Source organism: Burkholderia sp. PU8-34 (assembly GCF_053427725.1).
The window spans coordinates 173015-286205 of the sequence record NZ_JBSAXC010000009.1 but is presented as its reverse complement, the minus strand read 5'-3'; the positions used below and the strand labels follow the sequence as shown (position 1 = coordinate 286205).

Annotated in this window: 100 protein-coding genes and 7 pseudogenes (1 of these 107 only partly in view); 46 read left to right on the top strand and 61 right to left on the bottom strand. The window is 65.4% G+C overall.

Going from position 1 to position 113191, the window contains the following annotated elements; translation table 11 throughout:
- Positions 1-71: the 3' end of an excinuclease ABC subunit UvrA gene (gene uvrA / locus ACV22Z_RS22490; protein WP_448078468.1), read on the top strand. It extends 5848 nt beyond the left edge of the window; the window shows 71 of its 5919 coding nt (coding positions 5849-5919); the start codon falls outside the window, past its left edge; its stop codon occupies positions 69-71.
- 192 nt (positions 72-263) lie between these two features.
- Here uvrA and ACV22Z_RS22485 read toward each other — a convergent pair whose 3' ends face one another.
- Both ACV22Z_RS22485 and ACV22Z_RS22480 read right to left on the bottom strand, forming a co-directional pair.
- Complete coding sequence (locus ACV22Z_RS22485; protein ID WP_448078502.1) at positions 264-1514, bottom strand: formylglycine-generating enzyme family protein; 1251 nt, start codon at positions 1512-1514, stop codon at positions 264-266.
- Between the two features lie 30 nt (positions 1515-1544).
- A pseudogene (locus ACV22Z_RS22480) lies at positions 1545-2171 on the bottom strand (caspase family protein); the annotation flags it as partial.
- Positions 2172-2571: 400 nt separating this feature from the next.
- On the opposite strand from ACV22Z_RS22480, the gene ACV22Z_RS22475 reads away from it, so the two are divergent.
- The 8 genes from ACV22Z_RS22475 to ACV22Z_RS22440 all read left to right on the top strand — a co-directional run bounded on the left by ACV22Z_RS22475 (position 2572) and on the right by ACV22Z_RS22440 (position 14099).
- Entirely contained in the window at positions 2572-3000 is a 429-nt protein-coding gene (locus ACV22Z_RS22475; RefSeq protein WP_448078467.1) for a DUF4399 domain-containing protein, read from the top strand.
- Between the two features lie 42 nt (positions 3001-3042).
- Positions 3043-3468, top strand: a complete 426-nt coding sequence (locus ACV22Z_RS22470) for a DUF4399 domain-containing protein (RefSeq protein ID WP_448078466.1) — start codon at positions 3043-3045, stop codon at positions 3466-3468.
- A gap of 410 nt (positions 3469-3878) precedes the next feature.
- Complete coding sequence (locus ACV22Z_RS22465) at positions 3879-5306, top strand: efflux transporter outer membrane subunit (RefSeq protein WP_448078501.1); 1428 nt, start codon at positions 3879-3881, stop codon at positions 5304-5306.
- A 191-nt stretch (positions 5307-5497) separates the two neighbouring features.
- Positions 5498-7384, top strand: coding sequence for an FHA domain-containing protein (locus ACV22Z_RS22460; protein WP_448078465.1), 1887 nt, complete (start codon positions 5498-5500; stop codon positions 7382-7384).
- Positions 7362-8771: an HlyD family efflux transporter periplasmic adaptor subunit gene (locus ACV22Z_RS22455; protein ID WP_448078464.1), complete on the top strand. Its 1410-nt coding sequence runs from the start codon at positions 7362-7364 to the stop codon at positions 8769-8771. The genes ACV22Z_RS22460 and ACV22Z_RS22455 overlap by 23 nt, the downstream gene beginning before the upstream one ends.
- Positions 8772-8913: 142 nt before the next feature.
- Positions 8914-9666 (top strand): peptidylprolyl isomerase, encoded by a 753-nt coding sequence (locus tag ACV22Z_RS22450; protein WP_448078463.1) that lies wholly within the window; start codon positions 8914-8916, stop codon positions 9664-9666.
- A gap of 18 nt (positions 9667-9684) precedes the next feature.
- Positions 9685-12756, top strand: coding sequence for a peptidase domain-containing ABC transporter (locus tag ACV22Z_RS22445; RefSeq protein ID WP_448078462.1), 3072 nt, complete (start codon positions 9685-9687; stop codon positions 12754-12756).
- Positions 12753-14099: a sigma-54 interaction domain-containing protein gene (locus ACV22Z_RS22440; protein WP_448078461.1), complete on the top strand. Its 1347-nt coding sequence runs from the start codon at positions 12753-12755 to the stop codon at positions 14097-14099. Before ACV22Z_RS22445 ends, ACV22Z_RS22440 begins: the two co-directional genes overlap by 4 nt.
- 25 nt (positions 14100-14124) lie before the next feature.
- On the opposite strand, the gene ACV22Z_RS22435 is transcribed toward ACV22Z_RS22440, so the two are convergent.
- Complete coding sequence (locus ACV22Z_RS22435) at positions 14125-14895, bottom strand: PP2C family protein-serine/threonine phosphatase (protein WP_448078460.1); 771 nt, start codon at positions 14893-14895, stop codon at positions 14125-14127.
- Positions 14896-14987: 92 nt separating this feature from the next.
- On the bottom strand, positions 14988-15272 hold the full coding sequence (locus tag ACV22Z_RS22430; RefSeq protein WP_448078459.1) for a hypothetical protein: 285 nt from the start codon (positions 15270-15272) through the stop codon (positions 14988-14990).
- 480 nt (positions 15273-15752) lie between these two features.
- Between ACV22Z_RS22430 and ACV22Z_RS22425 the strand changes: the two genes are divergently transcribed.
- The gene (locus ACV22Z_RS22425; RefSeq protein ID WP_448078458.1) at positions 15753-16298 is read left to right on the top strand and encodes a lecithin retinol acyltransferase family protein; all 546 of its coding nucleotides are present in this window, start codon (positions 15753-15755) and stop codon (positions 16296-16298) included.
- A gap of 42 nt (positions 16299-16340) precedes the next feature.
- On the top strand, positions 16341-16583 hold the full coding sequence (locus ACV22Z_RS22420) for a hypothetical protein (RefSeq protein WP_448078457.1): 243 nt from the start codon (positions 16341-16343) through the stop codon (positions 16581-16583).
- A 30-nt stretch (positions 16584-16613) separates the two neighbouring features.
- Here the strand turns inward: ACV22Z_RS22420 and ACV22Z_RS22415 are convergent, their stop codons facing one another.
- Positions 16614-16832: a hypothetical protein gene (locus ACV22Z_RS22415; protein ID WP_448078456.1), complete on the bottom strand. Its 219-nt coding sequence runs from the start codon at positions 16830-16832 to the stop codon at positions 16614-16616.
- 505 nt (positions 16833-17337) lie between these two features.
- Between ACV22Z_RS22415 and ACV22Z_RS22410 the strand changes: the two genes are divergently transcribed.
- On the top strand, positions 17338-19434 hold the full coding sequence (locus ACV22Z_RS22410) for a protein kinase domain-containing protein (RefSeq protein ID WP_448078455.1): 2097 nt from the start codon (positions 17338-17340) through the stop codon (positions 19432-19434).
- A 226-nt stretch (positions 19435-19660) separates the two neighbouring features.
- On the opposite strand, the gene ACV22Z_RS22405 is transcribed toward ACV22Z_RS22410, so the two are convergent.
- From ACV22Z_RS22405 to ACV22Z_RS22380, 6 genes and pseudogenes are all read right to left on the bottom strand, one after another.
- Complete coding sequence (locus tag ACV22Z_RS22405) at positions 19661-20815, bottom strand: porin (protein ID WP_448078500.1); 1155 nt, start codon at positions 20813-20815, stop codon at positions 19661-19663.
- A 259-nt stretch (positions 20816-21074) separates the two neighbouring features.
- Positions 21075-21209 carry a hypothetical protein gene (locus ACV22Z_RS22400; protein ID WP_448078454.1) on the bottom strand — a complete coding sequence of 45 codons (135 nt, stop codon included), beginning with the start codon at positions 21207-21209 and terminating at the stop codon, positions 21075-21077.
- 28 nt (positions 21210-21237) lie between these two features.
- Positions 21238-21981: a DUF4198 domain-containing protein gene (locus ACV22Z_RS22395; protein ID WP_448078453.1), complete on the bottom strand. Its 744-nt coding sequence runs from the start codon at positions 21979-21981 to the stop codon at positions 21238-21240.
- Between the two features lie 49 nt (positions 21982-22030).
- Positions 22031-22207 (bottom strand): annotated as a pseudogene (locus ACV22Z_RS22390) (haloacid dehalogenase type II); the annotation flags it as partial.
- 117 nt (positions 22208-22324) lie between these two features.
- Positions 22325-24424 (bottom strand): PepSY domain-containing protein, encoded by a 2100-nt coding sequence (locus tag ACV22Z_RS22385; protein ID WP_448078452.1) that lies wholly within the window; start codon positions 24422-24424, stop codon positions 22325-22327.
- An 86-nt stretch (positions 24425-24510) separates the two neighbouring features.
- Positions 24511-24930 (bottom strand): hypothetical protein, encoded by a 420-nt coding sequence (locus tag ACV22Z_RS22380; RefSeq protein WP_448078451.1) that lies wholly within the window; start codon positions 24928-24930, stop codon positions 24511-24513.
- A 109-nt stretch (positions 24931-25039) separates the two neighbouring features.
- On the opposite strand from ACV22Z_RS22380, the gene pdxR reads away from it, so the two are divergent.
- Entirely contained in the window at positions 25040-26509 is a 1470-nt protein-coding gene (gene pdxR, locus ACV22Z_RS22375) for a MocR-like pyridoxine biosynthesis transcription factor PdxR (protein ID WP_448078450.1), read from the top strand.
- Positions 26510-26698: 189 nt separating this feature from the next.
- On the opposite strand, the pseudogene ACV22Z_RS22370 reads toward pdxR, so the two are convergent.
- Positions 26699-26944 (bottom strand): annotated as a pseudogene (locus ACV22Z_RS22370) (hypothetical protein); the annotation flags it as partial.
- Positions 26945-27113: 169 nt separating this feature from the next.
- Here ACV22Z_RS22370 and ACV22Z_RS22365 point away from each other — a divergent pair.
- A complete protein-coding gene (locus ACV22Z_RS22365) occupies positions 27114-27410 on the top strand; it encodes a hypothetical protein (RefSeq protein ID WP_448078449.1) in 297 nt (98 codons plus the stop codon).
- A gap of 52 nt (positions 27411-27462) precedes the next feature.
- On the opposite strand, the gene ACV22Z_RS22360 is transcribed toward ACV22Z_RS22365, so the two are convergent.
- Both ACV22Z_RS22360 and ACV22Z_RS22355 read right to left on the bottom strand, forming a co-directional pair.
- On the bottom strand, positions 27463-27963 hold the full coding sequence (locus ACV22Z_RS22360) for a (2Fe-2S)-binding protein (protein WP_448078448.1): 501 nt from the start codon (positions 27961-27963) through the stop codon (positions 27463-27465).
- Positions 27891-30092, bottom strand: coding sequence for a molybdopterin cofactor-binding domain-containing protein (locus ACV22Z_RS22355; RefSeq protein ID WP_448078447.1), 2202 nt, complete (start codon positions 30090-30092; stop codon positions 27891-27893). Before ACV22Z_RS22355 ends, ACV22Z_RS22360 begins: the two co-directional genes overlap by 73 nt.
- On the opposite strand from ACV22Z_RS22355, the gene ACV22Z_RS22350 reads away from it, so the two are divergent.
- From ACV22Z_RS22350 to ACV22Z_RS22340, 3 genes are all read left to right on the top strand, one after another.
- Positions 30091-30300, top strand: coding sequence for a hypothetical protein (locus ACV22Z_RS22350; protein ID WP_448078446.1), 210 nt, complete (start codon positions 30091-30093; stop codon positions 30298-30300). The genes ACV22Z_RS22355 and ACV22Z_RS22350 overlap by 2 nt on opposite strands.
- Before the next feature lie 257 nt (positions 30301-30557).
- Positions 30558-32906: a hypothetical protein gene (locus tag ACV22Z_RS22345; RefSeq protein WP_448078445.1), complete on the top strand. Its 2349-nt coding sequence runs from the start codon at positions 30558-30560 to the stop codon at positions 32904-32906.
- Positions 32907-32930: 24 nt separating this feature from the next.
- Positions 32931-33899, top strand: a complete 969-nt coding sequence (locus tag ACV22Z_RS22340; protein ID WP_448078444.1) for an NAD(P)/FAD-dependent oxidoreductase — start codon at positions 32931-32933, stop codon at positions 33897-33899.
- A gap of 153 nt (positions 33900-34052) precedes the next feature.
- Here ACV22Z_RS22340 and ACV22Z_RS22335 read toward each other — a convergent pair whose 3' ends face one another.
- The 5 genes from ACV22Z_RS22335 to ACV22Z_RS22315 all read right to left on the bottom strand — a co-directional run bounded on the left by ACV22Z_RS22335 (position 34053) and on the right by ACV22Z_RS22315 (position 37705).
- Positions 34053-34313 carry a hypothetical protein gene (locus tag ACV22Z_RS22335; protein WP_448078443.1) on the bottom strand — a complete coding sequence of 87 codons (261 nt, stop codon included), beginning with the start codon at positions 34311-34313 and terminating at the stop codon, positions 34053-34055.
- Positions 34314-34548: 235 nt separating this feature from the next.
- On the bottom strand, positions 34549-34794 hold the full coding sequence (locus ACV22Z_RS22330; protein ID WP_448078442.1) for a hypothetical protein: 246 nt from the start codon (positions 34792-34794) through the stop codon (positions 34549-34551).
- A 297-nt stretch (positions 34795-35091) separates the two neighbouring features.
- The gene (locus ACV22Z_RS22325; protein WP_448078441.1) at positions 35092-35352 is read right to left on the bottom strand and encodes a hypothetical protein; all 261 of its coding nucleotides are present in this window, start codon (positions 35350-35352) and stop codon (positions 35092-35094) included.
- A 488-nt stretch (positions 35353-35840) separates the two neighbouring features.
- Positions 35841-37202 carry an MFS transporter gene (locus ACV22Z_RS22320; RefSeq protein ID WP_448078440.1) on the bottom strand — a complete coding sequence of 454 codons (1362 nt, stop codon included), beginning with the start codon at positions 37200-37202 and terminating at the stop codon, positions 35841-35843.
- A 17-nt stretch (positions 37203-37219) separates the two neighbouring features.
- Positions 37220-37705: a MarR family winged helix-turn-helix transcriptional regulator gene (locus tag ACV22Z_RS22315; RefSeq protein ID WP_448078499.1), complete on the bottom strand. Its 486-nt coding sequence runs from the start codon at positions 37703-37705 to the stop codon at positions 37220-37222.
- A gap of 522 nt (positions 37706-38227) precedes the next feature.
- Between ACV22Z_RS22315 and ACV22Z_RS22310 the strand changes: the two genes are divergently transcribed.
- Positions 38228-39415 carry a porin gene (locus ACV22Z_RS22310; protein WP_448078439.1) on the top strand — a complete coding sequence of 396 codons (1188 nt, stop codon included), beginning with the start codon at positions 38228-38230 and terminating at the stop codon, positions 39413-39415.
- 299 nt (positions 39416-39714) lie between these two features.
- On the opposite strand, the gene ACV22Z_RS22305 is transcribed toward ACV22Z_RS22310, so the two are convergent.
- Positions 39715-40731, bottom strand: coding sequence for a PDR/VanB family oxidoreductase (locus ACV22Z_RS22305; RefSeq protein WP_448078438.1), 1017 nt, complete (start codon positions 40729-40731; stop codon positions 39715-39717).
- A gap of 6 nt (positions 40732-40737) precedes the next feature.
- The gene (locus ACV22Z_RS22300; RefSeq protein ID WP_448078437.1) at positions 40738-42000 is read right to left on the bottom strand and encodes a Gfo/Idh/MocA family oxidoreductase; all 1263 of its coding nucleotides are present in this window, start codon (positions 41998-42000) and stop codon (positions 40738-40740) included.
- Between the two features lie 347 nt (positions 42001-42347).
- Between ACV22Z_RS22300 and ACV22Z_RS22295 the strand changes: the two genes are divergently transcribed.
- The 5 genes from ACV22Z_RS22295 (at position 42348) to ACV22Z_RS22275 (ending at position 48610) form a co-directional block, all read left to right on the top strand.
- Entirely contained in the window at positions 42348-43622 is a 1275-nt protein-coding gene (locus ACV22Z_RS22295) for a Rieske 2Fe-2S domain-containing protein (protein ID WP_448078436.1), read from the top strand.
- Positions 43623-43746: 124 nt separating this feature from the next.
- A complete protein-coding gene (locus ACV22Z_RS22290; protein WP_448078435.1) occupies positions 43747-44823 on the top strand; it encodes a Bug family tripartite tricarboxylate transporter substrate binding protein in 1077 nt (358 codons plus the stop codon).
- A gap of 71 nt (positions 44824-44894) precedes the next feature.
- The gene (locus ACV22Z_RS22285) at positions 44895-45602 is read left to right on the top strand and encodes a class II aldolase/adducin family protein (RefSeq protein WP_448078434.1); all 708 of its coding nucleotides are present in this window, start codon (positions 44895-44897) and stop codon (positions 45600-45602) included.
- 234 nt (positions 45603-45836) lie between these two features.
- Positions 45837-47918, top strand: coding sequence for a tripartite tricarboxylate transporter permease (locus tag ACV22Z_RS22280; RefSeq protein ID WP_448078433.1), 2082 nt, complete (start codon positions 45837-45839; stop codon positions 47916-47918).
- 197 nt (positions 47919-48115) lie between these two features.
- Positions 48116-48610, top strand: a complete 495-nt coding sequence (locus ACV22Z_RS22275; protein ID WP_448078432.1) for a bacteriohemerythrin — start codon at positions 48116-48118, stop codon at positions 48608-48610.
- 78 nt (positions 48611-48688) lie between these two features.
- On the opposite strand, the gene ACV22Z_RS22270 is transcribed toward ACV22Z_RS22275, so the two are convergent.
- A complete protein-coding gene (locus tag ACV22Z_RS22270) occupies positions 48689-49657 on the bottom strand; it encodes a PDR/VanB family oxidoreductase (protein WP_448078431.1) in 969 nt (322 codons plus the stop codon).
- Positions 49658-49894: 237 nt separating this feature from the next.
- Between ACV22Z_RS22270 and ACV22Z_RS22265 the strand changes: the two genes are divergently transcribed.
- From ACV22Z_RS22265 to nadC, 4 genes are all read left to right on the top strand, one after another.
- Positions 49895-51229 carry an MFS transporter gene (locus tag ACV22Z_RS22265; protein WP_448078430.1) on the top strand — a complete coding sequence of 445 codons (1335 nt, stop codon included), beginning with the start codon at positions 49895-49897 and terminating at the stop codon, positions 51227-51229.
- 53 nt (positions 51230-51282) lie between these two features.
- Entirely contained in the window at positions 51283-52275 is a 993-nt protein-coding gene (locus tag ACV22Z_RS22260; RefSeq protein WP_448078429.1) for an ABC transporter substrate-binding protein, read from the top strand.
- A 172-nt stretch (positions 52276-52447) separates the two neighbouring features.
- Positions 52448-53038 carry a MarR family winged helix-turn-helix transcriptional regulator gene (locus tag ACV22Z_RS22255; RefSeq protein WP_448078498.1) on the top strand — a complete coding sequence of 197 codons (591 nt, stop codon included), beginning with the start codon at positions 52448-52450 and terminating at the stop codon, positions 53036-53038.
- Positions 53039-53171: 133 nt separating this feature from the next.
- Positions 53172-54017 (top strand): carboxylating nicotinate-nucleotide diphosphorylase, encoded by an 846-nt coding sequence (gene nadC / locus ACV22Z_RS22250; RefSeq protein ID WP_448078428.1) that lies wholly within the window; start codon positions 53172-53174, stop codon positions 54015-54017.
- 195 nt (positions 54018-54212) lie between these two features.
- Here nadC and ACV22Z_RS22245 read toward each other — a convergent pair whose 3' ends face one another.
- The 9 genes and pseudogenes from ACV22Z_RS22245 to ACV22Z_RS22205 form a co-directional block, all read right to left on the bottom strand.
- Positions 54213-55388, bottom strand: a complete 1176-nt coding sequence (locus tag ACV22Z_RS22245) for a Gfo/Idh/MocA family protein (protein ID WP_448078427.1) — start codon at positions 55386-55388, stop codon at positions 54213-54215.
- Between the two features lie 14 nt (positions 55389-55402).
- A complete protein-coding gene (locus ACV22Z_RS22240) occupies positions 55403-56734 on the bottom strand; it encodes a Rieske 2Fe-2S domain-containing protein (RefSeq protein WP_448078426.1) in 1332 nt (443 codons plus the stop codon).
- 156 nt (positions 56735-56890) lie between these two features.
- Positions 56891-57064 (bottom strand): annotated as a pseudogene (locus ACV22Z_RS22235) (aldo/keto reductase); the annotation flags it as partial.
- Between the two features lie 51 nt (positions 57065-57115).
- Positions 57116-58231, bottom strand: coding sequence for an alkene reductase (locus tag ACV22Z_RS22230; RefSeq protein ID WP_448078425.1), 1116 nt, complete (start codon positions 58229-58231; stop codon positions 57116-57118).
- A 68-nt stretch (positions 58232-58299) separates the two neighbouring features.
- A complete protein-coding gene (dkgB, locus tag ACV22Z_RS22225) occupies positions 58300-59106 on the bottom strand; it encodes a 2,5-didehydrogluconate reductase DkgB (protein ID WP_448078424.1) in 807 nt (268 codons plus the stop codon).
- Between the two features lie 126 nt (positions 59107-59232).
- Positions 59233-60438, bottom strand: coding sequence for an MFS transporter (locus ACV22Z_RS22220; protein ID WP_448078423.1), 1206 nt, complete (start codon positions 60436-60438; stop codon positions 59233-59235).
- The gene (locus ACV22Z_RS22215; RefSeq protein WP_448078422.1) at positions 60435-61379 is read right to left on the bottom strand and encodes a TIGR03571 family LLM class oxidoreductase; all 945 of its coding nucleotides are present in this window, start codon (positions 61377-61379) and stop codon (positions 60435-60437) included. Before ACV22Z_RS22215 ends, ACV22Z_RS22220 begins: the two co-directional genes overlap by 4 nt.
- 13 nt (positions 61380-61392) lie before the next feature.
- A complete protein-coding gene (locus ACV22Z_RS22210) occupies positions 61393-61716 on the bottom strand; it encodes a MoaF-related domain-containing protein (RefSeq protein WP_448078421.1) in 324 nt (107 codons plus the stop codon).
- 41 nt (positions 61717-61757) lie between these two features.
- Positions 61758-62960 carry an MFS transporter gene (locus ACV22Z_RS22205; RefSeq protein ID WP_448078420.1) on the bottom strand — a complete coding sequence of 401 codons (1203 nt, stop codon included), beginning with the start codon at positions 62958-62960 and terminating at the stop codon, positions 61758-61760.
- Between the two features lie 103 nt (positions 62961-63063).
- Here ACV22Z_RS22205 and ACV22Z_RS22200 point away from each other — a divergent pair, with 103 nt between their 5' ends.
- Positions 63064-63990, top strand: a complete 927-nt coding sequence (locus ACV22Z_RS22200; RefSeq protein ID WP_448078419.1) for a LysR substrate-binding domain-containing protein — start codon at positions 63064-63066, stop codon at positions 63988-63990.
- Between the two features lie 22 nt (positions 63991-64012).
- Here the strand turns inward: ACV22Z_RS22200 and ACV22Z_RS22195 are convergent, their stop codons facing one another.
- The gene (locus ACV22Z_RS22195) at positions 64013-64246 is read right to left on the bottom strand and encodes a hypothetical protein (protein WP_448078418.1); all 234 of its coding nucleotides are present in this window, start codon (positions 64244-64246) and stop codon (positions 64013-64015) included.
- Here ACV22Z_RS22195 and ACV22Z_RS22190 point away from each other — a divergent pair.
- A complete protein-coding gene (locus ACV22Z_RS22190) occupies positions 64236-65150 on the top strand; it encodes an NAD-dependent epimerase/dehydratase family protein (RefSeq protein ID WP_448078417.1) in 915 nt (304 codons plus the stop codon). The two genes, ACV22Z_RS22195 and ACV22Z_RS22190, sit on opposite strands and share 11 nt — an antisense overlap.
- Positions 65151-65286: 136 nt before the next feature.
- Positions 65287-66189, top strand: a complete 903-nt coding sequence (locus tag ACV22Z_RS22185) for a LysR substrate-binding domain-containing protein (RefSeq protein ID WP_448078416.1) — start codon at positions 65287-65289, stop codon at positions 66187-66189.
- Between the two features lie 61 nt (positions 66190-66250).
- On the opposite strand, the gene ACV22Z_RS22180 is transcribed toward ACV22Z_RS22185, so the two are convergent.
- The 4 genes from ACV22Z_RS22180 to ACV22Z_RS22165 form a co-directional block, all read right to left on the bottom strand.
- The gene (locus tag ACV22Z_RS22180; protein WP_448078415.1) at positions 66251-67645 is read right to left on the bottom strand and encodes an efflux transporter outer membrane subunit; all 1395 of its coding nucleotides are present in this window, start codon (positions 67643-67645) and stop codon (positions 66251-66253) included.
- Complete coding sequence (locus ACV22Z_RS22175; RefSeq protein ID WP_448078414.1) at positions 67642-70833, bottom strand: efflux RND transporter permease subunit; 3192 nt, start codon at positions 70831-70833, stop codon at positions 67642-67644. Before ACV22Z_RS22175 ends, ACV22Z_RS22180 begins: the two co-directional genes overlap by 4 nt.
- Complete coding sequence (locus tag ACV22Z_RS22170) at positions 70830-72068, bottom strand: efflux RND transporter periplasmic adaptor subunit (protein ID WP_448078413.1); 1239 nt, start codon at positions 72066-72068, stop codon at positions 70830-70832. Before ACV22Z_RS22170 ends, ACV22Z_RS22175 begins: the two co-directional genes overlap by 4 nt.
- 280 nt (positions 72069-72348) lie before the next feature.
- The gene (locus ACV22Z_RS22165) at positions 72349-72705 is read right to left on the bottom strand and encodes a DUF4148 domain-containing protein (protein WP_448078412.1); all 357 of its coding nucleotides are present in this window, start codon (positions 72703-72705) and stop codon (positions 72349-72351) included.
- 321 nt (positions 72706-73026) lie between these two features.
- Between ACV22Z_RS22165 and ACV22Z_RS22160 the strand changes: the two genes are divergently transcribed.
- Complete coding sequence (locus ACV22Z_RS22160; RefSeq protein ID WP_448078411.1) at positions 73027-74046, top strand: aldo/keto reductase; 1020 nt, start codon at positions 73027-73029, stop codon at positions 74044-74046.
- A gap of 17 nt (positions 74047-74063) precedes the next feature.
- The gene (locus ACV22Z_RS22155; protein WP_448078410.1) at positions 74064-74477 is read left to right on the top strand and encodes an SRPBCC family protein; all 414 of its coding nucleotides are present in this window, start codon (positions 74064-74066) and stop codon (positions 74475-74477) included.
- Between the two features lie 135 nt (positions 74478-74612).
- Here ACV22Z_RS22155 and ACV22Z_RS22150 read toward each other — a convergent pair whose 3' ends face one another.
- Complete coding sequence (locus ACV22Z_RS22150) at positions 74613-75569, bottom strand: LysR family transcriptional regulator (RefSeq protein WP_448078409.1); 957 nt, start codon at positions 75567-75569, stop codon at positions 74613-74615.
- A gap of 218 nt (positions 75570-75787) precedes the next feature.
- Between ACV22Z_RS22150 and ACV22Z_RS22145 the strand changes: the two genes are divergently transcribed.
- Both ACV22Z_RS22145 and ACV22Z_RS22140 read left to right on the top strand, forming a co-directional pair.
- A complete protein-coding gene (locus ACV22Z_RS22145) occupies positions 75788-76576 on the top strand; it encodes an SDR family oxidoreductase (RefSeq protein ID WP_448078408.1) in 789 nt (262 codons plus the stop codon).
- Between the two features lie 287 nt (positions 76577-76863).
- Positions 76864-78447: an aldehyde dehydrogenase (NADP(+)) gene (locus ACV22Z_RS22140; RefSeq protein WP_448078407.1), complete on the top strand. Its 1584-nt coding sequence runs from the start codon at positions 76864-76866 to the stop codon at positions 78445-78447.
- An 83-nt stretch (positions 78448-78530) separates the two neighbouring features.
- Here the strand turns inward: ACV22Z_RS22140 and ACV22Z_RS22135 are convergent, their stop codons facing one another.
- Entirely contained in the window at positions 78531-79439 is a 909-nt protein-coding gene (locus tag ACV22Z_RS22135; protein ID WP_448078406.1) for a LysR family transcriptional regulator, read from the bottom strand.
- A gap of 101 nt (positions 79440-79540) precedes the next feature.
- Between ACV22Z_RS22135 and ACV22Z_RS22130 the strand changes: the two genes are divergently transcribed.
- Positions 79541-80560: an aldo/keto reductase gene (locus ACV22Z_RS22130; protein ID WP_448078405.1), complete on the top strand. Its 1020-nt coding sequence runs from the start codon at positions 79541-79543 to the stop codon at positions 80558-80560.
- 90 nt (positions 80561-80650) lie between these two features.
- Here ACV22Z_RS22130 and ACV22Z_RS22125 read toward each other — a convergent pair whose 3' ends face one another.
- A complete protein-coding gene (locus ACV22Z_RS22125; RefSeq protein ID WP_448078404.1) occupies positions 80651-81958 on the bottom strand; it encodes an MFS transporter in 1308 nt (435 codons plus the stop codon).
- 229 nt (positions 81959-82187) lie between these two features.
- Here ACV22Z_RS22125 and ACV22Z_RS22120 point away from each other — a divergent pair, with 229 nt between their 5' ends.
- Positions 82188-83351, top strand: coding sequence for an iron-containing alcohol dehydrogenase (locus tag ACV22Z_RS22120; RefSeq protein ID WP_448078403.1), 1164 nt, complete (start codon positions 82188-82190; stop codon positions 83349-83351).
- A gap of 40 nt (positions 83352-83391) precedes the next feature.
- Positions 83392-83706 carry an NIPSNAP family protein gene (locus ACV22Z_RS22115; RefSeq protein ID WP_057923989.1) on the top strand — a complete coding sequence of 105 codons (315 nt, stop codon included), beginning with the start codon at positions 83392-83394 and terminating at the stop codon, positions 83704-83706.
- On the opposite strand, the gene ACV22Z_RS22110 is transcribed toward ACV22Z_RS22115, so the two are convergent.
- Entirely contained in the window at positions 83699-84637 is a 939-nt protein-coding gene (locus ACV22Z_RS22110) for a LysR family transcriptional regulator (RefSeq protein ID WP_448078402.1), read from the bottom strand. The genes ACV22Z_RS22115 and ACV22Z_RS22110 overlap by 8 nt on opposite strands.
- 73 nt (positions 84638-84710) lie before the next feature.
- On the opposite strand from ACV22Z_RS22110, the pseudogene ACV22Z_RS22105 reads away from it, so the two are divergent.
- Positions 84711-85272, top strand: a pseudogene (locus ACV22Z_RS22105) (amino acid ABC transporter permease).
- Positions 85273-85509: 237 nt separating this feature from the next.
- Here the strand turns inward: ACV22Z_RS22105 and pqqA (ACV22Z_RS22100) are convergent.
- The 6 genes and pseudogenes from pqqA (ACV22Z_RS22100) to pqqA (ACV22Z_RS22075) all read right to left on the bottom strand — a co-directional run.
- On the bottom strand, positions 85510-85581 hold the full coding sequence (gene pqqA / locus ACV22Z_RS22100; RefSeq protein WP_110385066.1) for a pyrroloquinoline quinone precursor peptide PqqA: 72 nt from the start codon (positions 85579-85581) through the stop codon (positions 85510-85512).
- A 195-nt stretch (positions 85582-85776) separates the two neighbouring features.
- The gene (gene pqqE / locus ACV22Z_RS22095) at positions 85777-86916 is read right to left on the bottom strand and encodes a pyrroloquinoline quinone biosynthesis protein PqqE (RefSeq protein WP_448078401.1); all 1140 of its coding nucleotides are present in this window, start codon (positions 86914-86916) and stop codon (positions 85777-85779) included.
- Between the two features lies 1 nt (position 86917).
- Complete coding sequence (gene pqqD, locus ACV22Z_RS22090) at positions 86918-87193, bottom strand: pyrroloquinoline quinone biosynthesis peptide chaperone PqqD (protein WP_448078400.1); 276 nt, start codon at positions 87191-87193, stop codon at positions 86918-86920.
- Positions 87190-87942 carry a pyrroloquinoline-quinone synthase PqqC gene (pqqC, locus tag ACV22Z_RS22085; RefSeq protein WP_448078399.1) on the bottom strand — a complete coding sequence of 251 codons (753 nt, stop codon included), beginning with the start codon at positions 87940-87942 and terminating at the stop codon, positions 87190-87192. Before pqqC ends, pqqD begins: the two co-directional genes overlap by 4 nt.
- Positions 87943-87983: 41 nt before the next feature.
- Positions 87984-88895: a pyrroloquinoline quinone biosynthesis protein PqqB gene (gene pqqB, locus ACV22Z_RS22080; protein WP_448078398.1), complete on the bottom strand. Its 912-nt coding sequence runs from the start codon at positions 88893-88895 to the stop codon at positions 87984-87986.
- Positions 88896-89013: 118 nt separating this feature from the next.
- Positions 89014-89076 (bottom strand): annotated as a pseudogene (pqqA, locus tag ACV22Z_RS22075) (pyrroloquinoline quinone precursor peptide PqqA); the annotation flags it as partial.
- A gap of 47 nt (positions 89077-89123) precedes the next feature.
- On the opposite strand from pqqA (ACV22Z_RS22075), the pseudogene ACV22Z_RS22070 reads away from it, so the two are divergent.
- Positions 89124-89219, top strand: a pseudogene (locus ACV22Z_RS22070) (IS6 family transposase); the annotation flags it as partial.
- 53 nt (positions 89220-89272) lie between these two features.
- On the opposite strand, the gene ACV22Z_RS22065 reads toward ACV22Z_RS22070, so the two are convergent.
- The 5 genes from ACV22Z_RS22065 to ACV22Z_RS22045 form a co-directional block, all read right to left on the bottom strand.
- Positions 89273-90172 carry an efflux RND transporter periplasmic adaptor subunit gene (locus tag ACV22Z_RS22065; protein ID WP_448078397.1) on the bottom strand — a complete coding sequence of 300 codons (900 nt, stop codon included), beginning with the start codon at positions 90170-90172 and terminating at the stop codon, positions 89273-89275.
- 29 nt (positions 90173-90201) lie between these two features.
- Positions 90202-90402 carry a DUF1656 domain-containing protein gene (locus ACV22Z_RS22060; RefSeq protein ID WP_448078396.1) on the bottom strand — a complete coding sequence of 67 codons (201 nt, stop codon included), beginning with the start codon at positions 90400-90402 and terminating at the stop codon, positions 90202-90204.
- Positions 90392-91906, bottom strand: coding sequence for an efflux transporter outer membrane subunit (locus ACV22Z_RS22055; RefSeq protein ID WP_448078395.1), 1515 nt, complete (start codon positions 91904-91906; stop codon positions 90392-90394). The genes ACV22Z_RS22060 and ACV22Z_RS22055 overlap by 11 nt, the downstream gene beginning before the upstream one ends.
- Positions 91890-94061 (bottom strand): FUSC family protein, encoded by a 2172-nt coding sequence (locus tag ACV22Z_RS22050; RefSeq protein ID WP_448078394.1) that lies wholly within the window; start codon positions 94059-94061, stop codon positions 91890-91892. Before ACV22Z_RS22050 ends, ACV22Z_RS22055 begins: the two co-directional genes overlap by 17 nt.
- Before the next feature lie 151 nt (positions 94062-94212).
- On the bottom strand, positions 94213-95151 hold the full coding sequence (locus ACV22Z_RS22045; RefSeq protein ID WP_448078497.1) for a LysR family transcriptional regulator: 939 nt from the start codon (positions 95149-95151) through the stop codon (positions 94213-94215).
- Positions 95152-95404: 253 nt separating this feature from the next.
- Here ACV22Z_RS22045 and ACV22Z_RS22040 point away from each other — a divergent pair, with 253 nt between their 5' ends.
- Positions 95405-96310 (top strand): LysR family transcriptional regulator, encoded by a 906-nt coding sequence (locus ACV22Z_RS22040; RefSeq protein WP_448078496.1) that lies wholly within the window; start codon positions 95405-95407, stop codon positions 96308-96310.
- Between the two features lie 18 nt (positions 96311-96328).
- Here the strand turns inward: ACV22Z_RS22040 and ACV22Z_RS22035 are convergent, their stop codons facing one another.
- The 4 genes from ACV22Z_RS22035 to ACV22Z_RS22020 all read right to left on the bottom strand — a co-directional run bounded on the left by ACV22Z_RS22035 (position 96329) and on the right by ACV22Z_RS22020 (position 99858).
- On the bottom strand, positions 96329-97282 hold the full coding sequence (locus ACV22Z_RS22035) for a LysR substrate-binding domain-containing protein (RefSeq protein WP_448078393.1): 954 nt from the start codon (positions 97280-97282) through the stop codon (positions 96329-96331).
- Positions 97283-97344: 62 nt separating this feature from the next.
- The gene (locus tag ACV22Z_RS22030) at positions 97345-97731 is read right to left on the bottom strand and encodes a DoxX family protein (RefSeq protein ID WP_448078392.1); all 387 of its coding nucleotides are present in this window, start codon (positions 97729-97731) and stop codon (positions 97345-97347) included.
- A gap of 133 nt (positions 97732-97864) precedes the next feature.
- Positions 97865-98503 carry a hydrolase gene (locus tag ACV22Z_RS22025; protein WP_448078391.1) on the bottom strand — a complete coding sequence of 213 codons (639 nt, stop codon included), beginning with the start codon at positions 98501-98503 and terminating at the stop codon, positions 97865-97867.
- Between the two features lie 602 nt (positions 98504-99105).
- On the bottom strand, positions 99106-99858 hold the full coding sequence (locus ACV22Z_RS22020) for a GntR family transcriptional regulator (RefSeq protein ID WP_448078390.1): 753 nt from the start codon (positions 99856-99858) through the stop codon (positions 99106-99108).
- A 156-nt stretch (positions 99859-100014) separates the two neighbouring features.
- Between ACV22Z_RS22020 and ACV22Z_RS22015 the strand changes: the two genes are divergently transcribed.
- The 6 genes from ACV22Z_RS22015 (at position 100015) to ACV22Z_RS21990 (ending at position 108013) form a co-directional block, all read left to right on the top strand.
- A complete protein-coding gene (locus tag ACV22Z_RS22015) occupies positions 100015-100866 on the top strand; it encodes a fumarylacetoacetate hydrolase family protein (RefSeq protein ID WP_448078389.1) in 852 nt (283 codons plus the stop codon).
- Between the two features lie 50 nt (positions 100867-100916).
- A complete protein-coding gene (locus ACV22Z_RS22010; protein ID WP_448078388.1) occupies positions 100917-102710 on the top strand; it encodes an FAD-dependent oxidoreductase in 1794 nt (597 codons plus the stop codon).
- A gap of 12 nt (positions 102711-102722) precedes the next feature.
- Positions 102723-103664 (top strand): VOC family protein, encoded by a 942-nt coding sequence (locus tag ACV22Z_RS22005; protein WP_448078387.1) that lies wholly within the window; start codon positions 102723-102725, stop codon positions 103662-103664.
- Positions 103665-103777: 113 nt separating this feature from the next.
- Positions 103778-104881, top strand: a complete 1104-nt coding sequence (locus ACV22Z_RS22000; RefSeq protein WP_448078386.1) for a porin — start codon at positions 103778-103780, stop codon at positions 104879-104881.
- Between the two features lie 49 nt (positions 104882-104930).
- The gene (locus ACV22Z_RS21995; protein WP_448078385.1) at positions 104931-106184 is read left to right on the top strand and encodes an MFS transporter; all 1254 of its coding nucleotides are present in this window, start codon (positions 104931-104933) and stop codon (positions 106182-106184) included.
- Between the two features lie 257 nt (positions 106185-106441).
- The gene (locus tag ACV22Z_RS21990; RefSeq protein WP_448078384.1) at positions 106442-108013 is read left to right on the top strand and encodes an outer membrane protein assembly factor BamB family protein; all 1572 of its coding nucleotides are present in this window, start codon (positions 106442-106444) and stop codon (positions 108011-108013) included.
- Between the two features lie 353 nt (positions 108014-108366).
- On the opposite strand, the gene ACV22Z_RS21985 is transcribed toward ACV22Z_RS21990, so the two are convergent.
- The 6 genes from ACV22Z_RS21985 to frmR form a co-directional block, all read right to left on the bottom strand.
- Positions 108367-108660 carry a putative quinol monooxygenase gene (locus tag ACV22Z_RS21985; RefSeq protein WP_448078383.1) on the bottom strand — a complete coding sequence of 98 codons (294 nt, stop codon included), beginning with the start codon at positions 108658-108660 and terminating at the stop codon, positions 108367-108369.
- 1028 nt (positions 108661-109688) lie between these two features.
- Positions 109689-110132 (bottom strand): hypothetical protein, encoded by a 444-nt coding sequence (locus ACV22Z_RS21980; RefSeq protein ID WP_448078382.1) that lies wholly within the window; start codon positions 110130-110132, stop codon positions 109689-109691.
- A 51-nt stretch (positions 110133-110183) separates the two neighbouring features.
- Positions 110184-110609, bottom strand: coding sequence for a GNAT family N-acetyltransferase (locus ACV22Z_RS21975; protein WP_448078381.1), 426 nt, complete (start codon positions 110607-110609; stop codon positions 110184-110186).
- A gap of 507 nt (positions 110610-111116) precedes the next feature.
- A complete protein-coding gene (gene gfa, locus ACV22Z_RS21970) occupies positions 111117-111692 on the bottom strand; it encodes an S-(hydroxymethyl)glutathione synthase (RefSeq protein ID WP_448078380.1) in 576 nt (191 codons plus the stop codon).
- A gap of 22 nt (positions 111693-111714) precedes the next feature.
- Complete coding sequence (locus tag ACV22Z_RS21965) at positions 111715-112824, bottom strand: S-(hydroxymethyl)glutathione dehydrogenase/class III alcohol dehydrogenase (protein ID WP_448078379.1); 1110 nt, start codon at positions 112822-112824, stop codon at positions 111715-111717.
- A gap of 57 nt (positions 112825-112881) precedes the next feature.
- Positions 112882-113157: a formaldehyde-responsive transcriptional repressor FrmR gene (frmR, locus tag ACV22Z_RS21960; RefSeq protein WP_448078495.1), complete on the bottom strand. Its 276-nt coding sequence runs from the start codon at positions 113155-113157 to the stop codon at positions 112882-112884.
- Between the last annotated feature and the right edge of the window lie 34 nt (positions 113158-113191).

Here is a 113191-nt window from a genome sequence, read left to right as displayed (position 1 = left end):
AACCCGTGCTGGCGCGAAGCGGCACGGGCCGGGGCGAATCCGTGCGATCAGGGGAAGCGGGCGTCGGTTGAACGGGATGGTTTCGATGAACGGCCCCGGTGTCGCGCGACACGCCGGGGCTCGGTCGTCGTCCATCGGGCGCGCCCGACCCCGAAGGATGAAGCGGTGGCTAGCCAGAGGTACTTCGGGACAGCGTTCCTTGGTAGCGCTTTATGGGAGTGACCGTGATTTCCGCGCAATTTCCCGGTTAGAGCGATATCGGTCTACTTCATGTCCCGGGCCACGCGAAACCCGTTTGCCGAATAACGTACGCTGCTGTCGTACTTGAAGCGTGTCGAGACGGGCATGTAGCTTGCCCCATCCCGCCACGAGCCGCCGCGGATGACGCGTACCTGGCAATTCGGCTCGTCCCACGAGCGGCCGTCGGCAGGCGCATTCTTGTACGAGTTGTGCCAGCAATCGCTGACCCATTCCCATACGCCGCCCGCCATGTCGTAGAAGCCGAGAGGATTGGCCGCGAACGAGCCGACGTTATCCGGTGCGTCGGCACGCCACGGCGGACCGCAGTCCTTGCAGTTCGCGTTGCCCGGGCGCATCTCGTTGCCCCACCAGTAGCGCGTTGCAGTGCCGCCACGGGCCGCGAATTCCCATTCGGCCTCGGTCGGCAGCCGGTAAGACTTGCCGCTGATTTTCGACAGCCACTTCACGTACTGTTGCGCATCGTCCCAACTCAGGTCGCGCGCAGGCGCGTTCGCTACCGTGTTGCTGTCGCCGGGCAGGCGCGGACAGGCACCCGCGTCGCGGCACGCGTTCCACTGCGCGACGGTCACCACATACTTCGAGAGCGCAAACGAGTGATCGAGTGTCACGCGATGCGCAGGTTTTTCCGACGGATCGCCCGAATTGCTGCCCATCGCGAACGTCCCTGGACTGACCGCCAGCATGGCGGGGCATGCGGGGCAATCCCGGATCTCATTGGCGGCCGTCGCGCCGCCTTTCGGCTGCGGTGCCGGTGGGGCCGTCGCTGCAGCGGGGGGCGGCGCTTTCGTCGGCGAGCCAGCCGTGTGTGCAGGCTGCGCTGACGTTGATGCTGCTGCCGGGGCCGGGGCCGGAGCCGGAACGGGGGCGGGGGCGGGGGCCGGCGTGGGGCTCGCCGTCTGTGGTGCGGGCGCGGACGCCGCAGGCGCCTTGGGCGCGGCCGCGCGCAGTCGCGCGAGACGGGCCTGCGCCAACTGCGCGAAGCGGCCGTTCGGGTAGGTCTTCAGATAGGCTTCGTAGTCGCCCGCCTCCTTGCTGTCCTTGATCGACTCCCAGAACGTAATTTCGTACTGCTCGGCGCTGTCTTTCGGCATCACGCCCCGGCTGTCGAGCGCGACGACGCCGACGTCGGCCAACACGTCGGATCGTTGCGCGATGCCGCCGCCGGAATGCACCGTGTCGGTTCCTGCGCGACGGGGCCCGGTGAACGCAAACGTCGTCGCTGCATCGGGAAGGGACGAAGCGACCCACGGCATCTGCCGATGCCCGGTGGCCCTTTCGACCATCGCGCCGGCGCGGTCGAAGACCTGTGCGATGCCGAGTCCCGGCAACGCGAGCGTCTGCAGCAGCGCCGCCGTGTAGACGCCATGCGTTGCACCGTCGGCTGCGCCTTCGCCGGGTGCTGTCGCGTAGGCGACGAGCGTGTGCGGCGGCGGCTTGCGGGCCGCCACGTTGCCGGCACCGGGGGGCGCGATCAGGCAGGAATCCAGAATGATCAGATCAATACGGTCACCGTGCGGCCGTGATGTCGCATCGAATACGGTTTGCAGGTCAATGCCCGTTCGCGACAGGCCGGCCGGAGAGCCGACGTCGGCATCGACCGGCGCGAGCCATGTCGTTCCGCCGACACTGGCGCCGTGGCCCGCAAAATAGACCAGCCCGGTGCCGCCGTCAGCGATGTGGCGCTCGAACTCGGCAAGCTCATTGAGCATTTGCTGCCGGGTGGCGTTGTGCAGCGTGATCACGTCGAAGCCGAGCGCCTGAAGCGCATCGTGCATCGCATCGGCGTCATGGACGGGATTGGCGAGCGGACGGTCGCGATAGGCGCCGTTGCCGATCACGAGCGCGACGCGATGCGGCTCGACGGACCGGGCGCGCGCGGAAGCTGCCGGCGGTGCGGCAAGCGAATGCATGTCCTCGCCGGAGCAAATGCTCGATGTCACCGAGATCGACGCAAACAGGCATGCGGGCAAGAGTATTCGCCACATATTCAGACCCCAGGGTGCGCCGTCGGCCGAGATGGCCGACGGCGTAGCGCAGCCGTTGCCGGGTGTCCGGTCGTGGCGAGCGCACTGCCGGCTTGCGGCGGACGAGGGCACGGCCAGGACACATTCAAGATAGCACGTGCGCCCAGCGGCGATCACCGGATCCACCCGCGGGTTTTGCAAAAAACAGACATACGCACACACGCATCGATGTCGGCCGATCACGCTTCGACATCGTTATGTGCCTTCCTGTCGATTACGTCCTAAGCTGTTAGTCACGCTCCACTGTCCGACGCCGCGCGCCGCCACCAACGCGAGGAGCAACACGATGCGAAGAAGGGCTACGCTGTTGGCTTTGGCCGCCACCCTCCTGGCGCCGAGGATCGCGTTCGCCGCGGGTCGTACGCCTTCGCCGCCCGGCGCCGAGGCGTACATCATCTGGCCATCGGACGGTGCAACGATCACGGGCGGCAAGTTCTGGGTGCGCATGGGCCTGCGTAACATGGGCATCTGCCCGAAAGGCATCGAGCGGCCCAACGTGGGCCATCATCATCTGCTGATCGATACCGATCTCCCGCCGCTCGACCAGCCGATACCGTCGGACCGCAATCACCTCCATTACGGCGCCGGTCAAACCGAGGCGCGCATCGAGCTTCCACCGGGCAAGCACACGCTGCAGTTGCTGATGGGCGACCATGATCACGTGCCGCACGATCCGCCGGTGTACTCGAAGAAGATCACGATCACGGTCAAGTAGCGCGCCATGCCGCGCCTGCCGCACGAACCGGGAATTGACGCCATGAACAAGCTCATCCTCTTCGCCGCTGCCGTGATGCTGCTATGGACGGGTGCGACGACCGCAGAAACCGGCACGCATTCCGCGAAGGCCGTCGTCTACATCGGATGGCCCAACGATGGCCAGGTGCTGCCGGCCGGACGTCCGTTCCGGGTGTGGTTCGGCTTGCGCGACATGGGCGTCGCGCCGTCGCATGTGCAGTTTCCGAACACGGGCCACCATCACCTGCTGGTCGATACGGACCTGCCGCCGATGGACCAGCCGATTCCGTCCGACCGGAATCACCTGCATTTCGGCGCGGGCGAGACCGAAACCACGCTGGAGCTTCCTCCGGGCAAGCACACGCTGCAGCTGTTGATGGGCGACGCCAACCACGTGCCGCAAAATCCCCCCGTCTATTCGAAGAAGATCACGATCTACGTGAAGTGACGTCGCGCGAGCCGGTCCACGGGGCGCGTCGTGGGCGTGCTCGCCCACGCGCGGGCGAGCCTCGCGCGGCGACGCTGCCGCCAATCGCATGAGTGTCTGTGCGTTCCCGACATCCTGAGCCGGAACTGTCGGTCGCGACCCGTCACGCATCATTGATCCGTGTGCCGCGCACACGTCGTCCCAACCTGTCTTCGTCGCGCAGACCCGCATCGGCAAGCCCGCCCCGCAAGATTCCCGCCGATCCCGCGAGCGGCTGGCACGCCGCATGCAGTATGAAACGCGAGCGTGCAACGCTGCAGTACGAACGCCAACACATCCAACCGATCCCGCACCGTCGCCGCGTTCCTCCGAAGGAGTCGATCGTGAACACCCGCCTGTCGCCGACCGCCACGCGCAACTACCGCGGTCTCATGCGTTCGCTGGCCCGCCTTGCCGGTTCCGCCGGAGCATGCGCGGCGTTGCTGTCCGGCTGCATGGATCTGAACATGCCCGCCTACCAGCGCCCGGAGATGCCGGCGAAGGCCACGTGGGCGCACGCGCACGGGCCGGTATCCGCGTCGGACGCGGTCAATCCGGAATGGTGGAAGAGCTTCGACGATCCGTATCTCGACGCGCTCATCGACAAGGCCATCGCGGGCAACGTCGATATCAAGGTGCTGGCGGCCCGCATCGGCGTGGCCGGCGCGCAGGTCGGCGAAGTGCAGGCGGGCGCGCTGCCGACCGTCGACCTCGGCGCGGGCGCGGACTTCGAGAAGAGCACGCATCAGACGCTGTCGAAGACCTACAACCTCGGCAGCCAGGTGAACTGGGACATCGACATCTGGGGCAAGGTCGAGAAAGGCGTGCAGGCGCAGAAGGCCGAATACCACGCGACCGAGGCCGACTGGCGCGCAGGCTACCTGACGCTCGTCGCCGACGTGTCGAGCACGTACTTCCAGATCCTCCAGTTCGACGACCAGATCGAGCAGGAACAGCGCACGCTCGACAAGAACCGGCAGATCCTCGCGATCTACCAGTCGATGTTCGCGAACGGCGTCGCACCGCAGACGGAAGTGCTGCGGCAGAGCGCGGAGATCAACGGGCTCGCGAACGAGCTGATCGAGCTGCACCGTTCGCGCGACACCGCCGAGAATGCGCTCGCGACGCTGCTGGGCGTGCCGGCCGGCGAGTTCAGGATGCCTGCCGGCCATCTCCGGCAGCGCGTCAAGCTGCCCGACGTGCCGATGGGGCTGCCCGCGCAACTGCTCGCGCGCCGGCCGGATGTCGTCGCTGCGCAGTATCGCGTGCTCGAATCGTATGACGAAGTGGGCGCGGCGAAGCTGGCGCAACTGCCGTCGATCAGCCTGACGGGGCGCGGTGGCACCGCGGCGTTTGCGCTGTCGGACCTGTTCAAGGCGTTCACGTTCAGCTTCCTGCCGAGCATCAACCTGCCGATGTTCGACCCGAGCGTGCGCGCGCACATCAAGACGACCGAGGCGCAGACCAGGGTCGCCGAGCAGCAGTACCGGCAGACCGTGTTCACCGCGTTCAAGGAGGTGGAAAATGCACTCGTCGATCTCGACGCGCACAAGCGGCAGCGCGTGCAGCTTCAGCAGCAGAACGAGCGCCTGCGTACCGTCGCCGCGCAGGTCGAGGCACAGCTCAAGGAAGGGCTCGTGTCGCAGCTCGAGGTGCTCGAATCGGAACGTTCGGTGGCGTCCGCGGAACTCGCGCTGCTTGCCAATCATCAGCAGATTCTGAGCGACACGGTCACGCTCTACAAGGCGATCGGTGGCGGCTGGCGCGCGGTCGAAATCTCGAATGCAAGCAGCGAGCCGGCCGGCCAGGCAATGCAATGAACACGCCAGCCCTGCGCAGCCGCGCGATCGGTGCCAGCCGATTGACTACCGTCATCCGTCGCCTAAACTTTTTTCACGATCGCGCCGCCATGTGCGTTGGCGGCGCGGCTTCACAAAGGTGGTTCGCAAGCGCGTCGCGTTTCCTGCGCCGCGTGCCCATTGGCGGGCGCATGTCGATCGTTGGCCGAATCATGGTTCCAGACGCCGCTTCGATTGCCGAGAAACAGGCCGCGCTCGACCGGCAGTTCGACATCGTGCTCAAGCCGGTTTCGCATCCGGAGCTGAGCGAGATCCGGATCGACAAGCCGCTGTTCGCCGTCGGGCGGACGAACACGCCGTTCGCGTCCGCGCGGCCCGAGCTGGTGGCCGACCTGTCGCGCCGGCATGCGCGCATCTTCTTCGAAGGCGGCGCGGCGTATGTCGCCGATCTCGGCAGCAAGAACGGGACGGCCGTCAACGGCGTCGATGTCGGCGACAAGCCGCACCTGCTGCGCGACGGTGACGAACTGCGCTTCGCCGGCGCGCTGGCGTACCGCGTCGCGTTCGTGCCGCGCACGACACATCAGCCGGCGCGGCCGGCCGTCGTCACGCTGTCGCCGGAGCGCGGCGATCTCGGCCTGCAACCGGTCATCATTACCGCCTTCCCGTTCCTCGTGAGCAAAACTGACGACACGTTCGCGTGCTACCGGAACGCGTATCCGCATCAGGTCAACTACCTGTCGCGGCGTCATGCGCACCTCTACGTGCAGGACGGCGACGTCTTCGTGGAAGATCTCGGGAGTACGAACGGCACGTTCGTCGACGGCCGACGCCTCGACGAGCATGCGGTGCCGCTCGGCGACGGCGCGCTGCTCGCGTTCGGCGGCGATCACTTCGTCTATCGCGTCGGCGTGCAGCGCGAGCCGGGACCGGACTCCACCGTGACGGCGTCGTCGTCGCCCGGAGCCGGCGCCAATGCGGCCGCTGCGGCCGCTGCGTCCGCCGCGGACGCCGACCGGACGACCTTCGTCGATACTGCGCATTCGTTCCTCGACATCTTCTGCACGGTTCCGGCCGTTCAGCAGGACGACGAGGTCAACCCGCACGCCGCGCATGGCGCCGCCGAAACCGCGCATGACACGCGCCACCGGCGCGGCAGGTTCGAAGTGTTCCTGTCGGAGCTAAGCGAGGCGTTCGGCGGCAGCGGGCACGTGAACCTGCGCCGGCTCGGCTGGTGGAGCGGCGGGCTGCTTGCCGCGGTCGCCCTGCTGCTCGCGACGCTGTATTTCCAGGACGCGCCGCTGCGCGAGACGCGCTCGCTGCTCGCGCGCGGCGACACCTTGCAGGCGGCGCAACTCGCCGACCGCTATCTCGCGAACCATCCGGACGACACGGCGTTCCTCGCGCTGGGTACCGAGGCGCTCATCCGGTCGAAAGTACCGGACTGGATCGCCGCGATGAACGTGCGCGCCTTCGACCGCGCCCGTGCCGTCGTGCAGGACATGCGCACGCTGGCCCGCCACAACGCCGATGCACGGCCGCTCGTCGACGAAATTGCGTGGATCGGCGAGCTGCAGGCGTACGTTGCCGGCCGCGGCGGGCCGGACGCGCCGATCCGCATCTACCGCGACGAAGCGCCGATCAAGGCATTGACCGGCCGCTGGAACGACGACCCGGGCGCGCATCAGCGGCTGCTCGACCGGATTTCGTCATACGTTCCCGCGTTCGGCGTGCTGTATGCCGACGCGCTCAGCCAGCTGCGCAGGCTGCAAAGCGACAACTCCGTCTACGTGGCCGCGCTCGAGCGGTTGCAGCGCGCGATTGCGTCGGCGCTCGACGACGACCGGCTCGACGGTCTCCCGGCGCTGCTCGCCGATGACGAGCAGCGCTATCCGCGCCTCGGCGGCCTCGACGCCGTGCGTGCCGATCTGCAGCAGTACACGCAGTTCGAGAGCGACGCGCGGGCCGGGCACGGGCCGGCCGTGCTGGAACGCCTCAAGCAGTTCCGCTTCGCGACGCCGCAATTCGCCGCACATGCCGTGACGCTGCAACGGCTCGCTTCGTCGGGAGGGCGCGGTGAAGCTCGACAGTCTCCTTAAGCGCGCACGGCAGGCGGCGCCGCCGGAACCGCCGCGCTCGCTGGGCGAGGCGCTGGAGGATCACAGCGCCGAAGGGATTGCGATCCTGACGGCGCGGCCCTGGCGGCTCACCCAAGCGACCATCATCGCGATGGTGGGGCTCGTCGTGTGCGCACTGCTGTGGTCGTTCGTCGGCCGCGCCGACGTCATCGTGACCGCGCAGGGCGCGCTCGCGCCGGAGTCGGAGGTGCGCCGCATCTACGCGCCCGTCGACGGCGAGCTGGTGGACATCTATATCGCCGAAGGCCAGCCGGTCGAGAAGAACGACGTGATCGGCCGGATCAACGCGCGCGGCGCGATCGAGGCGGCGACCAACGCGCTCGATGCACGGCTCAAGCTCGACGACGCGGAGCGCGAATGGAAGCAGTTTCCGGACAAGAAGCAGCTGATGGAGCGCAAGGCCGACGCGCTGAAGCAGCAGATCGAGGTCGAAGAGCACCTGCACCAGAACCGCATTGCCGAAGGCACCAGCAAGCTCGCGCAATCGCAGCGTGCGCAGATCGACGAAGCGCGCAGCAATATCGACAATGCGCGCCACGCGCTCGATCTCGCGAAGGACGAACAGGACAAATACGCGCGCCTGTTCGCGCTGCCGGGTGGCGGCGGCGTGTCGCAGAGCCAGGTGGAACAGAAGCGCAGCGCGTACCTGCAGGCCCAGGACAGCTACCGCGTCGCGCAGGCGCGGCTCACGCAGCTCGAGGCGCAGCAGAGCCACGAGTTCGCGCAGGCGAAGGCGCAACTCGAAGGCAGCGGCGAGACGCTGGCCGGGCTGCGCATCCAGTACGACGCGACCGTGCGCGACATCGCGAACACCGAAGAGAAGCTGCGCCTGCAGGTGCAGACGGCGCGCCTCGCCGCGGATGCCGCCGCGCGCATCCGCTTCGAGAACATCGACAAGGACAATTTCCTGCTCGTGCTGGCGCCCGTCTCCGGCGTGATCACCGATGTGACCACGACGCAGCCCGGCGACAAGATTCTCGCCAACACGCCGCTCGGCAGCATCGCGCCGTCCGATGCGCGGCCGGTGGTGAAGGTCGCGATCGCGGAGCAGGACCGTGCGTTCCTTCATGAAGGCTTGCCGGTGAAGCTCAAGTTCAACGCGTTTCCGTATCAGCGCTACGGCGTGATCGACGGCACGCTTGAATACATATCGCCGGCGACGAAGCCGCTGGCGCAGACCAAGGAACCCGTCTACGAAGGCCGCGTGGCGCTTGCGCGCGACGCGTACACGATCGCCGGCACGAAGTACCCGCTGCGCTACGGGATGACGGCCACGGCGGAAATCGTGGTGCGCGAGCGCCGCCTGATCGGGTTCGCGCTGGACCCGTTCAGGCAGATCGCGGGCTGACGGCGGATGCGGACTGCCACGGCGTAGCGGAACGCAAGCGAGCGGTGATGCGAGGCACCGGCGGCGAATCAGGGCGATCGCCGCTTGCAGGATCAAAGGGATCAAAGGGACCAAAGGGACCAAAGGGGCCAAGGGGAACGAGATGACGGCAATAGTGCGTATCGACGACGAGGTGATCGGCACCGACGACTTCATCCGCGTGCTGAAGCTCACCGGGCAGTTCGAGGGCCTCGTCGAACAGCAGGTTCGCGACCGGCTGACGGTGATCGCGGCGAAGAAGATGGGCATGCAGGTGAGCCCGGAGGAAATCCAGGAGCGTGCCGACCAGTTCCGCCGCGTGCGCGGCCTGCACCGCGCTGCGGACATGAACCGCTACCTGGACGTGTTCGGCGTCAGCCTCGACGAGTTCGAGCGGTTCATCACCGACACGCTGTACCAGGAGAAGACGCTCGACACGGTGTGCAGCGACGCGGCCGTCGAAGCGTACTTCAAGCTCAATTCGCCGAAGTTCGACAGCATCGAGGTCAGCCACATCGTGCTGGATTCGGAAGGCAAGGCGCGCGAGATGATGGCGATCCTCGAGGACGACCCGGACTGCTTCGGCGACATGGCGCGCGAGCATTCGATCGCCGACACGAGCGAGCATGGCGGCGTGATCGGCAAGGTGCTGCGCGGTTCGCTGAAGACGGACATCGAGGCCAAGGTGTTCAACGCGCGCGTGGGCGACCTGCTCGGGCCGTTCGCGGCGCCCGACGGCTCGTTCTTCGAGATCTTCTCGGTCACCGCGAAACACCCGGCCGCGCTCGACGCCGACGTCGCGTCGGAGGTGCGCCGCCTGCTGCGCGAGGAGTGGCTCGCCGAGCGCGCGCAGGAACACATCATCGACGCACGCTGATCACGGAGAACCGTACTGATGGACGCACAAGCCCCCGCCCCGGCCAGCACCCCGTCGCTCGCGGCGTTTCTCGCGTCGGTGGAGCCGCTGTCGCTGTTCTCGCGCGACGAACTCGATCGCATGGCCGCGCATGCGCAGGTGCGCACCTACGCGTTCGGCGACACCGTCTGCAATCGCGGCGAACCGGCCGAGGGCCTGTATGTGCTGCGATCCGGGGCCGTGCGCCTGATCGCCGACGAGCGCGGCAAGGAAACCAGCGTCGGCGTGCGCAAGGAACGCGAAGTATTCGGCGAAATGGCGATGCTGCGCGACTACTGGCACGAGGTGTCGGTGCGCGCGTCGACGAAGACCGAGGTGCTGTGCATTCCGCGCAGCGCGATCGAGCCGATCCTGCGCGACAATCCCGCCGCGCAGTCGTTCGTGACGAGCTATGTCGCGATCAGCTCGGCCGGCGGTTTCGTGACGCGGCTGTTCGACCTGCGCGGCAAGCTGACGCGCGCCGAGCTCGAGGAATACGTGTCGAGCGTCGGCGTGAAGCGCGTCGCGGCGGGCAAGGAGATCGTCAGGCAGGGGCCGGGCGGCGACCTCCGGCTGTATGTCGTGCGCCAGGGCGAGGTGAGCGTGTCGTGCCACGAGGACGGCAACGACTATCCGCTCGCGACGCTCGGCGCAGGCGAGATCTTCGGCGAGCGCGCGTGCCTGCTGCGGCAGGAGCAGGCGGCGACCGTCACCGCCGTCACCGATACGCGCCTGCTCGTCATTCCGGAAAAGACCGTGCACTTCATGCTCGAGCGCAACCCGAAACTGCGCGAGGTGCTCGAGGAGCGCATCCGATTCGTCGACCAGGAGCTGAAGCGGCAGAAGAAGCTCGCCGAACGGCGCCGCCACCCGCTGCAGATCGATATCGGCGCCGACGCCGCGTTCGGCGAGCGCATGATCAAGCGTTTCGTGCTGGTCGAGCAGGCGGAGGAAATGGATTGCGGAGCGGCGTGCCTCGCGATGATCTGCCGTCACTACGGCGTCGCGATGACGCTCGGCAAGCTGCGCGATCTCGCGAACGTGACGACGCAGGGCGCGACGCTCGACAGTCTCGCGCGCACCGGCGAGGCAGTCGGCTTCGCGACGCGCGGCGTGCAGTGCACGTACGAGGCGCTGCTCGGGTTCGACCTGCCGTTCATCGTGCACTGGGAGGGATACCACTACGTCGTCGTGTATGGCGTGTCGAAATCGTGGGTGCGGATCGCCGATCCGGCGCTCGGCTTCAGGAAGCTGAGTGTCGAGGCATTCGAGCGCGGCTGGAGCGGCACCTGCCTGCTGTTCACCGCGAGCGCGACGGCCGCGGCGCCGGTCGAATCACGATCGCCGTGGGTGCGCTTCATCGGCTATCTGCGCCCTTACAGGAAGATTCTCGCGCATCTGTTCCTGGCGACATTCGTGATCCAGGTGCTGGGCGTGATACCGCCGCTGATCATCCAGAGCATCCTGGACGGGGTGATCGTGCACCAGAACGTCAGCCTGCTGCACCTGCTGATTGCCGGGCTCGTCATTTCGCACGTGTTTACGCAGCTGATGACCACGATCCGCGCCCATCTGTCCAACTTCATGGTGCGCAGTCTCGACTTCGCGATGATGTCGCAGTTCTATAAACACACGATGTCGCTGCCGTATTCGTTCTTCGCGCGCCGCAAGAGCGGGGACGTGTTCGCGCGCTTCCAGGAAAACCAGACGATCCGGGCGTTCCTGACGGAATCCACCGTCACCACCGCGCTCAATCTCCTGATGATCTTCATCTACTTCACGATCATGTTTCTCTACAACGTGAAGATGACGCTGGTGCTGATCGCCTTCGTGATCCCGATCATGGCGCTCACGGCGCTCGCGACACCGAAGCTGAAAGGCTATGCGCGCGAGGTGTTTGCCGCGTCCACCGATGCGAAGTCGCTGCTGATGGAGACGCTCGGCGGCGTCGAGACCGTGAAGGGCATGGGCATCGAGCGGTCGGTGCGGCTGAAGTGGGAGCGCAAGTACGCGAAGGCGCTGGACGTCCAGTACCGCGCGCAGGCATTCAATATCCTGGTGGCGTTGTGCAGCCAGCTGCTGAATGCGGCGACCACCATCGTGATCCTGTGGGTCGGCGCGAACCTCGTGCTCGCGCATGAACTCAGCATCGGGCAACTGATCGCCTTCAATGCGTTCATGGGCAGCGTGCTGGCGCCGCTGATGGGGCTCGTCGGCATGTGGAGCCTGATGAACGACGCGGCGGTGGCGATGGAGCGGCTCGGCGACGTCCTCGACATCGAGCCCGAGCAGCAGCCGTCCGAACTGGCCTCGCGCGTGCTGCTGCCCGACCTGCAGGGCGACATCAGCTTCGATGGCGTGTATTTCCGCTATGGCGGCAACGAAACGCCTTACGTGCTCGAGAACATCAACTGCACGATCAAGCGCGGCGAGATGGTGGCCATCGTCGGGCGCAGCGGTTCGGGGAAAACCACGCTGGCGAAGCTGCTCGTCGGATTCTATGCGCCCACGGACGGCAAGATCGTGGTCGACGGATACGACATGAGCGCGATCGACAAGGCTTACTACCGTGCGCAGATCGGCTACGTGATGCAGTCCAACCTGGTCTTTTCAGGATCGATTGCCGAGAACATCGCATGTGGCGACGCAAGCCCCGACTGGCGCCGCATGGAGGAGGTCGCACGGATGGCCGACGCGCATGCCTTCATCAGCAAATTGCCGCTTGGCTACGAGCAGGTGGTGGGCGAGCGCGGCGTGGGCCTGTCGGGCGGCCAGATCCAGCGGCTCTGCATCGCGCGCGCGCTGTATCACGACCCGCGCCTGCTCGTGTTCGACGAGGCGACATCGTCGCTCGACACGCAGTCGGAGAGCAACATCCTCGCGAACATGCACGAGATCCTGCAAGGGCGCACGGCAGTGATCATCGCGCACCGGCTCAGCACGATCATGCGTGCCGACAAGATCCTCGTCCTGTACGAAGGCGCGATCGTCGAACAGGGCTCGCATGACGAGCTGGTCGCCCTCAAGGGCATGTATTACCAGCTTGTGCAGAAGCAACTGGGCGCATCATGAAACTCTTCGACCCGCACGGATTCGGCAACTCCGCGATTTCGTATGCCGGCCTGCTCGAGAAGATCGAGATCCTGCGCTCGATGCTGCGCTGGGCGCCGAAGCTCGAGCGTGCCGACATCGAGAAGCTGCTCAATCAGGCGAATGTGCTGCGCGACGACGTCATGCAGATGTCGCGCAAGGAGCGCTTCGTCGAGGCGGCCGTGGCCGCGCCGCAAACGCCCGATGCGACCGACACGCCTGACACGCCTGACACGCCCGACACGACGGAACCGGCCGCGCCCGCGGTGCAACGACGCCGGCAGGCGCTGATCGAGCGCAGTTTCATCTTCGAGGGCATCTTTGGCGACAATCCGAAGCTGCTCGCCGCGCTCGAAATTGCCGAAAAGGCCGCACCGACCGATCTGCCCGTGCTGATCGACGGCGAGAGCGGCACCGGCAAGGAGCTGATGGCGAAAGTCATCCACGCGAACGGGGCGCGCGCCGACCGGCCCTACATCTCGGTGAACTGCGGCGCGATTCCCGACAACCTGCTCGAATCCGAGCTGTTCGGCCATCGGCGCGGCGCGTTCACCGGCGCGTCGAACGATCGCAAGGGCAAGTTCGAGAGCGCGCACACCGGCACGATCTTCCTCGACGAAATCGGCGAGTTGCCGCTGTCGGGCCAGGTCAAGCTGCTGCGCGTACTGGAATCGCACGAGATCCAGCGGGTCGGATCGGATGAGCCGATCTCCGTCGATACGCGCATCGTCGCCGCCACCAACAAGAATCTGCGGCAATTGAGCGAACAGGGGCTGTTTCGCGAGGACCTGTTCTACCGCCTGAGCGTCATTCATCTGACGTTGCCGGCGCTGCGCGAGCGTCGCGACGAAATTCCGCTGCTGCTCGCCTATTTCGGCGACGAGGCGGCAGGGGCTCTGAAGCGCAGGCCCATCAGGACGACGCCGAAGCTGCGCGACTTCCTGCTGACCTACGCGTACCCGGGCAACATCCGCGAACTGCGCAATCTCGTCTACCGTCTGTCGTGCCTCGCCGGCGAGGTCGCGGATATCGAGCACCTGCCCGAGGACATCCGTCCGAAAGCTGCGTCGGCCGTCGCTCGCGCGACGGATGAAGGTACGCCGGGCAGGCCGATGTCGCTCAGCGATGCGAAGCGTGCCGCAAGCGACGAGGCCGAGCGTGCGTTTCTCGAACGCGGGTTGCAGGAGACCGGCGGAACCGTGGCCGAACTGGCACGCCGTTGCGAGATGAACCGGTCGCACCTGCAGATGCTGCTCAAGAAGCACGGCATCCGCTCGAAAGCGTTTCGTCATCCGGACGGCACGACGCCCGACAAGGATGCGTGAGCGCCACGCGCGTCCGGACGATCGTTCAGCGTTGCACGGCAGGATTGGCGAGCGTATGGTCCGATGCGTCGGGATCGTCGGCGCGGATCACGATGGCGGTGACGTTGTCCCGGCCGCCCTCGCGCAACGCGAGGTCGACGAGCACGTCCGTTGCGCGCGCACAATCGCCGCACGCGAGAGCGGCCGAGATGTCGGCTTCGTCGATCTCGTTGCTCAGGCCGTCGCTGCACAGCAGGAACATGTCGCCGTCGCACACGTCGATGCGTCGTTCGTCGAGATGCAGCCGCTCGGCGGCGCCGACGGCGCGCGTGATCAGGTGCTGTGACGGGTGATGGCGCGCTTGCTGCGCACTCAGGTGGCCCTGCGCCTGCAGTTCCGCGACGTGGCTGTGATCGAGCGTGAGCTGCGTCAGGTGCGCGTCGCGGTACAGGTAGATCCGGCTGTCTCCGGCCCAGAGCCAGCCGCATTGACGGCCGTTCGCCAGCAGCACCGCCACCGTGCTGCCGATCATGCGTACGCCGCGCTGAGCGGCCGATTCGCGCAATTGTGCGTTGACGGCATCGAGCGCGGTGCGCGCTGCGTCGATGAAGTCCGCCAGCGTGGCCGGGGCGGCCAGCCGTTCCAGCGCTTGCACGATCATCCGGCTCGCGAGGTCGCCGGCCGAATGGCCGCCCATGCCGTCCGCCACGGCCCACAGGCCACGGTGCGGCAGCGCGAGGCAGTCGTCTTCGTTGATCTCGCGAACCAGGCCCACGTCAGTGCGTGACGCCGAAGTCCATTGCAGTTCTGCGCTCACGGCGCGCCATTCCTTTCCGTTAGGGCCTGTTCCCGCAAATAGAAAATTCCTTCTGGCGGCCAGCGCAAGCCCGTTATCAGCGTGAACAGTCGCTAGACAAGCCGGTTCCTGCCGTCTGCGCCAACCCCGACCGCGATGTTCGCGCCGGCCGCCGAGTTCGTGACGTCGACGTTCTGGATCTGGTTGAGGACCTGGTTCGCGTAGAACGTGTTGTACGTCTGATAGAGGTTGACGACGGGCCCGAACGACGGAGCCGGCGGCGCGTAGGGCTGGATCCAGCCAAATACCCACGGCGCGCCTGCGCCGCGGATGAACGACATCGTCTTGCGGTCGATATCGCGCTGCATGTGAAGGTCGGTAATCGCGAGCGAGGTCATGATGCGTCTCCGAATGGGGTCTTGCCGACGGACCGGGTAACCGATACGCGCAAACCTCGTGCCATGCGTGACACCTCCCGCGTGCGTTGCCCGGGCGCGTGCGTCGATCCGGTGAGCGCCGCACGCGGCAAGGCAAGGCGCCATCGACACGCGTTGCTTGCATGCTAGTGCGTCGCGGCCCTGTCCTGCAATGGTTGTGCGCAAGCCAACAGTTGCGCCCACGAACGTAGCCGCAAAACCGACACGTGCGCCGCAGACGCAGACGGCTGTCCGACACGCCAACTGGTGCTGTCGCACCAACAAAATCCCCGGCAAATGGTTGGCCGCGCGGCGACAGCGCGGCGCCCGGCTCGCCGGGCGTTTCCCGTCAAGCATTGCGCAACGGGCTCCGGGCGATTGGCACGCTTGATGCAGGTTAGTTGGCAACCGGCTAACCCTTGGGCAACACGGGCGGCCGCCAACCTGCAGACGGAGCCAGTCATGGAACGCGACCTTCAACCAGTGAACAGCGCTGTGTCCCGCACGGCGGCTGGCGCTGCGGAGGCGATCGCGCATGCGGCTTCGCTGCCCGTCGGCGTCGACGCACTGCCGCTCGGCGCGCACCTGGTTGCCGATCGCACCGGCTACAGCCATCACGGCATCTACGTCGGCGACGGGCGCGTCGTTCACTACGCCGGGCTTTGTGCATCGCTGCATCGCGGCCCGATCGAGGAAGTCACGCTCGAACGCTTCGCCGCCGGTCACATGGTCCGCATCGTGCCGCATCCGTGCGCGGCCTATGCGGGGCGCACCGCGGTGCTGCGCGCGCGTTCCCGCCTGGGCGAAAACCGCTACCGCCTGCTGACGAACAACTGCGAGCACTTCTGCACGTGGTGCCTGGAAGGCACGGGCCACAGCGAGCAGGTTCGCACATGCGTGATGCATCCGCGCACGGCACTTCGGTTCGCGCTGTCCATCTGCCGCGCGTTGATCGCGGCGCGGCGTGCGGGCGGACGGTGTGCCGCGGCCGCCATCGCCACCGCATGAGCGACGTCCCGACGCGTTCGACATGGCCACCAGGGGGATCAAATGAACGGAACCGAATCATCCCTGCGCATGCAGGTCGACAAGTGGCTCGCGCCGAGCGCGCGCGTGCCGGCGCGCGTCGTGCGCTTCAGCCGCATGCCTGCGCAACGGCGCCGCTATGTCTGCGTCGAGGCCGCGCATCCGGCCGGCACGATCGCGATCTTCTTCTTTCGTCACGACGACGGCTCATGGTGCGTGTTCCCGCCGGCCGATCGGCGGCTCGCGATGACGGCGCGAGCGGCCTGACCGTGCGCGCCGAGCCCGGCGGTGTGTCCGTCAACGCAACAGCGTCGGACGCGCCGGGGATGCCGCTGCGTCGGCCACCGGTGTGCGCGTCAACGCAGTGCCGGGTGCATCAGTGTGCAGATAAGGGAACGGCTGCGGTGCGAGCATCGTCTGATGCGAGCGGACCTTCGCGCCACCCGTGATGGCGGCCATCGCCTGCCGGTCGAGGTCGACGCTTTCGGGAAGATCGTTGATGACGAGAACGCCCATGGTTTGCTCCGCGAAATCGGATGGGAGAAGGGCAGCCACGCAGCATTTTGCGATGCGCCGGCGCGCCGTGAATCTGTCCAGTATAGGTTTCGACGCACGGCCGCGCGTCCTGGAAAATGGACGAGGCGGCGCAAGAACGGCGCTGCCGGCCCAACCTGTTTCGGTCCGTTCGTTGAGCGGCTCGCGACATGCGCGAGCAAGCCCTGACCGGCGAAACCCTAAAGCCGGTTCGCGATGGATCGGCTCGAAATCTAGTTCCGGCACCGATTGCACAGGGCGTTACCGCAGACTAGTATGATTTGTTAGACATCCTGTCAGAAGGCCGGCGGGCGGTGCGGCGCGCAGTCGGATTCGTCTGACGATCGCGTGGCGGCGAGGTCGATGGTGTCCGGTGCATCACCGATACGTCGCGCTGCATCGGTACGCCATGGACAGTCCTTGCCCTGGCGGTGCTGCGAGGCGCCGAAGCGGGTCGGCAAGCTGAAGCTGGGTAGACGGCATACGAATGATGAGCTTTACGCAGCTGATTCAGACATTCCAGAGCGGGGCGCTGTCGCAGGACGCGTTCTTCTCGGAGATCGACCGGGTGCTGGCGACCGATCAGGTCGATTGCACACGGCTGCGCGAAGTGCTCGACCAGACCCAGACCACGCAGCCGCTGTCGGACGAAATCTATGCGGAAGTGCTGAGGCGCATCGAACGGTGTCGTGACAAGACGGCATCCGCGGGCGACGCAACCCGGCTCCAGGAGAGCCCGCTTCAGGCGGAGGCGCGTCCGGGCACCCCGCCCGGCCCGTCGAGCGGCGCAATGTTCGTCGAAGGCGAGCGCGTGAAAGGCATCGGCGATACGCTGAACGGGCGCTTCGTGCTGGAGGAGTGCCTCGGCGTCGGCGGGATGGGTACCGTGTACAAGGCGCTCGACCTCCGTAAGCTGGAGGCCTCGGATCGCAAGCCGCATATCGCGATCAAGGTGCTCAACGTGCAGTTTCGCGGCCAGCCGACGTCGCTGATCGCGCTTCAGCGTGAAGCCCGCAAAGCGCAGACGCTCGCCCATCGCAACATCGTCACCGTCTACGACTTCGATCGGGACGGCCCGCTCGTCTACCTCACGATGGAGTATCTGTCGGGCAAGCCGCTCAGCAAGGTGCTGCGTGCGCCGGGCTTCGCGGGCATGCCGCTCGATGCCGCGTTGCCGATCGTCGCCGGCATGGGCCAGGCGCTCGCGTACGCGCATGAGCGCGGCTTCGTCCACTGCGATTTCAAGCCCGCCAATGTGTTCCTCACCGACCGGGGCGAAGTGAAGGTGATCGACTTCGGGATTGCACGCGCATTCCAGCGGCGCGACGAGGATCCGGACGTGACCGTGTTCGACCCGGCGAGCCTTGGCGGCATCACGCCGGCCTACGCGAGCCCGGAGATGTTCGAGCATCGCGAGCCGGACCCGCGCGACGACGTCTACGCGCTCGCCTGCGTCACCTACGAATTGCTGACCGGACACCATCCGTTCAATCGGCTGTCGGCCACCCAGGCGCGTCACGATCACCTGCGGCCCGAGCGCCTGCCCGGTCTCGATCGCACGCAATGGCGAACCTTGAGCGCCGCGTTGTCGTTCGACCGCGCGACGCGCACGCCCAGCGTCCAGCTGTTCCTGGAAGGCATGGGCGTGTTCAGGCGGCCCGTGCGGGCATCGGGCGCACGCGTCGGGGCGGCCGTGGGCGCTTGCGCGCTGGCGGCGATCGCCGTGCTCTGGTACGGCTACCAGGCGCTTTCGCGCAGCGGCGAAAAGCCCCCCGCGGCGGACACGCTCGCGCACGCGCCGGCCAGCGGAGGGAATGCCGAGAAGGCGGCCGCCGCAGCCGGCAGCGCGCCCGCGGCCACCGTGAACGCCGTGCCCGCTGCGGCCAGCGAGCCGCCGCCGGCGCCTGTCATCGCGCTGGCGTCCGTGCTCGCTGCGCTGGCGCGCATCCCTTGTTCGGCGCTGGATGCGTCGGTGCAGGATCACGTGCTGCAGGTGCGCGGTTATGTGGAATCCGGTGTCGGTATCGCGCGCTTGCGAACTGCGCTCAGCGGCATGGCCGGCGGGCAGACGGCGAATCTCGACGTGCGTCCGATCGATGCGCACAATTGCGAGGTCGTGAGCGCGCTCGCCCCGTACTGGCGAGCGAATCGGGCGTCGTCACACGCCGCGTCGATCCGCACGCGACCGCCTGATGCGCGTCTCGCGGAAGGCAACCCGCTGGTCATCGACATCACGACACCCGGTTACGACTCGTACGTGAACGTCGATTATTACGTGCTGAACGGGAGCGTCGTGCATCTCGTGCCAAGCAGCCACGAACGCGACAACCAGGCGCCGCCGAATTACTCCGCCACGATCGGCAGCATGGGCGACTGGGTGATCGGCAAGCCGTTCGGGACCGAGATGATCGTGCTCCTCGTCACGCCGGCGCCGCTGTTCGACGGGGTTCGCCCGCCATCCGAGCCGCGCGCCGCCTATCTCGCGGCAATCGATCGGCAATTGAAGCTGTTCGAGGCCAAGTATGGCGCGGACCACGTTGCCGCCGATTTCGTCCAAATTACGACGCATGCCGGCGGCAAATGATCCGCCGGAGTCGTCCTCGTCCGTATCAGCGGCCTGGGGTCAATCAAGCAACACATCAAGCGTATTGATCGATTTGTCTACACGCAAACGCCGTCGCGGCGCGGCCATCGTGCACCAGGTACCGGCTGGCTGCTAGCCAGCCCATCGTTGCCTGAACGGCTGATCGCGTACGAGACTCATTTTCACGGCACCCAGCTCGTCAAACTGAAGCCTGCTTCCAGCTCTGCTAGAAGCGATGCCGGATACCAATAACGACTTGCACCTGGCTCTGAGTTGTGGAGGCGGTTAGGCCCGTAAGGCTTGCGACCGCCTTCCGACCGGTCGAATCAGTACCCGACGCATGCTGGTAAGCAGTGACTGCGTAAAGGTCGGTTCGCTTGGATAGGAAGTAGTCAGCCCCGATCGTGCCTTGATTGTAAGTTGCACCGTTGACGCCATATCCTTTCAAGTAGTTATAGGCGACGCCGAGGTGGAGGGCGGGCGTGAGTTGATAGCCGACGCTGACTTCAATGTCGTGGAATCTTGCATCGCCGCCTGCGCCGGTAGCCGGGAGACCCGGTAGCGTCCCGATAGCCTTGAACTGCGTGTTGCTGTAGTCAACGGCGAACGTAGCGGCACCAACGGCGTAAGAAGCGCCTGCAGCGAAGATCTGCTGTTTTTTCGCGGACGCGTAGCCGGAATACACGGGGCTTGCAGTCAAGTTGGACCCGGTAGTGCTTGAAGCTGCGGTATTGCCAAAATACGAGAAGTTAGGATCCCGCGCGTTGACGAAGGCGGCGCCAAGCGTGAGTGGTCCGCTATTGTAGTTCGCCCCGACTGACCAGATCTGATTTTGGTTGAATTTCCCAGCGACACCGCCGAAGCTGTAGACGCCCCCGAACGTGAATCCACCGTACGACACACTACTAAACTTGATCGCGTTGTTGACGTGGTTGCTGCCATCTTGGTTATCTACATCGCCAGGATGGGCGCTGGCGTATCCGCCCCACATCTGTGCCGCCACGAACATGTAGGTGAAGTCAGTAAGCGAATCATATTGACGCCCGAACGTGAAGGTACCTATGTTCGATGATGAAATACCGAGATAGGCTTGGCGTCCGAACTCGTCGCCCCCTTGACCGAGCTTTCCGTTCGCGACACTGAAGCCGTTTTCAAGCACGAAAAGTGTTTTCAGTCCGCCGCCGAGGTCCTCAGTACCTCGCAGCCCCCAACGATCGCCGCTGAGATTTCCGACGGTCATCGAATACTGCTTGTGGCCACCAACGTTGTTCGCATAGGCCATGCCGACGTCAATCAAACCGTAGAGTGTGACGCTGTTCTGAGCACGTGCCGTACATGCGAACGAGGCGACGAGGGCCGCCGCAATCAAGGAATTTTTCATATGAAGGTCTTGTGGTTGCATAAAAAAATAGATTGAAACGACGTTCGTCACGCGTCGTCACCGGACCACCCCGGGATGAACTGCGGATAGGAGTCCTCTCGGTTTGCGGCTTAGAGATGGATGTAGCCTGTCTGGAAGCCGGCCAGGCGCGGCGTGCGATCGAGGACGACTCCGCATCAGCGAGGCCACGCGACCTGCCCTTGGACGACTCTTTCTGGAACGCCGGCAACCAGAGTTGCCCGCGTCCAGGGAGCCTTCCTTACTTGATGACGACGCGCGCGCTGCTCGTCGACTTGTCTTTCATCGTCACGAGAGCGATCACCTTGTCGTCCTTGACAAGCTTCACGACGCGAGCGGCCGCAGCAAGTTCGGCCAGGCCGGAAATTCGTTTCATCGGAATAGCGCCGGCAGATAACGGTTGATCATTCGGGCAGATGCTGCAGCACGAACGACAGTGTGGCCTCATGCTCGTCGCTGTTCGTCTTCGCGGGTTCCGAAGGCGGCGTATCCAATATCGCAACGACTACGTTCAGGCCCTGGTTGCGCACCTTGATCGTCGCGGTGCCGTCGGCGCCGGTCTTCAGCGGTTCGGAATCGGGATCGTTGAGGAGGTCTGGCTGCACCTTGGCGCCGGGCGCGGGCTTGCCGTCGTAGAGCACCCGAACCGTGAGCGGCTGGCCCATCTGATCCGGCAGCTGCTTGCCGACCGGCACGATCTGCAGCTTCTGCCCGGGCAGTACGGGCATCGTCCCATCCAGCGGCCGGCGCAGATGCACCCCGTACTTGAATGTGTGCATGCTGATCGTGGCGTTGGGCACCTCGTCCTTGCCCTTGTTGTACCACTTGCCGTCCGCCGTCTTGCTCCACAGGCCGTTGTCCATAATCCCGGCAACGATTGCCGGCTGGTTGTCGGTATTCACCACGAGCAGCGGCCCGTTGGGCGTGAGCTGCGTGGAGACCTCCTTGCCCTGCTCGTCGTAGGCCGTGACACGCTTCACTTTTTGCTGGCGCTTGATGACATCCAGGTCGTCGCCGCCGAGGCCGTAGATCAGCGCCAGCTGGTTCGAGCGCTGCGCGAACCAGATGCCATGGGCCTGCGCCACGCTGACGGCTCCCATGACTGCAATCATGCTTGCCACGACAGCAAGCTTTCCGGCGATCCTCATTTGTGTCTCCTTTCAGTGGTTGGAAAAAAACGGTCAATTCGCATCGTTCTCAATGGCCGCGAAGGTTATGTGCTGCATACTCGCAGTAAGGCGTCGACGGTTCGTGTCCGCGCTTGACGAACGCCTTGTGCTTTACGCCCATGTCATGCGCCGTCATCAGGTCGCAGCGCAAGCTCAACGAGACATGCAGAACGTCCTCGGAGTTGCAGATGAGCTTGTCGAACACGTCCCGAGTCATATGATATTCAGGTATGCATACAGTTAGATCATCATCGATCGCGCCAGCAGCCGCTCAGATCAAAACGTTTTATTACGGTTTTGCCGACGGTGTCGGTCTTTCCAACTACAGATCGAGTACCAGCGTCCGGCTATTGGCACGCGAACAGCAGGGAGTGAAGCGATCGTTCCTATTTTTCTCGTCGTCGGAGAGAAACACGTCGCGATGCTGCGGTTCGCCTTCCAGCACGCGCGTCACACAGGTGCCGCAGACGCCTTGCTCGCAGGACGCCGCAATATGGATTCCGGAATCGGCCAAAGCAGCCATTACCGTCTTGTCTGCAGGGATACAAATAGTCTTGCCAGTGCTTGCGATCTTGACGTCGAATTCGACATTGCTGTCGGATTCCCTGCGATCAACGCTGAAATATTCCCTGTGCATACGGTTTTTGTGCCAGCCTTTTTTTAATGCGGTGTTGATGACCGCATTCATGAATGCCTCGCCGCCGCATACGTATAAGTGCGTTTCGGCATCGTGCGTTTCGAGAAGCGCGGCTAGATCCAGCCGTTGCTGATTCTCGACTTCCGTGAAGTGCAAGAAAACGCGGTCGGCGAATTTCGAGCGCTTGATGCGGTCGACAAAGGCTGCACGTGCCGGCGAGCGCGCGAAGTAATGCATTTTGAAATCGGCTCCGAGACCAGCCAGGTGTTCCGCCATGCAAAGAATCGGCGTAATACCGATACCACCCGCGAAGAGCAGGGAGTGCTTCGCGGATTCCACGAGCGGAAAGCGATTTTTCGGAGCGCTGACTTCAATCAAGTCGCCTTCCTTGACCTGCTCATGCATGGCCCTCGACCCACCGCGCGTTGGTTCCGCCCGCATGACGGCAATGAGATAGCGATGTCTTTCCCCAGGAGGATTGCACAGTGAGTATTGTCGAACCTTTCCGCCGGGTGCATGAACATCAATGTGGGAACCGGCCGTAAACGGCGGCAGCACTTTTCCTGCAGGGTCGACGAGTTCAAAAGATTGAATGTTCTCCGCTTCGGCCGTTTTCCTGGCCACTTTCAACGCGCGAGTCGTTCGGGGCGACACGGGAGCCGGCGGAGGGCGTTTGCCGCGCAGATAACTGCCGATTCCGGCGCAAGCCAATACCGGTACAGAGAGCATGCCGATCAGTTGCAGCAATTGCATAAATCCGTCGCTCAGCCATCCGTAATGCAGCGCGAGCGCCGTCAGGTAAATTCGATGACCTAAGCTGTTCTCTGAATATGAAGTAAAGCGCAACACTTTCCCTGTGCTCGAATCGAGACTGACATAGGAAAACGCATTTACATGCGGTGCGTCGCGTGCGACAAGATCGATATTGAAGGCGTCCCCGGGCTTGCCAGGGTAGCGAATGCGGGCATATTTTGGTTGCGGCACCAATGCCTGTGCGCGTTGCCAGAGGGCCTCGACTGGCACGCTTTGCGTATCGACCTGCACGACCGATCCAGGAGAAGGTGCGGGGGGCTTCGAGGCCGTCAGTGTGTAGAGCGCATCCCTCACGAATTGAAACGATTGCAGCGCGCCGGTGAGCGCGGACGCAAGTACGATGAGACTGACATAGACGCCAAGGGTTTTGTGCAGTTTGAGCCAGCGCGCGCGACCGGTGAGGTTGGGCTTGATCGTAACGACGCGCCTGCGTTTGCGCGACGCCTCTGGAATCCACACAGCCATGCCGCCACCGACCAGGACAATCGCGAATGTCAGCGCAAGCGTTCCAGCGACGACGCTTCCATTCTCCAGAAACTGAAAGCTGTGCAGTCTGGCCATCGCACCGAACAGGCCGCCGTAACGATGCTCGCTTCCAAGCACTTCGCCAGTGCACGGATTGACGTAGTACCACCGGTCGTCGCTGAAAAGAACACGCGTGCTGGAGTCCGCGTCGTCGTATATGCGCAGCTGCTTTGGCCGGCCTGCGACCGGATTAGACGCGCTGGCATTGGCAATCAACGTATCGAGCGGAAGGCGCTGTTTGCACGATTCGACTTTGAGCAGGCCGTGGTAGATGACGGGTTCGAGTGGCGCCCGAAACAGCATGCCCGCGCCGGTAACCGCCACCATGACGACGAATAGACCGATGCTCAGGCCTATCACGCGATGTAACTGCCGAATACGCTCACGTAGAGATGCACGCACAGGACCCCCTATGGCTGGAATGACGTTGGCTTTGATCGTTGGCACTGGATCTTGGAAACGAGAACCTGCAGGCATGCCCAAGCACGCGGAATTCGTTGGCTTTCGTTTTTCAAATGTGCGGTCGCTCGAGATCAGATGCGAGATGCGTGCCCCACGTGGGCTGGTCCTTGGAGAAGGCCATGTCTGGCATCGCTGTGGGTATGAGAAAGATGATCAACGCCCGGCGGTATCATCGTTGTGAACGTCTTGCGATCGGCAACCACGCCTCCTGCCGTGACGCCACCCAAACCTACGCCGTGATATCCGCGCTTCCGTCCAATGATTCGGAAGCGGGTGGCGTCGCCCTTGATCCGGTGGAAGCCAACCTCCATTTTCAGCGCGGTGTCGACCACGTCCGAACCACCCATCGTGAAGAAGACGTGGTTCAGGTTACCGGGGGGCATGCCAGCGATGAGTCCAGGCCGGCGTTTGAACAGTACGTCAGGAGTAAACCCAATAAGATAAGACTCCAAATTAACGTACATATGGCGCTTGATGGCTGTAAGATCCATGAATTCCCCTGGCGCACTTCGACTTAAGGATTTGGTCGACGGCGAGCCTTGACAGTACGCGTACCCGCGGCGAACTTATGAGTCCAATTCAAAAAGTTTGATAGGTCCAATGGCTGACTCGTTGCTTGCTGACCTCCTGATCGGCCGTCTCTGTCGAGACGGATCCGTACCACTACAGATCCAGATCGCGAACGGGATCCGAGACGCGGTAACCGACGGCACTCTGAAGGCTTCCGCACATTTGCCGTCTTCCCGAACGCTCGCGGTGGCACTAGGGGTCTCCCGAATAACCGTTGTAACGGCTTATGACAGGCTGGCGGCCGACGGCTATCTCCATACCGATTCCACGAGTGGTACGTTTGTCTCCGACAAGCTGCCGCAATCGATGAAGTCGACACCTCGGGAATCAACCGCACGAACCCTGTCCGAGCGCGGGGAGCAACTGATACGCGCTCCTGCGGGCATCCAGGAACGCAAGGGGGCGTTCGTGCCGGGTGTCTGCGATACGAATTGTTTTCCTTATCAGATATGGAGGCGTATCCAGAATCGCTATCTCGGGGAGCAGCATGCGGACCTCATGGGCTACTCCAATCCAGGCGGATATTTCCCGTTGCGCCGCGCGCTGTCGGAGTATTTGCGCGTATCGCGCGCGGTTCGGGCCTCCCCGGAGCAGATCATCGTAACAATGGGGAGCAATCAGTCGATTGACCTTTGCTCACGCATTCTGGCCGACGTCGGTGAACTGGCCTATGTTGAAAACCCTTGCCACTGGGCAACGCCAATCCTGTTGCGCGCCAACGGGCTGGAAGTGGAGGCTATTGCTGTCGACAGTAACGGTATGAAGCTTGAACGATGTTTGCGCCGACCTCGACTCGTCGTGACGACCCCATCGCATCAGTTTCCAATGGGGGTGACCTTGTCGGACGAGCGGCGAGACCATCTGCGTGCGGCCGCCGAGCGGTGGGACGCTTTCGTTCTGGAAGACGACTATGACAGTGAATTCCGATATGACCAGCGTCCGCTTCCGTCTCTTCAAGGCGTCGATGAAAACGGCCGAGTCATTCTGATGGGAACGTTTAGTAAGGTCATGTACCCCGGCATGAGGCTCAGCTATATAGTTGTTCCGCCCGACCTGGTCGATTCCTTCGCAGCTGCTTCGTTGCGCTTATACAGACCAGGGCACCTTTCCTTGCAGGCAGCAATGGCAGACTTTATTGCGGACGGCCATTTCTCGAAGCACATTCGGCGGATGCGCGATATCTACGGTGCCAGACAATCGGAATTGCTCCGATGTCTGGACCAGTGCTTTGGCGATGCACTTGAAACATCACGGAACGCGGCGGGTCTGCATATGACAATCAGGATCCGGGATCTGGTTGACTTCGATACGACTGTATCGCGATCGCTTGAGCAGGGAATTTACCTTCGCAGGCTGCACACGTTCAATCAAGGCGATCCAGGATTTCGTGACGGATTTCTGTTGGGGTTCGGCGCGCTCGATATCGAAGCCATCCGTCCCGCTGTCCAGACCTTCGCCCGCATCGTTGAGAGCGTAATATCCGCGCCGGATTCGCGGTAATGCCCCTCAGACACTTCTTGGCAAGGGGCGTACAGCCGCTCGCGAGGGACATGAATGTTTTGGGGACTGCCGCGTCAGCAGCTCTGTGACCGCGAAGTTCGTCTTGCGGACACCGACGCCTGGGGCCGATCTGAAAACCTGAGCCACAAGCGCGAGGTCGCAACTTTCCCAACTCACAGCGCGTTTTGTTCAACGAGAAAGATGTGTCGTCTTGTCGACGTTGCGGATCTCCGCAACGAAGCGGTCGAAGTCGCCGGCCGTGAAGCTCAGCGCCGGCGCGAAACCGAGGATGCCGTCGCCGAACGCGCGGAACACGACGCCGTTGCGGTACGCGGCGGCCGCGATCCGGTCCGGCAGGTTCAGTGCCGGATTGAAGCGCGTCTTGTGCGCCTTGTCGGCCACGAGTTCGAGCGCGCCGAGCGGGCCGGCGGCGCGCGGTAGTTCACGACGGGGTGGATCAGGTGTTGACGGTCGGCGTCGATCAGGGCGGATGCGGTCATGGCGGTGCGGGACTCTCGTCGGGTGACAGCGGTCTGATCATCGTAACGGACGAGAAATGCAGGCGCGTCGTCAAATGGCGGCCCGAAACACACGGATGCGGCGTTTGCGCGGGGCGCTTCGGCATTTTCTGCTGCGGGTCGAGCAGGCCGCGCGTGTCGGGCGTCAGCGGCAGCAGCGCGACCGGATCGTCGGGCGGCTGCGCACGTCGCTCGATTACGAACCGGAGACGCTCGCGTGGAACGTGTCCGGCGGCGCGCTTGATACGGCACACGACGGCGCGTCGGTGCGGCGCCCGTACGACGCGCTGGTGCTGTGTCCGGGCGCGACGAGCACGCCGATCGAGCCGTTCGCGATCGGCCGCTTTGCTGCGTCGGCCGACGCGGCGCATGCGACGACATGAGGAACCCGCGTATGCCCCACGTCATTCCCAACGTCTTCCATCAGGCCTTGCCCTACGAGCGATTTCGGGCATTCGCATGCGCGTTCCATATGGATACAGACCCTAGCGATTCCGCCGCCTTGTGAATGGCCTTGCGGATGCGGGGAAACGTGCCGCACCGGCATGCGATGTTCTTCATGGCCTCGTTGATCTGCTTGTCGTCGGGGCGGGGGTGCCGCATGAGCAGGGCAGTGGCGGCGACGAGCTGTGCGCTCTGGCAATAACCGCATTGCACGACGTCGACGGCGATCCACGCGTCCTTCAGTGCCCGCGCTTCAACGCTGTCCAGCCCTTCGACGGTCGTGATGCGCGCGCCGTCCAGCGTACCGACCGGGAGCTGGCAGGCCGGCACGGCCTGATCGTTCAGCAGCACGGTGCACGCACCGCAGATCCCGACGCCGCAGCCGAACTTCGTGCCGGTCAGCTTCCGTTCGCACCGAATCACCCAGAGCAGCGGGGTGTCGGGCTCGCTATCGAGGCGAGCGGTTTCCCCGTTGATACGGACTGACACCATCGGTCGTCTCCTTGCTGAGGGGGCGGCGGCTTGACGAGCGGCAGTGTGCGATGGCGCACACCCGTGAGCGCATACAGCGCATTCGCCACGGCCGCTGCAATCGGCGGCGTGCCCGCTTCGCCGACGCCGTGCGGCTCGGTCCCGCCTGCCATGACTTGCGTGACGATCTCGGGACACGTTTCCATGTTGACCAGCGGGTAGCCGTCGAAATAACGCTGCGCGACTTGTCCCTTGTCGATCGTGATCGCCTGCTCCAGCGCGGCCGACAACCCGAAGATGATCCCGCTTTCCATCTGCTGCTCGACGAGGTTCGGATTCACGGCCAGCCCGCAGTCGATCACGCAGACCACGCGCGTCACGCGAAAGCCGTCACCTTCCTGCCGGACTTCGGCGACTTGCGCGACCACGCTGCCGAACGATGCGTGCATCGCCATGCCGCGCGCGCGCCGCGCGCCGGTCTTGTCACGCCATGCCAGCGGCGAACGCCAGCCGGACAGCGCGACGAGCGCCCGCAACACGGCCACATGGCGCTGGTGTGCCGGCTGCTTCAGCATGTCGAGACGAAACTGGATCGGGTCTTTCCGTGCCAGCACGGCCATCTCGTCGATGAAGCTCTCGACGAAGAACGCCTGATGCGAGTGCCCGACGGAGCGCCAGTAGCCAACGGGAACCGGGAGCGCCACCGTATTGTGCTGGACGAGAATGTTCTCGCATTCATACGGCTGGTCGAATGCGCCCTCCGCCGTGGTGGCGTCGGTCAACAGCTTCGCGGCGATGCTCGGCATGCCGAAGGTACGCGGCATCGCCTGCGCGCTGATCGACTGGCTCGCCGATATGCCTTTCCAGGCGACCAGCCTGCCGCTCGCATCGATCGCGCCGCTGTATCTCGCCACACAGGCCGGGCGGTAGAAGTCGTGCGTCATGTCCTGCGGGCGCGACCAGATCGTCTGCACGGGCCGCCCCTTCGCATGGCGAGCGATGGCGGCCGCCTGCGTGATGAAGTCGACCTCGAGCCGGCGGCCGAATGCCCCGCCGATCAATTGCTGATTCACGACCACCTTGTCTTCGTCCAGACCCAGCAGCGCCGCGACTGCCTTGCGTGCCACCATGGGAATCTGCGTGCCGACCCAGATCGTTGCCGAGTTGTCGTCGACCAGTACTGTGCAATTCATGGGTTCCAGCGGCCCGTGAGCCAGATAGGGCACTTCGTACTGCGCGACGAACGGCTGCGCATGGCTCAGCACGGCATCGGCGTCGCCGGCGGCGTAGAACACGTGGCGGCCCGCGTCGCCGTCGAGGGCGCGCATCAACGCCGCGCGGACATCCGCGGTATTCACGCCGGCAGCCGGCCCGTGGTCCCACGTGATCGACAACTGGCACAACGTCCGCATGGCGATGAACGGATTGTCCGCAATGACGGCAACGCCTCCCGTTCCGCCGTTGTATGGCTCGACCGTGAAGATGCCGGTCACGCCTTTCACGCTGGTAACCCTGGATTTGTCGAATTCCAGCGCCTTTCCGCCGAGTGTCGGACACATCGTCACGCTCGCATACAGGAGCTTGTCCGGAAGCGCATCGATGCCGAAATGCGCGCTGCCATCGAGCTTCGAGCGCGCCTCGATGCGACCCAAGCGTTTCCCGACGAGCGTGAATGCCTTCGGGTCCTTGAGATCGACATGCGTTGGGTGCGGCACGTCCTGCGCGAGCTGAACGAGTTCGCCATACGTCACCGAGCGTCCCGAGCGATGCAGCACCAGGCCGGCTTTCGTCTCGCATTCCGCGACGGGTACGCTCCAAAGCTTCGCTGCAGCACCGCACAACATCGCGCGGGCCGTGGCGCCCGCCTCGCGCATGGGCCCCCACAGATCGACCGTGCTCGTCGATCCGCCCGTCACCATCGTGCCCACATAGCGCGCTCCGCCGCGCGCCAGTGCCTCCATGCTGCGAGCGAGCAGGCCGTCATCGTCGGGACGATACGGAAGGCCGTCGGCAAGGTTTTCACGGTCCTTGTAAATCGTGTCGAGCGGGGACATGACGATGCGGACCTTGGACCAGTCTGCATCGAGCTCTTCCGCCAGCAACATCGCCGCGCCGGTATGGACCCCCTGGCCCATTTCGGATTTGCTCATGACGATCGTCACGTCATTAGTCGAACTGATCATCACCCAGCCGTTCAGCGGCACGTCGACGTGCGACTTCTCCAGCTGCGCGGGTATTTCCAGCCGGCCGTCGGGGCGCCACCATGCCCAGCCGATCGCCAGCATGCCCGCCGCGCCGGCACTGCCCAACAGGAAGGTTCTGCGCTTCGACATGATGTGGCTCGCCGACATGTGCTGATCGAGTCACGGCGCCTGAAACGAATCAGGTCACGTGCCTCGAGCATTCAATGTTTCAAACACAATCCGACATTTCATTGCTGCTGCAATCACCTATATTAGTCACTGATATCGGCGACTGAGAACCTGAATGTGATGTTCGTTTGAAACAAATGCTGAAGACGCGGCCTGCTGCGGCCGGATGGATAGGCCGGGCTTGCGGGACGCAAAGCGCATCGTGCTCCCCGCTTCGAACGCACCACCCACCGGAGGTCGTTGATGCTTGTCGATGAGGTTCACGCGTTGCTGCTTGGTCTGCCGGCTTCGTGGCGAGACGCGTTCAAGCGTCATGGTCTCGACCTGTCCGGTTCGGGCACGCCCGAGGAGACGGCGAAGCGACTGAGCCGGCCACTGCCGATCGACTGGGACGATCCCCGCATTCACGATCTCTGCCCGAACACCGAGCGGGCGATCGAGCCCGGCGACCCCGCGCGCAGTCTCGTCTATCACATGCTTGCACTGTCCGAGTGCCCGTCGCCGGATGCTGGCGTGCGTCTCGAAGCAATCGATTTGCTGGAGAACTACATCGATTCGCTGGCGCCGTTGCCGCCCGACTGGCAGACGCTGGACATCGCGGTGCTGGCTTACCAGTACCGGCCGGCACGCCGTACCGGACATCAGCAGCATGCGGACCGCGTGTTCTCGCGACTCGGCATTGCGCGCAATGGCGACATCGACGCATGCTATGACGAGCAGACCCGCAGCTTCGTGCCGCACGTGCAGGACGGGATCGAGCATGTCCGCGCGATGCCGGCGCGCTATGGCGCGTTCCTCGTCCGCCGGGTCACCGGTCCTGGCACGCTCGCGCTGATCGAGGGCAGGCAATCGGGCGACGATCGGCGAACCTTCATCGAACCCGTGCGCAAACTGTTTCCCGATGAATGCCTGCCCGGACGCCGGTTGACGTTGACATATGGCCACCGTCATGTCGGCGAGAAGCTGAAGCGGGCCGTCGAGGCGCGTTGGGGCGTGCGGCCGTCGCCATCGGGCGATCTGGGCGACGCGCCGTATGCGGTCTGCTGTCAGGACCCCGGCGCGGCAACGCCTGCCGGTCCGGACGCCCCGGCAGTCGCGCTGAAGCGCTCGGGCGCAGCCGTGCTGCTGATACCGGCCGCGCGGCCCTTGATCGAGCCCGTGACCCCTGTGAACTTCGGGGTGCGCGGCTTTGGCGTGCCTGCGCAATGGCGACTGGTACCGCTCGCCAACCGGCGCTTCACGACGATGAGAATCATCACGAACCTGTGGAAGCTGGTGCTGGCCGCCATCGATGAGGTGCGGCAGCAATATTTTCCGCATTTCGCGCCCGGATGGCTTCGATTTCCCGAACCCCGCAACGCACCGGAGTTCATCAACATCCGCCACAAGGCGCATGACGACGGCACCTACACGGATATGCGCGCCCATCCCGTCGACCGGCAGGACTTTCTCGGCGAAGTCGGCAAAGGCGGCTACCGCGCGCAGTTGTTTCTGGATCACTGCGCCGAAGGGGTTGTGACGATCGATATCGCCGAGTTGGCGGAACACGCTGTGTTCCCGGCCTATTCGGTCGTCGCCGCGCCGGATTTCTATCCGTACGCCGACCAGGCGGAACTGCAGCGCTGGTTCACGGACCGGCAGATCGATCCGAAGTCGCAGTTCAGGAGCGGCTCGCCGATATCGCTGAGCGCCGAGCGTCTCGCGGCCAATCCCGAGCACATCGATCCGTTCAGGAACACGCAGGCGTTTTCGCCGAATGACGGGACGGTCGCTGTCGCGTTCAGCCTCGCGGCACGGGCACCGCGTCGGCGGGACAGGGAAGTGCATACGCCGCGCATGACCTCGTTTCTGTCGGACGCGTCCTCGGGGGTCTTTGCGCCCGGCTGGGACGTCACCTATGCGGGCAACCGGCGGGGCATCTTCCTCGCGACCTTCGGGTTGGGCAGCCCGTTCGCCGAAGATATCAAGCTGTGCGCGGCCTCGAACAGCTTCTGGCCCGCCGTGAGTCCGGATGCGTCAAGAACCTTCAATCGGACCGACGCGCCGACCGCCATCCCCATGCTCGACCATGAACTCGGCTTGCATCCGTGTCATCCGCTGGTCACGCGTGGCGACGAGTCGAATCCGCGGCGCGGATGGGACGGCGAATACGGCCCATACCTGACGCCCGACGGCAACGTGGATTACGCGGACATCGAACGCTCGGACTACGTCGCCAACGCGCTGCACGGCGAGATGCTGTACGGCGCATTCGAGCATGTCGATTCTGCCGAGCTGATTCGGCGGATCAGTGCATTGCGCCATGCCGTCGCTGCATGCGACAACGGGCAATCGCCTTCGCATACGAAACTGTGGCTGGTATCCGCACGGGCGCTTCGCGAAGCCGGCGATGCGGACGGTGCGGGCATTGCGGGGCGCTATCGCTTTCTCTTTGTTCTTCCTGCCGATGACGATGCGGCGCCGGCGCAGCACACGCCGGGACGACTGCGCGTGCGCTACGGGCAGGCGATCCGGTGCGATGCGACCGAGGCGCGGGTGGTCGGACACGTGCAGCGCTGCGCACCGGGGCCTGACGCGCTCGGTCTTTACTGAATGTTGCCGATGAATGCGCTTGACGTGCTCGTCGTCGGCGACGGGCCTGCCGGATGTGCTGCAGCGATCGCTGCGGCGAGAGCGGGCGGCAACGTGCGGATGCTGGGTCGCGGGCGTTCGCGCGCCGCGCCGGAATGCGTGTCCGGCGCCGCGCTCGTGCTGCTCGATCGACTGGCGCCGAGTCTGGCCCGGCAACCGGATATCTGGCTCGATGGCCAGGCCGATGCGCAGCGGGGACGTGCGGTCATACGCAGCCGCCTCGACGACGGCTTGCGTGCCGAAGCGCTGGCTGCCGGCGTTCGCTATTCGCGCGCGCCCGCCGGCGGACTTGTCGCGCGTGTCGAACGCGGAACGGTCGTCGGCATCACGCACGGCGACGGCGATGTCGGCGCAAGCGTCGTGATCGATGCGACCGGCATCAACGGATGGCTGCGTCGCGCGATTCGGCTCGATGTGGCGACCGACTCTTCGCCGTTCTGGCTGCGCCGCGGTTACGCGAGTGCGCACGGGGCGCGCATCGGCACATACTGGCAAATCGCGCGTGGTGGCTGGCTATGGATGAGAGCCACGTCCACGTTTCAGATCTGGACGTCGCTATCGACGCTGCGCGACGGCGATATCGCGTGGCCAGTGGACACGACGCCCGTCGGACCAGTGTGGCGCGAGTGCAGGCGCTGGCAGTGCGTGCGCCAGGCTGCGGGGCCTGGCTATATCGTGTGCGGCGATGCGGCGGGCTATCTCGACCCCGCGACAGGAGACGGTTTGCGTTTTGCCATCGCTTCCGGCCTGCGCGCGGGCGCAATGGCCGTCGAGGTCTCGCGTCATCCCGATCGGGCGAACGTGCTGGCCGCGCTGTACTGCGACTGGGTGACACATAGCTACGAGCGCAACAGAGCCGTGTTGGCACAGAGTTACACGCATGCGGGGCTCGATATCGGGTGGCGCGACCCGGTTCGGCGATCGGACTGCCGCTCAGCGGTTCATGCGCCGTGAATGCCGGCTTCGTTTTGGACCATGCAAAGAAGCCCGCCAAGAGACGTGGCCTGGCGGGCTTTAAACGCCGCGAGGACGAACCCGCGGCGGGCTGGAGAACTTCGGTACAACACTATCGAACACTGCTGGCACTGCGAGGAAGCATGGCGAAACTTACAGGCCCAGCTTCGCAATAACCTGGCCGCCAAGGTTGGTAATCGAGTTGGTCACGCTGGTGAGATCCTGGTGGGTCGATGCATCGACCTGAGTCACCGGGGCCGTAATGGTATTGGGGCTGGCGAACGAGAATCCGCTGCCGGTAGTGATGTTGTTGATGCCTGCGTTCTGGAACACGCTACCACCGCTGACGGAAGCCATTTCCTTGCGGCTGAGTTCCTGGGCGCGGGACAGGTCGTTGATCATCAGTGCGGACATGGTGAATCTCCTTGAGTTTGCTGCGGTTTGGAAAAAGAGCACTTTTCGTTGCGCTCGCAGCTACAAATGCACGGGACGTGCCAGCTCCGGCATGTGCGCGCTGGAGACTCACCCAACCTCATGAAAACAAACACGATTCAATCTGGTTGCCGCCATTTCACATGGTTCGCCGAACAAGATTGAAGAACCACGATGTCTGGTTCTCCCAAACAATTTTCCTTGCAGCTGTTTTCTCTCACCCAACATGAAATGACGCGTGGCGCTTGCGATGCGCGTCGAGGACATCCATGTGCAGCAGCGGCGAGTGTGGGCACGCCTGCGCGATGGCGCGCCGACGGGTGGCCGCAACCAGAATTGACGCAAAGATCGGGAACCGTATGCTTCGCGCAACCGGAATCGCCACGTACTTGCGGAACGGCGGGACGCTCGAGAACGCCGCGCCGATGGCCGACCACGCATCGACGCAACCACGCAATTCCATGACTGGCATCGCGACGCAATCAACCTCGACGAGGTGGAGCGGAATCGCGTGCAAGGGAGGGGGCTAAAAGCGCTTCGGGATCTGGCCCGCCGCTGGTCGGGGCAGGCTGCGCTGCTGACGGGTCACCGGCCAATCCCGCTGTTCATGCCGGCTGCGTTTTCAGACATGCGAAGAAGCCCGCCAAGGCGCACGGCCTGGCGGGCTTTGAACGCCGCGGGGACGAACCCGCGGCGGGATGGAGCGCTTCGGTACAACGCTATCGAACACTGCTGCCGCTGCGACGAAGCATGGCGAAACTTACACGCCCATCTTCGCAATCACCAGGCCGCCGAGGTTGTTGAGCGAATTGGTCACGCTGGTGAGATCCAGGTGGGTCGATGCATCGACCTGCGTAACCGGGGCCGTAATGGTATTGGGGCTGGCGAACGAGAATCCGCTGCCGGTAGCGATATTGTTGATTCCCAGGTTCTGGAACACGCTACCGCCGCTGACGGAAGCCATTTCCTTGCGGCTGAGTTCGTGGGCACGGGACAGGTCGTTGATCATCAGTGCGGACATGATAAATCTCCTTGAGTTTGCTGCGGTTTGGAAAAAGAGCACTTTTCGTTGCGCTCGCAGCTACAAACGCATAGGACGTGCCAGTCGCGACTCATGCGCGCAGAGGTTTTTCCTAACATCATGAAAATAAAGGAAATGTAGCCCGGTCGACGCCATTTCGCCTGGCCCCGCCGAGCAAGATTGAAGAACCACGATGTCTGTTTTTCCCAAACAATTTCCGTGGCAGCTGTTTCCTTTCACCCAACAGGAAATGGCGCGTGGCGGCGGAATGAACAAGGTCGCGGCGCGGCCGCTTCGCTCCAGCCGTACGACCACGCAACGCCGTCAGCGAGCGTGCGGATCAGCAGCCATTCGTCCTCGGAGAAGCCGCGGGGCACGTCCGACCGCGCACGCTGTGCGTGGCTCTTCACCTTGAACGACCGCCCCCGACGTCATCGTGTCGGCGAACATACGATCCGGCCGGCCGGCCGCGACGCCGCGGCCAGACCTCACCGCCAAATCACGCGAGACAGGCTGAAGGCCGCCGCACCGGCGGCGAAGCCGGTGCCGGCGAACAATGCCACCGAGCCGGCGTGACGCGGGACGGCCATCAGGATAAGCGCGGTCAGGACCGCGCCGAGGGTTTGCCCGAGCAGGCGCGCCGTGCCGATCATCCCGCTCGCGTTGCCGGTACGGCCCGGCGGGGCGGCGGCCAGGATGGCGCGGTTATTGGGCGTCTGGAAGAGCCCGAAGCCGACGCCGCACACCGCCATCCGCCACCCGATGTCGAACGGCGTCGGATGCGCGGGCAGCAGCGCGAGCAAGGCCAGGCCCAGCGCAAGCGCCGCGAGCCCGATGCCGCCGAGCATGCCGGCCTCGTAGCGATCGGACAGCATGCCGGCCAGCGGTGCGACACAGACGACGGCGAGCGGCCAGGGCGTGATCAGCGCACCGGTGGCCATCGTGCTGTGGCCGAGCGTGTCCTGCAGCAGGAACGGCAGCGACACGAATGCCAGCATCTGCGCGGTGAACGAGCAGATCGACGTGAGGACGGCCAGAAGAAACGCGGGTTTCAGCAGCAGGTCGACGGGGAGCATCGGCGTCGGCCGGTGTCGCTCGCGGCGCACGAGCAGCACGGCGCAGATCGCGGCGGCGAGCAATTGCACCGCGATCGGCTCGCTGATCCCGTCGTGGCCCATGCGTTCGACGGCCAGCACCAGCAGGCCGAGCGTCGCCATGTTGAGCAGCGCGCTCACGTAGTCGTACGGCGCTGTCGACGATTGCACGCGAGGCAGCGCGGAGAAGCTGACGAAGAGCGCCGTCAGCCCGAGCGGCACGTTGACCGCGAAGAGCCACGGCCAGGTCGCGATCGACAGGATGACCGCCGCGATCGACGGGCCGGCCGCGGTCGCGACCGCGACGACCGATGCATTGATGCTCACGCCTCTGCCGAGCAGCCGCGCCGGGTAGAGTGTTTTGACGAGCGCGGTGTTCACGCTCGCGATGCCGGCGGCGCCGAATCCTTGCAGGACCCGCGCGGCGACGAGTTCGTCGAGCGAATGCGACAGCGCGCACATCAGCGACGCGAGCGTGAAGAGCGCGAGACCCCACAGATAGATGCGCCGGTAGCCGACGCGGTCACCCAGCGACGACAGCGGCAGCAGCGCCATCGCGAGCGACAGCTGGTACGCGTTGATGATCCACACCGAGTTCGACGGGCTCGTGTGGAGCGTATTGGCCATCGTCGGCAGCGCGACATTCGCGACTGCGCCGTCGAGCACGCTGAGCGCCGTCGCGAGTGACAGCGCGAGCACGCCGAGGTAGAGCCGTCTGCCGGCCAATCCGTTCTGCAGGGTCGCGGTCTGCTGCATGTGTGCTGTCCGTTGCGCTAGACGCGCGCGCTTCTGCGGACCCGTTTGACCGGTGCGGCTTCTTCGCCGTCTTCTGTCCCGTCCGGTCCGCGCTCTTCGGCGCGCGCGAGGTTGTCGATAATGGTGAGCAGCGTTTTGCGCACGAGCGCCACGTCCTTCGCCGGGATGCCGGCCAGTGCGATGTCGTTGACTTCCTCGGCGGCCGGCACCAGCACCGCGCGCAGCGCCGCGCCCTTCGGCGTGAGGAACACGCGGACCTGCTTGCGGTTGTCCGGCATTTTCTGGCGCGACACGTAGCCGAGCTTTTCCATCGATTGCAACGCCGAGAAGGTGGTGGGCTCCATGACGCCGGCCTGCTCGCTCAATTGCCGCTGCGTAATGCCGTCGGTTTGCCAGAGGATGCGCAGGAACGTCCAGTGACCGTACATCACGTCGTGCACTTTCAGGCGCGTCTGCAATGCCTTCGACAGCCCCCGGTACGCGTCCTTGACCAGATGCGCCATGCGCTCGTCGGCGCCCGTTTGCCTGCGAGGCGTGGATTTCGTCGTGCCCGTCTCGACTTTGGCCGGTTCTTCTTTCGTCACGTGTGCCCCTACGTTTCCAGGATTGGGATGACGTTCATTATCCCAGACCGAATCGCGGCTGAATCGGCTTCGGCTCATGAAGTTAGCCAACTAAGTAATATTGCTGATTCATGTCAAGGACGACCTCGCCGTGCATTCATGAAATTGCGTAGAATCCCCTAAAAAATTCCCGTTGACTTCAAATTTTGCCGCGTCTAGATTCTAACTTAGGTATCTAACTATATCAAGGCGGTCCGACGTGAAGGCGTTGCGAGGCATCGAAGCGTTGCAGCGGCGTGCGACGGGCGCACCGCGCGCGCATGGGTCTTGCGCATCTGGCCGGACGTCGCTTTTGACCGGCCGGGAACAGCGTGGTCGCCCGGCGTCTTCCGTGCATCGGCTGGCTCACCGCAAATCGAACGTATTACCCATTTGAAGCGCATTTTTGACAGAGGAGACACGATGAAGGCAGGGAAATGGATCGTCTTGAGCGCGGGGTTGGGCATGGCCGGCTCGGCTTTTGCGCAAAGCAGCGTGACGCTGTACGGGTTGCTCGATGTCGGTGTGAACTATCAAAGCAACGCGGGCGGCAAGCCGCTTGTCAACATGACGTCAGGCATGCTGAACGGCAGCCGCTGGGGGCTGCAGGGCAAGGAGGATCTGGGCGGCGGCCTGTCGGCGGTATTCCGGCTGGAAAACGGCTTCGACGTCACGAACGGCAAACTCGGGCAGGGCGGACTGATGTTCGGACGCCAGGCGTATGTCGGACTCTCCAGCCACGCGTACGGCACGGTGACGCTCGGTCGCCAGTACGATGCGATCGTCGAGTTCGTCAATCCGTTTGCCGTCGCGAATACGTGGGGCGGTCCGCCGCTCGCCCACCCGGGCGATGTCGATCAGATGGCGCACACCAATCGCGTCAACAACTCGATCAAGTACATGAGCCCGGACTTCTACGGCTTTCGTGTGGGCGGCGTGTACGGAATGGGCGGCGTGGCCGGCGACTTCACGCGCAATCAGGTGTATTCGCTCGGCGCGGGATACGCGCGCGGCGCGTTTTCCGCGGGTGTCGGCTATCTGAACGTGCGTCAGCCGAACGTGTCGTTTTGGGGCGATACGGGTTCGCCGGCTGCCGCGTCGAACGGCGTGCCGGGCGCCAACTTTGCCGGTTCGCCGGTGACGACCGGCTTCGCGTCCGCCCATTCGCTGCAGGCGATTGCCGTGGGTGCCCAATACCAGATGGGGCCGGCGACGATCGGCGCGAACTACTCGAACACCCGGTTCCGCGGCCTCGGCGATTCCACGGCCGGACCGGTTCCCGCGGGCGGCATCAGCGGAACGGCTGTCTTCAATACGGGCGAACTCAACTTCTCGTGGCAGCTCACGCCGGCGGTGCTGCTCGGTGCGGTGTATCAGTACACGAAGACGTCCGGCGTAAGCGGACATACGGGCGCGACGTATAACGAGGGCGGCCTCGGCGCGTCCTATGCGCTGTCGAAGACCACGTTGCTCTATGTGCTCGGCGTGTATCAGAAGGCCAGCGGGACCGACTCGACCGGGCATGCGGCGGTGGCGTCGATCTACAACATCACGCCGTCGTCGACGAACCATCAGGCGTATGTCCGAGTCGGGCTCCAGAAGCGCTTCTGACCAGCCGTCAGCGCCGCGTCCAGCAACGAAAACGCCGGGATTTCCCGGCGTTTTTGCTGGGCAGGCACGGCGCGGCGGCTGGATCCGGGCGCTGTGCAGGCTCGACGGATGAAGCGGTTCGCGTGCGTGCAGCAACCGGCAGGACAGGCCATCTTCGTCGCGCTGTTGCAGGACCGACGCCAGCAGCCACGGGTGCCGCTCGGCGAGCGCGCTCCGAATGCCGGGCGTATGCATGATCGGGGATGGTGACGTGCGGCGGTCCAACAGTGCGGCCGCCGCATGCGGATCGTCGAACAGGTTCAGAGGTCGAGTACCAGTTCGTCCGATTGCGCGCGCGAAACGCAGATCATGATCGCGCTGTCGTGTTCGTCATCGTCGAGGACGAAGTCGCGATGGTCGGCCACGCCGTCGCACAGCGCTGTTCGGCAGGCGCCGCAGGTTCCGGCCTCGCAGGAGCTCGGCGTATCGATGCCGGCGGCCCGCAGCGCGTCGAGGATGCTTTGTCCGGGCGCGACATTCACGCAGCGGCCGCTGCGCTGCAGCCTGACGACGAAGCCCGTTGCGCGTGCGCTGTCGCCGGCGGGCGAGCTGCTCGTGCCGAAGTCTTCGAAATGGACCGCTGCCGACGGCCAGCCGGCGGCCCCGTCACGCACGGCCTGCATCAGCGGGCGAGGTCCGCAGCAATACAGATGCGTATTGCCATTGCGCGTCGCGAGCAGCGCGGCGAAATCGAGCGACTGCCCGGGATTGCCGTGGTCGTGGTGAATGAGCACGCGGTCGGCCGGCAACGCGGCAAGCTCGTCGAGAAACGCGGACGTCTCGGGCGAACGCGTGCAGTACACGAGCCGGTAGCGCGCGTGGCGCACGTCGAGTTCGGCCATCATCGCGCGCAACGGCGTGATGCCGATGCCGCCGGCGATCAGCAGGTAATCGGAGGCCTCGTCCGCGAGTGCGAAATAGTTCTCGGGCGCCGACACCGGAATGCGCATGCCGATATTCACGTCGCGGATCATGCTGGCCGAGCCGCCCCGGCTCGCCGGGTCGAGCTTGACGGCCACCGCGTAGCGGTCTCGTTCGGACGGGGCGTTGCACAGCGAGTAGCGCCGTGCGATGCCGGCCGGCGTTTCGATCAGCACGTGCGCGCCGGCCGCGAACGGCGGCAGCGGCCGGCCGTCGGGCGAGCGGAATTCGAACAGGAAAATGCCGTCGGCCAGCGCGACCTTGTCGGTCACGTCGAGCAGCAGCTTGCCCGGTGCGGGCGTTTCGATGGCGTTCGCGCGGCGTTCGCCGGCTTCCTGGAGGATCGTGGTCGTCATGGTCGTTCAGGCCGGGCGAACCGGCGCTCCGTGGGGTGGGATCGGTGATTCCGAGGTCGGGTAAACAGACTGCCGTGCGGACTGCCGCGCGCGCGGCGCGCACTGATGTGTCAGCGCGATGTCGCGGCCTTCGTGTGACGATTGCAGCGCCGCGACACAGATCTCGAGGTTGGCCATCGCCCACTGACCGTCGTGCAGTGCAGGGACGCGCCCGGTGATCGCACCGTGAAATTCCGCCATCACGCGTTCGCGCGGCGACGTATCGGTGGGCAGCGCGAGCGAGGACACGCCCGCGTCCGTGTAGACGAGCAGCCCGTCCGGCGACTGGCGAATGTCGCCGCGTTCGCAACTGACGAGCGTGAGGCCGAAGTGAGGCTGGTGCGGCGCGCGGCCCGGAATCGCGTGTTTTGCGCGTGCCCGCTTGGCGAGCAATTCGTCTTCCGGCGTGGCGGCCACGCGCACACGGTCGCCGCGTGGCGCGACCGTCTCGAACCCCCATTCGCCGATGCCGCCATGCAGCTCGCTGCTGGAAAAGCGGCCGTAGCCGTTATAGATGGCCGTTGCCGCCGCACCGTTGCCGAATTCGATGAACACGACATGTGCGCCGGTCGCGCGGCGTTGCGGATCCCAGTCGAAGGTTTTCGCGCGCACCGTGCGGGCTTCGCCGCCGCAGAGCAGCCGGATGATGTCGAACTGGTGCGCGCCCTGGCGGATCGTCACGCCGCCGCCCTCGCGGTCGTCGAGTTCGTCGGGGCGCCGGGGGCGATAGATCCAGTCGGTGTAACACCAGGTGTTCACCATGCGCACGCGACCGAGCGTGCCGCCTTCGATCAGCGCGTGCATCGCGTGGATCGGTTCGTCGTAGCTGTGCGAATGACCGACCAGCAGCACGACACCGGCGTCCGCCGCGGCCGCGTTCATCGACAGCGCGTCGGCCAGGCTGGCCGCCATCGGTTTTTCCACCAGCACATGCTTGCCGGCACGGCACGCCAGCTCCACATGTTCGCGATGCAACTGCGTGGGCGAGCCGACGTAGACGGCATCGAGGCCCGGGTGCGCGAGCAGCGCTTCGATCCGGTCGTAGGTCGCGACGCCGAGTTCGACGGCGGCTTCCGCGCGGATCGCCGCGACCGGATCCGCGATGGCCGCCAGCTCGAATCCCGATTGGTGAGCGAGGGCCGGCAGGAACGCACGGGCTGCCGTGCCGAATCCGACCATGCCGAGGCGCAGACGGCTTGCGCCGGCGGCTGCGTTTGATGCTGCATTCATGAGCGGCGTTCTCCAGATAAGGGCATGCGTCCGGTCGCGTTCGCGCATGCGTCGACGCGCAACGACCGGTCGAACATCACGCGAGTAAACTTAGATGACTAAGTTTATTGTGTCAATGGACCGATATCTAGCGAATTTCACATCTGCCGTTATTTCGCAATGATCGCGGTGAATAACGCGTATAAATCGCAGCGAACCGTCGGCCCCGAAGATAGGTGTTTTCCATTATTGTTACTTAGGTGGCTAAGTTTAGTATTGTTCGGGAACGCACCGGAGGGTCGTGTCCGACGCGCGGAGGCCGCCGGCATGACGACCGATTTCATCGCAAGCACGTTGAGGGAACCTGTATGTTGACTGCAGAACAGAACGAAACGCTGACGCGCGTGGGGCGCGGGACGCCGATGGGCAATCTGCTGCGCCGCTACTGGCAGCCGATTGGCGCGGCGGCGGAAATGGATGGCCGCTGGACGAAGCGCGTGCGTCTTCTCGGTGAAGACCTCGTGCTGTTCCGTAACCGCCAGGGCCAGCTCGGCCTGATCGGCGAGCAGTGCCCGCACCGTCGCGCGTCGTTTCTGCACGGCATCCCGACGCACGACGGGATTCGCTGCCCATACCACGGCTGGGAATTCGACGGCATGGGCACATGCCTGAGCCAGCCCAACGAGCCGGACAACCCCGCGTTCCGGGAAAAGGTGGGCACGGATGCGTACCCGGTCGAGGAACTCGGCGGGCTGCTGTTCGCATACATGGGCCCGGAGCCGCGTCCGCAACTGCCGCGATTCGACGGTTTCGTCGCGAAGGGCGCGATCCGCATGATGGGTCGCGCGTTGCTGCCGATCAACTGGCTGCAGATCATGGAGAACTCGCTCGACCCGATTCATACCGAGTGGCTGCACGGCCACCATTACGAATTCCTGAAAGAGCAGGAAGGCGTCAAGGTCGCGATCAGCACGCACCACGAGAAGATCGACTTCAAGGAATTCGAGTACGGGATGACCAAGCATCGCCTGCTCGAAGGGCATTCGGAGGATTCGGACGACTGGCGAATCGGCCATCCGATCGTGTTCCCGAACATGCTGGCGGTGGGCAACGGCGACGACGCGACGCGCTACTACTCGTTCCAGATTCGCGTGCCGGTCGACGACGAACACACGCTGCACCTCTGGTACAACGCGTATCTGCCGCCGAAGACGGCCGACGTGCCGGCCCGGCTGTACGACAAGGTGTACGTGTACGACGTGCCGTACAAGGACGAAAGCGGCGAGTTCATCGTCGACAACGTCGACGGCCAGGACATCATGGCCTGGATCACGCAGGGCACGATCGCGGACCGTACGCGCGAGAACCTCGGTTCGACCGATCAGGGCATTGCGATGTACCGGAAGATCCTGCGTCGGGAAATCCGCAAGGTGGAAGAAGGGCAGGACCCGATGGGGATCGTGCGCGATCCCGCGCGCAACGCGTGCATCGTGCTGCCGAACGAGCGGAAGAAGCATCACAACAGCGACGGCTTCGCCAGCTTCATGCTGCGCACGCATGCGCGCTACTCCCCGATTGCGCAGGACCTCGTGCGGGTGTTCGAAGGACAGAACGAAAAGGACATCGCGCAGGCTTTCGAATAAGCGCCGCGTGCGGGCGGCGGTGCCCGGCCGCGCCGGCGCAGGATCGCCCCTGCCGGCGGGGCGGCGGGGCGGCGGGTCGCCGGCATGCGCCGCACATGCACCCGACACTGGATGGAGACGACCGATGAAGGATCAAACGCAACGGAACGCGGCCCGCGCCGCGGGCGGTGGCTATCGCTGCGGGCGCCGGCTGGCGTCTGCGGCGGCGGTGGCGGCCGCGGCCTGCTTCGCCGGCACCGCGCACGCAGAAAGCACGCAGGATTTCTACGCCGGCCGCGTCGTGAACATGACGATCGGTTATTCGGTCGGCGGCGGCTACGACATGTACGCGCGACTGCTCGGCAAGCATCTTGGCGATCATCTGCCCGGCAAGCCGACCGTGACGCCGCAGAACATGCCGGGCGCGGGCAGCCTCAAGTCAGCGAACTATCTGTACGACGTGGCGCCGAAGGACGGTTCGACGATCGGCACGTTCGGCCGGACGATGCCGGAGCAGCCGCTGCTCGGCGAAGCGAATTTCGATGCGCGCAAGCTGGTCTGGCTGGGCAGCATGGACAGCGACGTCGCGCTGTGCGTGACCTGGAAGGACTCGAAGATCAGGACATTCCAGGACCTGCTGACGAAGCCGTCGCGCTTCGGCGGCCAGGGTGCCGGCTCCGACCCGGACGTGATGGCGTCGGCGATCAAGAACCTCTTTCACGCGAAGCTGCAACTGGTGACCGGTTATCCGGGCAGCAACGAAACCGCACTCGCGATGGAGCGCGGCGAAATCGACGGCGAATGCGGCACGTCGTGGAGCACGCTGCAGATGCGGCATCCGGACTGGCTGCGCGATCACAAGGTCAACCTGATCGTGCAGATGGCGCTCGAAAAACACCCCGATCTTCCCAACGTGCCGCTGTTGCTCGATCTGGCGCCCGATGCCGGGACGCGCGAGGTTCTGAAGGTGATCGCCGCAAGCCAGGCGTTCGCACGCCCGTTCGCGGCGCCGCCGGGGGTGCCGGCGGATCGCGCCAACGCGTTGCGCAAGGCGTTCGCGGACACGATGAAGGACCCGGCGTTTCTCGCGGAGGCGAAGCGTCTCGGCATCGAGGTGCGCCCCGTTCCGCCGGAGCGCATCAGCGAAGTGCTCGACGACCTGTACAAGACGCCGCCGGACCAGATCGCGAAAGCCAAGGCGGCGGTAGGCGGACGTTTCTAGCGCGCGCATCGGATCCGACGCGGACTTCGGACGGGGGGCGCCCCGTCGTTCAATTGCACAAGGGACTATTCATGAACGTTGACGAAGCAAAGCAGAAACTCATCGACGCCGGGCGCATCCTCGAGGCGGAGGGGCAGGCCGATTTCACGCGCGGTCACGTGTCGGTTCGCGTGCCCGGCGATCCGTCGCATTTCCTGATGAAGCCGCATAGCTACGGTTTCGACGAAATCACGCCGGAGAATATCGTCGTCTGCAATCTGGACGGCGAGAAGGTCGGCGGCGCCGGGCGGCGTCATAGCGAAGTCTTCATCCACTCGGAGATCTACAAGGCCCGGCCGGACGTGACGAGCGTGATTCACACGCATCCCACGTATGCCGTTGCACTGTCCGCCACGGGCCGGCCGCTGAAGATGATCAGCCAGCCGAGCGTGCATTTCGCGGACGGCGTGCCGTACTACACCGACACGATGAACCTGATCCGCACCGAGGATATGGGTCGCGGGGTCGCGCAGGCGCTCGGGCAATCGAAAGCCGTGCTGATGCGTAACCATGGCGTGGCGATCGCCGGGCGCACGATCGAGGAGGCGGTGACGCTGGCGCTGCTGCTCGACAACGCGTGCCAGATTCAGCTGCTGACGGAGGCGGCCGGCGGCGAGGGCGACGTGTTCGCGCCCGACGACGTGCAGCGCCTGCACGATCAGGTCACGCGCCCGGAGCAGTTCACGATCAACTTCGACTACCTGCGCCGCAAGGTGCATCGGGCCAGCGCCCGCGGTTGAGTGCCGACCGACAGCGCCGGGCCGGCATGATGCCGGCCCGGCCGCGCACCCCCAACGCTGCAGCACCCGATACAGAACGAAATGGCGGGCGGCGGATCCGGATCGCGCCTTTCTGGCGGGCCCGGCGCCGCGATGCCGTACGAAAAACGGAGACAATGAGATGGCCGTCCATCTTGATTCGCGACGCGCGCCGCCCGCGGCGCGCGGCATCCACATTCAACCGGGGCAGCGATCATGTTAGGCGCCGCCCTCCATGCGTTCCTCATCGTCATGGACCCGATGCGGCTGCTGACGATGCTCGGCGGCGTGCTGATCGGTCTCGCGCTCGGCGTGGTGCCGGGGCTTGGCGGGATCGTCGGCCTGGCGCTGCTGATTCCGTTTACGTATCACCTCGACGGCTATACCGCGTTCGCGCTGCTGCTCGGCATGGCCGCGGTCACCACGGTGTCGGATCTGATTCCGGCCGTGCTGTTCGGCGTGCCGGGGACGGTCGGCGCGGCCGCGACCGTGATAGACGGCCATCAGCTCGCGCGCAAGGGGCAGGCCGCGCGCGCGTTCGGCTCCGGCTATATGGCGTCGCTGTCCGGCGGCATTTTTGGCGCGCTGTTGCTCGCGGTGCTGTTGCCGCTGTTGCGCACGGTCGTCATGCATGTCGGGTCGGCGGAACTGCTGGCCTTCTGCATCTTCGGTCTTTCGATGATTGCGGTGCTGAGCGGCAACGCGCCGCTCAAGGGCCTGGCGGTTGCATCGTTCGGGCTGATGCTGTCGCTCGTCGGCTCCGACCCGCAGACGGGCACGCTGCGCTGGACGTTCGGTTCGTTCTACCTGTGGGACCATCTGCCGCTCGTGCCGGTCGCGCTGGGTATCTTCGCGATTCCGGAGCTGGCCGACATGGCGATCGAGCGCGCGAGCATCGCGCGCGAGACCGACGCGGGCGTCGTCACGGGCAGTCAGTGGGACGGCATTCGCGATGCGATGCGCAACTGGTGGCTGATCGTGCGCTGCAGCGGGCTCGGCGCGCTGCTCGGTGCGGTGCCCGGGATCGGTTCCGCCGTGATCGACTGGATGGCGTACGCGCACGCGCTGCGCACGGAAAAGAATCCCGAAACGTTCGGCCAGGGCGACATTCGCGGCGTGATCGCGGCGGAAAGCTCGAACAACGCGAAGGAAGGCGGCCACCTGATTCCGACCATTGCATTCGGCATGCCGGCCGGCGCGTCCATGGCGCTGCTGCTGAGCGCGTTCATGATGCACGGCTTCACGCCCGGCCCGGAAATGCTGACCCGGCATCTCGACGTCACCTACGCGATCATCTGGACGCTGACGATCGCGCACGTGATGGGCGCGGTCATCTGCCTGTCGGGCAGCGGCCTGTTCGCGCGGCTCGCGACCGTGCGCGTGGGCGTGCTGCTGCCGCTGATCGTCGCGATCATCTTTCTCGGCGCGTTCAACGCGAGCATGAGCTGGGGCGACCTGTGCTCGCTCGTGCTGTCCGGCGCGTTCGGCTGGATCATGAAGCGCCTCGGCTGGCCGCGTCCGCCGCTGATTCTAGGCATGGTGCTCGGCAGCATGTGCGAGCGCTACTACTTCATTTCGACCGAGGTCTACGGCGCGAACTTCTTTGCGCGTCCGCTCGTGTTGCTCGTGCTGCTGGCCGCGCTGTGGATCGTGGTCGGGCCGCTCGTGCGCCGCTGGATCCGGCGCGTAAAGGACGGCGGCACGGCGACTGCCGCGCGGCAGCCGAAAGGCCGGTGGGTCGTGCGCCGCTTCGATCACCAGACGCTGTTCGCGTTCGTGATGGTGATGATTCCGGCCGTCGCGATCTGGTCGGCGCGCGACTGGAACTTCGGCGCGAAGCTGATGCCGATGACGGCGGCCACCGCGGCCTTGCTGTTCTGCATGCTGATCTTCCTGCGCCAGATCGTGACCGTCGACGGCAATGCTGCAGCGGACGGTTCCGTCGAAACGGCAAACGGCGCTGCCGGCGCCATCGGTCACGTGCACGCACTGCCGCAACATGCGGCGCCGATGCCGGCGAATGTCGTACGCAATCGCGGGCTGCGTTTCTTCGGATGGATTGCCGGTGCGCTGGCCCTCGCGCTCTGCATCGGCCTGTTGCCCGCGCTGCTGGTCTTCATGCTGCTGCTCGCGCGCTTCGAGTTCGGCGAGCGCTGGCGGACATCCGTGCTGCTGTCGGTAGCGACGACCGCCGCGCTTTGGGTGATTTTCGATCGCATCTTCGCGATCACCTGGTCGCCGTCGCTGCTCGGCAACCTGATGCCGTCGTTGCGCGCGGCGACAGGCGGGGTGCTCTGATGTGATCGCGGCGCCGGTTGTTTTGTTGCGACGCCTCGACCGAAAGAGGCTCTCCTTGATATCCTTTCCTGGCTGCGCCGTTCGCGACACCGCGGTGATCGAACGGCGCAGCCCTAAAACGCGGCCCCGGCCCGATGCCGGGGCTTTGTGCGTTGTGCCCGACAGCGCAGCGCACCGACACAGCAGGAGCAATTGACATGACGGATCAGACTTCCCCGCGAACGCCACAGACTAGAGACGCCAATGCTCCGGTGCTGGCCAGCGACAGCAGCCTTGCGTGGTCCGACGCGCGGCTGCTGGGTTTCACGCCGATGGACGACGTCCATAAGGAGTTCTACGAGGTTGCGCTGCGGCTCGTGACCTGCAATGACGCAACGGCGGCGGCCGCGCTGGACCTGTTCGAAAAGCATGCGATCAGCCATTTCGAACAGGAAGACGAGTGGATGCGCACGACCAACTTTCCGCCGCGCGACTGTCACATCGACGAGCATGCGGCCGTGTTGAAATCGGTGGCCGAAGTCAAGGCTGCGATCGACGCGGGGCGGGCGGGGGCCGCGCTGGCCCGCGATCTCGGCCTGCACCTGTTCGAGTGGTTTCCGGGGCACGCGGACTACCTGGACTCGGCGCTCGCCGCATGGATGACGAAACAGACGATGGGTGGGAAGCCCGTCGTGTTCAGACGGACGATCTGATTTCGATTGCACGCTGGCGCGCGTACCCGCCGGCGCGCGTCGAGCGATGCCCGACGCGTGCTTGCTGCTTCCCGAAACTCAAAGATCGAGCACCAGCTCCGCCGATTTCGCGCGCGACACGCAGACCATGATCTGCGATGCCTTCTCGTCGTCGCGCAGCACGAGATCCCGATGATCCGCGTCACCCGAGCACAGCCCGGTTCTGCACGAACCGCAGGTGCCGCTTTCGCACGAACTCGGCACGCGTACGTTCGCGTCGCGCAGCACGTCGAGGATCGATCGGTTCGCGGGCACGTCGAACGATGTCCCGCTGCGCGCAAGTCGCACGGCAAACGGCGTATTTTCGTGCGCGTTCGCATGGCTCGCGCCGAAGCTCTCGAAGTGAACCGTGCCCGACGGCCAGTGGCCGGTCATGTCGCGCACCATGTCCATCAGCGCCTGCGGGCCGCAGCAGTACACGTGCGCGGCCGACTTCGGCCGCTCGAACACCGGCCAGAAATCGAAGGCCTTCGACGGGTCGCCGTGATCGTGGTGAATCTTCACATCAGAACGCCAGTCGTCGCTGCCGAGTTCGTCGAGGAACGCCGTGCCTTCCGGATCGCGGGCGAGGTAATAGAGCTTGAACGAGCGCAGGCCTTCGGCTCGCAGTTGCCGCGCCATCGACAGCATCGGCGTGATGCCGATCCCGCCCGCGACGAGAATGAATGACGTTGCGCGGTCGTCGAGCGGAAACTCGTTACGGGGCAGCGACACATCCACGACGTCGCCCTCGGCCGTGTCGTCGACGAAGCTGATCGAGCCGCCGCGTCCCTGGCTGTCGCGCTTCACCGCGATGACGTAACGATCGCGCTCCTGCGAGTCGTTGCACAGCGAATAACTGCGGCGCGCACCGTTGGGCACCACGACGGTCAGGTTCGCGCCCGCCTCGAACGACGGCAACGGCGCGCGTTGCGGGTCGGTCAGTTCAAAGCGCCAGATGTCGCGCGCGATCTTCTCCTTGCTCGCAATCTTCAGACGAAGAAAACCGTCTTCCTGGGGTGTCGTCATGTCTGTCTCCTTCTGACCGATCCGGTCTTGTGTTGCGTCAACATGGACCGCATCTTATTCCTAGAGATCTAATGATGCAAGTCAAGAAGAACGACGCTTCGGGATCTTGCTCTCGGTATAAACCCGTGCTTGCCAGCGGCATAAAGCCGCCTTAATCTGAAATTAGACATCTAATTAAGCGGTGAGGGGACGCCTGGTCCAGCCGATATCAAGAGTGAAATTCGGAGAGAGTCAGACATGGCACATTCAACGTTGCATCCCGGGGACGCATCCCTGACCGCCGTCGCCGATTCGGCGGTCGAGGAGGCGACTTACCGGAAGATCACGCTGAGGTTGATGAGCTTCCTGTTCTTTTGTTGGGTCCTCAACTATCTCGATCGCGTCAACGTCAGCTTCGCGCAGCTTCAGTTGAAGCACGATCTCGGTTTGAGCGACGCGGCGTACGGGCTCGGCGTGAGCCTGTTCTTCATCGGCTACATCCTGCTCGAAGTGCCGAGCACGCTGCTGCTTCGACGCATCGGCGCGCGCAAGACCGTCACGCGGATCATGCTGTTGTGGGGCGGCATCTCGACCGCCATGGCGTTCATGACGGCCCCGTGGCAGTTCTACCTCGCCCGGACGCTGCTCGGCGCGGCGGAAGCGGGGTTCTGGCCCGGCATCATTCTCTATTTGTCGTATTGGTATCCGGCGAAACGCCGTGCCCGCATCACGTCGCGGTTCCTGCTCGCGATTGCGGCCGCGGGGATCATCGGCGGCCCGCTGTCCGGCCTGATCCTGCAGAACTTCATGGGCGTCTGGGGCTTTCGCAACTGGCAGTGGCTGTTCTTCCTCGAAGGCCTGCCTGCCGTGATTGCCGGTATCGTTGCGTACTTCTATCTGATCGACCGGCCGCAGGATGCCGGGTGGCTGACCGACGAGCAAAAGCGCCTCGTTATCGGCGCGCTGGACGAGGACAACCGCAACAAGCCGCACGGCGCACCGGGCACGCTGCTCGCCGCGCTGCGCGACCCGCGCGTGTACGTGATCGCGGCAGGCTGGGCCACGGTGCCGATTTGCGGAACCATCCTGAACTACTGGACGCCGGTGCTCATCAAGCAGGCCGGTGTGTCCAACCTGTTGCAGATCGGGTTGATGTCGGCGCTGCCCTATATCGTCGGCGCGATTGCGATGCTCTTCATCGCGCGCAGTTCCGACCTGCGTCTCGAGCGTCGCTGGCACTTCGTCGCCGTGACGACGGCGGGCGCGGCAGGCGCCGTGCTTCTCACGCTGGTCGCGCGGAACTGGCCGGCCGCGATCGGCTGCCTGAGCCTCGTGTCGATCAGTTATTTCGCGGCAGCCGCGATCATCTGGACCATCCCGCCGACCTACCTCAAAGGCGCGGCCGCTGCCGGCGGTATCGGCGTGATCAGCAGCCTCGGTCAGGTGGGCGCCTTCTTCGCGCCTATCGTCCTCGGCTGGGTCAAGACCGTGAGCGGCAGCTTCTCGGCGGGCATCCTGCTGGTTGCGTTGTTCACGTTCGTCGGCGGCATCGCGGTGTTTGCCGGCGTGCCGCGCGAGCGGCAGCAACGGTAACGACCGACGCTGCCCGCGACATCAAGCATTTTCATTGTGAAAAGGGAACAGGAATGAGCAAGCTTCAACTCTCCATCGCCGTCGGCAACTACGACCGGATGCGCCCGTTGATCGACGGGGATGTCCAGATCGACGGCGTGGATCCCGTGTTCATGCTGCAGGATCCGGAGGAGATCTTCTTCCGTGCCTTCCGCCACGCCGACTACGACATTTGCGAGCTTTCGCTCAGCAGCTATTCGGTGAAGACGGCGGCCGGCACGTCGCCGTATATCGCCGTGCCCGTCTTCCCGTCGCGCGCGTTCCGCCACAGCTCGATTTACGTGCGCGCCGATCGCGGCATCGACCGGCCCGAGGATCTGAAGGGCAAGCGCATCGGCGTGCCCGAGTATCAGCTCACGGCGAACGTGTGGGTCCGGATGTTCCTCGAGGAAGAGTACGGCGTGAAGGCGTCGGACATCCGCTGGATCCGCGGCGGCTACGAAGATCCGACGCGCGTGGAAAAAATCGCGCTCAAGCTGCCCGAAGGCGTCGTGCTTGAAAACGCGCCGGAAGGCCGGACGATTTCGAACCTGCTGGCCGACGGCGAGATCGACGGCGTGATCGGACCGCGCGCCCCTTCGTGTTTCGACCGCGGCCATCCGCAGGTGAAGTACCTGTTCGACGATCCGCAAAAGGCCGCGGCGCAATGGTACGCGCGCCGCAAGCTGTTCCCGATCATGCATACGCTCGGTATCCGCAAGACGCTCGCGGAGCAGCATCCGTGGCTCCCCGGCGCGATCGTCAAGGCCTTCGAGAAGTCGAAGGAGATCGCGCTCGCACGCCTGAGCGACACGTCGGCGACCAAGGTGACGCTGCCGTTCATCGAGGACCAGTTGCGCAACGCATGGCGTCTGATGGGCAACGATTTCTGGTCGTACGGCTTCGCGGAGAACGAGACGGTGATCGACCGATTCCTCGCGCAGCACCACGCGGAAGGGCTGTCGAGCCGCCGCGTTCAGCCTGCCGAACTGTTTCACCCGGCGAGTCTGGAAAGTTTCAAGATCTGACGGGCGCCGCGCCTGCCCGGGGGCCGCCGCGTGTTCCGTGTTCGGCCGGCCGCCGGGCGCGCCGGCGGGCACCCGCGGCGCGAATTCCGGCCGCGGCCCCGGGCGGTGGCTCACGCGCCGCGTTAGGCGATATGATGGTCGCCTGTTTGATCACTATGGCGGTGAGGAAGGTATGGCAACATCACGCTCCCCTGGCAAATCCGGGGCCCCAAGCACGGATCCCATTCTGCGGCACTGGCGCGACGCGGTGCCGGACGATCGTCTTGCCCACCTGGTGAAGGACGCGGCCCGCGCGATGGTGCGCGGGCTGCAAATGCGCCTCGCGCAGCACGAGGTGTCGTTCGGCCACTGGGCGTATCTGCGCGTGCTGTGGGTGAGCGACGGGCTCACGCAAAAAGAGCTCAGCGACGAAACCGGAACCACGACGCCCACCACGTTCAGCGCGGTGCAGGCGATGGAAAAGCTCGGCTATGTCGAGCGCCGTTATGCGCCCGACAACCGCAAGAACACGCATGTCTATCTCACGCCGCGAGGCCGGAGCCTGAAAAAGAAGCTCGTGCCGCTTGCGGAAGAGGTCAACGAGATCAGCGTGGGCGGATTGAAGGCGTCGGATATCAACACCGCGCGCAAGGTCCTGCTGACGATCATCGAGAACATGGCACGAGACGAAGCCGAGTCGAACGACCCGGCGCGCCGCATTCCTTCGACGCGGGAAGTCGGCAGCCTGATCGCGGCACGCGCCGAAGAAGCCGAACGCGAGTGACGCGCGGCGCGGCATTCCGGCTCATTCCACACTAGTTGTTTTGCTATATATCTAATAATATTGACGGCTGTGCGACTGCACGGCAGCACGCATGTCGCCTGCTGCTTTCCCGCTCAAGATGACGGATCCTGGAATGGACGAAATGACTCGCGCGGCAATGACGCGCAATGTCCGCGATGCGCTCGCGGAGGATGTCGGCGACGCCGACTGGACAGCGCGACTGATCGACCCCGACGCCACGGCCGAAGCCGTGCTGACCGTGCGTGAACGCGCACTGTTGTGTGGCAGGCCGTGGTTCGACGAAACGCTTCGGCAGGTCGACCCGCGCATCGCGGTCGAATGGCTGGTCGGCGAGGGCGAACGGATGCACGAAGGACAGGCCGTTTGCCGGATCGCCGGCCCGGCGCGCGGCATGCTCACGGCCGAACGCACGGCGCTCAACTTCATTCAACTGCTGTCCGGCGTGGCAACCGAAACCGGGGCGATGACGCGCATCGTCGAGGGCACGGCTGCGCGCATCCTCGACACGAGAAAGACGCTACCCGGTTTGCGCCTCGCACAGAAATACGCGGTACGTATCGGCGGCGGCGAAAACCATCGTCGCGGGCTGTATGACGGCATCCTGATCAAGGAAAACCATATCGCGGCGGGCGGCGGCATTGCGCCGACGATGCGCGCCACGCAGGCGTTGCGCGCGGGCGTGCCGGTGCAGGTCGAAGTGGAGACGCTCGACGAGTTGAACGAGGCATTGGCCGCAGGCGCGACGGCGATTCTGCTGGACAATTTCTCGCTGGACGCGATGCGCGACGCCGTGCGCATCAGCGCAGGACGTGCGGAGCTGGAAGTTTCGGGCGGCGTGACGGAGGAAACCCTGCGCGCCATTGCCGAAACCGGCGTGGATCGCATTTCATTGGGCAAGCTGACGAAGCATGTCAGGGCGGTCGATTTTTCGCTGCGGTTCGCGCCGTTCGCCGCGTAGGGCGGTCGCGCGCTTCAGCTTCATGAGCCTTCGGCCTACGGCGGGAGGCTCACGAAACACCCGGCACTCACGCTGGAAGCTGTCCAGAATATCCAAGCGGGTCAAAAAAGCGCCCCAAAAGCTGGATCGGTGTCCAACTTTCGGAGTGCAGTTCAGAACGAGGAGTTTTTGCTTCTTTCCGCTGCCAGCAGCACGTCAAAGCATCACGTCCGCACCGGTTTCGCTCGACTTCAGCATGGCGATGCACATTTCCAGCGTGCCCTTCGCCCATTCGCCGTCGTGCAGTGGCGCGCGTCCGTCGACGACCGCGCCATACAGCTCGTCGATCACCTCGGCACGCGGCACGGCCGGCAGCGGCAGCGGCAGCGTTTCGCGCCGCGCGTCGCCGTAGACGACGATCGAATCGGGCAGCGGGCGCACGTCCGCGTGTTCGCACGATACGATCACCGGGCCGAAGTGCTGGTGAAAGCGCTGCGGCTCGTCCGCAGGGGACGAAGGCGGCTTGTATGCCGAGCCGCCATATGTGCCTGCGGCCTTGAGCCTGGCCTCGTCACCCGACGACGCCAGCGTCTCCAGACGCCGCCGGGAGCTGCCGTATGTGTCGGGGTTCGTGCGCTCGCCCATCTCGCCGATCCAGCCGTTCCACTCGTCGGTGTTGAAGTGGCCGTAGCCGTTGTACGACAGCGACGCATAGGCGCCGTTTTCGAACCAGATCAGCGCCGAATAGGCGCCTTCGGTCGGGCGCGACGGATCCCACCGGCCGACGCTGGCACGCAGCCGCGTCGCGCGCGAACCCGCCAGCAGGCGCACGATGTCGACCTGGTGCGCCGCCTGGCTGAAGACGGCGCCGCCGCCTTCCGCCGTTGCCAGTTCCTCTGGGCGCCGCGGACGATACAGGTAATCTGTGTAGTTCACGGCCTGGATCATCTTCACTGCGCCGAAATCGCCGAGGCTGATCAGTTCGCGCGCCCGCAGATACGGCGTATCGAAGCTGTGGCAATGGCCGACGATCAGATGGACGTTCGCCGCGCGGCATGCCGCGATCATCCGGTCGCAGTCGGCCGCGGACAGCGCCATCGGTTTCTCGACCAGCACGTGCTTGCCGTTCGCCGCGGCAATTTCGGTGTGCCGCGCGTGGAACTGATGCGGACTGGCAACGTAGACGATCTCGACGTTGGCGTCGTTCGCCAACTCCGCCACGTCGTCGTAAGCGGGCGCGCCGAAGTCGGCCGCGAACTGCCGTCGTGCTTCGTCACGCGGGTCGCACGCGGCGACGAGCTGAACCCTGGGATCGCGCAGGAAGGTCGGCAGCATCAGCGAGAATGCCCGTCCCAGTCCTGCGACCCCGATGCGCAAACGGCGCTGTTCCATGGCCGTGGCCCCCGTTATTGCCGGACCTGGTAGTCCGTGGCGATCGCGGAGGGCTGGTCGGCGGGCTCCGGGTTTTGCTTGCTGACGTAACGCGCGGCAAACGTGCGCCAGTCGATTTCCTTCGGCACGACGGCCTGGTACGAACACACGTCCGGCGGAATCGCCTTCGCGCCCGTGCCGATCGCGTCGCCGCCCAGCCCGAATTCGGCGATCGCATCGATCATCCGGCGACGGAATTCGACGATCGCGAGATCGCTTGCGCCGAGACGCTCGTCCGAGCGGTTCGCGATCGGGCCCATCGTCACCCACATCGCGATGTCCTGGTTCGGGAAGCCCGTAATGCCCGTGAAGTTGCCGGCCTTCATCGCCTGGCGATCCTGCCAGAAGCGGTTGTCGTGATTGCGCAGCGGACGATAGTACGCGTCGAGATCGGTGCCGACCTGCTGATGCAGGAATTTGCGCCAGGTTTCGGTTTCCGGCGTGGTGTCCGGATCGCCCCACGCGATGAAGTAGAACGCCGTGTTCGTGTCGTCCATCGGCACGTTGATGTTCGCGACGTTGTAGAGATTGTTCGGCGGAATCAGCACCGTCCCCGGCGCCACGAACACCGTCGAGCGCACGTAGTCGTGCGTGTTCGCGTTGAAGATCGGGCGGCGCAGCGCGGCGTAGCGGAAGCCGTAGCCGGTGCGTTCGACCTGCAGGCGCGGCGCCTTGTCGGTGGACGGGCGCAGCCAGTTCTTCGCGGTTGCCTCGGCGCCGCCGACGCGCGCCGGCACGAAGTCCGACGAATGCAGGCTGGAGCTGTGTGCGGAGTCGATCGCGCCTTCGAGAATCTGTGCCCAGTTGCACGGCAGCAGCGCTTTCGCGATGCTCACACGCGTGTCGGCAGTCGGCGCCCAGGCCGGCGGCACGAACGCGGGGACGGCGTCTTGCGGGCCCATGTACGCCCATACCATGCCGCCCCATTCCTGCACCGGATAGGCCTTGTGCTTGACCTTGTCGGTCATGCAGCTCGACGCCGGCTCGGACACCATTTCGAGCACGTTGCCGGCGACGTCGAACTTCCAGCCGTGATACAGGCAGCGCAGGCCGGCATCTTCGTTGCGGCCGTAGACGAGCGACGCGCGGCGGTGCGGGCAGTACTCGTCGAGCACGCCGACGCGGCCGTCCGAATCGCGGAATACGACCAGATCCTCGCCGAACACGCGCGCTTTCACCGGCGCGCCGTCCGGTTCGCTGACTTCCTCGATCAGGCACACCGGCGTCCAGTGCCGGCGCATCAACTGGCCCATCGGAGCGTCGCCTTCGACGCGGCACAGCAATTCGTTTTCTTCGTTGGTCAGCATGTCATGTCTCCCGGCGATCGCTCGCCTTCATCAGCAGGTGTTGACCAACTATATTAGATATCTAGTTAAAGTGGCAAGCGACTTTCGGGCGTATTCGGGAAACTACGAATGGTCCGGCGGCAGCGATCGTAGCGATGGGGGCCAGCGTGGACGAACGCTGGCGAGGCGCAGGTTCTCGTCGATGCGATCCGGCCGGCTCGCGCCGGGGATGGCCGCCGCGACGGCCGGGTGCGCGAGCGAAAACTGCAGCGCCACGGCCCGGATATCGACGCCGAAGCGCTCGCAGATCTGCCGGATGCGCGCGACGCGATCGAGCATCGCCTGCGGCGCGCGGAGCGCCGGCAGGTTCTTGTCGACCGGCACCGCGAGCGGGCAGGTCGTTCAGGCAGCGGCCTCGGCCAGCGTCGGATAGTCGGTCAGCCCTTGCGCGCCGCCGCCGAACAGCGTGTCGCGGTGGTGCGGCGCGAGCCGCGCGCCGATGCGCAGGCGCTCGGGCAGGTCGGGGTTCGCGACGAACGGCCGGCCGAACGCGATCAGGTCGGCCCAGCCCGCGGCGATCGCCGCGCGTGCGCGTTCGGCCGTGTACTGGCCCGCATAGATCAGCACGCCCGGAAATGCGGCACGCAGCTTGTGCTTGAATTCGACGGGCATCAGCGGCGCGTCGTCCCAGTCGGCTTCGGCGATATGCAGGTAGCCGACGCCGAGATTGCCGATCAGCTTCGCGGCGGCGAGATACGTCGTTTCCGGATCGTTGTCGACGCAACCGTTCAGCGTGGTGAGCGGCGCGAGGCGGATGCCGACGCGCGACGCGTCGCCCGTGCCTTCGATCAGCGCCTGCGTGACTTCGCCGAGGAACCGCAGCCGGTTCTCGAGCGAGCCGCCATAGGCGTCGGTGCGCGTGTTCGCGTTCGAGTCGATGAACTGGTTCACGAGGTAGCCGTTCGCGCCGTGCAGCTCGACGCCGTCGAAGCCGGCTTCGATCGCATGACGCGCGGCGGTGCGGTACTGGTCGACGACGTCACGAATCTCGTCGACGGTCAGCGCGCGCGGCGCGGACGCCTGCACGAAGCCCGGCGTGCTGCCATCGTCGCCGGCGATGAACACCTTCACGCCTTCAGCCTGGACCGGCGACGATGACACCGGCTGCTCGCCGCCGAGCAGGCTCGTGTGGCTCAGCCGGCCGACGTGCCAGAGCTGCGCGAAGATGCGGCCGCCCGCCGCGTGCACGGCGTCGGTCACCTTGCGCCATCCGGCGACCTGCGCCGGCGTGTGGATGCCGGGCGTCCATGCGTAGCCCTTGCCGAGCGGCGCGACATACGTGCCCTCGCTGACGATCAGGCCGGCGCCCGCGCGTTGCGCGTAGTACGCGGCCATCAATTCGTTGGCTTCGTCACCGGGCCGGCTCGCGCGCGAACGCGTCATCGGCGGCATCACGATGCGGTTCGGCAGCGTCAGCGCGCCAAGTCGCAGCGGTTGAAACAGAGGGTCCTGGGTCACGGTGTGAGTCCTGTCGGAGCCGCGGCGCACCGGCCGCGGCAAGTTGAATCGAATGAGCGGCGGCGCGTTCAGTCCCACTTCGGCGCGAGGCCGGCGGGATCGACTTCGCGGCCGTTGCGCTCGAGCGCGGCGATCTGCGCCATGTCGTCGTCGGTCAGTTGCAGCGTCTGCGCGAGCAGGTTGCTTGCGAGGTTCTCGCGCTTCGTCGACGACGGAATCACCGAGCAGCCGAGGCGCAGCGCCCACGCGAGCGCGACCTGCGCCGGCGTCGCCTGATGCCGTTGCGCGATCGCGCCGATCACGGGGTCGCCGAGCACCTTGCCGTACGCGAGCGTCATGTACGACGTGACGTGAATCCCTTCGCGCTGCAGGAAATCGACGAGCTTGCGGTTCTGCAGATACGGGCTGAGCTCGATCTGGTTCGTCGCGATCGCGTCCTTGCCGACCGCGGCGATCGCCTGCTTCGTCAGTTCGATGTTGAAGTTCGAGATACCGATCTGGCGCGTCAGGCCTTTCGCTTTCGCGTCGGCGAGCGCGGTCATGAACGCTTCGATCGACACGCCGTTGCCCGGGGCCGGCCAGTGGATCAGCGTCAGGTCGACATAGTCGGTGCGCAGCTTGCGCAGGCTCTCTTCGAGGCTGGCCACCAGCTTTTCCGGCGCGTAGTTGTCGACCCAGATCTTCGTCGTGAGGAACAGGTCTTCGCGGCGCACGCCCGACGCGGCGATCGCTTCGCCGACTTCCGCTTCGTTGCCGTAGATCTGCGCGGTGTCGATCGCGCGGTAGCCGACTTCGAGGCCGTTGCGAACCGAATCGATGACAACCTGGCCTTGCAGGCGGAAAGTGCCGAGGCCGAATGCGGGAATCTTGCTCATGGTGTGCTCCTTGGAAGAGAGGAAACGGGTTGATCTGCCAGTCATTCTGATGCGTCGAACTGATGAAATAAACGCCGTTACAGGTCAATCATTTTTGAAATGAAATCAAATATCGTCGGCGCCGCGTCAGTGGCCGACACAGGCCTTCGGCTGACGCTGCAGCGCGATCTGCACGAGCACCAGCAGCAAGCCCGACGCGGCGACCAGTGCGCCGACCAGCGGAACGGCGCCGTAGCCGAATCCGGCCGAGATCGCGGCCCCGCCGGCGGCGGCGCCCACGGCATTGCCGAGATTGAACGCGCCGACGTTGACCGACGACGCGAGCCCCGGCGCCTCCGCCGCGGCGCGCATCACGCGCATCTGCAACGGCGGCACGACCGCGAACGTCGCGATGCCCCAGCCGACGATGGCGACCGCGGTCCCGAGATGGGTTTTCGCGAGCAGCGGGAACGCGAGCATCACGGCGACGAGCAGCGTCAGGAAAATGATGAGGCTGCCGTTGAGCGACCGATCGGCGAGCCGGCCGCCCGCGATGTTGCCGATCGAGAAGCCGACGCCGACGAGCACGAGCATTGCGGTGACGAAGCTCGGCGATGCGCCGGCGAGGTGCTCGAGGGTCGGCGCGATATAGGTGTACAGCGTGAACATCGCACCGGCGCCGAGCACCGTCGTGGCCATCGCCATCAGCACGACGGGGCGCGTCAGCACCTTCAGCTCGCCGCGAACGTGCGGCACGTTGCCGGCTTCGCCGCGCGGCAGCGCGACGCGCAGGATCAGCATCGTCAGAATCCCGAGCCCGGCCGTTGCGGCGAACGACATCCGCCAGCCGATGGTCTGTCCGAGCCAGGTCGCGGCGGGCACGCCGCCGATGTTGGCGATCGTGAGCCCCATGAACATCGTGGCCACCGCGCTGGCCTGCTTGTGGCGCGGCACGACGCTCGCCGCGACGAGCGAGCCGAGTCCGAAGAACGCGCCGTGATTGAGGCTCGTGACGAGGCGCGCGAGCAGCAATGTCGTGTAGTTCGTCGACGCCGCCGACAGCAGGTTGCCGATCGTGAAGATGCTCATCAGCGCGATCAGCGCGGTGCGCCGCGACCAGCGGGAGAACGCGAGCGTCATCAACGGCGCGCCTACCATCACGCCGATCGCGTAGGTGGTGATCAGCATCCCGGCGGTCGGGATCGATACGTTCACGCCTTGCGCGATGACGGGCAAGAGCCCCATCGGAGAAAACTCGGTCGTGCCGATGCTGAACGCGCCCATCGCGAGCGCCAGCAGCGAAAGCCATGCGTGCCCGGATGGCGTGCGCGTGGAGGTTGCAGGCTGGTTCATGCGGGTTGCTCCGTCTGGTTTCGATGGAAATGGGGAAGCACGTCGCTGGCGATCTCCGCGAATGTTTCGGCGAGCGGCCGTCGATTGCGCCGGAAATGCAGGCCGATGTGCTGCACGCCCGCGTCGCGCATCGCCGCCAGCTCCTCGATCAACGCGTGGCGACCCGCACGCGCGCCGAAGCGGTGGCGTTGCAGCGGCTCGTGCGGGTCGGCGGCGAGGTCAAGATGAATGAAGCTCACGTACGGCTTTTTGCCGGCCACCGCGCGCCACGCGGCGCTGCGCCGTGCGTGATCGGCCGGCGTGCCCGGATACGCGAGGCAGCCGTCCAGATGCGCGCCGAGCCACTCGGGCGTCTGTTGCGCGAGGCCGGCGACGAGCAGCGGAACGGGTGTGCGCGCGGCGGGCAGCACGTCGATGCCGGGCGGCAGGTGGCCGTGCGCGCCGTCGCGCAGCAGCGCGATCTGTTCGCGGAAGGTCGCGCCGCGTGATTCGAAGTCACGGCCGAACAGCGGATATTCGACGGGCCGGTCGCCGCTCGCGACGCCGAGCAGCAGGCGGTCGCCGCTCAGCGCCTGGATCGTCGCGGCCGACTTCAGTGTCAGCAGCCGTTCGCGCAACGGCAGCACGACGGCCGCCGTGCCGAGCAGGATGTCGCGCGTGATGCCCGCGAGGTAGCCGAGATACGAAAACGTTTCGAATACCTGGGCGGCGTCGCCGAACGACGGGTCGTAGAGCGGCACGTCGCGCACCCAGAGCGCGCGGAAGCCGAGCGTATCGGCCAGGCGCGCCAGTTCGGCGTGGGCTTCGACATCCGGTACGCCGGGGAGCCGTCCGTCGCGCTGGCGCTTCGCTTCGCCGGCGGCCGACCAGTCGTTGTCGAGCGGCAGCTCGATGCCGATGCTGAAGCCGCCGCGCGTCAGTGTGTCGAGTGAGGGGGACATGGCCGAGATCCGGTCAGAGGGCGCGCAGGCTGCCTTCGAGGCGATAGAAGTCGAGCGTCGGCGCGGTGAAGAACGAACGCGACGTGCCGGCCGCGAAATCGTCGATATGGACGACGGTGGCGCGATCGGCCTCCTGCCACGAAATCGCGTAGGTTTCGCCGGCGACGTGCTGCCACGCGTAGGCGACTTCGCCCGTCGCGCCCGTGAACGCGCCTTCGGTGATTTCATAGCGCATGTGGACGCCGTCGTCGGCATACGCGTTGATGGCGGTGAGCCCGTCGTAGCGGACTTCGAAAGTCTTGCCGGCAAACGGCGGGCGTTGGGTCGGTGCGTTCATGATGATGATCTCCTGGGTAAAAGGCAGGGTGGGCAGGGTGTTCAGTGAGCAAGCTCAACGGGTTCGGCGGTGCGCGCGGGCAGGCCTTCGCGGGCGTCGAGCGAGCCGCTCAGCGCGGTCAGCGCGAACGCGCCAAGCGTGACGGCCGCCGCGATCCACGGCGTATGGCCGAGGCCGACATGCGCGACGATCAGCCCGCCGAGCGACGAACCGCCTGCGACGCCGAGGTTGAACGCGGCGATGTTGAAGCCCGACGCGACATCGGTGGCGTCCGGCGCGAAATGGCGCGCCTGCTTGACGACGTAGACCTGCAGGCCCGGCACGTTGCCGAACGCGACCGCGCCCCATGCGAGCATCGTGGCGACCGCGAGCCATGCGACGTGGACCGTGAAGGTCAGCACGAGCAGCACGACCGCAAGCAGCAGGAAAATCCGCTTCAGTGCCTTGACGGGGCCGACGCGGTCCGCGAGCTTGCCGCCCCAGACGTTGCCGAACGCGACCGACACGCCGTAGCCGACCAGCACGAGGCTGACCTGCGACGGCGTGAAGCCGGCGATCTGTTCGAGCAGCGGCGCCATGTAGGTGAACGCGATCAGCGAGCCGCCGTAGCCGACGGCCGTCATCGCGAAGACGAGCAGCAGACGCGGTTGCGCGAGCACGCGGAATTGCCGGGCGAGCGGCGCGGGCGGCGTTTGCGCGAGACCGCGCGGCACGAACGCGACGGCGCCGATGAACGCGACGAGCCCGAACAGCGCGACGATCAGGAACGTCGCGCGCCAGCCGAAGTGCTGGTCGATGAAGGTGCCGAGCGGAATGCCGGCGACGAACGCGACGGTCATGCCGCTGAACATCGTCGCGATCGCGCTTGCGGCCTTGTCCTTCGGCACGAGCGTCGTCGCGATGATCGAACCGACCGAAAAGAACACGCCGTGCGCGAGGCCGGTGAGAATGCGGGCGACGATCAGCGATTCGTAGCTCGGCGCCTGCCAGGCCACGAGGTTGCCGATCGTAAACAGCGCCATCAGCGCTGCGAGCAGCGTCTTGCGCGGCATGCGACCCGTGAGCGCGGTGAGGAGCGGCGCGCCGACCGCGACGCTCAGCGCGTAGAGACTGACGAGCAGGCCCGCGGACGGCAGGCTGACGCCGAGATCCGACGCAATCGTCGGGATCAGGCCGACGATCACGAACTCGGTCGTCCCGATGGCAAACGCGCTGATGGTCAGCGCAAGCAGGGCAAGGGGCATGATGGGCATTCCTGGTTCCGGTGAGGATGGAGCGCAGTGTGCCCGCTTTACTTTTGCGGAAAAACTGGTCTATAAACCAAATTGTTTTGATTTCAGATCAACAATGAAGATCACGCTAGACGAACTCCAGGCCTTCGCGACCGTGGTCGACACGGGGTCGATCACCGCGGCCGCGCAGCAGCTCGATCTCACCGTGTCGGCGACGAGCCGCACGCTCGCGCGGCTCGAGGAAAAGCTGAAGACCACGCTGCTGCGCCGGACCACGCGCCGCCTCGAGCTGACCGAGGAAGGGCAAGCCTTTCTGCAAAACGCACGGGCGATCATCGATTCGGTCGAAAGCGCGGAGGAGCAGATGCTCGCGCGGCGCGAAAAGCCCTCCGGGCGGCTGCGGGTCGACGCCGCGTCGCCGTTCATGCTGCACGTGATCGTGCCGCTCGTGCGCGGCTATCGCGAGCGGTATCCGCAGGTGGAGCTGGAGCTGAACAGCAATGAGGGCATCATCGATCTGCTCGAGCGGCGCACCGACGTCGCGATCCGGATCGGCCGCCTGAAGGATTCAACGCTGCACAGCCGGCTGATCGGCAACAGCCGGGTGCGCATTCTCGCGAGCCCCGCGTATCTCGACGCGCACGGTCTGCCACGCAAGGCCGACGAGCTTGGCAAGCATGCGCTGCTCGGCTTCAACCAGCCGGAATCGCTGAACGTGTGGCCGATCCTCGACGCCGACGGCGAGCCGTACCGGATCGAGCCGGCCGTGTACTCGTCGAGCGGCGAGACGCTCCGGCAACTGGCGCTCGACGGCGCCGGCATCGTCTGCCTGTCGGATTTCATGACCGCGCAGGATCGCGAAGCGGGGCGTCTCGTGCAGATCCTCGCGCGCCACACGCAGGACGTGCGGCAGCCGATTCAGGCCGTCTATTACCGGAACACGGCGATTTCGGCGCGGATCGCGTCGTTCGTCGACTACCTCGTCGAGGCGCTCGCCGGCAAGCTCCCCGCGCGGCAGGCGGCCGCGTGGACGGCTCAATGAACGCTCCATCTTTCCGCTGATTTCAAAACTGTTTTCGCGATTTGCCCCTTTGCCGGCGCAGCGGCGCCCATCGATACTGCGCGTCGCTTCGTGGTGGCGGCGCGGGCGTCAATGTATCGACGATCGGCGCGGCATGACGCATCCCGCAATGCGCCGCGCACGAATCATCAGACAATTTTCGCGAGGCGGTGGCCCGGCGCGGCGAATCGACGTGCCGGGCTGCCGCCTCGGCATTGGAGCGGCAGATGGAGCGCATCAGGATATTCGTGACCGGGGCGACCGGTTACATCGGCGGGTCGGTCGCCGCGCGGCTGGTTTCGGACGGACACGCCGTCACGGGGCTCGCCCGCGATCACGACAAGGCCGCGAAACTGGCGGCGGCCGGCATCACACCGGTCATCGGCACGCTCGACGACGCGGCGCTGCTGCATTCGATCGCGCGCGACGTCGACTGCGTCGTCAATGCGGCGAGCAGCGATCATCGCGTCGCGGTCGACGCGATCATCGCGGGGTTGAGTGGAACCGGAAAGACGTTTCTTCATACGAGTGGAACGAGCGTGATCGCCGACGACGCGCAAGGCGCGCATGATGCCGCGACCGTGTTCGACGAAACGACGCCGTTCGTGACGCCGCCGGAGAAGGCCGAGCGCCGCGCGATCGATCAGCGCGTGATCGCGGCGGCCAGCCTCGGCATCCGGTCGGCTGTCATCTGCAACAGCATGATTTACGGCGTCGGCCTCGGCCTGCAGCGCGACAGCGCGCAGATTCCGCTGCTGGCCGCCGTGGCGCGCGAATTCGGCGCGGTCCGCGTGATCGGCAACGGCTCGAACCGATGGTCGAACGTGCATATCGACGACGTCGTCGATCTTTATCTGAAGGCGATGCGGTCGACGGCACCCGGCGCGTTCTATTTCGCCGAAAACGGCGAGGCGTCGCTCGCGGAAATCGGCCAGGCGCTGTCCGGGCGTCTCGGGATATCGCCGGTCGTCGAGTGGGATATCGCGGATGCCGCCCGGGCGCTCGGCCATTCGCGCGCGCATTTTTCGCTGGCGTCGAACAGCCGCGTCAAGGCGGTTCGCGCGCGGCGGGATCTCGGCTGGACGCCGCGGCATGGGTCGGTGCTGGACTGGATCCGCGACGACATGCCCGTTGCATCGTGAATCCGGATGCGCCGCGCGCAAGCGGTGGCGCGAATTATTGAATTCGATTCAACTATGATTCGCGTGCGCCGACGCTTATCAAACGCGCGTCGCGGCACTATCTTGGCGGCTCTGCAAACCGCCGGGATTGACCGACATGAAGACCACCCTCGACGAGATGCTCACGTTCGTGACCATCGCCGATGCCGGTTCGCTGACCGGGGCCGCCGAGAAGCTGCATCAGCCGACGTCGGTGATGAGCCGGGTTCTGCGGCGTCTCGAGGAAAAACTCGATACGACGCTGATTCGCCGCACGACGCGCCGGCTGGAGATGACCGAAGAGGGGAAGGTCTTCCTCGAACACGCGCGTGACATCATCGCGTCGGTCGAACTCGCCGAAGAGCAAATCGTCAGTCAGCGGGAAACGCCGGCCGGGCGGTTGCGGATCAATGCCGCGATGCCGTTCATGCAGCATGTGATCGCGCCGATGATGCCCGGCTTCCGCGAAGCCTATCCGGGCATCGAAGTCGAGCTCTATACGAGCGACGAAATCATCGATCTGCTCGAACATCGCACCGACGTCGCGATCCGGATCGGCGAACTCCGCGACTCCACGTTGCATGCGCGCAGGCTCGGCAGCAGCCGCCTGCGCATTCTCGCCAGTCCCGCCTACCTCGCGAAGGCGGGAGAACCCAGGAGCGTTGCCGATCTTGCCAGCCATACGCTGCTTGGCTTCGCGCAGCCGGAGGCATTGAACCACTGGCCATTGCGCACCGCGGACAGCGATTCCTACCGAATTCGCCCCGCATTGCAGGCGTCGAGCGGAGAAACGCTGCTGACCCTCGCGGCCAACGGTGCCGGCATCGTGTGCCTGGCCGATTACATGACGAGCACGCATCGGCGCGACGGCCGACTGGTCGAACTGCTCGTCGGCGAAACCGCCGAGTTCCTTCAGCCGATTCATGCGGTCTACTATCGCAACACGACGCTGTCGCTGCGCATTTCCAGCTTTCTCGACTATGTCAGCACACAGTTGAAAAACGGCGGCGATATCGATTGAGATGATCCGGCGTCCTCGTGCCACGATGGACGCCGGATCGGTCGTACCGTGCAAGCGGCGCCTATTGACCCAGCGCACTCATCAACCTGACCTGGCTGAGCAGTTCGTCGGTCTTCGCCTGTGCTAGCGAGTCCTCCGTCGCCAGCAGCGAACGCTGCACTTCAAGCGTGTCGATGAACGCCGATTCGCCGCTGCGCCACGAGCGCGTGATCTGCGCATAGGCGTCGCGCGCGCTCGACGTCGCACGCTCGAGGCTTTCCGTGCGGCTTCGGTTCCGGGCGGTCGCTGCGATCGATGTCTCGACGTCGTTCACCGCGCCGAGCACGGTCGCGCGGTACGCCGCGACAGCCTGGTCGGCTTCCGCGCGACGCAATGCGACGACGCTGCGCCGGCGGCCGCCGTCGAACAGCGGCGCGCCTGCGCTGGCACCCGCCATCCATGCGAGCGACCGTGCGAACGTCGCGCCCGAGAAGCCGTCGATCGCCGCGCCGATCACGCCGATCAGTTGCAGGTGCGGCTTGAGGTCGGCCTCGGCGACGCCGATCCGCGCATAGGCCGCGACGACGCGCGCCTCGGCCGCCCGCACGTCGGGCCGCCGCCGCAACAGGTCGGCGGGCGTGCCGACACCCGCTGCAGGGAACGTCCACGCCGGCGCCGCGGCAGGCGGATCGAGTTGCGCATAGACGTCCTGCGGCGTCGACGCCGTGATGATCGACAGCCGGTGAATCGCCGCCTGGCGCTGCAGCTGTAGCGCGGGCAGCTCGGCAAGCGTCGTCTCCGTCTGCGCATTCGCGCGGTCGACGTCGGCGCTCGGCACGACGCCCGCGTCGAACATCCGGCGTGTCGATTGCTCGGTGTCGCGCTGGTTCAGCGCGTTCACCTCGACGAGCGCGATCCGCTGTTCGAGGCCGCGCACCGTCACGTAGGTCTGCACGGTTTCGTCGATCGTCGCGATGCGCACGGCGAGCGCATCGTTTTGCGCCGATACGATGCTCGCGTCGGCCGCCGACACCCCCTGGCGGATGCGGCCGAAGATGTCGACTTCCCATGCGACGCTCGCATCGAGTCCGAACGCATTGCCGGTGGTCGGCGTATCGGTCGGGAACGCCTGCGATGCGGACAGCCGCTGGCGGCCGGCATTCGCGTTCAGGTCGATCGACGGCAACCACTGCGATGCAGCGCCGATCCGGATCGCGCGCGCCGCGTCGATGCGCGCGACTGCCGCTTTCAGGTTCAGGTTGTTCGCGAGTGCCGTGTCGACCAGCCGGTCGAGAACCGGATCGTGAAAGCCGCGCCACCAGCCGCGCAGGTCGGGGATCGGGCCGCTCTGCGCGAGATCCTCGTTTGCATAGGCCGCAGCGAGCGGCGGCGGCGAGACGTTCGTGACCGTCGCGCTCGCGCACGCGGCCAGGAAGGAGGCCGCGGCGAGCGCGGCAGCGAGACGGATGGACTTCATTGCGTAACCTCATCGGCGACGACGGCAATCTTGCTTTTGCGCGTCGCGAGCCGGCGAACCAGAACGTAGAAAACGGGCGTGTACAGCAGGCCGAAGAGCGTCACGCCGATCATCCCGAAGAACACGGCTGCGCCGACGGCATGGCGCATTTCCGCACCCGCGCCTTCGGACACGACGAGCGGCAGCACGCCGAGAATGAACGCGAGCGACGTCATCAGGATCGGGCGCAGCCGCTGCACGCATGCTTCGACGACCGCTTCGACCAGTTCCCTGCCTTCGGCCTCGAGCTGCCGCGCGACCTCGACGATCAGGATCGCGTTCTTCGCGGCGAGGCCGACCAGCACGATGAAGCCGATCTGCGTGAGGATGTTCACGTCCTGGCCGAGCGCCCTGACGCCGAGCGACGCGGCCAGCAGGCACATCGGCACGATCAGCAGGATCGACGCGGGCAGGCTCCAGCTGCCGTATTGCGCGGCCAGCACCAGATAGACGAGCAGCACGCACAGCGGGAACACGAGCAGCCCCGTGTTGCCGGCCGTGGTCTGCTGGTAAGACAGATCGGTCCATTCGAACGCGATGCCGGGCGGCAGCACCTGCTTCGCAAGCGACTCCATCGTCTTGATCGCATAGCCCGAGCCGAGCCCCGGTTCCGTGTCGCCGTTGATTTCCGTCGCCGGATAAAGGTTGTAGCGCGGGGCACGCTCGACGCCGAGCGAATCCTCGATACGCGTCACGCTGCCGATCGGCACCATGTCGCCGTTCGTGTTGCGCACCTTCAGCCGCGCGAGATCGGCGGCGGTCACGCGGAACGGCAGGTCGGCCTGCGCGGTCACGCGGTAGGTCCGCCCGACGATATTGAAGTCGTTGATATAGGTCGATCCGAAATACGTTTCGACCGCATCGTTGATCTGCTGGCTCGGCACGCCGAGCATCTCGGCCTTCTCGCGGTCGAGTTCGACGTGCACCTGCGGACTGGTCGCGGAGTAGGGCGTGTAGACGCCGACCATCCCGGGAGTCTTGTTCGCGGCCGCGACAAGGTCCTGCGTCGCCTTTGCGAGCGCGGCGGTGCCGAGCCCGCCCCGGTCCTCGAGCCGCATCGCGAAGCCGCCCGTGCTGCCGAGACCCTGCACCGGAGGGGGCATCGCGACGACGATCGACGCTTCGGTGATCACGGACAGGTGCTTGCGCATCTCGTCGGCGATCTTGTCGATCGTCAGGCCCTGCGCCTTGCGTTCCGGCCACGGCTTGAACACCGGGAACAGGCCGGCATTGTTCCCGGAGTTCGTGCCGGTCGCCGCGTTGACGCCGGAGAACACCGGCACGCGCGCGACACCCGGCACGGACAGCGCGATGTCCTCGATCTTGCGGGCCACCGCGCTCGTGCGTTCGAGCGTCGCGCCGTCCGGCATCCGCACGAGCACGACCAGATAGCCGCGATCCTGCGCAGGGATGAAGCCCTTCGGGCTCGACACGAGCAGATAGCCGGTCGCGGCGATCAGCACGATGTACAGCGCGGACATCGCCGGGATGATCCTGACGAGCTTTCGCACCAGTGCGCCATACGCACCGGACAGCCGCTGGAACAGACGGTTGAATGCAGCCGCGAAGCGCTGCACGACGCGCATTGACGGGGCGAACAGCGCCGCCGCCCGAGATGCCGGCGCATGCGCATCGTGCCCGCTGCCGTGCGCTTTCAGCATCGTCGCGGACATCGCAGGCGCGAGCGTCACCGACGTGAAGAACGAGATCGCGGTGGACACGGCGATCGTCACGCCGAACTGGCGGAAGAACTGGCCGGAGATGCCCGGAATGAACGACGTCGGCACGAACACCGCGCACAGCACGAGCGTGATCGCGAACAGCGCGCCGCCGACTTCCTTCATCGTCAGCAGCGTCGCATCGCGCGGGTTCGCGCCGGTCGCCAGATGCCGCTCGACGTTCTCGACCACGACGATCGCGTTGTCGACGACGATCCCCACCGCGAGCACGAGCCCGAACAACGTCAGGTTGTTGATCGAATAGCCGAGCATCGCCATCACCGCGAACGTGCCGACGAGCGACACGGGGATCGACAGGATCGGGATGATCGACGGCCGCCAGCCCTGCAGGAACAGCAGCACGACGAACACGACGAGCACGACCGCCTCGTAGATCGTCTTGACCAGCTCGTGGATGCTGTCGCCGATGAACGCGGTCGGGTTGTAGCCGATGTTGTAGACGATGCCCTTCGGGAAGTCCTTGCCCAGTTCCGCCATCTTCTTCTCGACCGCGGCCATCGTCGCGACCGCGTTCGCGCCGGGCTGCTGCAGCACCTGCAGCGCGATCGTCGGGTGGCGCAGCATGTAGCTGTCGGTCGCGTACGCGAGCGCGCCGACTTCGACGCGCGCGACGTCCTTCAGGCGCACGAGACGCCCGTCCTGCCCCGCCTTGACGACGATGTTGCTGAAATCCTCGGGACGCTTGAGCCGCCCCTCGAAGATCAGGTTCGGCTGGAACGCCTGGTTCGTGATCGGCGCCTGCGCGACCACACCGCCCGCGAGTTGCGTGTTCTGCGAGCGGACCGCGGCGATCACGTCGCTCGGGCTCAGGTTGAACGACGCGACGCGCTCGGGATCGAGCCAGATGCGCATCGAGTATTCGCGTGCGCCGAGCGGGTTGATGTCGCCGACGCCGTCGATGCGCTTCAGCGCGTCCGCGACGTTGCGGATCGCGTAGTTCGACACGTACAACGGGTCATAGCTCTGGTCGGGCGAGTAGATGAAGATCGTGCCGAGCTGCGTCGGCGAAGACTTCCGGACCGATACGCCGCTGCGCTGCACGGGTTCGGGCAGGCGCGGCGTCGCGAGCGCGACGCGGTTCTGCACGAGTACCTGCGCCTTGTCGACGTCGGTGCCGGGCTTGAACGTCGCGGTGATGTTCAGGCTGCCGTCGGAGGTCGCCTGGCTGTACATGTAGATCATGTCCTCGACGCCGTTGACTTCGAGTTCGATCGGTGTCGACACGGTTTGCGACACGGTTTCCGCGGACGCGCCCGGATAGCTCGCCTGGATCACGACGGTCGGCGGCGCGATGTCCGGGTACTCGGATACCGCGAGCGAGAAATAGGCCAGCGCGCCGGCGATGGTCAGCACGATCGACAGGACGATCGCGAGCACCGGCTGCTGGACGGACAGGCGGCCCAGGTTCATCGTGCGCTCCCGGCCGCGGTGCTTGCCGCGGCGGTTGCCGCAGTGGTTGCGATAGCAACGTTCGCGGCATTCGCCATCTGCGCTGCATCGATCGCGCGCGGCACCGCGTTGACCTTGTCGCCGGCCTGCACGCGCTGGAAGCCGTCGACGATCACGCGGTCGCCTGCCTTCAGCCCCGCATCGATTTCGCGCAGGTTGCCGAACAGGCGGCCGGGCGTCACCGGTCGCACCGACACGGTGCCGTTCGCGTCGACGAAGTACAGCACGCGGCGCGTCGCGTCGGTCGCGACGGCCGAATCCGGCACGAGCAGCGCCGCGTGCGCGACGCGGCTCGACAGGGACACGCGGCCGAACTGGCCGGGGCTCAGGCGTCCGTCCGGATTCGCGACGCGCGCGCGCTGGCGCAGCGTGCCGGTCGAGTTGTCGAGGCGGTTGTCGACGAAATCCATCGTGCCCGACAGCGACGGCCGCGCGTCGCCCGGCAGCGCGATCGCCACCTGCCGCGACGACGCGCTGCCGCCGTTTTTCGTGGCTTCGCGCGTGTAGCGCAGGTAGCTTTCCTCGTCGACGTCGAAGTAGATGTCGATCGGATCCTGCGACACGATCGTCGTCAGCACCGTGGCCTCGCTGTCGCCGCCCTTCACGAGGTTGCCCTCGCTGACGAGCTTGCGGCTGATGCGCCCCGACATCGGCGCGACGATGCGCGTAAACGACAGGTCGAGCCGCGCGCGTTCGAGTGCGCCTTGCGCGCTCGTCACGTCGGCCTGCGCACTTTGCACGGCCTGGCGGCGCTGATCGTAGAGGCTCTGCGCGATGGTGTCGGTCCTGATCAGCACGCTGGCCCGCTCGAAATCCTGCTGGCTCAGCTTCAGTTGCGATCGCGCGCGTTCGAGCGTGCCTTGCGCGGCCGTTACCGCTGCCTGGTACGGGCGCGGATCGATGACGAACAGCAGGTCGCCTTTCTTCACGGTTGCGCCGTCGTGGAACGCGACGCGCTCGAGATAGCCGCTCACGCGCGGGCGCACGTCGACCGTATCGACCGCATCGAAGCGGCCCGTGTAGACGTCGACGTCTTTCACGTTGCGCGCGACGGGCGCGCTGACGATCACGCTCGGCGGCGCGGCCGGCGCCTTGTCGTCCGACTGGCAGCCCGTCAACGCGAGCAACGCGGCGAGCGGAAGGGCGGCCAGCGCGGCCGGTCGCGCGAAGCGCTTCAATCCTGGGTAGCTGTTCATGTTCTTCGGTGTATCGAATGACGCGCATGGCGCCGGATGGTGCGCAGTATCGTGCGCGGCGCGCGATGGATAAACGGATGCGGCGACATAAGAACTTGTACTGAGCAGTCACGAATCGCGAGGTGCGGTGACGATGCGCGGGGCAGGGGCGGTATGCGGGGAGCAGCGTGACGACGCGCGACCCGAATGCCTGTTCAGGCGATTCGGGCCGGCGATGCGGAGGGGACGGACGAACGGGGGCGCGTGGCTGGCAAGATGCTCGCGCGCGCGTCGACGCCGATCAATGACCGCGATAGATCGAATCGCGGCCGTTGGTCGTCAATGCGCGGCCGGATGCGCTGTTGGTGTTGCCTTCGCTGCCGTAGCCGGTCGTGTCGGCGGCCGGAGCCGTGCTCGGAGCCGCGTTCGGTGCCGCTTGTGCGACGGCGTTTTCACGCACACGCTTTTCGGCAGCGAGAATCGCGACCGGATACTGGTTGTGGTCCAGTGCCGGCGTATAGCCGACGGCCGCGAGGCGGGCCATTTCGGCCTTCACTTCGGCGCGGGTCAGTGGGTGGTCATTCTGCTGCGCGAACGAAACGGCCGGTGCGGCGATGATCAGTGCGGCAAGCGTGGAAGAAACGAGCGTTTTCATCATGGGTACCTATCAGGTTGAGTGAACCGCAACCACGTCGTCGTCGTTGCGAGTGCTGCCAATATAGGTATCCCGACGCCGCGGAAAAACGGGCCGCCGGCGAAATCATTTTTGATCTGGAATCACGAATCGGCGATCGACTCCGTCGCCAGCCTTGTCGGGCGGGGCTGCCGTGCGAACGGTCCCTCCGGACGCAATACGCGGCCCCCCTCCAAACCGCCTAATCAGACCTCGCGGGACTCAACTATGTCGAATTCCGTCTTGGACAGACTTAAGCGGTCTGCCTAGACTGAACTCGCTTTCCCTCACTCCCTGGAGAAAATCATGAGTCTCAAAGGCAAGCTGCCTGCAGAAAAGATCCTTGGCTTCGGTACCGCGCCGCTCGGCAACATGTTCCGCAACATCCCCGACGCGGAGGCAGCGGCCACCGTCGAAGCCGCATGGCAGCAGGGCATCCGCTACTTCGATTCGGCCCCGTTCTACGGCGCCGGTCTCGCCGAAATCCGTCTCGGCGACGCGCTCGCGAACCACCCGCGTGACGAATACGTGCTGAGCACGAAGGTCGGCCGCGTGATCCTCGACGAAGTCGAAGACGTGTCGGCGCGCGATCTCGGCGAGAAGGGCGGCCTGTTCGAACACGGCCGGCCGAACCGCATCGTCAACGACTACACGGCCGACGCGACGCTGCGCTCGATCGAGGACAGCCTGAAGCGTCTGCGCACCGATCGTCTCGACATCGTCTGGGTGCACGACATCGCACAGGACTTTTACGGCGACGAATGGCTCGCGCAATTCGAAGTCGCGCGCAAGGGCGCGTTCCGCGTGCTGAGCAAGCTGCGCGAAGAAGGCGTGATCAAGGCGTGGGGCCTCGGCGTGAACCGCGTCGAGCCGGTCGAACTCGTGCTCGACCTGTCCGAACCGCAACCGGACGGCATGCTGCTGGCCGGCCGCTACACGCTGCTCGACCACGAGCGCGCGCTGCAGCGCGTGATGCCGGCGGCAGCCGCGCAAGGCGTCGGGATCGTCGTCGGCGGCCCGTACAGCTCGGGCGTGCTCGCGGGCGGCACGCACTTCGAATACCAGAAGGCGTCGCCGGAAATCCTCGCGAAGGTCGAACGCATCAAGGCGATCGCCGCACGCCACGGGGTGCCGATCAAGGCCGCCGCACTGCAGTTCTCGATGGCGCATCCGGCCACCGCCGCCGTGATTCCGGGCGCAAGCCGTCCGGAGCGGATCGCGGAAGACCAGGCCGCGCTGAATGTGGTGATTCCGGCCGACTTCTGGCGCGAAATGCGCGAACAAGGTCTGGTGGCAGCCGCTGCACCGCTGCCGATCGATCGCTGATCCTGAAAGGTGATGACATGGCACAGGCCAATGCAAGCATCGAGATCGCGGCTTCGGCCGACACGGTCTGGAAACTGATCGGCGGCTTCGGGTCGCTGCCCGACTGGCTGTCGTACATCCCGGCGAGCGAGCTGAGCGAAGGCGGTCGCGTGCGCAGCCTCGCGAACCCGGACGGCGACGCGATCGTCGAGCGTCTGGTCGCCTTCGACGACGCGGCACGCAGCTACACGTACGCGATCCTCGAAGCACCGTTCCCGGTCGTGAACTATCGCTCCACGCTGCGCGTGCGCGAGAACGGCGCGAACGCGGCGACGGTCGAGTGGTCGGGCACGTTCACGCCGGACGGCGCGACCGACGACGAAGCGATCCGCCTCTTCCGCGGTATCTACGAAGACGGTCTCGCCGAGCTGGCGAAGCGGTTCGCGGCGTGACGGCGTGACGGTGTCGCGCGCGGTGACCGGGTGCCGGTAGTTTCGGCACCTGCCGGTGACGTCGCTGGTGACATGCTTCGTGGCGGGTTTTCGGCCGTGACGACGCACGGCACCGGCATCACCGGGCGTGTGCCGTCAATCGTCGGACCGAGGCGCCGGATCGTCGGCGCCGATGCTCTCGCGCAGTTCGTCGATCAGCAGCCGCGCGCCCGGTGAAATGGGCGCGCCTTTGCGCGTGACGAGCTCGTAAGGCTCGCTGCGCGAGCCGAGCCGCAGCGGCAGGATGCGCGTGATCCCGTGACGGGCGAAGAATTGCGCGACATCGATCGACACGAGCGCGACGAACGACGGATTGCTCTGGAGCAGCGCGAGCGTCGCGAACGCCGACGTCGTTTCGAGCAGGTGCGGCGGGAAGCGGATATCGGCTTCATGGAATTCACGTTCGAGCAGCAGCCGCATCGGCATGTTCGCGCGATATACGACCCAGCGGTATTCGGCGAGCTCGCGCAGCGTCCGCTTGCGCGCGCCCTTCAGCGGATGCCGCACGTTCGCGACGACCGCGAGCGTCTCGTCCTGAAGCTTCACGCTGTCGTACAGCTGCGGCGTGCGGCTGATCGTCGTGCGACAGATCGCGAGATCGAGCCGCCCTGCGTCGATCTGCGCCAGCAGCGCTTCGCTGGTGTCCTCGACGATTTCGACCGACATTTCCGGATGGCGGCCGACGAGCGTCGAGATCGCATCGGTCAGCAGCGGCACGGCACCCATGATCACGCCGACCGCGACGCGTCCCCCATGCCCGCGCAGGATGCCGACGATTTCCTCGCGCAGGTGGGCGACATCGGTATGGATCAGGCGCGCATAACGAATCACGCAATCGCCGACCTCGGTGGGCTCCAGCCCGCGGTTGGTCCGGTTGAACAGTGGCGTGCCGAAGGTCGTCTCGATCTCCTGCAGCGCCTTGCTCGCGCCCGGCTGCGTGAGCGCGACCTGCTGCGCGGCCTTCAGCAGCGAGCCCTGGTCGCCGAGCGCGATCAGCAGCCGCAGCTGCTTCAGGTGAAGCCGGGAGATGATCGAGTGGAGCGGCGGGGTCATGAGGAATGACGAACAGTTATACCGGTATCACTTCCTGTCGATTGCCGCGCGGGAGGCGTCTCCTTATGCTGGCGAATTGCGCCGTTTTCCGGCGATGTGCATCGACGCGCCGCAATCAGGCGACGGGCAGAGACGCACGCACTATAACTTAAGCTCATGGTCGTGTCGATTGCGGTACAGGTGCCGGCAGCACGCATGGGTTTCCAGGAGCGAAGCACATGAATCTGAACATCGAAGGCCGCTGGGCGCTGGTCTGTGCGGCGAGCAAGGGGCTCGGCAAGGGCTGCGCGCAGGCGCTCGTCGCCGAGGGCGTGAACGTCGTGATCACCGCGCGCGGCAGCGACGCGCTCGAAGCGACCGCCCGCGAACTGCGCGCGCTGAACGCAGCCGTCACGGTGATCGCGGTGGCCGGCGACATCACGACGGGCGCGGGCCGTGCGGCGGCGCTCGCGGCCGCGCCGCACATCGACATCCTCGTGAACAACGCGGGCGGCCCGCCGCCGGGCGATTTCCGCGAATGGACGCGCGACGACTGGATCGCCGCGCTCGACGCGAACATGCTGACCGCGATCGAACTGATCAAGGCGACCGTCGACGGAATGACCGGGCGCGGCTTCGGCCGCATCGTCAACATCACGTCGAGCGCGGTGAAGGCGCCGATCGACGTGCTCGGCCTGTCGAACGGCGCGCGCACGGGCCTGACCGGCTTCATCGCCGGCATCGCGCGGCAAAAGCGCATCGCGTCGCGCAACGTGACGATCAACAACCTGCTGCCCGGGCTGTTCGATACCGACCGCCTGAAGAAGGCGACGGATGCATCGGCGAAGGCGGAGCGCAAGGATTACGAAACGGTGCGCGAGGCGAAGCGGCAGGCCGTGCCGGCCGGGCGCTTCGGCACGGCCGACGAGTTCGGCGCGGTCTGCGCGTTTCTGTGCAGCGCGCACGTGGGTTACCTGACGGGGCAGAACGTGCTGCTCGACGGCGGCGCGTATCCGGGCACGTTCTGAGCGGGCACGTTCTGAGCCTGGCTCGGCGAAGCGGGTTGACGGCCGCCCGCCGGTCGCGCCGCGTTGCGAGCCCAGTATAAAAACCGCGCCGCGCAGCCGATATTGAGAACGCGTCATAGCGCCATGAAAAGCTGTCATGCGTGAAGTCTTGACGCGTGCCGGGCCGGTTTGAAACCATCTGGTCCACTTGCGGCGACGCGGAGCCCACGCCGGCATACATGCATACGCGAACACGTCGTCGCTATCCGACGACGTTCGCACTCGATCCATCTACAGAGGAAACGGAAATGACTATCGCAGGCAACCTGCTGATCGGCCAGCGCGCGCGACGCGGCACGAACGGCGTCACGTACGCGGTCGATGCAGCCAGCGGCGAACGCATGGAGCCCGCGTTCCGCGGGGCGAGCCTCGTCGATCTCGACGAAGCATGCGCGCTCGCATGGGCCGCGTTCGACACGTATCGCGAAACGAAACCTGAAGCGCGCGCGACGTTCCTCGACACGATCGCGGCGAACATCCTCGCGCTCGGCGACGTGCTGGTCGACCGCTGCGTCGCGGAAACGGGCCTGCCGCGCGCGCGCATCGAAGGCGAGCGCGGCCGCACGGTCGGCCAGCTGCGGATGTTCGCCGACGTGGTGCGCGCGGGCGACTACCTCGAGGCCCGTATCGATCCGGCGCAACCGGCGCGCCAGCCGGCGCCGCGTCCCGACCTGCGCCTGCGACATATCGGCCTCGGGCCCGTCGCCGTGTTCGGCGCGAGCAATTTCCCGCTCGCGTTCTCGGTGGCAGGCGGCGATACGGCGTCGGCGCTCGCGGCCGGCTGCCCGGTGATCGTGAAGGCGCATTCCGCACACCCGGGTACGTCTGAGCTCGTCGGGATGGCCGTGCAGCAGGCGGTGAAGACGTGCGGGATGCCGGAAGGCACGTTCTCGCTGCTGTACGGCAGCGGCCGCGAGATCGGGCAGGGGCTCGTGCGCGACCGGCGCATCAAGGCGGTCGGCTTCACGGGCTCGCGTCACGCGGGGACCGAGCTGATCGCGATCGCGAACGCGCGGCCCGAGCCGATTCCCGTGTACGCGGAGATGAGCAGCATCAATCCGGTGCTGCTGTTTCCGAACGCGCTCGACGCGCGCGGCGATGCGATCGCGCAGCAGTTCGTGCAGTCGCTGACGCTCGGCGCCGGGCAGTTCTGCACGAATCCGGGGCTGATCTTCGCGGTGGACGGGCCGGCGCTCGAGCGCTTCACCGCGGCGGCGGCGGAGCGGCTCGCGCAGGCCGCGGCGGCGACGATGCTCTCGCCGGGCATTCACCAGACCTTCGAGCGTTCGGTGGCCGCGTTCGCGCAGCATCCGCAGGTGCGCACGGTCGCGCGCACGCATGCGCCGACCGGTGCGAACCAGGGGCAGGGCGCGCTGTTTTCGACGAGTGCAGATGCATTCCGCGAATCGAAGGCGCTGCACGAGGAGATTTTCGGCGCGGCGTCGCTCATCGTCGGGTGTCCGGACCTGAAGGAGATGCTCGACCTGATCGAGTCGCTGGAAGGGCAGCTGACGGCGGCGCTCCATATCGACGAAGCCGATTACGCCGCCGCGCGCACGTTCCTGCCGGCGCTGGAGCGGCGCGCGGGCCGCGTGCTCGTCAACGGTTTCGGCACCGGCGTGGAGGTCGCGCATGCGATGGTGCACGGCGGCCCGTGTCCGGCCACCGCCGACGGGCGCTCGACGTCGGTCGGCAGTCTCGCGATCCGTCGCTTCCTGCGGCCGGTCAGCTATCAGGACATGCCGGATGCGCTGTTGCCCGATGCGCTGAAGACGTCGAATCCGCTGGCGATCAACCGGCTGCTCGACGGGAAGGTCACGCTCGCGAAGTAACGCATGAGCGGGACGCCGGCGTCGGGCGACGCGCACGGGCATGTCGTTGCATGCGCACCGATCACCGCGACGCGCGCATCACGTCACTCGACCGCCGCGACCACGTGCTCGCCAGTCAGGATCTCGCGGAACACGCCGACCAGCGGCCGCAGGTTGACCTTGTGCCACGCGGCCCACAGCGGCGTGCGATAGCTGAACCACGGCAGCTCGCGCAGCACGACGCCTTCCGGAACCTGGTGACGCAGGCTCTGCTGGATCATCGTCATGCCGAGCCCGGCGGCGACGAGCCCGAGCGCCGCGAGCGGCTCGCTCGCCTCGACGGAGATGTCCGGCGAGAAACCGGCCTTCGCGCACGCGGCGACGAACGCGCCGTGGCGCGGCACGTTTTCCTGCTGCGTGACGCCGATCCACGGCTGCGTCGCGAGATCGTCGGCCGCGAGCGTCTTCTTCTTCGCGAGCGGATGGCCTTCGGGCAGCGCGAGCAGCATCGGATCGTTCAGCACGCGCATCGATTCGAGTTCCGGATCGTCGGGCGCGGGCGGCTCGGTCACGAGCGCGATGTCGAGACTGCGCTCGCGCAGGCCTTCGAGCTGCGCGGCGGACGTGTAGTTGTACAGCGCGATGTGGACGGCCGGGCGGTCGGCGCGCAGCGTCTTCAGCGCGCGCGGCAGCACGCCCGAGTGCGTGGCCGTTTCCAGGTAGCCGATGCAGAGCCCGCCTTCGTCGCCGCGGCCGAGCCGGCGCGCGAGCGATTCCAGCCGATGCGCGTGACGCAGGAACGCCTGCGTCTCGCTGAGGAACGTACGGCCGTCACGCGTCAGACGAATGCGCTGCTGGCTGCGTTCGAACAGCGTCAGCCCGAGCTTTTCCTCGAGTTGCGCGATCTGGCGGCTGAGCGGCGACTGCGAAATGTGCAGCCGTTCGGCGGCGCGGCCGACGTGTTCCTCTTCCGCGACCGCGATGAAATATTGAAGCTGACGGATGTCGAGCATATAAGACCTTTCGAGACTCAACTTTGACAAATTATGTCTTGGACGGACATGGTCGTGCAACCTAGACTGGACTCACTTTTCCGTGACCTGTGGAGAAATGCATGAGTCTCAAAGACGCGCTGCCGGTCGACAAAACGCTCGGTTTCGGCGCCGCCCCGCTCGGCAACATGTTCCGCGACATCCCCGACGACGAAGCCGCCGCGACCGTCGAGGCCGCGTGGGCGCGCGGGATCCGCTACTTCGACACCGCGCCGTCCTATGGCGCGGGGCTGGCCGAGTCGCGCCTGGGCGACGTGCTCGCCGGCCATCGGCGCGACGACTACGTGATCAGCACGAAGGTCGGCCGCATCGTGCTCGACGAAACGGAAGACGCGAACACGCGCGACTATGGCGACAAGACCGGGATCTTCGCGCATGGCCGCGCGAACCGGCTCGTCAGCGACTACACGGCCGACGTGACGCTGCGCTCGATCGAGGGCAGCCTGACGCGCCTGCGCACCGATCGGCTCGACATCGTCTGGGTACACGATATCGCGCAGGACATCTACGGCGACGAATGGCTCGCGCAGTTCGAGGTCGCGCGCAAGGGTGCGTTCCGGGTGCTGAGCAAGCTGCGCGAAGAAGGCGTGATCGGCGCGTGGGGCCTCGGCGTGAACCGCGTCGAGCCGATCGAACTCGTGCTCGACCTCGCCGAACCGCAACCGGACGGCATGCTGCTGGCGGGCCGCTATACGCTGCTCGATCACGAGCGCGCGCTGCAGCGGGTGATGCCGGCGGCGATCGAGAAGCATGTCGGGATCGTCGTCGGCGGCCCGTACAGCTCGGGCGTGCTGGTCGGCGGCGCGCACTTCGAATATCAGAAGGCGTCGCCGGAAATCGTCGCGAAGGTCGAGCGCATCACCGCGATCGCCGCGCGCTACGACGTGCCGGTCAAGGCGGCCGCGCTGCAGTTCGTGCTCGCGCATCCGGCGACCGTGTCGGTGATTCCCGGTGCGAGCCGTCCGGCGCGCATCGCGGAAGACGTCGACGCGCTGAACGCGACGATTCCGGCCGACTTCTGGCGCGAGATGCGCGAGCGGGGGCTCGTCGCGGCGAACGCGCCGCTGCCGATCGATCGCTGATCGAGTCGGTCGAGGCGAGTCGAAAAAAAATGCCCGCGCAAGCGGGCATTGTCTTGACGGCGCGGTGCGGCGCGCCGGTCGGGCGCGCACTTAGCCGTGCGCGCGCGGCCGGTAGTCGATCAGGCTGGAGAACACCGCGATCAGCACGGCCATCACGACGAAGAACAGCAGCGCGAGGAAGTACGATCCCGACCACTGGACGATCAGCCCGATCAGGATCGGCACCACCACGCCGACCATGCTGCCGCAGAAGTTCATCGTGCCGCCGAGCACGCCCGCGCGCTCCGGGCCGCCGACGATCGCCGGCAGGCTCCAGTACATCCCGCAGAAGCGGATGAAGAACATCGCGATGCTGAGCAGCAGCACGACCGCGTTCGCGTTCGCGATATAGGCCGCAGCCAGGATGCAGGCCGCGGCGATCAGCGACGATCCGCCGAACATCGTGCGCATCACGAGATTCGGCGACGCGCCGGACGCTTTCCATCGGTCGCCGATATAGCCGCCGATGAGTTCGCCGACGAAGCCCGACATGAAGATGATGAAGGTCGCGCCGCCCGTCGTGGCGATGTTGAAGCCGTATGTCTTGTGCAGATAGCTGGGCATCCACGTCAACAGGCCGTAGAACACCGCGAGGATGCAGCTATAGCCGGCGAACATCGCGAGCACCGAGCGGTCCTTCACGAGTTCACGCAGCGGGACGTGCGTGGCCGACGCTTTCGCCGGCGGGTTTGCGCGCGTGATGTGCTCGAGTTCGGCCGCATTGACGCCCGGATGTTCGGACGGATGGTTGCGGATATAGCGCCACACGAGCACGCCCACCAGCATCGTGCCGACGCCCGCGACCACGAACGCGATGCGCCACGAGCCGAACCAGGCGATCAGCCCGGAGATCAGGATCGCGCCGAGCGCGCTGCCGAGCGGCGCGCCGCCGTCGACGAGCACGGCGCCGCGTCCGCGTTCGTGCGGCGTCAGCCACGAGCCGATCAGCTTCGCGCCGGCCGGAAACACCGGCGACTCGGAGAAGCCGAGGCCCATGCGCGTGAGCATCAGCAGAAGCCAGTTGTGGGAAGCGGCGCCGAGCGCCTGGAACGCGCCCCACGCAAGCGTCGCGGTCGCGATGATGCCGCGCGTGTGGTAGCGGTCCAGCATCATGCCCACCGGAATCTGCATCAGCGCATACGACCAGAAGAACGCGCTCAGCATCAAGCCTTCGAGTGCTGGCGACATGTTGAATTCCGGCGCGATCAACGGCATTGCGACCGACAGCGAAGCGCGGTCGATGTAGTTGATCGCCACCAGCAGCAGCATCAGCAGGAAGATGCGCCAGCGCACGTTGGTGGGCCGTGCCGCCTCGCTGAGCGATGGCGAAGACACGGCAGGGGAGTTCGAGGGTGGCATGGTTGTCTCCGTCGTTATGGTTGCGGGACGTTGGAGTCGTCCCCGGAGGCGAATGTAAGGTCGCCGTCGGGCCTTGCCTAATGACGCTTCGTGATTGCGTGATAACCAAATGGATCGGCGCGCGCGGGGAATAAGCTGGCGTTATTGGCCGATCCAGCTTTTTCATTACCGGGGGGCGGGCGGCGGCTTGTAGTGTTTGGTGCGGAGACTTCAAACGGAGAACAGCACCATGAACCCATTCCAATACTTCTTCCCGACCACGCTGAAATTCGGCAACGGCCTGGCGCGACAGGCCGGCGAACTCCTGAAGCCGCTGTTCAGCGGCAAGCTGCTGGTGGTGACCGACGAAGGCCTGATCAAGAGCGGCGTGCTCGAGGGCTTCTTTGCGTCGCTTCGCGAAGCGGACGTCGCCCACGAGATCTTCTCGGGCGTCGAGGCGAATCCCAGCACGGCGGTGCTCGAAAGCGCGCTGAGCTTCCTGAAGGAACATCGCTGTACCGCCGTGATCGGCGTCGGCGGCGGCAGCAGCATCGATACCGCGAAGGGCGTGGCCGCGATGGCGACCAACGGCGGCACCATCCTCGATTACGAGGGCTACAACAGGATTCCCGAAGAGCCGCTGCCGATCTTCGCGATCCCGACGACGTCGGGGACGGGCAGCGAATGCACGGCGTCGACGGTCTTCACGAACAAGGAAACGCTGTTCAAGACCGTGATCGTCAGCCACAAGCTGTTTCCGAAACTGGCGATCCTCGATGCCGAGCTCACGCTGAAGCTGCCGCCGGCGATCACCGCGGCCACCGGCATGGACGCGCTGACCCATGCGATCGAATCGTATGTATCGAAGCAGGCGAACCCGATCAGCCAGTCGCTGGCATTGGGCGCCATCCGCCTGATCGGGCAGAGCCTGCGCAACGCGTTTTACGTCGGTTCCGATCTCGCGGCCCGCGAGGACATGCTGCTCGGTTCGTTCCTGGCCGGCGTCGCGTTCTCCCAGTCGAAACTGGGCAACGTTCACGCGATCTCGCACACGATGGGGGGCGTGTTCAACATCGCGCACGGCATCGCGAACGCGGCGCTGCTGCCCTACGTGATCGCGTTCAACGTGCCGGCCTGCCCGGAGCGCTACCGCGACATCGCCGAGGCGCTCGGCGGCGACGTGGTCGGCCTTGACGCCGAAACGGCCGCGCGCAGGCTGGTGGAACAGATCGTCGAGCTCAATCGCGCGCTGGCGATTCCGTCGAACATCCGCGAACTCGGCGTCGATCTCGCGCACCTGCCGCAGATGGTTGCCGACTCGATGCGCAGCGGCAACGTGCTCGTCAATCCGCGCCTGACCGCCGCATCCGACGTCGAGGGCATCATCCGCGCCGCGTACGCCGGCGAGCTCTGATCCCGTTCGACGACACGATTCAATTCGACCAGGAGCAGTGATGTACTACGAAATGCGGACCTACACGGTCCAGATCGGCAAGATGAACGAATACCTGCGGCACTTCGAAAAGGAAGGCCTGCCGGTGATCTCCCGCTATGCGACGCTCGTCGGCTGGTGGTACACGGAAATCGGCGAGCTGAACCAGGTCGTCCATATCTGGGCGTATGAAAGCCTCGACGATCGCATCAAGCGGCGCACCGCGCTTTACGAGGATCCCGACTGGCTCGAGAAATTCGTGCCGAAGGCCTTCCCGATGCTCGAGAAGATGGAGTCGAAGCTGTTGCGGCCGGCCGCGTTCTCGCCGATCAAGTAAGGTGACCCTGTAGCGTCTCGACGAGCATCCGCGCGCCTGGCGACAGGTGCGCGAACGTGCGGGCCACGACGCCGTAGGGCTCGTCGAGCGCGGGAATCGCGACCGGCAGGCAGGTGACGAGGCCGAAGCGCTCGCCGAACGCCGCGACTTCTCGCGGGATCACCGCCACCAGTTCCGGGTTCGCCTGCAGCAGTGTCAGGGTCGCGAACGTGGATGCCGTCTCGATCGGATAGCGGGGCACGTCGATGCCGGCATCGGCGAGTGCGCGCTCGAGTGCGAGTCGCATCGGCGTATTGACGGGATACGCGACCCATTGCGCGTCGGCGAGATCGCGCAGTGTCATGACGTTCTGGTGGGCGGGCTCACACGTTCGTGCCGTCACGACCGCCAGCGGTTCTGCCTTGAGCGGCACGTAGTCGTAAGCCTCCGGACGCCGGCTGCTGCCGCTGCGGCAGATCGCGAGATCGATGCGCCCTTCGTCGATCAGCGTCAGCAGGCTGGCGCTCGTGCCTTCGACAATCTCGACCGACAGGTGCGGCTGGCGATGGCGCAAGTCCGTCAGCGCGCGTGTGAGCAACGGCACCGCGCCCATGATGACGCCGACAGCGAGATGGCCGCCGTGTCCCTGCGTAATGGCGAGGACCTCGGTATGCAGGTGTTCCAGGTCACTGTAGATCAGGCGTGCATAGCGCGTGACGCAACGTCCGAGGTCGTTGGCAACGAGCCCTTTCGGCTGCCGTTCGAACAACGGCATGCCGAGGATGTCCTCGATTTCGCGCAGCACCTTGGTGGCGCCGGGCTGCGAGATCGCGATCTCTTCCGCGGCCTTGTGCAGCGAGCCATGGTTCTCGAGCGCGATCAGCAGCTTCAGCTGCTTGAGACGAAGGCGTGATGCGATGTTGGCGAGAGAGGGGACGGCCAGCGGATTCATGGCGACGATCGAACCGAAAGCGGGGATTATAGCCGGTTTGGTGCATCTTACATATTTCGTATAACTAAAATATATGCGCTTCGTTCGCGCTTCGTTCGCGCTCGCGAAGCTTTCGTCGAGCGGCATTGCGATCGGCATCGCGTCTTTCTATACGTCGCTCTTTCGCGGGCTGCCGCTGCTGATGCAGATCTTCATCCTGTATCTCGGGCTGCCGCAGCTCGGCTACGTCGTGGATCCGATTCCGGCTGGCGTGACGGCACTGTCGCTGTGCTACGGCGCGTACATGACGGAGATTTTCCGGGCCGGCATCCAGAGCATCCCGCAAGGGCAATGGAATGCCGCGCGCGCTCGGCTTCACGCCGTCGCAGATGATGCGGCTGATCATCCTGCCGCAGGCGATGCGCGTGATCATCCCGCCGACAGGCAACCAGTTCATCGCCATGCTGAAGGACAGCTCGCTGGTCTCCGTCGTCGGGGTGTGGGAGCTGACCTACGTCGCCACGACGGAGGGTCAGAAGGAGTATCGGCACATGGAGATGCAGATCAGCGCGGCGCTGGTCTACTGGGTGATGTCGCTCGTGCTTGAAGTGGTGCAGGCGCGCATCGAGCGGAGATTCCGCAAGGCCGCGCGATGACGAACTCTCCTTTCGCGTGGCAGGCCCACGCGCCATTACGCGGCCAACGAGCGTGAATGCGCCGAAAATGGTGGGGCTGTGCTATCCCCGTGACGCAATCCGACGAGTGCTCTCCTTGTTGCGCTCTTGCTGCATGACGTCACCTTTCCATGAAGCTGAGTGCAAGGCATGGCCGACCGACGATCGGCGGCCAATAAAAAGCCCCGGAAGGCCGAGGCATTTCAAGAACCAGGACGCTTATCGATTCGCGATATACATCGTGATTTCAAAGCCGAGTCGAAGATCGGTATAGGCGGGTTTGGTCCACATGCCATTTCTCCTGTTGAATGGGAAGTTGCGGAGCACAAAAGCAGGATGCCAATGGGTTATCTGGAAGAACGCCAACCTGTCAATGGCAACAAAAAGATTAGCATAGTTGAATGAACGCGTCTGTCTGCAGCGCGACGCATGTCAAATGTCGCTTGATGCGCTGAGCCTCGCGCCTGCTCCCGCGATTCGTCGGAATCATGCGCGACGGCGAGATTCCTTCGGATTTCGGAATATCAGCGGATACGCAGCCGACTCCGGCTCCATGGATTTTTGTCGCGCTTCGAGGATCACCGGGTGATGAGGCGACTTTCCGCACACCGGATCCGCGTTCGCGGCGTCGCCAGTCAGCATGTATGCCTGACAGCGGCAGCCGCCGAAATCCTTGACCTTTTCCTCGCACGAGCGGCACGGTTCCCGCATCCAGCCTTGGCCACGGAAATGGTTGAACGCGGACGATTCGTACCAGATATGACGCAGGTCCTGGTCGCGCACGTTGGGAAACGCAAGCGGCAACTGGCGTGCACCCTGGCAGGGCAGCGCGGTGCCGTCCGGCGACACGGTCAGGAACAGGCTGCCCCAGCCGCTCATGCATGCCTTCGGCCGTTCTTCGTAATAGTCCGGCGTCACGAAAATCAGCTTGCATGGATGGTGGGCAGCCGCCAGGCGCTCGCGGTACGCGTTCGTGATGCGTTCGGCACGTTCGAGTTGCTCGCGAGTCGGCAGCAGCGCGGTGCGATTCAGGTACGCCCATCCATAGAACTGGCAGGTCGCGAGTTCGACGAAGTCGGCGTCGAGGGCGATGCACAGTTCGATGATCCGGTCGATGTGGTCGATGTTGTAGCGGTGTATCACGAAGTTCAGGACCATCGGGTAGCCGCGCGCCTTGATCGCGCGCGCCATCTCGAGCTTCAGTGCGAAGGCCTTGTCGGAGCCGGCAAGCATGTTGCTTACCTGCTCGTCGCTCGACTGGAAGCTGATCTGGATGTGGTCGAGGCCGGCTTGCGTGAAGTCGGCGAGTCGAGCCTCAGTCAGGCCGATGCCCGACGTGATCAGATTCGTGTAATAGCCGAGCCCGCGCGCCACCGCGATGAGCTCGGTCAGGTCCTGCCGCACAAGCGGTTCTCCGCCGGAAAAGCCGATTTGCACCGCGCCGAGTGCGCGTGCTTCCCGCATCACGCGCAGCCAGTCGCCCGTTGACAACTCTTCACCCTGCCTCGCGAAGTCGAGCGGGTTCGAGCAATACGGGCACTGCAGCGGGCAGCGGTACGTCAGTTCGGCGAGCAACCAGAGCGGCGGGCCAGGCGGCGGAGATGAGGTGGGGGCGGGCGTGGACATTTCAGGCAAGCTCGATCCAGTGTTTGTCACGCGCAACCAGCATGAACTGATCGACGTCGTCGCTGAGTTCCGGCACGCCCGGATAGTCTGTCTCGAGCAGCGTGATGATCGCGGCAACGCTGCGCGTGCCGTCAATCAGCTTGCCGATTGCAGCAGCACTTTCGTTGAGCTTGACCATACCTTCCGGATAGAGCAGCACATGGGCATTTTGTGCTGGCTCGAACTGGAAGCGATAACCGTGTCGCCACGCAGGTGTCAGTCGTCGATCGATGCTCATGATGCGATCCCCCGATGCCAGACTCGCTCGGCGGTTACCGTGTGATAGGGTGGGCGATGCAATTCATACGCCATGGACATCGCATCGAGCATCGTCCACAGAATGTCGAGCTTGAATTGCAGGATGTCCAGCGTACGCTGCTGCGCCTCGTAGGTCGTGCAGTGCTGCAGCGTGACCTGCAGACCGTGCTCGACGTCGCGGCGTGCCTGTTCGAGACGCGAGCGGAAGTATTCGTAGCCGCCCGCATCGATCCACGGATAGTGGCGCGGCCAGGTGTCCAGGCGGGACTGGTGAATTTGTGGCGCGAACAACTCGGTCAGCGAACTGCTGGCTGCGTCCTGCCAGCTTGCGCGGCGCGCGAAGTTCACGTAGGCGTCCACTGCGAAGCGTACGCCCGGCAGCACAAGTTCCTGCGAGCAAAGCTGGTCACGGTCAAGTCCGACCGCTTGACCAAGGCGTAGCCATGCGTCGATTCCGCCGTCTTCGCCGGGGGAGCCGTCCTGGTCGAGGAGTCGCCGGACCCACTGGCGGCGCACGTCTCGGTCCGGACAGTTCGCGAGAATCGCTGCGTCCTTGATCGGGATGTTGACCTGGTAGTAGAAGCGGTTTGCAACCCAGCCCTGGATTTGCTCGCGCGTCGCGCGCCCTTCGTACATCGCGACGTGGTAGGGGTGGTGGATATGGTAGTACGCGCCCTTGGCGCGCAGGGCCTGCTCGAATTGCTCGGGACTCAGCGCGGTCTGGCTCATGGGTGCTCCATTGACTCCAGCGAGGGCGGGGTGGCTCGCCCCTACAGTTCGACGTGCATTCCGTCAAATGCGACCTCAATGTGCCGATGCGTCAGTACAGAGCGCTCGGGCGAATCCTCATCGAGGATCGGATTCGTGTTGTTGATATGCGTGAGTATCTTGCGCGGCGTCGGGAAACGCTCGAGCATGTCCAGCATGCCGCCTGGGCCACTTTGCGCGAGATGCCCCATTTCGCGGCCGGTACGCGTGCCGACGCCGCAACGGCGCATTTCGTCGTCGTGCCACACCGTGCCGTCGATCAGCAAGCAGTCGGCCGTGCACATGCGCTCCGCAAGCGCGTCGTCGACCGCGCCAAGGCCGGGCGCGTAGAACAACTTGCCACCGGTGTGAAGGTCTTCGATGACCAGGCCGATATTGTCGCCCGGATGCGGCGCGTGGCGGTGCGGCGAATACGGTGGCGCTGCACTGCTGAGTGAAAACGGCGTAAAACGCAGACCGGGGCAGGCGTTGATCGCGAAGTCCCGTTCCGGTTCGATCGGCCGCCAGCGCAGTCCGCCGTTCCAGTGCTCGAGCATCGTGAAGAGCGGGAAGCCGGTACTGAGATCGTCGTGAACCATCTCGGTGCACCAGACATCGAGCGGGCAGCCTTCGCGCAGGCTGAGGAGGCCCGTCGTGTGGTCGATCTGGCTGTCGATCAGCACGATCGCCGCGATGGCGGTGTCGCGCAATGCGCGGCCCGGCTGCATCGGCGCGAACTGCTGGAGCTGGACGCGTATGTCGGGCGATGCGTTGCAGAGAATCCACGACTCGCCGTTGTCCGAGATCGCGATTGAAGACTGTGTGCGCGCCTGTGCCCGAATGCGGCCGGCGCGGAAGCCTGCGCAGTTCGCGCAGTTGCAGTTCCATTGGGGGAATCCGCCCCCGGCCGCAGAGCCCAAGATCTGGATTTGCATGCCCGATGCCGTTCAATGGGTTCGATCGATTTCCGCGAGCGAGCCGGCACGAAGGCAGCCCCGGCGAAGGCAGCCCCGGCAGGCCGAGGCGTGGGGGCGGAAGGACGGGGCAGCGGCTTGCGGCGTACAGCGTGATTTCGAAGCCGAGACACAGGTCAGTGTAGTCAGGATTCTTCCACATGGGAAGGCGCCTGCCGAGCGTGGCACTGTCACGATAACGGGGTGTGCCTGCTGCGTTCGAACCCGGTGCCGCGCAAGATCTTCACCGACCATCTGCGCAGCTATCCGGCGGCGAAGGCCGACATCCCGGCGCTGGCCAACGTGACGACGCCATCGATTCGGCTGCACCGTTGCACGCGCGATGCCGTGCCGATCGATCAATGCGCGCCGGATTCCGTCTGCCTGTCGGTTTTCCGCTGCGGACGAATCGTCACCGTGCAGGTCGTCCCCGCGGCGAGAAACGTGCCGTCGGGAAGCGTGTCGAGGCGAACGCGCACCGGGACGCGCTGCGCGAGCCGAACCCACGTGAAGATCGGATTGACGTCGGCGAGCAGCGACGAGCTGGTCGGGTTGTCGCGGTCGCTGATGCCGCGCGCGATGCTTTCGACGTGTCCCGTCAGCGCCGGCCCGCCGGAGAGCAGCCTGACCTCGGCTGCGTCGCCGACCCGTACCTGCGGCAGCTTGGTTTCCTCGAAATAGCCGTAGACCCAGTATGAATGCGCGTCGATCAGCGCGAGCCGCGCGACGCCCGCCGCCGCGTAGTCGCCCGGATACAGGTTCAGGTTCGTGATGTAACCGTCGACGGGCGCCTTGATTTCGCTGCGTGCGAGATTGAGTTGCGCGACGTCACGCGCGGCCACCGCCGCCTGGTAATTCGCGAGTGCCTGGCGCGCGGCCGAGACCGCATCCTCGCGCACCTCGGCGGAGATGACCGAGCCGTCGAGCTGCGCGCGGCGCAGCGCCTGCTTGTCGCGCATCTCGAGTTCGGCGCGGCGCAGCGCGACCTGCGCGTCGGCTTGCGCCAGCACGAGGCGGAAGCGATCGCGATCGATGCGGAACAGCACGTCGCCGCGATGCACGACCTGATTGTCGGCGACGAGCACGTCGGTGACGATGCCCGATACATCCGGCGCGATATTCACGACCTTCGCGCGGACCCGCCCGTCGCGGGTCCACGGCGCGTACATGTAGTGGTTCCACAGCGTATGGGCGAGCAGCACGGCCGCGGCGAACAGCAGCAGCGTGACGGCCACTCGGAAGTAGGGTTGAGCGCGCATGTCGATTCGGTGCAAAAGGGGAGAAGCGGTCAGCCGGCGATCAGCAGGCCGACGCCGCTGAACAGGCAGACGAACAGGGAAACCCGGAACAGCGCCGGGTGCCAGACGCGAAGGTACAGGCCCGTGCGCGCGATCAGCCGGTCGGCGATCCAGAACGCGGCGCTGCAGCCGAGGAACGCAGGCAGCAGGCTCGGCACCAGCAGCGAGAACAGCGGGAACTCAGTGAACATCGGGAACCTCCGTCGGCGGCGCGACGGCGGCGGCCGTGGTCGCGACACCGCCGCCGAGCGACATCATCAGTTGCGCCCAGCTATCGAGCCGCGCCGCGCGCACGTTGGCCAGACTTTGTTGCGCCTGCAGCAATTCGGTCTGCGTGGACAGCACGTTCAGGTAATCGGTGAGTCCGGCGCGGTATCCGCGCGTCGCATAGTCGAATGCGCGCTGCGCGGATTGCACCGAATCCTCGATTTCGGTTTGCTGGCGCGCGAGCGACTGCAGCGAGACGACCTGGCTGGCGACGTCCCGGAACGCGGCGAGCACGGCCTGGTTGTAGGCTTCGACCGCCAGATCGTAGTCGGCGACGGCCACGCCGTACGCGCCCTGACGCAGGCCGCCATCGAAGATCGGCAGCGACACGGCGGCGCCGAAACCGTGCGTCATCGCATCGTTGTTGACGAACGTGAAGAATCCGCCGAACGCGGCGGACGCCAGCCCGGCGCTTGCGATCAGGTCGATGTTCGGATAGAAGTCGGCCTTCGCCGCCCGGATGCCTTTCGCGGTCGCCTCGACGCGCCAGCGCGCCGCGACGATGTCGGGCCGGTGGCCGACGAGTTCGGCCGGCAGGGTCGCGGGCAGCGCGACGGGGACGTCGAGCCGCAGCGCGGGGCGCGCGAACTGCTGGCCGGCGCCCGGGCCCTGGCCCGTCAACACCGCCAGCTCGTTGCGCAGCACGGCGATCTGGCGATCGAGTTCCTCGATCTGCGCGCGCGTGGCGGCGACCGGCGTGCTCGCCTGCGTGATCTCGAGGCGGCTTGCCAGGCCGGCCTTCGCGCGCCGTTCGATGATGCCGACGATATCTGTCTGGCGTTTCAGCGTCGCCAGCGCGACATCACGCTGATCGAAGGTGCGCGCAAACGTGACATAGGTGCGCACGACCGCGGTTTCGAGCACGAGGCGCGCGAAGCGCGCATCCGCTTCGGCCGCCTGCGCGTTGTCGAGCGCGCCTTCGCGCGTCGCGCGATGCTTGCCCCACAGGTCCAGCGCGTAGCTCAGGTCTGCGCCGACGGCATTGTTCCAGACGGTATTGCCGCCCGGCGGACTCGGGCTCGCGTAGCGGGCGAAGCGCGTGCGCGTGAAGTCCGCATTGGCCGACACGGACGGATAGCGCGACGCGCCGGCGATCAACGCGAGTTCCGCGAAGCGATCGATGCGCGCCTGCGCGATCCGCAGCGCCGGATTGCCGGCGACCGCCTGCTTGACGAGCGCATCGAGTTGCGGATCGCGCCATCGGGTCCACCAGTCGTCGCGCGGCCACCCGGTCGTGGCGAGCGTCGCCTGACCCGGAAACGCGTGGGCGACCTGCGCCGGATCGACGAGCGTCGCGCGTGGCGCGATGCCGCCGGTGTGGGCGCAGGCGCCGAGCAGCAGTGCGCCGATCGCCGCGGCGCCGCGCGCGATCCACGTGGGGCAGGAACGGTTCGCCGGGCGGCGATGACGATTACGCAGGCGTCGCATGAGGCGCATCGGATTCGAGCGGAAGTGACACGAGGTTGTATTGCAGCGAAACGTGGATGAAGTGCACGACGTGGCGCAGCTGCAGCAGCACGTCCGGCGCGCCGGTCGATGCGGTGTCGAGCAGCGCGAGCGCGTCGGCGGCCGCCTGTTCGGCGGTCTGCACCGAGTCGATGTCCGCATGGACGAACAGGCGCGAGACAGCGTCGCACAGCGCGCGCTCGCGTGCGCGCCATGCGTCCGACGGCGATGCGCTGGCGGTCGCGGTGCGCATCTCGACAATGCTGCGGCCGATTTCCATCGACGCGAACGTCCACGTGAGCAACTCGCGTTGACCGAGCCGGCCGCTCGCCGGTCGCGCGGCGATCTGCAGCACGAAGTCGCGCACGCCGGCATCGAAACGCGCGATCAACCCGTCCAGCTCGCCGTAGCACGCGTCGACCGCGACCAGCCGCCTGAGCTGGCGCAGGTAGAGCCGGGTCGACCATTCGCCGCCATAGGGCGCCACCACCGAATACGCGAGTGACGCGGCCGCGATCCCGAGCACCGCGGCGAATCCGGCGTCGAGCGTCGCTTCGGGCGCATAGACGCCGGGATTCGTGATGTTGCCGAGAAAGCAGAAATAGATGCTGAAGCCGAGTCCGAACGCGGCGGTGCCGGGAAACGAGTTCAGATAGGCGCCGACCATGATGAACAGCGCGAGCGCGGCTGCCAGCGACGCGAAGCCATCGAGGCTGGGCAGCAGCGAGAAATTGAAGAACAGGCTCGCGAGCCACGCGACCGCGCAGCCGAGTGCGACCTGACGCGTCGCGGCGGCGGGTGCGGGCATGATCGAGTAGAGGGCGCTCGCGATCGTCGCGGAAATGACGGCGCCCGACGCGGCCGTCCAGCCCGATGCAATCCAGAACAGCGAGACGGCGCCGATCGCGACGACTGCACGACACCCGGCGGCCGCCGCGACCATGCGGTTCGCGGTCGTGCCGAGCTTCGGCGGGCGTGCGGGCGGGGCAGCTGCGAGGTCATCCGCCGGCAGCCGGATCGCGATGAAATCCGCCAGATACGCGTGCAGGCTGACCAGCGCCTGCCGCAACAACGCGATGCCGGTGCGGGCGTCGCGCAACGCGGATGCCTCGGTCAGCGTGGCGGCCAGCGCCGCGTCGGCCGGCAGGCGGGCGATCGCGCGATCGAGTTCCGTCGCGATGCGTTCGGCGCTTGCCAGGTCGAACGGTTGCGCGGGCGCGCCGTCGGGAAGCGATTGCACGGCGTCCGCGCAGTGCGCGCGGACCAGACGCGCGGCCGCCTCGTTCGACCCGTGCGCGAGGCGGACGAGATACCGGTGCAGCGTATGCACGCGCGCGTTCGCATCGAGGATCTGCCCGGCCATGTGCGCCATCACATCGTTTCGCACGCGCAGATCATGGTCTTCGAACACGGCCGCGCTGCGCAGGTTCTCGAGCTGCGCGCGCGCCGCGACGATGCGCAGATAGCGGCGCTGCTGCTCGTCGGGCGCGAGCGTGCCGGTCAGTGCCGCACGCACGAATTGCAGCATGTCGGCGCAATGGTCCTGGCCCGCCTTCATCAGCATCGCGCGGACGTGAAGCGGCAGCACCAGCGCGCTGACGAGGCCCGCCGACAGGATGCCGATCGACACTTCGCTCAACCCGGTGACGACGTTCGCGATGATGTCGTACGGCCGGTCGATCGACGGCAGCGCGGCAATGCAGGTCGCATAGCCCGCCAGCACGAAGCCGTACGACTGATAGTTGCGGAAATACGCGGCCCCCCACGTGCAGCAGCCGATCCACAGCACGAGCGCCGTCAGGAACAGGACGCGCTCCTGCGGAAACGCGGCGATCAGCACGATCGCCGCGAGGTTGCCGACCAGCATGCCGACGCCGCGGTAGAAGCCGCGCGCGAGCACCATGCCGCTGTGCTGGTGCATCATCAGGATCACGACGGTGACCATCGCGGTTCGTGGCGCGGCCAGTTCGACACGCATCGACACGCCGGTCGCGATCACCACGGCGAGCACCGTCTTCGCGACATGGATGAGCCGCGCGCCGTCGACTTGCGCATAGACGCGGAACATCTCGATCAGTTGACGCGCGTAACCCGATTCGCGAATCGGCGGCGACAGCGTGCGCTTGGTATCTGGCATGGTGTAACGGCGGGCGGCACCGACGAAGTGCCCGGCACTTTACGGAACGCCGGTCGGTCGCGGTAGCCTGGGGAGCGGAAACTCTCTGTTCTCCGTATGGAAACGGGCGCCGGGCGGATGCGCGCGGCGCGCGGGTTAGCGGCGCTGCCAATCACGCCGCTTCGACCGGCAGCTCCGCGTCCCGAGCGGCGATCCACGGACGATCGAGCAACGCGGTTCGCGCATGTTCGATGAACGCTTTCAGCTTGGTGCTGGCAAATGGATTGCGCGGATGGACCGCGTAAATGATCTCTTCCTGAGGCGTTTCGTGCGCGAGGACGCGCACCAGCCGGCCGTTGCTCAGCGCCGGGGCGGCGATGTACGCGGGGAGAACCGCAATGCCGATGCCGTGCATCGCCGCATCGCGCAACGTCTCGCCGTTGTTCGCGAGAAACGCGCTGCCGGTGCAGACCGTGCGCGGCTTGCCGGGATGGCCGGGCAACGCGAACGACCACGTCGTCGATGCGGGAATGCTGGTGTAGTTCAGGCAGCGATGCTCGGGCAACTGGCTGATCGACGCCGGCTCGCCATGCTGGTCGCGATACGCGGGGCTGCAAACGACCACGCGCTCGCAGGTCGCGATCCGCCGGGCGACGAGCGTGCTGTCGGGCATGCGCGCCGAGCGGATCGCCACGTCGAAACGCTCCGATTCGATATTGACGACGCGGTCGTCGGTTTCCAGCGTGACGCGCACGTTCGGATGGCCGGCGGCGAATGCCGCAATCGCGGGGCCGAGCCAGAGCCGGGTCAGACTGACCGGCGCCGTGATGCGCAATGCGCCGCACAATCCGCGGGAGCGCTCGGCGATCTCCTCCGCGGCCTCGATGAGCTGCCGCATCGACGCCGATGCGGCTTCATAAAACGCAATGCCAGCGTCGGTCGGCACGACGTTGCGCGTCGAGCGCATCAGCAACTGTGCGCCCAGCGTGCGCTCGAGATCACTGATGCGTTTGCTGACGACCGATTTCGACAGCCCGAGCCGGCGCGCCGATTCGGTGATGCTCTGTCGTTCGACCGCGAGCAGGAATGCATGGATGTCGTCGTGATTCAGGGATTTCATTAGCCAATTCGGAAAGTGTCTGGCGGTCGTGACACGTGCGCAGGCCGGGAGGACGCGTGGGTCTGTCGCGGCGGCCGCGTCCCGGTGCGGCATCGAACGGCGGAAACCGTTGCCAGGGCTCGATCGCATTCGGGTCGCGAACGAATTTCGACAGGACGGTGTAAGCGTAAAGCAGTCGCTTTTGCATCGGTAGTCCGCGCGCGTTATCCTCAGTGTCCCATTTATGGAACGATCGAACGCGCCGATGCAGGATCTCAACGACCTCTATTTCTTTGTTCAAGTGGTTGAATACAAAGGATTCGCGCCGGCCAGCCGGGCGCTCGGCGTGCCGAAGTCGACATTGAGCCGACGGATCGCGACGCTCGAGCGCCAACTCGGCGTGCGGCTCGTGCATCGTTCGACACGGCAGTTTTCGACGACCGAAATCGGGCAACGCTATTTTCAGCACTGCAAGGCGATGCTCGTCGAAGCGGAGGCAGCGCAGCAAGCGATCGATCAGATGCGGGCCGAGCCGCAAGGCATCGTCCGGCTGACGTGTCCGGTTGCGCTGCTGCATGCGCGGATCGGCGCGGTCCTGGCGCAATTCATGGCCGAGCTGCCGCGCGTGACGATCCACCTGGAGGCGACCAATCGCGTCGTCGACGTGGTCGGCGAAGGCATCGACGTCGCGATCCGGGTTCGTCCGCCACCGCTGAAGGACAGCGATCTGGCGATGCGCGTGCTCGGCGAGCGGGCGTGGTGCCTCGTCGCGAGTCCGGCGCTGCTGCGCCAGAGCGGCGCCGTCGCGACACCGGACGATCTTCAGCGGCTGCCGACCCTCGACTTCGGGCCGCCGCTGGCGCAGCACGTCTGGCTGCTCGATGGCCCTGACGGCGCGCAGGCGACGGTTCGCCATGTGCCCCGATTCGTCACCGACGACATGACGGCGCTGCGCGAAGCGGCAGTGGCCGGCGCCGGCATCGTCCAGTTGCCGATCATGATGATGACCGACGCGTTGCGGCGTGGCGAGCTGGTCCGCGTGCTGCCCGAGTGGTCGCCGAAGAGCGGGATCATCCATGCGGTGTTTCCGTCGCGTCGCGGCCTGCTGCCGTCCGTGCGCGCGTTGATCGATTTTCTTGCCGACAGCTTCGCGCGCATCGACGAGCTGTAACGCGCGCGTTGCGCTCGCTCAATCCTCTTCGAGCGCGTCGAAGCGGCGCGCGAGATCCTCGAGCAGGAGCCGGACCGCCGGCGGCATGCCCTTGCGCGTCGAGAACACGGCGTGAATCACGTCGCGGCGCAGCGACCAGCCCGGCAGCGCGCGGGTCAAGGTGCCGTCGTTCAGCGCATCGCGCACGATCATCATCGGCAGTTGCACGATGCCGATGCCGGCGATCGCGGCGCGGCGCAGCGTGAGCAGGTCGGTCGTCACGAGGCGCGGCACGTGCGGCACGGTCGATTCGTTGCCGTTGCGGTCGACGAGCTGCCATTCGTGCTTGTGCACCGGCGGCCCGAAGCCCATGCTGGGCCACGCGCGCAAATCGTCCGGCGTGGCCGGATGCCCGAGGCGGTCGAGCAGGGCCGGGCTCGCGACGAGCCGCTGCGTCGCATGGCCGAACGCGCGCACGACGAGGTCCGGGCTTTCCCACGGTTCCGGGCGAATGTACAGCGCGATGTCGAGGCGTTCGCGCACGACGTCCACGCGCCGGTTCATGCCGACGATCTCGATCTGCACTTCGGGGTACTGACTTGCGAACCCGACCAGCATCGCGCCGACATGAGCGTGCAAAAGCGCGATCGGGCAGGAAATCCGGATCGTGCCGCACGGCTGGGTCTGCGCGGTCTTGACAAGCGCGTTGGCCGCGTCGACTTCGGCCAGCATCGACTTGCAGCGCGTGTAATAGGCGCTGCCGAACTCGGTGACCGAGAACGACCGCGTGGATCGCTGGATCAACGTGACGCCGAGGCGTTGCTCGAGCAGCGCGATGCGCCGGCTGAGGCGTGATTTGGGCACCCGCAGCGCGCGTCCCGCCTGCGTGAAGCCTCCGTATTCGACGACCTGCACGAAATAATAGAGATCGTTCAGATCGTATCCGAGAGCGGGGGCGGCGGCAGGCGATGCCGGATGCGAAGGAGCAGACATGCGGTTGGACGAGCGACGAGGGATCGACATGTCGCGGGTCGGCGGCGACCGCCCCGGGGCGGTCACGGATGCATGACGAACTGACCCGGGCCTGCCGCGATCAGGATCGTGAATCCGCCGATGATGCTGATGTGTTCGAGAAAGCCGGTGAGCAGCAACGTGCGCTGATTGCCCTGCTGATTCCAGAAGTCGTAAAACACGACGGCCGTCGCCAACGTGAAGGCGGCCAGCAGCAGCGACGCGATGGTCGTATGAAAACCGGCCATGATGGCGCCGCCGCACGCGAGCTGGACGGCGATCGTGCTCGCCAGCGCAAGCTTCGGCAGCGGCAGGTTCTTTGCCTGGACTTCTTCGAGGCCGTGCTTGAAAAACAGGAGCTTGTTGATGCCGCTCAGCACGTACATCAATGCGATGAACATGCGTCCTGCGAACAGCAGATAGTCGTTCATGGTGTGTGGTGGCAGGGAGACGCGTTCTCGAATGGAGATCCGGCGCGGTGCGGTGCCGGACGGGGCGCGAACGCACGCCGGAGATGCGCGACGCGCGCGGCCGGGAGGAGAAGCCGGCCGCGCGGGAAACGCGTCAGCTCTTGTCGTACGAGAACTGGATGCCCGCCGTGCCGCCGGTTTCGATGAACAGGTTAATGAACGCCGGGACCGTCTCGCTGCGCGCCCAGTCACGCTGCAGTTCGCAGAACATCTGCGCGACGCTGATCATCTTGCCGCCGGCCTGCTCGATGCGACGCAGCGCGGCTTCGTGGGCGGCCACCGACGTGCCGCCGACCGCGTCGACGGGAACGTAGACTTCGTAACCGGCTGCGAGCGCGTCGAGGGCCGGGAACGTCAGGCACGCTTCCGTCCACAGCGCCGTCATGATCAGCTTCTTGCGGCCGGTTGCCTCGACCGCCTTGCGGAATTCGACGTCTTCCCACGAATTGATCGAGGTGCGGTCATAGGTCGGATAGTCGCCGAGCACGGCGCGCAGTTGCGGAATGGGCGGCTTGTTCAGGCCGGTCTTCACGTTGACCGTCGAATGAATGATCGGCAGCTTGTACGCGATGGCCGCCTTCGACGTACCGACGATGTTGTTGATCAGCAGTTGACGATCCATCGATGCGATGGAATTCACCTGGACCGGCTGGTAGTCGATGATGATGAACGCCGAGTTTTGCGGCGTAAGCAGGTGATCGTTCGCGGGGTCGCGAATGGGTTCGCTTGCCATGATTCTCTCCAGAGCAGTTCAGGAAGTGGAACGGAATCCCGAGGGGCACACGCACGACGCATCCGCAGTGTCGGGATAGTCGCTGCGGTTTGCGTTGGCCGGCTGCCGGACCTGTTGGGTTCCGGGGGAGCAACGACCTGATTCGAACAGCTTATGCGATCCGCGAGATGTTGCGTAGCCGGCGCGAATCGAACATTGTGTTCTCGCTCGGCGAACGGCGGGCAGGCAACAATATGAATGGCCAGAACGCCCGAATTTGTTTGTATAACCAATCAATTGGGAAATGCGATTGCCGCAGATGCGTGACGGGCGAGATGCGTGCGTGATGTCGTGCGCGGCAAGAGTCGTGCGATTTCGCCGGATCACGTGGATCGGGACTGCGCGTGACGCGCGGTCTGCCTGTCGATGATGCGCGGCACGCAGTCAGTTACCGATGCACGGGTGGGACATCGGCCGCACTTCGCGGACGAAAATGCTGCGTGACAGCAAACGTGGGAGGGTGCGTGGCGGACGAACACCCGCGGGAAGACGGACGCTGCCGGACCGTGCCGCGACAGCGCGGGATTCGCGCCGCGCCGCGCGGGCGGCCGGGCGTTTGCGGATCAGGCCGCGGCGCGGCGTTTTCGTGCGTTGGCGGCGGCGCCCGACGCGCGCTTGCCGGCTTCCGCCTCGCCCGCGCGTTCGAGCACCAGGCGGGTCGTCGTGGCGAAGTGCGCGCGCAGCAACGCACATGCGCGGTCCGCGTCGCGCGCGAGCACGGCCTTGACGATGTCTTCGTGTTCCTTGCCGACGTCGCGCGCCTCGGCCAGCTCGCTGCGCAGCGACATATGGCGGTAGCGCGCCGTCTGCGCGCGCAGCGTCGCCGCGAAATGCTTGAGCCATTTCGATCGGCAACCGGCGAGCAGCGTCGTGTGGAAGTTGTCGTGCGCACGTTCCCAGGCCGGGTTCATGCGCGGCGGGGTGTCGATCACCGTCGGCAGCGAGTTCACCTGGTGAAACGCCGCGAGCACCGCGCCTTCCCATTCGAGGTTGCCGCTGTCGATCGCGTCGCGCAGCGCCTCGGACTCGATGCACTGGCGTACCGACGTCACGTCTTCGAGATCTTCCCGGGAGATTTGCGTGACGCGAAACCCGCGCTGGTCTTCGGCCTCGACGAACCCGCTCATCGCGAGCCGCGAAACGGCCTCGCGCAACGGAATGGCGCCCGCCTGATAGCGGTCAGCCAGCTCGCGGATCTTGAGTTTCGATCCGGGGGGCAGCGCGCCCGTGACGATGTCCTGAAGGATGGCGTCCGCCAGCACGGAAGCCATGGTACGCGGCGCGCCGGTGTCGGCGTTCTCTTGCGTGATGTCCACGAAGTTCTCCTGCATGTGGCGCTCATTATATGCGCAAACGCAGACATATGCAGAATTGAGGGTTAACGATAAAAGACCAAAATATATATATTTTGTACTTTTGTATCCGTCGGCGACGCACTCGCTGTCGCCCCCTCACCTGAAACTGGAGAAGTCATGCGTTACGTCAATTTTTCGCCCGACGGAAAGGCACGCCTGCTGGGCGTGCTGCAGGGGTCCACGATCGTGTCGCTCGGCGACGCGACGCTCGAGCAACTGCTCGCCGACGGCGAGGACCTGGTGGCGTACGCGAATGCCCGACGCGCATCCGGCACCGAATACCAGGCCGATGCGGTGACGTTGCTGCCGCCGCTGACGAAGCCGGGGAAGATCATCTGCGTCGGCCTCAACTATGCGGATCACACGAAGGAAAGCCCGTACGACCAGCCGTCCTACCCGACCTTGTTTCCGCGCTTCAACACCAGCCTGATTGCACACGGCGCGGCAATGATCCGTCCGCTGGTGTCCGATTCGCTCGATTTCGAAGGGGAAATGGCCGTGGTGCTGAAGCAGGGCGGCCGCCATATCACGCAGGAAGATGCACTCGATTGCGTGGCCGGCTACTCGATCTTCAACGACGGTTCGGTGCGTGAATATCAGTTCAAGGCGCCGCAGTGGACGGTCGGCAAGAACTTCGACGGCACGGGCGCGTTCGGGCCGGCGCTCGTGACGGCCGATGAAGTGCCGGCCGGCGGCAAGGGCCTGAAGCTGGAGACGCGCCTGAACGGCAAGGTGGTGCAGTCGGCCAGCACCAGCGACATGCTGTTCGACGTGGCCACCCTGATCTCGATCATCAGCGAAGCCATCACGCTCGAAGCGGGCGACGTGATCGTGAGCGGCACGCCGGCCGGCATCGGCTGGGCGCGGGAGCCCAGGCTGATCATGCGCGACGGCGACGTGTGCGAGGTCGAGATCGAGGGTCTCGGCGTGCTCGCCAACGTCGTGCGGGACGAAGCGCCGCAGCGCTGAGCGCGCGAGACGATACGACATCAGGCATGCAGAGGACACAGGAGAGACAAATGAGACAGATTCGCGTACCCGTACTCGTGGTGGGCGCAGGCCCCGCGGGATTGACGACGGCCGCGTTGCTGGCGAAGTACGGCGTGGACGTGCTGGCGATCACGCGCTATCCGGGCACCGCGCATTCGCCGCGCGCGCACATCACGAACCAGCGCACCGTCGAGGTGTTTCGTGACCTCGGCATCGAGGATCGCGTGCGCGCGGTGGCCACCTCGAATGAGCTGATGAGCAACAACGTGTGGGCGACGAGCTTCGCCGGCACGGAGTTTGCCCGCCTTCAGACGTGGGGCACGGGCGTGAAGCGCAAGTCCGACTATGAGGCCGCGAGTCCGTCTCAGATGTGCAATGCGCCGCAGCATCTGCTGGAGCCCGTGATCCTCACGGCCGCGCGCGAATTTGGCGCAAATGTGCTGTTCAACACCGAGCTCGTGTCGATCCGGCAGACGGAAGACGCCGTGTATGCGCAGGTCGTCGACCGTCTCACCGGCGAGCAGTTTGAAATCGTTTCCGACTACGCGGTCGGCGCGGACGGCGCGCAGAGCGTGGTGGTCAAGCAGCTCGGCTTCGAGCTCGAAGGCGAGATGGGCCTCGGCTGCGCGGCGAACTGCTGGCTCGAGGTCGATCTGGAGAAGTACACCGCGCACCGGCCGGGCGTGCTGTACTGGATGTGCCAGCCGGGCAGCGAATACTGGGTCGGCTCGGGCACGTGGATTTGCGTGCGGCCGTGGAACGAATGGGTGCTGCTCTTCATGTACGACCCGAAGGACGGCGAGCCGGACCTGAGCGAGGAAGCCGTGATCGCGCGCGCCCGCGCGACCATCGGCGACCCGGACATCCCGATCCGCGTGAAGGCCGTGTCGAAGTGGACGATCAACCGCATGTACGCGCGCACGATGGTGAAGGGGCGCGTCGCGATTGCGGGCGACGCCGCGCACCGCCATCCGCCCGCCAACGGGCTCGGCTCGAACACGTCGGTGCAGGACGGCTTCAACCTCGCGTGGAAGCTCGCGATGGTCGTCAAGGGCCAGGCGTCGCCCGCGCTGCTGCAGACCTACTCGGACGAGCGGCAACCGGTCGCCGAAGGCGTGGTGAGCCGCGCCATCAAGTCGGTCGGGGAGATGTTGCCGATCGCGAAAGCGCTCGGATTCTCGGAAGGACAGAGCGCAGAGGACGGCTGGGCGTCGGTGGAGGAACTGGTTTCCGACAGCACTACCGGCCGGGCGCGCCGCAAGCAACTAGCCGAGGCCGTCGAACTGCAGAATTACCAGTTCAACTGTCATGGCGTCGAGCTGGGCCAACGCTATACGTCATCGGCCATCGTGCGCGACGGCGCGACGTTCCCGGCGCCAACGCGCGATCCGGAACTGTACTACCACGCGACGACCACGCCGGGCGCGTGCATCCCGCACGCGTGGATTCAGCGTGACCGGCAACTCGTCTCGACACTGGATCTGGTCGGGCACGGCGCGTTCACGGTGCTCACCGGGCCCGGCGGACAGGCATGGATCGACGCGGCGAAGGCGGTCGGCGACGAATTCGGCATCACCGTGAACGCGGTGTCGATCGCGCATGGCACCCGCACCTTCGATGCGTATGGCGACTGGGTAAAGCAGCGGGAGATCGAGGATCATGGCTGCGTGCTGGTGCGTCCGGACCGCTTCGTCGCATGGCGCGCCGTCGCGTCGGTCGCCGATCCGGCAGCCGAGCTGCGGCGGGTCTTCTCGCAGATTCTCGGCCGGGCGCCGCACGCGCCGGGCCTGGCGGGCGCAGCAGCGGCGGCGGCCGACGCGTGACGGAGGCCGGTCATGACCGCGTTGACAACCAATCGGGCGGCATTTGGCGTGCATAGCATCGACCATTTCGCGCTCGACGTGCCGAACCTCGCCGATGCGCGGCATTTCCTGTCCGCGTTCGGCTTCGAGCTCGACGAGCGGGACGGGCAGATCCTGCTGCGCACGCCGTCGAGCCGTCAGGTCTGGGCGCGAATCCGGCAGGGCGAGCGCAAGCGGCTCGCGTATCTGTCGCTCAACTGCTTTGCCGACGACTTCCTTCCGCTGTGCGAGCAGGTGCTGAACGCAGGCGGGCGAGCTGCATCGCCCGCGGCGGGCGCGGCGGAGGGTGGGTTCTGGTTCGAGGATCCCGATGGCAATCTGCTTCAGCTCAAAGCCGGCGAGAAGACAACACCCGCCTGCAAGCCGCTCGAGTGCCGGGAAGCAGGCCCGCGCCGGTTGCGCGGCTCGCGCTTCCGCAAGGACGCGCCGCAGGTGCGGCCGACGCGCCTGTCGCACGTGCTGATGTTTACCCCGGACATCGCGCGCGCGATCGGGTTCTACGAGCGCGCGCTCGGCTTGCGTCTGTCCGATGGCTGCACGGGGATCGTCGCGTTCCTCCATGGACGCCACGGCAGCGATCACCATCTGATCGCGTTTGCGCAAGGCGATGCGAAAGGGTGGCATCACAGCGCATGGGATGTGCCGACCGTCGACGACGTCGGTCTCGGCAAGATGCAGATGCAGCAGGCCGGCTACACGCAGGGCTGGGGCGTCGGGCGCCACGTGCTCGGATCGAATTATTTCCAGTACGTCCGCGATCCATGGGGATCGTACTGGGAGTATTCGGCCGACATCGACTATGTCGACGCCGGCACCGAATGGCCGAGCAGGGGAGACCATCCGCCGGAGGACTCGTTGTACCTGTGGGGCCCGGACGTGCCCGCTTACTTCTTCGAGAACACGGAAGGGCGCTAAGCATCGCAGCCGGCGCAGTGGCGTTTGCGTCGGCTGCGAGCGATCGGCCGACGATGCGTCGTTTGCAACAGACGATTTTCGTCAATTTCATTCGTTACCTGGTCAGGATATCCATGAAAACCTGGTGTGGTTGTGCGGTTGCCGCCGTGGCATCGCTATGCGTGCCCGGCGCCCACGCGCAAAGCAGTGTCACGCTGTTCGGTCTGCTCGACGCGGGCGTGAGCTATGTCAGCAACGAAGGCGGGCATGGCAATGCGAAATTCGACGACGGCATCTATACGCCAAGCATGTTCGGCCTGCGCGGCAACGAGGACATCGGCGGTGGAACGCACGTCATCTTCCAGCTCGTGAATCAGTTCGCGTTCGGTAACGGCGCGACCGTCGGCAACAGCAACGCGATTTTCGGGCGTACGGCGTTTGTCGGCCTGCAGAACGACCGGTTCGGCACGCTGACGCTCGGCAATCAGTACGAGTTCATGGCCGACACGCTGTTCGTCAGCGGCGCCGACGCGGCGCGGGATGTCGGCGGGCTTTACAACATGCGTAACGGACCGTTCCAGAAGCTCGCGCTGCCCGGCAATCCGACCGGCGCATTCGACTGGGACCGGACGGCGGGCAGCCAGCGCGTCGCCAATTCCGTCAAGTACCTGAGCCCCGTCGTCGGCGGCTTCAAGGCCGGTGCGCTCTATGCATTCGGCGGCGTCCCGGGGTCGATCGGCGCGAACAACACGGTGAGCCTGAGCCTCGCGTATGACGCCGGCACGTTTGGCGCCGCCGCCGCATACACCAACGAGAAGTATGGCGCGCAGCCGGGATCGCCCGCGACGAGCGTGCGCAACTGGGGCGCGGGCGCGCACTACCAGTTGGGTCAGGTGAACGTGAGCGCGCTGTTTACCGCGGTGCGCAACGCCGCCAACGGCGGCGCGGCATGGATGAGCGAGCTCGGCGGCGTGTGGCAACTGAGCGGTCCGATCCGCATCGGCGCCGACTACCTGTACATGAAGGGCAACGCGACCCTCGACAACAACCACGCGCATCAAGTCACCACGACGGTTCAATACTCGCTGTCGAAGCGGACGATGGTGTACGCCAGCGGCGTGTGGCAACGCGCAAGCAGCGGCGCGCACGCGCAGATCAACGGCGTGCTCGACCCGGACGGCGCTTCGTCCGGCGCGAATCAGGCGATCGCCCGCGTCGGCATTCATACGGTTTTCTGATCGTCTCCGCTTGACGGAGAACGACATTCAATATTTGGAGACAGACATCATGAAGGCTTCTGGCGCGTCGTCCTGGGACACGTCGTACGAATGGAAGATCGTCACGCTGCTGGCCATCGGCTTCGGGCTGGTCGGCGTCGACCGGTTCATGATCATGCCGCTTTTCCCGGTGATGATGCACGACCTGAAGCTCGACTATCAGGACCTCGGGCACATCACCGCCGCGCTTTCCGTCGCATGGGGCATATCGGCATGGTTCACGGGCAACCTGTCCGACCGCTTCGGGCATCGCAAGGTCGTCATTCCGGCGATGCTGGCGTTCTCGATCCTGGCGTGCGCGAGCGGGCTCGCGTGGGGCGTCGGCAGCCTGATGCTGATTCGCGCGCTGATGGGGTTCGCCGAAGGCGCATACACGCCGTCGAGCATCACGGCGACGCTCGACGCGTCAGCGCCGCATCGGCACGGGCGCAACGTCGGCATCCAGCAGGCGGCGCTGCCGCTGATGGGGCTCGGCATCGCGCCGATCCTCGTCACGCAATTGCTGCGTTTCGTGCCGTGGCACTGGATCTTCGCGATGGTCGCGGTGCCGGGCCTCGTCGTCTGCTTCCTCACGTGGAAGGTGATGCGCGATACAAGTGCGGCCGCCGCCGCCGTGCATATGCAGACGCACGATGCGGCCACCCACCGCTGGTATGAGGCGCTGCGCTATCGCAACGTGCCGTTGTGCTTCGCCGGCATGCTGTGCTGGCTGACCTGCCTGATCGTGCTGAGCGCGCTGCTGCCGAATTATCTGACCGATTACCTGCATCTGTCGCTGCAGCAGATGGGCTTCGTGCTGTCGGCCACCGGCGTCGGCGGAACCCTCGGGGGCCTCGTGATGCCCACGTTGTCGGACCGGATCGGACGCAAGCCGGTGATGATCGTGTGCGTGCTGGGGGCGTTGCTTTCGCTCTGGCTGTTCTCGATCACCGGGGCCGATCCGACCCGGCTGTTCGCCGGTCTCCTTGCCACCCTCTTCTTCGTGTTCGCGATGATTACGCTGACCGTCGGCCCGATCAGTGCCGAGGCTGTGCCTGCTAGCCTGATGACGACGGCGTCGGGGCTCGTGATCGGCGTCGGCGAGGTGTTCGGCGGTGGCGTCGCGCCGTCGGTCGCGGGTTATGTCGCGAAGCACTTCGGCATTCAGTACATCATGCAGCTCGGCATCGGGGCGCTCGCCGTCGGGCTGGTGATCACGCTGTTGCTGAAGGAAACGGCGCCGTCGCGCATGCGTGCAGCGGCCACCGTTGCGGCGGCAACGTGACGCGCTTGCCGATATCGGCGTGCGCGGCTCTGCGCAGCGCGGAGCCACGGCGCATCGTTTTGTCATCCTTGTAATTGGACATCGTGCTCCCTATGCTTTTACCGGAATTCGTCTCTGCATCGAAATCACGACGGACGTCGTGAAGGCGGACGCCGGGCATCCGCCGTCCATCACACGATCGGCCGGGCGGGCTTTTTTTCTTCGGAGGACTGGCGTGGTGCCGGTCGCGCAATCAACCGTCGCATGGAGAGGGAAAAATGCAAAACGAGTTCAGCAGGAAAAGCGCCTGTCTGCCGTCGTCGCGGCCGCGGCATCTCGCCGTCGTCGCGGCCGTTGCGCTATTGGGCAGCCTCGCGGCCACTCATGCGGCGGCGCAAAGCGCAGCGGATTGGCCGATGGCCGGGCAGAACGCCCATAACACCCGCACCGCGGCGGGCGAGCGCACGATCGGCGTGGACAGCGTCTCGAAGCTGACGCCGCGCTGGACGCTCGACACCGACGGCAACGTGTCGGCCACGCCGACAGTAGTCGACGGCGTCGTCTACGTTCCCGATTTCGGCGGCACGTTGTGGGCCGTCGATGCCGCGAGCGGGCAAGTGAAGTGGCGCAAGAAGGTCAGCGACTATACCGGGATTCCGAACGACGCATCGCGCACGAGCCCTGCCTACTGGAACGGCACGCTGGTGATCGGCCAGGGCACGCAGGTCGCCGTGAATCCGACCGGCGCGTACGTGCTCGGCATCAAGGCGTCGGACGGCTCGCCGCTGTGGCACACGCAGGTCGAGACGGAGCCGACTGCCATCGTCACCAGTTCGCCTGTCATCGACGATGGCGTCGTCTACGTCGGGGTGTCGTCGCGGGCCGAGGCGCTCAAGGACGTGCCGAAGTATCGCGGCAGCGTGGTTGCGCTCGATGCGACGACCGGCAAGCTGCTGTGGAAGACGTACATGGTGCCCGAGGGCTATACGGGCGGCTCGGTCTGGGGCAACACGCCGGTTGTCGATCGCCAGAACGGCCTGCTGTACGTGACCACGGGCAACAACTTTACCGTCCCGACCGGCGTTTGCCGGTATCCGACGCAAAAGGATTGCAAGCGGGATGCGCCCGGTAATCATATCGACAGCTTCGTCGCGCTGAACCTGAAGACCGGGAAGATCGCCTGGGCGACGCGCACGCTGTCGGCCGACGTATCGACGAACTTCGACCACGAAGATGGTCCGGATTATGACTTCGGCTCGGGTCCCAACCTGTTCACGACGACGATCGGCGGACACAAGCGGACCCTGCTCGGCGCGGGCCAGAAGAGCGGCGTCTACTGGGCGCTCGAGCCGAAGACGGGCAAGGTCGTCTGGCATACGCAGGTCGGCCCCGGCAGCCTGCTGGGCGGCATGCTGTGGGGCACGGCCGCCGACGGCAAGCGCATCTACGTGTCGATCGGGAACCTCAAGCACGAGTCGATCACCGTCAATTCGCCGAAGGGCACGACGACGACCACGGGCGGGATCTGGGCAGCGGTCGATGCGGCGACGGGCAAGGTATTGTGGCGCACCGCCGATCCGCAGCAGATGATGGACACCGTCGCGATGTCCGCGGCCAACGGCGTCGTCTATGCCGGTTCGCTCGCGGGCAGCGGCGCGAACATGTATGCGCTCGATGCGGCGACCGGCGAAATCAAGTGGAGCTTCGAGAGCGGCGGCGCGGTCGTGTCCGGCGCGGCGATCGTCGACGGCTCGGTGTACTGGGGGACCGGCTATCACACCAAGGTCCTCGGGCTGCCTTATGCCGGCGACAATCACAAGCTCTACGCGTTTGCGCTAGCGAAACAGTAAGCGGGAAGCCACGCCCGTCGCTATCGGCGCCTGTGGTTCGATCGCCCGCTTGCCGGACGGTCGAACCACAGTTGCGCAGCGGAACGTTTCGATGGCCCGGCCAGAAGACGGATTGGGCCGCGTGGCGCGGGAGGATCGAAAAGGTTGTACTCGCAAAGGCTGAATGCCGGTTTGCACGGGATTCAGCCTTTGCGTTTTCCATTAGGGCGTGGCGCCGGTGCGGCGCGAAAGGCGTGAAGGCAAAACACGCGCGCCCCCGCTGCGTCGCGCGACTTGGCGGGGGGCGCAGGCGGTGGGCCGGATTGGCCGGACCGGTTACGATGCGGCGCGGCCGCGTCGTTCAGCGGCGCGAATCACGCGAGACGGGAAAGCTCGAAGACTTCCGCACGCTCGATGTTGTGCGCGCCCTCCGCGTGAAAACGCTGAATGTGCTCGCCTTGCGTGTGATGCTTTTCGCGCAACGCAGCATTCGCCCAGTGCTCGACAAACACGAACCGGCGCGGATCCTGGTTGTCGACATGCATCTCATATCGCAGGTTGCCCTCTTCGTTCTGGGACGGCGCGGCCAATGCAGTCAGATCCTTGCGCAACTGCTCTTCCTGTCCTGGCTTCGCATACAGGACGGCGACGATGTAAAGATCGTTCATGGTCTACTCCAGTGGTGAACGCGTGTCCGGGACGGCTCGGTGGGTCGGCGAAAGCGCCGCGCGAGACGCGACGATCGGAATATCTGAACGGGGACGATGTCCGGCGATGCCGACGTCCGCGATGCGATGCGCGTCGAGTGAAAGAACGCGCCGGCCCAATGTCGTCCCACAGTGAAATCGGTTGGTCGAGGTTCCGTTTGCGCGATGGCGCGCGGATCAAAGTGTGGATGCGCTGCCCGGATGGCACGTGCGATCGGTCGACCGATCGCGTTGACGCGGAAAAGCCGATGGTGCCGGTCCGGACGTTGCCGCTCCATCGGCGCGTCTCACAAGCGAATTGTAGTAAGGCAACATCACGCGATGCGCGAACATTGTGTTCCTGGTTTGGCAACAGGCGGCGCAACGGCTGATTTCGGCCAGGCCAGGTGATCAGGATGGCGATGTTTTTACGCGGCTGGTCTGCGGTAGCGGATTCGGCGCAGCCACCCGGCACGCAGGCAGTCACTACCGGGTGTCGCCGAAGCAGCCGTTCAGGGTTCGGGCAGCATGTGCGCCGCGTACCGCAATCCGATTCCATAACCGCCGCCGTTTCCCTCGGACGGTGTGGAGGATATCGAGAGCAACGTGCTTCACTCAATCTCCGGAACGGCCGTGTCGCGAGCCGCTATCGGATGGCCCGTGGGAGGTTAATCGACTGGGGGCGTCGCCGGCCTTAACCAATGCGGGATGGATATTGTTTGCACCATTGAGTGATGCCGCGATACAAATGCTGGCTGCGCTGGCTGCGCTGGCTGCGCTGGCTGCGCTGGCGCGCGTTGACGTTGCAGTAGGTGCGTTGGACAACAGCGTCTGAACTACGGGTTATTCGAGCGCCGGGAGCGGCGAGCGGCTGGCATAACCGGTGCCTCAAAGTTCCACGGCAGGGGCAGCTCATGACTTCCCCTCAATACGCACGGCGCGGAGCCAATCCGGATGCTCGTCTGGAAATCGGAGGCCGGCCTGCGGCCCGAGCGCAAGCTGTTCGCGCGTTAGGCCTCACAGACAATAGCCGAGAGCATCAATGGTATGACCTGTTGAATTTCTGCACGACCGCCAGCTTTTCGCGAGAGAGTTTCGACAGACTCGGTCGAACCGAATACCACGGCTCCGTAGACTGGGCCCGAGGAAGTCTTTCCATTCCCGGGTCTGAAGATCGGGTCGCCCGGTTGGTATCCAAACACTGCGCGAACTCGCAGCCCGTAAACAGTGAGATCCGTCGCATGCTTGGGACGAAACGCATTGACCGAGTTCGGCTCGACGCGAATCGGGGCGGGGTCAATCGACTGATCATTGATGAGGTTGCCAATGAACGCGTGTGCATTTGATTTGCAAGTGAATTGCTCATCGAGCGTGCGCGCGAACGCCGACGGCGTCCAAATTCCGGCCCCCGTTGCGGCCAACGAAATCAGAGGGACAAGAATGAGCCTTTTCATGGCATTGCCGTGGAACTTCGACGTCGCAAGGTAATCTTCGAGCGCGAACGCCTACAACGCAACCTGCATGATGTCGAGCGCGACACAAGGCGACCTACGCTCCAGTGAACGCTGCAGATCGGCAGGCAACACCGCTGTCTCGGCTGCCGTAAATCCGATCTGCTCGAAGTAGGGCGCGGCACCAGCGGGGTGTACGACCAGTGACTCGATCCCGCTCTGACGCGCGTCGGCGACGAGGAAAGAAAGGATTAACTCGTCGAGCCCCGCCAGTCGTGCGCGTCGCGCAACGGCGATGCCTCGAAGTAACGCGACCTTGCCATATTGCTCGAGGCCCGCGCATCCAATGATGCCGCCACTGTCCCTGGATACCAAATAGCGATCGATGTGTTCGCGGACGCCCTCGACGGGCAATTGGCAGGTACGCAGCAGGTCCTCAACTTCGGGCACGTCTTTCTCGGTTGCATAGCGGGGACGCATCACACCATCTCAACAAACAAAACATTGAGATCGATCCTATATCGCTGCTGTCGTTCTTGCGCTTAGGGATACTTCGTAAGGTGATGCCCGCGCCGAAAGTATTGGATAGTGCGTACGTAAGATCGAGACTCGACAGCCGTGTTTCCTCCCACAACTCACATGTGGCGAAACGTCCGCGATGAATGAACGGGAGAGCGTCGAAAGCCGCGGGCCCTTTTATCCGTCGTGGCCATGGAAGTCGTCGACATGACAGATTGAACGGATGAGCCGACGCGCCGCGTGTGTGGCTCGACCTGACGCGCGAAAGCGGAGCTAGCCGATTTTTTGTCACGGCGGCGCGTGAATTCCCGATGGATGGGGTGTGTGGCCAGACATTCTGGCGTATCTGTCTGGCCCGTCACGCCTCAAGAATCTCGAGTCCGTTCGTAGCCAGCGATGAACAAGGCGTGCTTCCGGCACCTTTCCACGCCATGTCCGACGCGTGCGGCTCAGCGCATTCGCTACGAATCAGGCCTCACGGTACGTACCTTTGGCCTTGGCCGCATGGATCGCCAGAATGTCCATCAGGGCCGGACTGAGGCAATCATAGGGTTCCAGGCCCTTGTCGCGCAGCGTCTGGCGTACTTCGGCCATGGCGGACGGCGGCGTTCCGCTCTCGATGATGGACGAGACGAACGCCGCGAAGGTGGGGCCGTCCCAGCCGGCATCTTTCGACAACTCGGTGTGAATGAAGTCGAGCCCATAAAAGGCATGCGCGTTGTTCTCGATGCGGCCGAACAGGTGCGTGCCGCAGACGGTGCACGCATGTCGCTGGATCAGCGCGCTTTCGTCCACGACCTTCAGCTTTTCTCCATGCGCTGTCACCGACACCTTGTCGCGGGGCACTACGCCGACGACTGAAAACAGTGCGCCCGCAGGTTTCCAGCATTTGGTGCATCCGCACGCGTGGTTGAACGCGACTTGCGAATCGACCCGGATCTCGACCGGTTCGTCTGCACACTGACAACGCAGCGTGCCACCAGGGAAATTCTCGGCGCCTTTCTGGATGCCGCGATCAACCGACGGATGAATGGCTACGGTCATGGTCTGTCTCCTTTCGTCAGTTTCAGAAATGAACGACGGTCCGGATGGATTTGCCTTCGTGCATCAGGTCAAACGCTTCGTTGATGTCAGTGAGCGGTTTCGTGTGGGTCACGAAAGGCGCAAGCTCGATCTTGCCGGCCATCGCGTCCTCGACCATCCCCGGCAATTCGGAGCGGCCTTTCACGCCTCCGAAGGCGGTGCCGAGCCAACGGCGGCCGGTGACAAGCTGGAATGGGCGGGTAGCGATTTCCTGGCCGGCGCCGGCGACGCCGATGATGACGGATTGCCCCCAGCCGCGGTGCGCGCATTCCAGCGCGGCGCGCATCACGTTGACGTTGCCGATGCACTCGAAGCTATGGTCGACGCCCCAGCCGGTCATCTCGACGATCACCTGCTGGATGGGTTTTTCAAAGTCATTGGGGTTCACGCAATCGGTGGCGCCGAAGGCCCGCGCGAGGTCAAACTTGCCGGAATTGGTATCGACAGCGATGATGCGCCCGGCCTTGGCGAGTTTGGCGCCCTGAATCACGGCCAGACCAATGCCGCCCAGTCCGAATACGGCCACGGTGTCCCCCGCCTGCACCTTGGCGGTGTTCTTCACCGCACCGAGGCCGGTGGTGACTCCGCAGCCCAGCAGGCAAACCTGCTCCGGGTTCGCCTGCGGATTGATCTTCGCCAGCGAGACTTCGGCGACGACGGTGTATTCACTGAACGTCGAGCAGCCCATGTAGTGATAGATGGGCTGGCCGTTGTAGCTGAAACGCGTTGTTCCATCGGGCATCACGCCCTTGCCCTGGGTTGCCCGCACAGACACGCAAAGATTGGTCTTGCCGCTCTTGCAGAACAGACACTCTCCGCATTCGGCGGTGTACAGCGGGATGACGTGGTCGCCGGGTTTCACGCTCGTCACGCCTTCGCCCACTTCCATCACGATGCCGGCGCCTTCGTGGCCCAGCACGACAGGAAACAGTCCCTCCGGATCGTCACCAGACAGCGTGAAAGCATCCGTATGACATACGCCGGTATGGGTGATCTTGACCAGCACTTCGCCCTTGCGAGGCGGTTCGACGTCGAGTTCGACGATCTCCAGCGGTTGACCTGGCGCAAAGGCAACAGCAGCACGTGATTTCATGGCAGTCCTGTTAAAAATGTCGTCGAGCGACCCGGCGAGTTGGCGATCCCTCGTCAGTCAGCGCAAGTAGGATCGAACGAGAGTCACGATGTCATCAATCGATCCAGAAGAGGGCGGTGCAGCATCCGCGAGCTGGGTGAACTCCTCGCGCAAATGGCTTTCGAGTACGCCAGCCATGACCCCATTGATCGCGCCGCGGATTGCTGCCAATTGCTGAAGCACCGGGCCGCACTCCGCTCCCTCTTCGAGCGCACGCTCGAGCGCGTTCAATTGCCCGCGAACTTTACGCACGCGTGTCAGGACGCGCTTCTTCTCTTCGGGGGAATGCGGCATGGTGTCGTGAAATTCAGGATACTGGGTGGAAGTA

What these genes read in the sequence shown, in the direction of transcription:
- ACV22Z_RS22485 (WP_448078502.1), bottom strand. Translation starts at nt 1,514, where the DNA reads ATGCCGTGGGTCGCTTCGTCCCTTCCCGATGCAGCGACGACGTTTGCG.
- ACV22Z_RS22475 (WP_448078467.1), top strand. Translation starts at nt 2,572, where the DNA reads ATGCGAAGAAGGGCTACGCTGTTGGCTTTGGCCGCCACCCTCCTGGCG.
- ACV22Z_RS22470 (WP_448078466.1), top strand. Translation starts at nt 3,043, where the DNA reads ATGAACAAGCTCATCCTCTTCGCCGCTGCCGTGATGCTGCTATGGACG.
- ACV22Z_RS22465 (WP_448078501.1), top strand. Translation starts at nt 3,879, where the DNA reads ATGCGTTCGCTGGCCCGCCTTGCCGGTTCCGCCGGAGCATGCGCGGCG.
- ACV22Z_RS22460 (WP_448078465.1), top strand. Translation starts at nt 5,498, where the DNA reads ATGGTTCCAGACGCCGCTTCGATTGCCGAGAAACAGGCCGCGCTCGAC.
- ACV22Z_RS22450 (WP_448078463.1), top strand. Translation starts at nt 8,914, where the DNA reads ATGACGGCAATAGTGCGTATCGACGACGAGGTGATCGGCACCGACGAC.
- ACV22Z_RS22445 (WP_448078462.1), top strand. Translation starts at nt 9,685, where the DNA reads ATGGACGCACAAGCCCCCGCCCCGGCCAGCACCCCGTCGCTCGCGGCG.
- ACV22Z_RS22440 (WP_448078461.1), top strand. Translation starts at nt 12,753, where the DNA reads ATGAAACTCTTCGACCCGCACGGATTCGGCAACTCCGCGATTTCGTAT.
- ACV22Z_RS22430 (WP_448078459.1), bottom strand. Translation starts at nt 15,272, where the DNA reads ATGACCTCGCTCGCGATTACCGACCTTCACATGCAGCGCGATATCGAC.
- ACV22Z_RS22425 (WP_448078458.1), top strand. Translation starts at nt 15,753, where the DNA reads ATGGAACGCGACCTTCAACCAGTGAACAGCGCTGTGTCCCGCACGGCG.
- ACV22Z_RS22420 (WP_448078457.1), top strand. Translation starts at nt 16,341, where the DNA reads ATGAACGGAACCGAATCATCCCTGCGCATGCAGGTCGACAAGTGGCTC.
- ACV22Z_RS22415 (WP_448078456.1), bottom strand. Translation starts at nt 16,832, where the DNA reads ATGGGCGTTCTCGTCATCAACGATCTTCCCGAAAGCGTCGACCTCGAC.
- ACV22Z_RS22410 (WP_448078455.1), top strand. Translation starts at nt 17,338, where the DNA reads ATGATGAGCTTTACGCAGCTGATTCAGACATTCCAGAGCGGGGCGCTG.
- ACV22Z_RS22405 (WP_448078500.1), bottom strand. Translation starts at nt 20,815, where the DNA reads ATGAAAAATTCCTTGATTGCGGCGGCCCTCGTCGCCTCGTTCGCATGT.
- ACV22Z_RS22400 (WP_448078454.1), bottom strand. Translation starts at nt 21,209, where the DNA reads ATGAAACGAATTTCCGGCCTGGCCGAACTTGCTGCGGCCGCTCGCGTC.
- ACV22Z_RS22395 (WP_448078453.1), bottom strand. Translation starts at nt 21,981, where the DNA reads ATGAGGATCGCCGGAAAGCTTGCTGTCGTGGCAAGCATGATTGCAGTC.
- ACV22Z_RS22380 (WP_448078451.1), bottom strand. Translation starts at nt 24,930, where the DNA reads ATGGATCTTACAGCCATCAAGCGCCATATGTACGTTAATTTGGAGTCT.
- pdxR (WP_448078450.1), top strand. Translation starts at nt 25,040, where the DNA reads ATGGCTGACTCGTTGCTTGCTGACCTCCTGATCGGCCGTCTCTGTCGA.
- ACV22Z_RS22360 (WP_448078448.1), bottom strand. Translation starts at nt 27,963, where the DNA reads ATGGTGTCAGTCCGTATCAACGGGGAAACCGCTCGCCTCGATAGCGAG.
- ACV22Z_RS22350 (WP_448078446.1), top strand. Translation starts at nt 30,091, where the DNA reads ATGACGATCGTCACGTCATTAGTCGAACTGATCATCACCCAGCCGTTC.
- ACV22Z_RS22355 (WP_448078447.1), bottom strand. Translation starts at nt 30,092, where the DNA reads ATGAGCAAATCCGAAATGGGCCAGGGGGTCCATACCGGCGCGGCGATG.
- ACV22Z_RS22345 (WP_448078445.1), top strand. Translation starts at nt 30,558, where the DNA reads ATGCTTGTCGATGAGGTTCACGCGTTGCTGCTTGGTCTGCCGGCTTCG.
- ACV22Z_RS22335 (WP_448078443.1), bottom strand. Translation starts at nt 34,313, where the DNA reads ATGTCCGCACTGATGATCAACGACCTGTCCCGCGCCCAGGAACTCAGC.
- ACV22Z_RS22330 (WP_448078442.1), bottom strand. Translation starts at nt 34,794, where the DNA reads ATGGAATTGCGTGGTTGCGTCGATGCGTGGTCGGCCATCGGCGCGGCG.
- ACV22Z_RS22325 (WP_448078441.1), bottom strand. Translation starts at nt 35,352, where the DNA reads ATGTCCGCACTGATGATCAACGACCTGTCCCGTGCCCACGAACTCAGC.
- ACV22Z_RS22320 (WP_448078440.1), bottom strand. Translation starts at nt 37,202, where the DNA reads ATGCAGCAGACCGCGACCCTGCAGAACGGATTGGCCGGCAGACGGCTC.
- ACV22Z_RS22315 (WP_448078499.1), bottom strand. Translation starts at nt 37,705, where the DNA reads ATGGCGCATCTGGTCAAGGACGCGTACCGGGGGCTGTCGAAGGCATTG.
- ACV22Z_RS22310 (WP_448078439.1), top strand. Translation starts at nt 38,228, where the DNA reads ATGAAGGCAGGGAAATGGATCGTCTTGAGCGCGGGGTTGGGCATGGCC.
- ACV22Z_RS22305 (WP_448078438.1), bottom strand. Translation starts at nt 40,731, where the DNA reads ATGACGACCACGATCCTCCAGGAAGCCGGCGAACGCCGCGCGAACGCC.
- ACV22Z_RS22300 (WP_448078437.1), bottom strand. Translation starts at nt 42,000, where the DNA reads ATGAATGCAGCATCAAACGCAGCCGCCGGCGCAAGCCGTCTGCGCCTC.
- ACV22Z_RS22295 (WP_448078436.1), top strand. Translation starts at nt 42,348, where the DNA reads ATGTTGACTGCAGAACAGAACGAAACGCTGACGCGCGTGGGGCGCGGG.
- ACV22Z_RS22290 (WP_448078435.1), top strand. Translation starts at nt 43,747, where the DNA reads ATGAAGGATCAAACGCAACGGAACGCGGCCCGCGCCGCGGGCGGTGGC.
- ACV22Z_RS22285 (WP_448078434.1), top strand. Translation starts at nt 44,895, where the DNA reads ATGAACGTTGACGAAGCAAAGCAGAAACTCATCGACGCCGGGCGCATC.
- ACV22Z_RS22280 (WP_448078433.1), top strand. Translation starts at nt 45,837, where the DNA reads ATGTTAGGCGCCGCCCTCCATGCGTTCCTCATCGTCATGGACCCGATG.
- ACV22Z_RS22275 (WP_448078432.1), top strand. Translation starts at nt 48,116, where the DNA reads ATGACGGATCAGACTTCCCCGCGAACGCCACAGACTAGAGACGCCAAT.
- ACV22Z_RS22270 (WP_448078431.1), bottom strand. Translation starts at nt 49,657, where the DNA reads ATGACGACACCCCAGGAAGACGGTTTTCTTCGTCTGAAGATTGCGAGC.
- ACV22Z_RS22265 (WP_448078430.1), top strand. Translation starts at nt 49,895, where the DNA reads ATGGCACATTCAACGTTGCATCCCGGGGACGCATCCCTGACCGCCGTC.
- ACV22Z_RS22260 (WP_448078429.1), top strand. Translation starts at nt 51,283, where the DNA reads ATGAGCAAGCTTCAACTCTCCATCGCCGTCGGCAACTACGACCGGATG.
- ACV22Z_RS22255 (WP_448078498.1), top strand. Translation starts at nt 52,448, where the DNA reads ATGGCAACATCACGCTCCCCTGGCAAATCCGGGGCCCCAAGCACGGAT.
- nadC (WP_448078428.1), top strand. Translation starts at nt 53,172, where the DNA reads ATGGACGAAATGACTCGCGCGGCAATGACGCGCAATGTCCGCGATGCG.
- ACV22Z_RS22245 (WP_448078427.1), bottom strand. Translation starts at nt 55,388, where the DNA reads ATGGAACAGCGCCGTTTGCGCATCGGGGTCGCAGGACTGGGACGGGCA.
- ACV22Z_RS22240 (WP_448078426.1), bottom strand. Translation starts at nt 56,734, where the DNA reads ATGCTGACCAACGAAGAAAACGAATTGCTGTGCCGCGTCGAAGGCGAC.
- dkgB (WP_448078424.1), bottom strand. Translation starts at nt 59,106, where the DNA reads ATGAGCAAGATTCCCGCATTCGGCCTCGGCACTTTCCGCCTGCAAGGC.
- ACV22Z_RS22220 (WP_448078423.1), bottom strand. Translation starts at nt 60,438, where the DNA reads ATGAACCAGCCTGCAACCTCCACGCGCACGCCATCCGGGCACGCATGG.
- ACV22Z_RS22215 (WP_448078422.1), bottom strand. Translation starts at nt 61,379, where the DNA reads ATGTCCCCCTCACTCGACACACTGACGCGCGGCGGCTTCAGCATCGGC.
- ACV22Z_RS22210 (WP_448078421.1), bottom strand. Translation starts at nt 61,716, where the DNA reads ATGAACGCACCGACCCAACGCCCGCCGTTTGCCGGCAAGACTTTCGAA.
- ACV22Z_RS22205 (WP_448078420.1), bottom strand. Translation starts at nt 62,960, where the DNA reads ATGCCCCTTGCCCTGCTTGCGCTGACCATCAGCGCGTTTGCCATCGGG.
- ACV22Z_RS22200 (WP_448078419.1), top strand. Translation starts at nt 63,064, where the DNA reads ATGAAGATCACGCTAGACGAACTCCAGGCCTTCGCGACCGTGGTCGAC.
- ACV22Z_RS22190 (WP_448078417.1), top strand. Translation starts at nt 64,236, where the DNA reads ATGGAGCGCATCAGGATATTCGTGACCGGGGCGACCGGTTACATCGGC.
- ACV22Z_RS22195 (WP_448078418.1), bottom strand. Translation starts at nt 64,246, where the DNA reads ATGCGCTCCATCTGCCGCTCCAATGCCGAGGCGGCAGCCCGGCACGTC.
- ACV22Z_RS22185 (WP_448078416.1), top strand. Translation starts at nt 65,287, where the DNA reads ATGAAGACCACCCTCGACGAGATGCTCACGTTCGTGACCATCGCCGAT.
- ACV22Z_RS22180 (WP_448078415.1), bottom strand. Translation starts at nt 67,645, where the DNA reads ATGAAGTCCATCCGTCTCGCTGCCGCGCTCGCCGCGGCCTCCTTCCTG.
- ACV22Z_RS22175 (WP_448078414.1), bottom strand. Translation starts at nt 70,833, where the DNA reads ATGAACCTGGGCCGCCTGTCCGTCCAGCAGCCGGTGCTCGCGATCGTC.
- ACV22Z_RS22170 (WP_448078413.1), bottom strand. Translation starts at nt 72,068, where the DNA reads ATGAACAGCTACCCAGGATTGAAGCGCTTCGCGCGACCGGCCGCGCTG.
- ACV22Z_RS22165 (WP_448078412.1), bottom strand. Translation starts at nt 72,705, where the DNA reads ATGATGAAAACGCTCGTTTCTTCCACGCTTGCCGCACTGATCATCGCC.
- ACV22Z_RS22160 (WP_448078411.1), top strand. Translation starts at nt 73,027, where the DNA reads ATGAGTCTCAAAGGCAAGCTGCCTGCAGAAAAGATCCTTGGCTTCGGT.
- ACV22Z_RS22155 (WP_448078410.1), top strand. Translation starts at nt 74,064, where the DNA reads ATGGCACAGGCCAATGCAAGCATCGAGATCGCGGCTTCGGCCGACACG.
- ACV22Z_RS22150 (WP_448078409.1), bottom strand. Translation starts at nt 75,569, where the DNA reads ATGACCCCGCCGCTCCACTCGATCATCTCCCGGCTTCACCTGAAGCAG.
- ACV22Z_RS22145 (WP_448078408.1), top strand. Translation starts at nt 75,788, where the DNA reads ATGAATCTGAACATCGAAGGCCGCTGGGCGCTGGTCTGTGCGGCGAGC.
- ACV22Z_RS22140 (WP_448078407.1), top strand. Translation starts at nt 76,864, where the DNA reads ATGACTATCGCAGGCAACCTGCTGATCGGCCAGCGCGCGCGACGCGGC.
- ACV22Z_RS22135 (WP_448078406.1), bottom strand. Translation starts at nt 79,439, where the DNA reads ATGCTCGACATCCGTCAGCTTCAATATTTCATCGCGGTCGCGGAAGAG.
- ACV22Z_RS22130 (WP_448078405.1), top strand. Translation starts at nt 79,541, where the DNA reads ATGAGTCTCAAAGACGCGCTGCCGGTCGACAAAACGCTCGGTTTCGGC.
- ACV22Z_RS22125 (WP_448078404.1), bottom strand. Translation starts at nt 81,958, where the DNA reads ATGCCACCCTCGAACTCCCCTGCCGTGTCTTCGCCATCGCTCAGCGAG.
- ACV22Z_RS22120 (WP_448078403.1), top strand. Translation starts at nt 82,188, where the DNA reads ATGAACCCATTCCAATACTTCTTCCCGACCACGCTGAAATTCGGCAAC.
- ACV22Z_RS22115 (WP_057923989.1), top strand. Translation starts at nt 83,392, where the DNA reads ATGTACTACGAAATGCGGACCTACACGGTCCAGATCGGCAAGATGAAC.
- ACV22Z_RS22110 (WP_448078402.1), bottom strand. Translation starts at nt 84,637, where the DNA reads ATGAATCCGCTGGCCGTCCCCTCTCTCGCCAACATCGCATCACGCCTT.
- pqqE (WP_448078401.1), bottom strand. Translation starts at nt 86,916, where the DNA reads ATGTCCACGCCCGCCCCCACCTCATCTCCGCCGCCTGGCCCGCCGCTC.
- pqqD (WP_448078400.1), bottom strand. Translation starts at nt 87,193, where the DNA reads ATGAGCATCGATCGACGACTGACACCTGCGTGGCGACACGGTTATCGC.
- pqqC (WP_448078399.1), bottom strand. Translation starts at nt 87,942, where the DNA reads ATGAGCCAGACCGCGCTGAGTCCCGAGCAATTCGAGCAGGCCCTGCGC.
- pqqB (WP_448078398.1), bottom strand. Translation starts at nt 88,895, where the DNA reads ATGCAAATCCAGATCTTGGGCTCTGCGGCCGGGGGCGGATTCCCCCAA.
- ACV22Z_RS22065 (WP_448078397.1), bottom strand. Translation starts at nt 90,172, where the DNA reads ATGCGCGCTCAACCCTACTTCCGAGTGGCCGTCACGCTGCTGCTGTTC.
- ACV22Z_RS22060 (WP_448078396.1), bottom strand. Translation starts at nt 90,402, where the DNA reads ATGTTCACTGAGTTCCCGCTGTTCTCGCTGCTGGTGCCGAGCCTGCTG.
- ACV22Z_RS22055 (WP_448078395.1), bottom strand. Translation starts at nt 91,906, where the DNA reads ATGCGACGCCTGCGTAATCGTCATCGCCGCCCGGCGAACCGTTCCTGC.
- ACV22Z_RS22050 (WP_448078394.1), bottom strand. Translation starts at nt 94,061, where the DNA reads ATGCCAGATACCAAGCGCACGCTGTCGCCGCCGATTCGCGAATCGGGT.
- ACV22Z_RS22040 (WP_448078496.1), top strand. Translation starts at nt 95,405, where the DNA reads ATGCAGGATCTCAACGACCTCTATTTCTTTGTTCAAGTGGTTGAATAC.
- ACV22Z_RS22035 (WP_448078393.1), bottom strand. Translation starts at nt 97,282, where the DNA reads ATGTCTGCTCCTTCGCATCCGGCATCGCCTGCCGCCGCCCCCGCTCTC.
- ACV22Z_RS22030 (WP_448078392.1), bottom strand. Translation starts at nt 97,731, where the DNA reads ATGAACGACTATCTGCTGTTCGCAGGACGCATGTTCATCGCATTGATG.
- ACV22Z_RS22025 (WP_448078391.1), bottom strand. Translation starts at nt 98,503, where the DNA reads ATGGCAAGCGAACCCATTCGCGACCCCGCGAACGATCACCTGCTTACG.
- ACV22Z_RS22015 (WP_448078389.1), top strand. Translation starts at nt 100,015, where the DNA reads ATGCGTTACGTCAATTTTTCGCCCGACGGAAAGGCACGCCTGCTGGGC.
- ACV22Z_RS22010 (WP_448078388.1), top strand. Translation starts at nt 100,917, where the DNA reads ATGAGACAGATTCGCGTACCCGTACTCGTGGTGGGCGCAGGCCCCGCG.
- ACV22Z_RS22005 (WP_448078387.1), top strand. Translation starts at nt 102,723, where the DNA reads ATGACCGCGTTGACAACCAATCGGGCGGCATTTGGCGTGCATAGCATC.
- ACV22Z_RS22000 (WP_448078386.1), top strand. Translation starts at nt 103,778, where the DNA reads ATGAAAACCTGGTGTGGTTGTGCGGTTGCCGCCGTGGCATCGCTATGC.
- ACV22Z_RS21995 (WP_448078385.1), top strand. Translation starts at nt 104,931, where the DNA reads ATGAAGGCTTCTGGCGCGTCGTCCTGGGACACGTCGTACGAATGGAAG.
- ACV22Z_RS21990 (WP_448078384.1), top strand. Translation starts at nt 106,442, where the DNA reads ATGCAAAACGAGTTCAGCAGGAAAAGCGCCTGTCTGCCGTCGTCGCGG.
- ACV22Z_RS21985 (WP_448078383.1), bottom strand. Translation starts at nt 108,660, where the DNA reads ATGAACGATCTTTACATCGTCGCCGTCCTGTATGCGAAGCCAGGACAG.
- ACV22Z_RS21980 (WP_448078382.1), bottom strand. Translation starts at nt 110,132, where the DNA reads ATGAAAAGGCTCATTCTTGTCCCTCTGATTTCGTTGGCCGCAACGGGG.
- ACV22Z_RS21975 (WP_448078381.1), bottom strand. Translation starts at nt 110,609, where the DNA reads ATGCGTCCCCGCTATGCAACCGAGAAAGACGTGCCCGAAGTTGAGGAC.
- gfa (WP_448078380.1), bottom strand. Translation starts at nt 111,692, where the DNA reads ATGACCGTAGCCATTCATCCGTCGGTTGATCGCGGCATCCAGAAAGGC.
- ACV22Z_RS21965 (WP_448078379.1), bottom strand. Translation starts at nt 112,824, where the DNA reads ATGAAATCACGTGCTGCTGTTGCCTTTGCGCCAGGTCAACCGCTGGAG.
- frmR (WP_448078495.1), bottom strand. Translation starts at nt 113,157, where the DNA reads ATGCCGCATTCCCCCGAAGAGAAGAAGCGCGTCCTGACACGCGTGCGT.